Below are 115,343 nucleotides of genomic sequence, written 5' to 3' on the forward strand. Positions count from 1 at the left end.
GAGTTCTCGCCGGGTGACAAGTGCTAATTTCAACTTTTTTGCTCGGGCGCTTACTTTCCAGGCAATGCGTCGTAAAAACCAGCTCATCTGTATATTAAAGAAACAAAAAACGGGCCCGCAGGCCCGTTTTTATGCACAACACTTACTGGTGAGCGACAATTTCGCCTTCGCTTACATCCATCTCGATGGTTTTTCCTGGCACAAACGCCCCGGAGAGTATCTTCTGCGCCAGCGGGTTCTCAATATGCTGCTGGATAGCCCGTTTGAGCGGACGCGCACCGTAAACCGGATCGTAGCCATTCTCACCAAGCAGTTTCAGTGCTGCTTCGGAGATGTGCAGCTGATAGCCGCGATCTTCCAGACGCTGATAAAGCCGCTGCAGCTGTATCTGCGCAATAGAGGCAATGTGCTGCTCTCCCAGCGGATGAAATACCACCACTTCATCGATACGGTTGATAAACTCAGGACGGAAGTGGTGTCCGACTACCGTCATTACCGTTTCTTTCATCGCTGGGTAATCAAGCGCACCGAAGCGCTCCTGAATTAAATCCGATCCCAGGTTCGACGTCATGATCACCACTGAGTTGCGGAAATCTACGGTACGCCCCTGACCATCCGTCAGTCGTCCATCATCCAGAACCTGCAGCAGGATGTTAAATACATCCGGATGCGCTTTCTCAACTTCATCCAGTAGGATTACGGAGTAAGGCCGGCGGCGTACCGCTTCAGTAAGATAACCGCCCTCCTCATATCCGACATACCCCGGAGGTGCACCCACCAGCCGCGAAACCGAATGTTTTTCCATAAACTCAGACATGTCGATTCGCACCATCGCATCGTCGCTGTCAAACAGGAAATTTGCCAGCGCTTTACACAGTTCGGTTTTACCTACCCCGGTTGGGCCGAGGAACAGGAATGAACCAATCGGGCGATTGGGATCGGATAAGCCCGCCCGGCTGCGACGGATGGCATTTGAAACCGCCTCTACCGCTTCGTTCTGGCCGATAACCCGCGCATGTAATTCCTGCTCCATACGCAGCAGTTTGTCGCGCTCACCTTCCATCATGCGTGCTACCGGAATACCGGTCCAGCGCGCCAGTACGTCGGCAATCTCAATATCCGTTACGCGGTTGCGTAGCAGCTTCATGATTTTGCCTTCAGCCTGAGTGGCACTCGCCAGCTGCTTTTCCAGCGCCGGAATTTTGCCATACTGCAGCTCTGACATTTGCGCCAGATCGCCTGTGCGCCGCGCCTGTTCCAGCGTCAGTCTTGCCTGCTCCAGCTCCGCTTTAATATTTTGCGTACCGGTGAGTGACGCCTTTTCAGCTTTCCACTCCTCTTCCAGTTCTGCATATTCGCGCTCTTTCTGATTCAGCTCCGTCTCCAGCATCTCAAGACGCTTGACACTGGCATCGTCAGACTCTTTCTTCAGCGCCTGCTGCTCCAGTTTCAGCTGGATGATACGGCGCTCCAGACGATCGAGCGGCTCAGGTTTCGAATCGATCTGCAGACGAATACTGGATGCAGCTTCATCAATCAGGTCGATCGCTTTATCTGGCAGCTGCCGGTCGGCGATATAGCGATGTGACAACGTTGCTGCTGCCACAATAGCCGGGTCGGTGATCTGCACATGGTGATGCAGCTCATAGCGCTCTTTCAGACCGCGCAGAATAGCGATGGTATCTTCGACGCTGGGCTCTGCCACAAATACTTTCTGGAAGCGACGCTCCAGGGCAGCATCCTTTTCTATATACTGCCGATACTCATCCAGCGTGGTTGCGCCAACGCAGTGCAGTTCACCACGCGCCAGAGCTGGCTTCAGCATGTTTCCTGCGTCCATCGCGCCATCAGCTTTGCCTGCGCCTACCATCGTGTGCAGCTCATCGATAAACAGAATGACATTGCCTTCCTGCTTCGCGAGATCGTTCAGCACCCCTTTCAGGCGCTCCTCAAATTCACCACGGTATTTGGCTCCCGCCACCAGCGCCCCCATATCCAGCGCCAGTACGCGACGACCTTTCAGGCCTTCAGGCACTTCACCATTGATAATGCGCTGAGCCAGCCCTTCAACAATGGCGGTTTTACCCACGCCGGGTTCACCAATCAATACCGGGTTATTCTTGGTACGGCGCTGCAACACCTGGATGGTACGGCGGATCTCTTCATCGCGTCCGATTACCGGGTCCAGCTTGCCACGTTCGGCGCGCTCGGTGAGATCGATGGTATATTTTTTCAGTGCCTGGCGCTGATCTTCAGCTCCCTGGTCATTCACGTTTTCGCCTCCGCGCAATTGTTCGATAGCGTTCGCGAGTTTGTCAGACGTCACGCCGGCAGCTTTAAGCAGATCCGCCAGTGAACCGCGTGAATCCAGAGCCGCCAGAACAAATAATTCAGATGAGATAAAGTTATCGCCGCGCTTTTGCGCCAGTTTGTCACACAGGTTCAGCACCCGCACCAGATCGGCTGAGGGCTGTACATCCCCCTCGGTGCCTTCGACCTGGGGCAGACGATTGATTGCCTGTTCAATACTGCTACGCAGAGTGGCGACATCAGCTCCTGCTGCGCTAAGCAGCGGACGCACCGATCCCCCTTCCTGGTTGAGCAGAGCGCTCATCACATGAAGCGGTTCAATAAACTGGTTATCCTGTCCCAGAGCCAGGGACTGGGCATCAGCAAGGGCTAGCTGGAATTTGTTGGTAAGACGATCCAGACGCATAATTCCTCCCGTTACAGGTCAAAATGCTACTGGAGATTAAGATGAGGTCAGGCCTCCAATTTTCAAGGTTTCTGACCTGATATTGTGAGCAAAAAACAGGCTGACCGGATCGTCTCAGAGCGTAAGGTTATTGCAGCCAGATTAATGTAGCCATACGCCCGGTAACACCGTCGCGGCGAAAAGAGAAAAAATCCTGCTTTTCTGTGAACGTGCAGCGTCGTGAACCGCTGACAGAGGTTACGCCTGCGCTAAGCAGACGCTGTTCGGCCAGCAGCCAGATATCCGCAAAATATTTTGCGCCTGCCGGACGAAAGGCCACTTCTGCGCGCGCATCGTGGGCCATAAATGCCTGACGTACTTCCGCTCCTACTTCAAACGCACCGGGTCCGATAGCCGGGCCCAGCCAGGCATATACCTCGCTGGCCGGACAGTGAAACTGCGCCAGCGTCTGTTCCAGCACGCCGTTACAGAGACCGCGCCAGCCCGCATGGGCTGCTGCGACTTCACTGCCATCTTTACTGCAAAACAGCACCGGCAGGCAGTCAGCCGTCATAATGGCGCACACCACGCCCGGCTCCCGGGTAATGGCCGCGTCAGCCTGGGGCAGCGCACAGGCTGCAGGCAGACGCACTACCGCATTGCCATGTACCTGATCCAGCCACTGCGGCATCGCAGAAAGCGCTAATGTTTCTGCGATGTGCTGGCGATTACGCATCACGTGAGCGGGCGCATCCCCGACGTGAGCCGCCGGGTTGAGCGAATCCCAGGGCGCCCGGCTATAACCGCCCCGCCGGGTCGTGGAGCAGGCCCGAACGCGCTGCGGAGCAGGCCAGTCCGGGATGATCCATTCACTCATAGCCAGTCCATGCGATCGCGGAACTCTTCCGTATCGGCTTTTAAGGCGTCAATCAGATCAACCATGTCCTGCGGCAGCGGAGCATGCCACTCCATTTCAATACCGGTTATTGGATGATAGAGACGCAGCATCGTCGCGTGCAGCGCCTGACGATCAAATCCGCGCAGCATATTAATGAACGCCTCTGACGCCCCTTTTGGCGGACGCGGCCGGCCACCGTAAAGCGGATCGCCCACCAGCGGATGGTTGATATGCGCCATATGAACACGGATCTGATGCGTACGGCCCGTCTCCAGGCGCAGGCGCAGGCGCGTATGGGCCCGGAAATGCTCCATGATGCGGTAGTGCGTGGTTGCCGGTTTTCCCATCGGATGGACGGCCATGTGAGTACGCTTGGTGGAGTGTCGCGCCATGGGTTCATCAACGGTGCCGCCAGCCGTCATCGTACCGATGGCAACCGCTTCATATTCACGCGTGATTTCACGCAGCTGTAGCGTTTCCACCAGATGCGTCTGTGCCGGAACCGTTTTTGCCACGACCATCAGGCCAGTGGTGTCTTTATCCAGGCGATGTACGATACCGGCGCGCGGTACATCAGCGATCGGCGGAAAGTGGTAGAGCAGTGCATTCAGAATAGTGCCGTCAGGATTACCTGCACCGGGGTGTACCACCAGGTCGCGGGGTTTATTGATAACCAGAATGTGGTCATCTTCATAAACGATATTAAGAGGAATGTTCTGCGCTTCCCAGCGCTGTTCCTCTTCAATCTCAGCATCAATAGCCACCTGCTCACCGCCCAGAACTTTCTCTTTCGGTTTATCGATGATAGTGCCGTTGACGCTGACGCGGCGATCGAGGATCCACTCTTTTATGCGGGAGCGTGAATAATCAGGGAACAATTCTGCCAAAGTCTGATCTAAACGTTGTCCAAGCTGTGCTTCGGACACCGTTGCGGTGAGTTGAACTTGTTGTGCCATATACAGCTTCTTCGTTAACGTTGGGTTTTACGGCGATGCCGTTTAATATAATGTGCTATCGTACTGGTCATTACCGGGAGCTATACGGACAGCTTCCGCCATAACATTTTGAGGATAATCATTTCGTCATGACGCGTATGAAACATCTGGTGGCTGCCGCCACATTGAGCCTGGCCCTGGTAGGCTGCTCCGGCTCATCTGATCCGGTTCCGGACAGCCCGCCGTCTGAAATTTATGCCACAGCTCAGCAAAAGCTGCAGGACGGTAACTTCAAAGCGGCAATTAAGCAACTGGAAGCGCTGGATAATCGTTATCCATTTGGTCCTTACTCGCAGCAGGTGCAGCTGGATTTAATCTACGCGTATTACAAAAATGCCGATCTTCCGCTGGCGCAGGCTGCTATCTCGCGCTTTATGCGTCTGAACCCGACTCATCCGAATATCGATTACGTCATCTATATGAAAGGCCTGACGGATATGGCCCTGGATGACTCCGCTCTGCAGGGCTTCTTTGGTATCGATCGCTCCGATCGCGATCCTACCCACGCGCGCGATGCCTTCCGTGACTTCTCCCAGCTGCTGCGGAGCTATCCAAATAGCCAGTACGCTGCGGATGCCCAGAAACGCCTGACCTATCTGAAAGATCGTCTGGCGAAATATGAACTCTCGGTGGCGCAATTCTATACCAAGCGCGGGGCCTATGTCGCTGTTGTTAATCGTGTGGAAGGCATGATGCGTGATTATCAGGATACGCAGGCAACACGCGATGCGCTGCCGCTGATGGAGAATGCTTATCGCCAGCTGCAGTTAACGGCAGAAGCTGACAAAGTTGCGAAAATTATCGCAGCCAACAACAGCCAGAAATGAGTAAATCGTTCTTCTAAAAGCAGCCCCCGGGCTGCTTTTTTTTATGTCCGCAAAGGGTCTCTGCGTTGCGGTTAACCTGTCAATCCTGCCCTTCTGTAGTGCTGGCTTCAAGCATTTTTTGGATAATCTCCGGTCTTTCTCGCAAATCTCCTGCGTTGACAAAATGTGACGTTCGTATGTGATCCAGATCACATAAATTCCTGTGTAGCGCGGTATGCTGACTCTACCCAGACGGAAATGACAGAGAGGTTTAACTATGATTCTGAACATTACCAGTAAACAAATGGAAATCACTGCAGCAATTCGCAGCCATGTCGAAGACCGTCTCGCTAAACTGGAAAAGTGGCAAGCCCACCTCATCAATCCTCACATCGTGTTATCTAAAGAGCCCAAAGAGTTCGTAGCGGATGCCACCATTAACACGCCCAACGGTACTCTGGTTGCCAGTGCTAAACATGATGATATGTATACCGCCATCAACGATTTGATCGCGAAGCTGGAGCGCCAGCTAAATAAAGCTCAGCACAAGCCTGAAGCACGCCGCGCTGCCAGCAGTGTTAAAGATTTCATTCCGGCAGGATAAACTCTGCAGTTACAAAAAACGCGCCAGCTGGCGCGTTTTTTATTGACAGCTTTTAAGCAGTACGATTACTCTCAGAACACTTACCTGCCGGAATAAACCATGAAACATCAGCCATTTTTCTTCGCATTCTTTTTTACCTTCCCCTGAACGGGAGGCGCGTCGTCATGCGAAAATGAATGCGAAGACGAATGACAAAGCCTCCCCCACCGGGAGGCTTTTTTTTTAACTGTATTTACAGGTGAGCTTAATGAGTATCGATAATCCACTGCTGGCGCTGCGCGATAAAATCAGCGCGGTAGACAGCAAACTACTTACGCTGCTGGCCGAGCGACGGGCGCTGGCAATCGAAGTTGCCCAGGCGAAACTGACCACGCTGCGGCCCATACGTGATATTGAGCGGGAGCGTGCCCTGCTGGAAAATCTGATTTCCCTCGGTAAGCAGCAGCAGCTCGATGCCCACTACATTACCCGTCTGTTTCAGCTGATTATTGAAGATTCGGTGCTGACGCAGCAGGCGCTGCTGCAGAAGAACCTGAACCATCCGCATGCGCTGGCGCCCCGCATCGCCTTTCTGGGTCCTAAGGGTTCCTATTCGCATCTGGCTGCCCGTAAATATGCGTCACGCCATTTTGCTTCATATGTCGAAAACGGCTGTCTGAAATTTCAGGATATTATCCAGCAGGTTGAGGCTGGCCAGGCTGACTATGCGGTGATGCCAATTGAAAACACCAGCTCCGGCTCTATCAATGATGTTTACGATCTGCTGCAGCAGACGTCGCTCTCAATCATTGGCGAACTGACCATCCCTATCGAGCACTGTGTACTGGTAAAAGAGACCACCACGCTTAAACAGATCAAAACCGTCTACAGTCATCCCCAGCCTTTTCAGCAGTGCAGTCAGTTTATTAACCGTTTCCCGCAGTGGAAAATTGAGTACACCGAAAGCACTGCCGCAGCCATGGAGAAAGTCGCCGCGCTTAATTCCCCAGAGGTTGCCGCCCTGGGCAGCGAAGCAGGCGGTGAACTCTATGGGCTGCAGGTGCTGGAGCGTAACCTGGCAAATCAGCAGCAGAACCACACGCGTTTTATCGTACTGGCGCGCAAGCCGGTTGACGTTTCGGTGCAGGTCCCGGCCAAAACCACGCTGATCATGGCTACCGGTCAGCAGGCGGGTGCGCTGGTAGAGGCTCTGCTGGTACTGCGCAACCATAATCTGATTATGAGCCGGCTGGAGAATCGCCCGATTAACGGTAACCCGTGGGAAGAGATGTTCTACATTGATGTGCAGGGCAATCTGCAGTCGGAAAATATGCAGCTGGCGCTGGCAGAATTACGCCAGCTGACGCGCTCACTGAAAGTGCTGGGCTGCTATCCCGGTGAAAATGTGGTTCCGGTTGAACCCCGCATATAAGCAGAAAAGGCACCGCTGAGGGTGCCTTTTTTTATTGCCGGCTATCGTTAGCCGAGCGTAACAGACTGCGGCTTTCAACCAGAAAACGCTGGGCGTGATCGCCAAACCACTGTTCCACGCGCTCAAAACTGCTGATAAACGCCTGCTTATTGCTCTGTTCCAGTAGCGATATAGCTTCACCAAAGCGCTGATGGTAACGTTTTATCAGCGCCAGGTTGCTTTCTGAAGCCATAATGATATCGGCATAGAGCTGTGGATCCTGCGCAAATAGCCGCCCTACCATGGCCAGCTCCAGCCGGTAAATAGGTGAAGAGAGCGCCAGCAGCTGATCCAGGTTCACATTCTCTTCAGCCAGGTGAAGGCCGTAAGCAAAAGTCGTAAAGTGACGCAGCGCCTGAATAAAGGCCATGTTCTGATCGTGCTCTGCGGCGCTGATGCAGTGCAGCCGTGCTCCCCAAACCTGAATCTGCTCCAGGAACCACTGATACGCTTCCGGCTGACGACCGTCGCACCAGACCACAACCTGTTTTGCCAGACTGCCGCTGTCGGGCCCAAACATCGGGTGCAGCCCCAGTACCGGTCCGGCGTGCGCGGCAAGCATGGCCTGCAGCGGCCTGTTTTTTACCGATGCAAGATCGACCAGGATGCAGTCATCCGGCAGCGCAGGCAGATCGGCGATGATCTTCTCGGTAAGATGGATTGGGACACTGATGATCACCATGCCCGCATCCTGCAGCAGCCGATCGGCGCGATCCCAGTCCTCTTTGTCCAGAATGCGCACCTGATAACCGGACAGTGTCAGCATTTTTTCAAACAGACGCCCCATCTTGCCGCTGCCGCCGACGATCACTACCGGACGCAGTGAAGGACAAAGGGTTTTGAAACCTTTGTCATTCTCATGGGTATAGGATTCCCGCATCAGACGACGCAATACATCTTCAATCAGATCGGGAGATACGCCGAGCGCTTCTGCTTCCTGCCGGCGTGACGCCAGCATGCTTGCTTCACGCTCGGGTACATAAATCGGCAGGCCGTAACGGCTTTTTACTTCGCCAACCTGTGCCACCAGCTCCAGTCGTTTTGCCAGCAGCCCAAGCAGCGCCTGATCGACTTCATCAATTTGATCGCGCAATGCGGTCAGTTCAGCCACCATTACTCTTTATACCTCGTGTGACAGACGCGCCGACAGCACTCCCTGCAGATCCTGATGGATCGTGCGCAGCAGCGTTTCGGTAGTATTCCAGTCAATGCAGGCATCGGTCACCGAGACACCATACTTCATTTCGCTGCGCGGCTGCTCTGAAGGCTGATTGCCTTCGTGAATATTGCTCTCAAGCATCAGGCCAATAATAGAGCGGTTTCCATCTTTGATCTGCGCAATAGCCGATTCGGCTACGCCAGGCTGACGACGATAGTCTTTGTTAGAATTGCCATGGCTGCAATCTATCATTAAGGCCGGGCGCAGTCCTACTTTCAGCATCTCTTTTTCACACTGTGCAACATCGTCCGGGCCGTAGTTAGGCGCTTTGCCACCGCGCAGAATCACGTGTCCGTCCGGGTTGCCCTGCGTCTGCAGCAGGCAGACCTGCCCTGCCTGGTTAATGCCGACAAAACGGTGAGGCATCGCTGCCGCACGCATAGCGTTGATCGCCGTGCCGAGACTGCCATCGGTGCCGTTTTTAAAACCTACCGGCATTGAAAGACCAGACGCCATTTCACGGTGCGTTTGTGATTCCGTGGTGCGCGCACCAATGGCTGACCAGCTAAACAGATCGCCGAGATATTGCGGGCTATTAGGATCCAGCGCTTCTGTCGCCAGTGGCAAACCCATTTCAACCAGGTTTACCAGCAGCTGACGCGCAATGTGCAGCCCGGCTTCCATATCAAATGAGTTGTTCATGTAAGGATCGTTGATCAGCCCTTTCCAGCCTACGGTGGTGCGGGGTTTTTCAAAATAGACGCGCATGACGATATAGAGCTGATCCTTCAGCTGCACAGAGAGATCTTTTAACTGACGGGCGTACGCTAACGCCGCTTCCGGATCGTGAATTGAGCAGGGACCGCAGACCACCAGCAGACGCGGATCGCGCCCGGCAATAATGTCCGCAATAGTTTTACGCGAAGCAGTAATCTGAGCTTCCTGCTCTGCCGTCAGCGGAAAGCGTGCTTTCAGCTCCTGCGGCGTAATTAAAATCTGTTCGTCAGCGATATGTACGTTATTCAGCGCGTCTTTCTGCATGGTGGCGATCCTTTTTACTCATCTGTGCGGTTTGGATCCTCAGTGAGGATGACGCTTACTCTATCACAGGCTGTATTGTATGCAATCCATGCGTGTACACTATTTTTACCACCTGCATTGCATCACGGTATAAATTTGCATTTAAATTTATATTTATCAGATATATATAAATAAATGACACTGCATACCTTGCCGGATAGATGTAAATATAAAGTTACACCATCGTAGAGCTGCGACTCGTTTTTCACTGCGCGCTAAGTTAATACTCTGTAATTCCTCACAATTTATGAAGGCTGACTGATTATGACTGAGGTAATCCTGCGTCCCTTTGCGCTGTCAGATGCAACTGCTTTTGCTGAGGCCGTCAATCAGTCTCTTGATACCCTGCTGCCCTGGATGACGTGGGCGCATGAAAATTACCGGCCGGAAGAGGCAGTAAGCTGGTTTAATTTCGCTCACGCAGAGCGTGTCAGAGGTGAGGCCGAAAGGTTTGCGATCGCAGACAGCCATCATCGTCTGCTGGGAGGGGCCGGGGTCCGTTTTGCCCGTCAGCCCGGAGAGGTTGCAGCGCTGGGCTACTGGGTACGCAGCGATGCGCAGCGTCAGGGCGTGGCTACACGCGCGGTAGCGCAACTGATAACCCTGGGTTTTAGCCGGCCAGATATCACGGAGCTGGAAATCCTGGCCGCCACAGATAATGTCGCCAGCCGCGCCGTGGCATTACGCAGCGGGTTTACGCTTACAGGCTGCCAGCACGGGCTGATTGTGCTGCCGGACGGGCCGGTTGAGGCCGCGGTTTATCGCTTAAAGCATCCATAAAAAAAGGGGCTGGCATTATGCCAACCCCTTGTTTGCTATTAACTTTGAGATGTCGCTTACGCGCCAAGACGCTCTTTGATACGAGCTGACTTACCGGTGCGCTCACGCAGGTAGTACAGTTTGGCTTTACGCACAGCACCACGACGTTTGACAGTAATGCTGTCAATTACCGGAGAGTGAGTCTGGAAGACACGCTCAACGCCTTCGCCGTTGGAAATCTTACGAACAGTGAATGCAGAGTGCAGACCGCGGTTACGAATAGCGATAACCACGCCCTCGAATGCCTGCAGACGTTTTTTAGAACCTTCAACGACCCATACTTTCACTTCCACGGAATCACCCGGACGGAATGAAGGTACATCCTGTTTCAGCTGTTCTTGTTCAATTTGCTTGATAATGTTGCTCATAATTAAATCTCATATCCTGGGTAAACTGATAGTCAGGGAAGATTACTCTTCCGCTTCATCGTTTTGTTGCTGCTGCTGTTCCCGCTGGAACTCATTCAGCAACCTTGCTTGCTCTTCAGTCAGAGCCAGGTTTTCCAGAAGTTCAGGTCTTCTTAGCCAGGTACGGCCTAGCGACTGTTTCAGGCGCCAGCGGCGAATATCGGCATGGTTGCCCGACAGCAGAACTGACGGTACTTCCATCCCTTCTAACACTTCAGGCCGGGTATAGTGCGGGCAATCCAGCAAACCATCCGAGAATGAGTCTTCATCGGCGGACGCCTGCTTGCCCAGTACGCCGGGAATAAACCGGGCGACGGAGTCAATCAGCGTCATGGCTGGCAGCTCACCACCACTGAGAACGTAATCACCGATTGACCACTCTTCGTCAATCTCTGTATGGATCACGCGCTCATCAATACCTTCGTAGCGACCACAGACCAGAATCAGTTTCTGGTTAGTCGCCAGTTCGCAAACGCCCTGCTGGTCAAGTTTGCGCCCCTGAGGTGACAGATAAATCACCTTAGCACCTTCTCCCGCCGCTGCTTTCGCTGCGTGGATCGCATCCCGTAAGGGTTGCACCATCATCAACATTCCCGGTCCGCCGCCGTAAGGACGATCGTCCACGGTACGGTGCCGGTCGTGCGTGAAGTCACGAGGACTCCAGCTCTCAATGTTGAGCAGGCCATTTTTAACTGCCCGGCCAGTTACCCCGTACTCGGTAATAGCGCGAAACATCTCTGGAAACAGGCTGATAACACCAATCCACATCGCGTTCGCCGTTACGTTACCGGATTGTCCGGAGATCAAAAACCAGGATCCCAGTCTACTTCAATAGTGCCAGTAGCGAGATCGACTTTCTTGATAACCTGTTCATCGAGAAACGGTATTAACCGCTCCTGTACACCGAATGCATCTTTCAGGTTCGCCTTAACGACGAGTACGTCGTTTGAGCCGGTTTCCATCAAATCAATGACTTTGCCCATCTCATAGCCGTCGAGGTTAACTACTTTACAACCCATAAGGTCTTTCCAGTAGTAATCACCCTCTCCCAGCGCAGGCAGCTGCGTGGAGTCAACCGTGATTTCACAATTGGTTAACTGCGCCGCCGCGTCCCGATCGTCAATGCCGTTGACTTTGATAATCAGGTCCTGATTGTGGTGCTTCCAACCTTCCAGTTCTACCTGCTGCCATTTACCGGCGCGCTGGATAAACCAGGGTTGGTAGTCGAAGATGCTTTCAGCGTCTTCAGTGGAGGAAAACACTTTGAGCCAGCCCCGAATTCCGTAAGCGGCACCCATTTTGCCCAAAACGATGGGGTTAACAGGAGGCTGTGCGGCAGGTTTACTGGTCATGCTCACCACCGTGACAGATTAAGCTGCTTTTTTTGCTTCTTTGATCAGCGCGTTAACGCGATCGGAAAGCGTTGCGCCCTGGCCAACCCAGTGCTCAATACGGTCCAGGTCCAGACGCAGACCTTCAGCCTGACCAGATGCGATCGGGTTGAAGAAACCAACGCGCTCAATGAAGCGGCCGTTGCGTGCATTGCGGCTGTCAGTGACGACGACCTGGTAGAACGGACGCTTTTTTGCGCCGTGACGTGCCAAACGAATTGTTACCATAACATCCTCTTTAGTTAATAAAACAACCGGGCCCCATCGAGGAACGGGGCCCGGGTGCAATATAAAAAGCCCGAAAATTTTACTCATTTTGGCGCAAAAAGCAACCGCAGTAGCACACTTTTCTGGCTGTGTAGCGATATCTTAACGGCCCGGGAAACCTGGCGGCATCATACCCTTCATGCCGCGCATCATTTTTGCCATGCCGCCTTTCTTCATCTTTTTCATCATGCGCTGCATATCATCGAACTGCTTCAGCAGCCGATTGACATCCTGCACCTGCATGCCGGCGCCGGTCGCGATGCGACGCTTGCGTGAACCCTTGATGATTTCAGGCTTCTCACGCTCTTTACGCGTCATGGAGTTAATGATGGCCTCCATGCGCACCAGCACCTTGTCATCCATCTGCGATTTAACGTTGTCCGGCAGCTGCCCCATACCCGGCAGTTTGCCCATCAGGCTGGCCATACCGCCCATATTGCGCATCTGCTTAAGCTGCTCAAGGAAGTCATTGAGATCGAAACCGTCACCGGTTTTCAGCTTTTTCGCCAGCTTTTCCGCCTGATCGCGGTCAACCTTGCTTTCAATATCTTCAATCAGCGACAGGACATCGCCCATGCCCAGAATGCGCGAGGCGATACGGTCGGGATAAAACGCTTCCAGCGCCTCGGTTTTCTCACCCATCCCCATAAACTTGATCGGTTTACCGGTGATGTGACGAATCGAAAGCGCGGCACCGCCGCGTGCGTCACCATCAACCTTGGTCAGGATCACCCCGGTCAGCGGCAGCGCTTCATTAAATGCTTTAGCCGTGTTCGCGGCATCCTGACCGGTCATGGCATCGACAACAAACAGCGTTTCCACCGGATTAATGGCGGCGTGGACCTGTTTGATTTCGTCCATCATCGCTTCGTCTACGTGCAAACGACCGGCGGTATCCACCAGCAGCACGTCGTAGAACTTCAGCTTCGCCTCTTTCAGCGCATGCTTAACGATGTCAACCGGCTTCTGGCTGAGATCGGAGGGACAGAAATCCACCCCCACCTGCTGCGCCAGCGTCTCCAGCTGTTTAATCGCCGCCGGGCGATAAACGTCAGCTGAGACCACCAGCACTTTTTTCTTGTGCTTTTCACGCAGAAACCTACCGAGCTTACCCACACTGGTGGTTTTACCGGCACCCTGCAGGCCCGCCATCAGCACTACGGCCGGCGGCTGCGCATTCAGGTTCAGGGTATTATTTTCAGCCCCCATTGCCGCAATCAGCTCGTTGCGGACAATCTTGATAAACTCCTGACCCGGCGTCAGGCTTTTATTGACGTCGTGTCCGACCGCGGCTTCTTTTACGCGGTTAATAAATTCACGTACTACCGGCAGCGCAACGTCCGCCTCCAGCAGCGCCATGCGCACTTCGCGCAGGGTATCTTTGATGTTCTCTTCGGTCAGCCGTCCGCGGCCGCTGATGTTGCGCAGGGTTTGCGACAAACGATCGGTTAAATTATCAAACATGCTCTCTCACTTAATACCGTAGCGAGGCCGCCTGAGCGACACAATGCGCCGGATTATAACACGAAGCCTGAGCGATCTCTGCAATTGACCGTGAGATCGTTTGGAGCATACTGCCGCTGACGCTATACTGCTTTTTTCCTTATCTCATCACTCTCAGAAAGGATCTATGTTCGTTTTCGCGATCGTGGCGCTCTTCGCCTACTCCCTCAGTCTTGCACTTATCATCCCCAGCTTACTGAAACATAACAGCGGCTGGCGGCGATTTGCTGTCCTGTCCGCCTGCGTTGCGCTGATTGCGCATGCTGTCGCGCTGCAGCAGCGGATATTTGCTATCGACAGCGGGCAAAATCTCAGCTTACTTAATATCGGATCGCTGGTGAGCCTGCTGATTTGCGCCATTATGACTATTGTGGCTTCACGTAACCGTGGCTGGCTGCTGCTGCCGGTGGTTTATAGCTTTGCGTTAATTAATCTGGCGTTTGCCACCTTTGTCCCGAATGCCTTTATTACGCACCTCGAGACCACGCCGGGCATGATGGTGCATATCGGTCTGTCGCTGTTTGCTTATGCCACGCTGATTATTGCCGCGCTCTATGCGCTGCAGCTGGCGTGGATCGACTATCAGCTGAAAAACAAAAAGCTCGCCTTTACGCAGGATATGCCGCCGCTGCTAAGCATTGAGCGCAAAATGTTTCATATCACGCAGATTGGCGTGGTGCTGCTGACGCTGGTGCTTTGCACCGGGCTTTTCTTCATGGACAACCTGTTCAGCGCAGAGAATATCGATAAAGCGGTGCTCTCTATTCTTGCGTGGTTCGTCTATATCGTGCTGCTCTGGGGGCACTACCGTGAAGGGTGGCGCGGACGGCGCGTGGTCTGGTTTAACTGCGGCGGTGCGCTGCTGCTGACCATGGCTTACTTCGGCAGTCGCGTACTGCAGCATCTTCTCACTTCCCACTAAGGAATTTTTCGTTGGAACATGTTTCAACCACCACGATGATTATCATTCTTGTCATCATGGTGCTGGTCTCAGCGTACTTCTCCGGCTCTGAGACCGGCATGATGACGCTCAACCGCTATAAGCTGCGGCACAAAGCGAAAAGCGGTAATCGTGCAGCGCGGCGCGTTGAGAAACTGCTGCGCCGGCCCGATCGCCTGATTAGTCTGGTCTTAATCGGCAACAACCTGGTCAATATCCTCGCCTCCGCGCTGGGGACTATCGTAGGGATGCGTCTGTATGGTGATGCCGGGGTCGCTATCGCCACCGGCGTGCTGACCTTTGTTGTTCTGGTTTTTGCTGAAGTCCTGCCCAAAACCATCGCAGCGCTCTATCCTGAAAAAGTTGCCTACCCCAGCAGCGTTTTACTGGCGCCGCTGCAGTATGTGATGCTGCCACTGGTCTGGCTGCTTAATACCATTACGCGCATGCTGATGCGTATGGTGGGGATCAAAGCAGAGGGCTCCGTAAACTCCGCGCTGAGCAAAGAGGAGCTGCGCACCATTGTCTACGAGTCGCGCTCGCTGATGTCTCGCCGTAATCAGGATATGCTGCTCTCCGTGCTCGATCTGGAAAAAGTCAGCGTGGATGACATCATGGTGCCGCGCAATGAAATTGTTGGTATCAATATCAATGACGACTGGAAATCGATTGAGCGTCAGCTGAGTAACTCTCCGCACGGGCGTATTGTGCTGTTTCGCGATTCGCTGGACGATACCGTGGGCATGCTGCGCGTGCGCGAAGCCTGGCGCATGATGACGGAAAAAAAGGAGTTCAATAAGGAGCGTCTGCTGCGCGCGGCTGATGAGATCTACTATGTGCCGGAAGGCACGCCGCTGAATGTGCAGCTGGTTAAGTTCCAGCGCAATAAGAAAAAAGCGGGTCTGGTAGTGGATGAGTATGGCGATATTAAGGGGCTCATCACCATCGAAGATATTCTGGAAGAGATCGTTGGCGACTTTACTACCTCCATGTCCCCTTCTCTCGCAGAAGAGGTGATGCCGCAGAATGATGGCTCGGTGCTGATTGAAGGCAGCGCTAACGTGCGCGAAATCAATAAGGCGTTCAACTGGACGCTGCCGGAAGAGGAAGCGCGCACCATTAACGGCATGCTGCTTGAGGCGCTGGAAGAGATCCCGCAGACCGAAACGCGGGTACAGGTTGGCAGCTATGACATCGATATTCTCGACGTGCAGGACAACATGGTGAAGCAGGTGCGGGTTACACCGCAGCAGCCGCTGAAAAGCTCAGTGGGATCGTGATACAAAAAAACGCCGCAGAATATGCGGCGTTTTTACAGAAAGGGCTAATCAGATATGCAACTCTTTCAGCTTCTCTGCTGGCAGCTTCAGATCTTCGTTGCGATTAATACCGATCTCGTGTGACAGAACATTACGCGCAATCTGCTGCGCTTCGTCCAGGGAGTGCAGCTTGTAGCTGCCACACTGATACTCATTAAGCTCCGGGATCTGATTCTGATCTTTGACTTTCAGAACATCTTCCATCGCCCCTTTCCACGCCTGCGCCACGCGCTGCTCGTCTGGCGTGCCGATCAGGCTCATGTAGAAACCGGTACGGCACCCCATTGGAGAGATGTCTACGATCTCCACGCCGTCACCGTTGAGGTGATCGCGCATAAAGCCGGCAAACAGATGCTCCAGCGTATGGATCCCGCGCTCGGTCAGAATGTCGATGTTTGGCCGGCAGAAACGCAGATCGAAAACGGTGATGGTATCGCCATGCGGAGTTGTCATGGTCTTTGCCACGCGTACTGCCGGCGCGGCCATGATGGTGTGATCAACGGTAAAACTGTCCAGTAGTGGCATACGTCACCTCCTGTTTGAAAAATTTTTTCTGAACGATGAAACTTTTCTCGTCGTTCTGCGTCTGAATATATGAAAGACGCGCATTTGTTATCATCATCCCTGACAACAGAGATGTTAATTTTGGCCACAGTGATGTGGCCATTTTCTTTTTCAGCCTTCCCGACCTGCCAGATAATCCTCAAAGCTTATGCTATCACTCGCTTCCAGCGCCTGCTGTGCAGCAACAGACTCCTGCGCCTGCTGAGTGAAATCCGCTTCGGTAAGAATTTCCAGTGGCTCCGCGCAGAGCATCTGCCGGTACTGCTCCGCCAGTGCAACACCTGCTCCGGTCAGGCCTTTTTCTTTAATAGCGTGAAGAATGCGCGCCGAGTAGGTTAGCTCAGGATCGTCAAAAGAAGCTACCAGTTGATCGCATACCTGCTGATATTGCGTGCTGCCCTCATTGCTATCCAGCACTTCCGCGACGCGACGCAGATCGGCAAAGAGCGCTTTGCCTACTTCAACCAGCGAATGTTCAGTGTCGCTGCAGCCAACGCCAATAACCAGCCCTGGCTTACGTCCTTCCATCACCACGCGGTTCCAGTTTTTGCGACTGCAGAGCAGCTCGCTGGCGCTCAGTTCAGGGGCATCGGCCAGCGTACACCAAATCAGGAACAGATCGAGGAAGCGCGCCTGATCGGCATCCACACCTACCGGTGAGAACGGATTGATATCAAGCGAGCGCACTTCAATATACTCAATGCCGCCACGCAGCAGCGCATCAGAAGGGGCTTCTCCCGAACGGGTAACGCGCTTCGGACGGATAGGCGCATACAGCTCGTTCTCAATCTGCAGTACATTAGTATTAAGCTGCAGCCAGTTGCCTTCAGCATCTTTGACGCCCATGGCTGCGTACTCTTCAGAAGGGGTTTTGATTGCGGCCTTCAGCGCGCTCACATACCCTTCCAGCGAGTTGAAGGTAATACCGAGATTACTTTGTGACTTATTGGTATAACCCAGGTCACTCAGGCGCAGAGAGGTCGCATACGGCAGCCACAGCGTATCTTTACCATCCGTTTCAAACGGCAGCTGGCTCTCACGCCCCTGAAGAAATGAGGAGCTGATCGCCGGCGAGGCACCAAACAGATAAGGGATCACCCAGCCGAAACGATAATAGTTGCGGATCAGGCGCAGATAGCCCGCAGAGATGGTCTCTTTACCGCTCTCAGCATCTTTTACATCCGCCCACTCCTGCCAGAAAGAGAGCGGCAGCGAGAAGTTGTAATGCACGCCAGAGATAATCTGCATCAGCGCGCTGTAGCGGTTTTTCAGCCCCTGCCGGTAGAGGGTCTTCATCTGGCCCACGTTTGAACTGCCATACTGCGCCAGCTCAATTTTATCGGTATCGTCAACGTGACCGGGCATACTGAAGGGCCACATGCGCTCTTCACCCAGCTGTTTTGCCACATGGCGATGGATGTCGCGCAGGAAGGTCAGCGAGCGATCGATATTTTTATCGACCGGCGTAATGAACTCCAGCAGCGTTTCCGCAAAATCCGTGGTGATCCAGTCATGCTTCAGCGCCGAGCCAAGCGATGCCGGATGGCCGGTAGTAGCCAGATGACCATCGGGCCCGACGCGTAACGTTTCGCGTTCGATGCCACGGCCGATACCCTTTAACGCGTCGGGATGCGCTTCCAGCCAGGAGAGCGCTTTTGATACGTCCGGGATCACATTAACCTCCCGCTGTGAGAATAATTTATTTTTGTTCAGCATAATGTTAACCGTAGCCTCGAATCTGTGCGAATCAATGCCACCACTCCATACCCTGTATTGTGGCGATCGCGATAAAGATATAACGCAGCGTTTTGCCGAGAGCGAGAAACAGCATGCAAGGCAGCCAGCTGAAGCGCAACCAGCCTGCGAGAACGCAAAGCAGATCGCCAGCAACCGGCAGCCAGCTAAAGATCAATGCCGCAGGGCCCCATCGGTGTAACCACGTCAATGCTGTGTCATGCCATCGCCCCTGCCCGTTCTGCGGCATAAGGCGACCAAGAAAAATGTTGGTCAGGCCACCCAGCGTGTTTCCCACTGATGCAGCCAGCAACAGGCCATATACCGATCCTTTCTGAGCAACCAGCAGCGCTATCAGTACAGCTTCTGAACTGCCCGGAAGCAGCGTGGCGCTCAGAAAGCTGCTGCCCAGCAGCGAGCCATAAATCAGGAAATCATTCACGGTAATGGCATATCGCACGTACGACAAAATGAGCCATTACTTTAGCTTAATGCGCTCAGGTTGTCGCCAGGCAGGCTTAACCGCAAATGCTTTGAAAGCATTAGGAATTTTCGTTTTCAGAAAAAGGTCAGGGAACAAAACCGGGCATAAATGGCGGTAAATGCAGCATTTTTCAAAACAGAGTGCAAAAGAGAGTCAGCATTCCTATTAACGCCAGTGAACTCTGGCGGCGCTAAAATCGCTGAACAGAGACGGGTTAATTGCGAAAGCGGCTGGTACTGCCGGGGAGATTTGGAGAGCACAGCCCGGGTGCTGAAGCTGTCGGTAACGGGTTTAACTGAAGCATATAGGGAAAAAGCAGAGAATGGTGCATCCAGGAGGATTCGAACCTCCGACCGCTCGGTTCGTAGCCGAGTACTCTATCCAGCTGAGCTATGGATGCACTGAAGCGTAGCCTGCAAAGAAGCGACGTTGATAACACTGAAAGGGGGTGAAGAATGGTGCATCCAGGAGGATTCGAACCTCCGACCGCTCGGTTCGTAGCCGAGTACTCTATCCAGCTGAGCTATGGATGCATTGAGGTATTTCTTACGATGGACTAACTGCAACAAGCCTGAAATGATACAAAGAATGGTGCATCCAGGAGGATTCGAACCTCCGACCGCTCGGTTCGTAGCCGAGTACTCTATCCAGCTGAGCTATGGATGCATTGAGGTAATTCTTGTATTACGCAGGGTGCTAACAACTCACCATGAAAGGAACTGCTCGTTCACTCTTTAACTTTATCCGCTACCATCTAAAAGATGGTGCATCCAGGAGGATTCGAACCTCCGACCGCTCGGTTCGTAGCCGAGTACTCTATCCAGCTGAGCTATGGATGCATCGGAAATGGCGGTGAGGCGGGGATTCGAACCCCGGATGCAGCTTTTGACCGCATACTCCCTTAGCAGGGGAGCGCCTTCAGCCTCTCGGCCACCTCACCTTACGCGTTCTTCCGAACCGTGCTTCTGAACTTGTTTCTGCTCATCGGCACTGCGTGGCGCACATATTACTTTCCCGGACTTATAAGTCAAACAATTTCTCCCGACTTTTTTCACTCACGCGTTCGATTGCACAAATGACGCACAATTCGGCTGATTTAACGGCGAAAAGGGTGATTTATCAACAGCAAAAGCCAGAGCAGTAATGAAAAAAGCGAGGAAGCTAAAACAGAAATAAACGGATGGAGGGAGCAGAAAGGTAGCGTCTCGCCCATGAGCGAGACGCTGAAAACGTTAGTAACCCGTGGTTTGTGTTTTTTCAGCCTGAATACGCTGATAAATCTCTTCACGATGTACCGATACTTCTTTTGGCGCATTAACGCCAATGCGGACCTGGTTACCTTTAACGCCCAGCACCGTTACAGTCACCTCATCGCCAATCATGAGGGTTTCACCAACTCGACGAGTTAGAATAAGCATTCTTTGCTCCTTGAAAGATTAAAAGAGTCGGGCCTGTTCGGGCTCCCGGCCATATCCATCATATACCGCTGAACAATACCTATGACAAATACACCATTGTGATTTGTCACACCAATACATTCTGCTGATAATCAGTTTAGCCGAAATACACTACATCGACCGGACTTTGTCATTACCTGGTGTCCATTGCACTAAAAAGCGCCGGAACAGACGTTCCTGGCGCTATACAACGCTTAATTTTAATTGTTACAGCCGGCTGCTTACCCACTCCTGTACGCCTGCCAGCGCGCCTGCCAGCGCCTGCGGATTGGTACCGCCCGCCTGCGCCATGTCAGGACGTCCACCGCCTTTTCCGCCCACCTGAGCGGCCAGCGCGCTAATCAGCTCACCTGCTTTCACGCGGTCGGTCAGATCTTTAGTTACGCCTGCAATCAGCGAAACCTTACCTTCTGCTACCGTGGCCAGTACGATCACGGCAGACCCAAGCTGGTTTTTAAGGTCATCCATAATCGTACGCAGCATTTTCGGTTCAGTGTTACTCAGCTCACTTACCAGCAGTTTAGCGCCCCTGATTTCAATGGCGCTGCTGCTCAGCGATGCGCTCTCCTGGGCTGCCTGCTGATCGCGTAGCTGCTGCAGCTCTTTCTCCAGCGCGCGTACGTTATCCACCAGACCGCGCACCTTCTCACTGAGGTTGCTGCTGTTGGCCTTCACCACCTGAGCAATGTCAGCCAGCTGATCGCTCTGTGCATGCAGCTGAGCAATTGCCGCTTCACCGGTCAGCGCTTCGATACGACGAATACCGGCAGCCGTGCCCGACTCAGACTGAATGCGGAACAAGCCGATATCACCCGTGCGCGCAGCGTGCGTACCGCCACACAGCTCCACTGAATATTCGCCCATGCTGACCACGCGCACCCGCTGATCGTACTTCTCGCCAAACAGCGCCATCGCCCCACGCGCTTTAGCCTCTTCCAGATCCATGATATCGGTCTGAATCAGCAGGTTGCGGCGGATCTGTGCATTGACGATATCTTCAACTTCACGGATCTGCTGCGGCTTCATCGCTTCAGAATGCGAGAAGTCAAAGCGCAGATATTTATCGTTATTCAGCGAGCCTTTCTGCCCGACGTGATCGCCCAGCACTTCGCGCAGTGCTTCATGCATCAGGTGCGTTGCTGAGTGATTCAGGCGAATACGTGCCCGACGCGCTTCGTTTACCTGCGCCTGCAGCGCATCACCGATACGCAGCTGACCATGAGTGAGCTTACCGATATGTCCCAGTGCTTTGCCATACTTTTGCGTATCCTGCACGCTAAATTCAGCATTCTGCCCTGTGAGTACGCCAGTATCCCCCACCTGCCCGCCTGATTCACCGTAGAACGGCGTAGCGTTCAGGATCACGACGGCATCCTGTCCAGCGGTGATCTGTTCCACGGACTGACCATCAACAAACAGTGCTTCAATCGTGGCGTTCAGCGCCAGCTCTTCATAACCTTTAAATTCGGTTACGGCATCAACGCGAATAACGCTATTGTAGTCCGCGCCAAAGCCGCTGGCTTCGCGCGCACGCTGGCGCTGCTGCTCCATAGCGGCTTCAAATCCCGCCTCATCAATCTTCAGATTGCGCTCGCGACAAACGTCAGCGGTTAAATCCGCCGGGAAGCCAAAGGTGTCATAAAGACGGAAGACGGTTTCACCATCCAGCGTGTCGCCGCTCACTTTTGCCAGCTCATCATCCAGCAGCGCCAGACCACGCTCCAGCGTTTTAGCAAACTGCTCCTCTTCCGCTTTCAGCGCATTTTCTACCAGTTTCTGCTGACGCTTCAGATCTTCACCCGCAGCGCCCATGACCTCAATCAGCGGTGCCACCAGCTTATAGAAGAATGCTTCTTTCGCGCCCAGCATGTTGCCGTGGCGGACCGCACGACGAATGATGCGACGCAGCACATAGCCACGGTTCTCATTCGATGGCATGACGCCATCGGCAATCAGGAAGGCGCAGGAGCGGATATGATCTGCGATAACGCGCAGCGATTTGTTATTGAGGTCGCTTGCGCCAGTGACCTGAGCAACAGATTTGATCAGCTGCGCAAAAAGATCGATCTCATAGTTGGAGTTCACATGCTGCAGGACTGCCGCGATACGCTCCAGCCCCATGCCGGTATCCACCGACGGCTTAGGCAGCGGTTGCATGGTGCCGTCAGCCTGACGGTTGAACTGCATAAACACGATATTCCAGATCTCAATATAGCGATCGCCATCCTCTTCCGGGCTGCCCGGCGGGCCTCCCCAGATATGGTCGCCATGATCGTAGAAAATTTCAGTACAGGGACCGCACGGACCGGTGTCGCCCATCTGCCAGAAGTTATCAGATGCGTATGCGCTGCCCTTGTTGTCGCCAATACGAATAATGCGTTCGCGCGGCACACCGATCTGGTCAGCCCAGATATCAAAGGCTTCATCATCGGTTTCGTAAACGGTTACCCATAAACGCTCTTTTGGCAGGCTGAACCACTGCTCACCCGTCAGCAGTTCCCAGGCATAAGCAATCGCCTCCTGCTTGAAATAGTCGCCGAAACTGAAGTTGCCCAGCATTTCAAAGAAGGTGTGATGGCGTGCGGTATAACCCACATTTTCCAGATCGTTATGCTTGCCGCCTGCGCGCACGCAGCGCTGCGAGGTAGTCGCACGCGTGTAATCACGCTTGTCCTGGCCAAGGAAAACGTCTTTGAACTGCACCATGCCGGCGTTGGTAAACAGCAGCGTTGGATCGTTATTCGGTACGAGGGAGCTGCTGGCTACAACCTGATGTCCCTTGCTATGAAAAAAGTCGAGAAACGCTTGACGGATCTCAGCAGTGCTCTTGCTCATAAAATTCCTGGAATCACGCTAACGAACGTTCCCTTTCGCTGACAAACCCTGTCTATCCGGCCCGTCGCTGACTGAGGAACAAAAAGTGGGAATAAGATAAAATTTCTGCAATAGGAAGTAAAATCACATTGCCTTTCAGTCGTCACTATTTCTGAAAACCGCCTGAATATCTTCCATCATAAAGCCTTTTGTCATCAGAAAACGCTGTACTTTGCTTTTTTCTGCCCAGGTTTGCGGCAGCGGCTCGCCAAACTTGCGTCTGGCAAGCTCTGCAGCACACGCTGTCCAGTCTACGTCACTTTCTGCCAGCGCCTGATTGATCTCGTCGCGTCCGATGCCTTTTTGCTGCAGCTCCATCCTGACGCGCTGCGGACCATATCCTTTGCGCGCCCGGCTCTGGATAAAACGCTCAGTAAATCGATTATCGTTCAGCCAGCCATTTTCCTGACACCAGTCGAGCACTTTTTCCAGCAGCTCATCCGGAATCGGGATATTTTCCTGCTGCTGCAGATAGGCCGCACGCTGGCCGGAGAGCTGCAGTTTGCGCTTCAGCTCGCTGCGGCTGTGATCGCGCTGTGAAAGCAGGCGCATAGCGCGGTCAAGTAAACGGGAGAAATCAGGCACCGGTGCCTGTGATGATGTTGATGACATACACATTAGCCTTACTGTTGGTAACGGACAGGGTAAAGCATGGGGGGCAGAGAGCGGAAGGCGTGCAGAGGAGTAAAAAAGAAAACGGGAGCATTGCTGCTCCCGCTGATATTAAAAGTCTTCGTTAGTTTCGCCTGCTTTTTCAAGCTCAGCGTCAGAAGGCTCTTTAGTATTTGCCTCTGCTGTCGCACCTGTCAGCAGCGCCTCACGCAGTTTGCTGTCAATCTCGTTCGCAATTGCCGGGTTCTCTTTCAGGAAGTTGGTCGCGTTTGCTTTACCCTGACCAATCTTATCGCCGTTGTAGCTGTACCACGCACCGGCTTTTTCCACCAGCTTGTGTTTCACGCCCAGGTCTACCAGCTCACCAAAGGTGTTGATCCCTTCGCCATACATGATCTGGAATTCTGCCTGCTTAAACGGTGCAGCGATTTTGTTCTTCACCACTTTCACGCGCGTTTCGCTACCTACCACTTCGTCGCCCTCTTTGATCGCACCGATACGGCGGATATCAAGACGAACGGAGGCGTAGAACTTCAGCGCGTTACCGCCGGTGGTGGTTTCCGGGTTACCGAACATCACGCCAATTTTCATACGGATCTGGTTGATGAAGATCAGCAGCGTATTGGACTGTTTCAGGTTACCTGCCAGCTTACGCATCGCCTGGCTCATCATTCGTGCCGCCAGACCCATATGCGAGTCACCGATCTCACCTTCGATTTCCGCTTTAGGCGTCAGCGCCGCAACGGAGTCAACGATGATGACATCAACGGCACCTGAACGTGCCAGCGCGTCGCAGATTTCCAGCGCCTGCTCACCGGTATCCGGCTGTGAACAGAGCAGATTATCGATATCCACGCCCAGCTTTTTCGCATAGACCGGATCCAGCGCATGCTCAGCATCGATAAAGGCGCAGGTTTTACCTTTACGCTGTGCAGCCGCAATAACCTGCAGCGTCAGCGTGGTTTTACCAGAAGCTTCCGGTCCGTAGATCTCTACGATACGGCCCATCGGCAGACCACCCGCACCCAGTGCGATGTCCAGCGACAGGGAGCCGGTAGAAATAGTTTCTACATCCATCGAGCGGTCTTCACCCAGACGCATGATGGAGCCTTTACCAAATTGTTTTTCAATCTGGCCCAGTGCGGCAGCTAAAGCCTTCTGTTTGTTCTCGTCGATCGCCATTTACACTCCTAATCATGCCGGGTGAGCAAACACTGGCTGTGTCCGCTCGTTCTGTTGCCAATAATTATACTGTATAATCATACAGTATCAAGCCTAATTTATCAGAAATTGATCAAGCAGCGTCTGCAGCGCCCACGCCACCGACTGACGCCGCACCGCCTCGCGATCGCCTGCAAAAACACAGCGTTGCGCAAAGATACCTTCCGGTCCGGCAAGGGCAAACCAGACGGTGCCTACGGGTTTATCTGCGCTGCCGCCGCCCGGTCCTGCTATGCCGCTTACAGCGATCCCATAAGGTGCCTGCGCCGCCTGACACGCGCCTGCCACCATCTCACGTACCGTCTCTTCACTCACTGCGCCATAGCGCGCAAGCGTGCTCGCCTGCACGCCTGCCATCTGCTGCTTGGCACTATTACTATAGGTGACAAATCCGCGCTCAAACCAGGCAGAGCTGCCGCTGATATCTGTGAAAACTTTGGCAATCCAGCCGCCGGTACAGGATTCAGCCGTCGTCACGCTGGCGTGGCGCGCTATGAGCTTTTCGCCAATCTGACGGCTTAACTGCTGCAGCTGTTCATCATTCATCGCTTTCTCCTTTTGCGGCGCAACGTTAGCAGTAAATGGAGCGGCAGACGGCGCTTTTCAACCAGCAGCAGTGAAATTTGCGCCCCTGCTTCCGCTGCCTCCGGTCCGGTTTCATGCCATCCTGACCGGATGCGGGGAAGCGCACAGCAGCGTGCCGTTGCCGCGTGCCGGATCGGCCGGAGTCAGTACCGCTTAATCAAGCATAGTCGCGATCTGTGCCAGGCAGGCGCTGACGTTCAGCAGTGAGTGAGACCGGAGGTGTTCAGTACAGAGGGTGGCGCAGCAGGAACCGAAAGCGGGAGGCGTAAATACCTTCAGGGTAAAAAACAGGACGGCCTGCGCCGTCCGGCCATCAGCTCTTTTTCACAAACTCAGATTTGAGTTTCATCGGGCCAAAGCCCTCGATTTTGCAGTCAATATTGTGATCGCCTTCAACCAGACGAATACTTTTGACCCTGGTACCGATTTTCAGCACCGAAGAGCTGCCCTTTACCTTTAAATCTTTGACCACGGTGACGCTGTCGCCATCTGCCAGCATATTGCCATTGGCATCGCGTACCAGCAGCGTATCGTTCGCTTCTGCCGCGCTGGCAGACCAGATATGGCCGCACGACGGGCAGTTAAGGTTGTCGCCATCCTGCCAGGTATAATCAGCCTGACACAGCGGACAGGCGGGTAAATGCTCCATAAGTGCTCCTGATAATCTGCATGCGGTGAAATGGCACCGCAAAGAGGGTGCCATATTATATCCTCACACTTTATAAGGACAGCATTAAAGCAGATTGCCCTGCCGCGCTTTGGCGACCTCCTCTCCCAGCTGCCATACGGCCATCGCGTAATGGGTGCTGTGGTTATAACGCGTAATCACATAGAAGTTAGGCAGGCCGTACCAGTACTGATAGCTGGTGCCCAGATCGAGCCGCAGCAGGCTGGCTTCGCTGTTGCCATTCAGTGAGCCCTGCGGGGTCAGACCGCTCGCCGCCAGCGTGGCAACCGGATAACGCGTTTTGAAGCCATTCTCCAGCGCGGGTGCCTGTCCGCTCGCCGGTACGGCGACTGTCTCACCGCTGCGCCAGCCGTGCGCTTTGAAATAGTTTGCGACGCTGCCAATCGCATCAACCGGATCCCAGAGATTGGTATGACCATCTCCGTTAAAATCTACCGCGTACTCTTTATAGGATGAGGGCATAAACTGGCCATAGCCCATTGCCCCGGCAAAGGATCCGCGCAGATCCAGCGGATCGTCCTGTTCGGTGCGCGCCATCAGCAGAAACGTTTCCAGCTCGCTGCTGAAATAGGCGGCGCGGCGCGGATAGTTAAACGAGAGCGTCGCCAGCGCATCCAGCAGACGGGTTTTGCCCATCACCCGGCCCCAGCGCGTCTCAACGCCGATAATGCCGACGATAATTTCCGGCGGTACGCCATAAACCTGCTGCGCCCGCTGCAGAGCATCTTCATACTGATTCCAGAACGCTACGCCATTCTGTACGTTATCGGGCGTGATAAATTTTTTCCGGTAGCGCAGCCAGGCGCCGTTTGGCCCCGCTGGCGGCGTATAGCTCGGTGCCTGCTGATCCATCAGGCGCAGTACGTAATCAAGCCTCTTTGCCTGGCCGATAACCGCATGCAGCTGATCGCGATCAAAACCATGTTTCGCTACCATCCGATCGATAAATTGTTCTGCTGCCGGGTTGCCGGCAAAGTCACCAAACATCGGCTGAACCGCATGCGACGAATCCAGCAGGAAGCCGCCTTTAGGTGCCGGCACAACATCGCCTTGCTGATGAGGCGCAGGCTTGCTGCTGCAGGCAGCAAGCAGGAAAAAAAACGGAATGAGGGCAACCTTAATACGCATTAGATATCCATAAGCGAGCAAAAAACCTGAACGCATATGGTAGTCGTTCAGCGCATTAACGGACAGAGTAATGTCGTAACTTTACGCGGTGTGTGCGCCCCTCAGGACGAGGTGGCGCACGTAACGGTTCAGGGTACCAGCAGCACTTTGATCGATTCGCGACCTGATGCCATCGCAAACCCCTGCTCCCACTCCGCCAGCGGAAAACTGTGCGTAACAATGCCTTCTGCGGTGAACCATTTTTTCTCAAAAAAGCTGATGACCGTTTCATAGCAGTGCGGGCCAAGATGTGAGCCGCGCACATCCAGCTCTTTGCGGTCGCCAATGATCGACCAGTCTACCGTTGCAGGCTTACCAAACACGCTGAACTCGACATAGCGGCCCATGCGCCGGATCATCTGCAGTCCCTGATTGACCGCCAGCGGGTTGCCGGTCGCCTCTATATAGATGTCGCAGCCGTAGCCGTCAGTGAGTTTGCGCACCTCCGCATCCACATCCTGCTCCAGCGGGTTGAAAACCAGATCGGCCCCCAGCTTTTTCGCCAGCGTCAGACGTTCCGGAATGGTATCCAGTACAATAAACAGCTTGGGGTTTTTGAGGCGGATAGCCTGAATCATGCCGGTGCCGAGCGGGCCAGCCCCCGCCAGCACCACCACATCATTGAATTCAATCGCCGCGCGGTTCACCGCGTGGACCGCACAGGCGAAGGGCTCAATCAGCGCGCACTCTTCGTGCGTCAGCGTATCAGGAATTTTATGCACCCGGCTGTTGGCTTTGAACAGCATATATTCGGTCATACCGCCATCAGAGTCCTGCGTCTGAAAGCCGTAGATGTCGTGCTTTTCGCACATCCAGTATTTGCCATCTTTGCAGAAGCGGCACTGATTACAGGGAATAATCTGTTCAGCGATGACGCGGTCGCCAGGCGACACGCCAAAATGCTCCAGCGCGCCCTCGCCATATCCGACGACCGTGCCATAAAACTCATGCCCCACCACTACTGGCGTTTTAACCCAGGCTTTTTCCGGATTGCCATCTCCCCAGTACATTGGCGCCCCGTGCCAGCAGTGGACGTCAGACGCGCAGATACCACATGCCCCCACTTTTACCAGCAGCTCGCGTGCTTTTGGCTCAGGCAGCGGTAAGGTCTCCAGGCGATAATCGCGCGGGCCATAGTTCACCAGGCTTTTGATCTGTTGCGGCAGAATATTCATAGCGTATCCTTTTCGATAAATGTTAACGTCAACATTGAATGACAGAGAGATAGCCCGCAGGCTATCTTAACGGTGTGCTTTACGCTTAACGGAACTCAGCCAGATCGCGCCCAGAATGATCCCGCCTTTAATCACAATCTGCACATAGGGTGAAACCCCCATCAGATTCAGGCCATTATTGAGAATGCCGAGCATCATCGCGCCTACCAGCGTCCCAAGAATGGCACCTTTACCGCCAGCTATTGCCGCCCCGCCCAGCACGACAGCAGCGATCGCATCCAGCTCAAATCCGTTACCGGCGTTGGGCTGTCCGCTCATCAGACGCGAACTGAGCACAATACCGGCCACCGCCGCCGTGAGTCCGCTGATGATATATACCCAGAGCTTGGTGCGTGAGACACGGATACCGCTCAGGCGCGCGGCCTCTTCATTGCCGCCCAGAGCGTAGACGTGACGACCAAAGGGCTTCTGGTGCAGCAGGATCCACGCCAGCAAATAGACCACCAGCATGATTAAAATGGGCACCTGAATACCCAGCAGGCTGGCACGGCCAAACATCATGAAGCTTTCCGGCAGGCCGGAGATGGGATATCCCCCGGTATACATCAGCGCCAGTCCCCGTGCGATCCCCATGCTGGCGAGCGTAACGATGATGGGCGGCATCCGCAGCCAGGCGATACAGCCGCCATTCAGGGCACCAAAGCCCATACCGATCAGCAATCCGGCCAGCACCGCCAGCGGCATCGGAATACCCGCCACCATCAGACCGGCGGCCACGGTGCCGGAGAGCGCCATCACCGATCCCACTGACAGGTCGATCCCGCCAGTTAAGATGGCACAGGTCATTCCCACGGCAATAATGGCGTTGATAGAGACCTGACGCGCCACGTTGCTGAGGTTGTTCGCGGTCAGAAAGCTATCGTTGAGAAAAATCATCACAATAAACAGCAGCACAAAACCGACAAACGGCAGGAAGGCGGGATGGTGCAGACAGCGGTCAAGCCGGCCACGCCTGCGCGACGTTTGTGACAGCATGGAATTAGAGAGAATACTCATGATGCGTTCCCCGTAGCGTGTAGCATGATGGTTTCAGCGTTGATTGCCGTATCGTGAAGCTCCTGCGCAATATGTCCGTTGCGAAACACCAGCACCCGGTGGCAGAGGCCAATAATCTCCGGCAGCTCAGAAGAGATGACGATGATGGCGATGCCCTTACGGGTCAGCTGCTGCATCAGCTGATAAATTTCCATTTTTGCGCCTACATCGATACCGCGCGTGGGTTCGTCAAAGATCAGCACCTTGCAGTCATTATTCAGCCAGCGCGCAATGACCACCTTTTGCTGATTGCCGCCGCTAAGCGTATTCACCTCCTGCTCCGCTGACGGCGTTTTCACGCCAACCCTGCGGATAAGATCGCTGACCACTTCACGCTCGCGCACATGGTGCAGAAATCCGCCGTGGGTGATCTGCCGGTTCAGCGTGATGTTATGCGCCACGCTAAACGGCAGTACCAGCCCTTCGGTTTTGCGGTTTTCCGGCAGCAGTCCGATCCCCTGCTCTAAGGCATCGGCGGGCGTACGCAGCCGCAGCGGCTCGCCATTCAGGCGTACCTCTTTTTGCCAGCACGCCTGTGCACTCAGCATCGCGCAGGCGGTTTCGGTGCGGCCCGATCCCACCAGCCCGGCAAAGCCGAGAATTTCTCCGGGCCAGAGCTGAAAAGCGTCTGCGGGCCCCTGGCGCTGGCGCTGCAGATTGACGTCCAGCAGCGGTAGCGTTGCCGCCGGCAGCGGCAGCTTATCGGGGAAATGCTGTGCCACCTGACGGCCCACCATCATTTTTACCAGCTGCTCGCTGCTGCAGTCGCTCACCGGGAGAGTGCCAACATAGCCTCCGTCGCGCAGTACCGTAATGGTGTCGCATACCGCAAAGATCTCCTCCAGATGATGCGAGATGAACAGCATGCCCACCCCCTGCTGTCGCAGGTCGCGCATCACCCGGAACAGATGCTCAGCTTCACCCGGCGTCAGCGTTGCCGTAGGTTCATCAAGGATCAGGATCCGCGCATCCAGCGCCAGCGCTTTGGCAATCTCAACAAACTGCTGCTGCGCCACGCTGAGGTGCGTTACCGCAATGTCCGGATCGAGTTCAACCCCCAGCCGCGCCAGCAGCGCCAGCGTACGACTGCGCATCGTCTGGCGATCCAGCCATCCCCAGCGGGTACGCTGTTCGCGATTCAGAAAAATATTCTCGACGGCATTAAGACCCGGTATCAGCGAGAACTCCTGAAAGACAATTCCCACGCCAGCTGTTATCGCCTGACGATAGCCAGCAAACTGCTGCGGCCGATCATCGATAGCGATTTCGCCGCTGTCAGGCTGATAAATACCGCTCAGGATCTTCATCAGCGTGGATTTACCCGCCCCGTTTTCACCGAGCAGCGCATGGATTTCACCGGCGTGCAGCGTCAGGTTGATGTTGTTTAACGCGCGTACGCCCGGAAATGATTTACTGATTCCGCTGAGTTGCAGTAACGGCATGGCAGCGCCTCCCCGGAGTGATTACCAGCTAAAGCCGCTGGCGTTCTCTTTCGTGATCAGTTTTACGTCAAGCGGTACTGCAGCCGGCACCTGACTTCCCCAGTGCTTCGCCATCGCCACGCCCAGCCCCAGCCGTACCATGTCACGCGGGAACTGCGCAGAAGTTGCAATAAACGGCGATCCCGCTTTCTCAATCTCTTTCACCGCTTCCGGCTGACCATCGACGCTGACCAGTTTCACATCTGCGCCGTTCGCCTGAATCGCCGCCAGAGCCCCGAGCGCACCGGTATCGTTGACGCTAAAAATGCCGGCCAGATCCGGCGCTGCCTGCAGCATATTTTCGGTAACGCTTAGCGCAGTATCACGCTCCTGTTTGCCGTTCTGACGGTTAACGATTTTGATGCCGGGATATTTCTTCATTGCATCTTCAAACCCTTTAACGCGTTCGATGATCGGCACCACCGGAATACCATCAAGAATGGCGACCTTACCTTTACCGCCCAGCGCTTTCGCCAGAAACTCTCCGGCCTGCAGGCCGGCATCATAATTTTTGGAGCCAACAAAAGAGTCGATTGGGCCTTTAGCCTGAGCGTCAATCGCCACTACCACTACGCCCGCTTTTTTTGCCTCGTTTACCGCGTTTTCCACCCCGTTGGTGTCCGCCGGATTAATCAGCAGGATGTCGACTTTTTTCTGCAGCATATCTTCAATGTCGTTGATCTGCTTTGAGACATCGTGACGGGCATCTGCCTCAATCACCGTAGCCCCCATGCTGCCGGCTGCAGCCTTGAGCGCTTCCTGCATGGTGACAAAATAGGGGTTATTCATCTCCTGGAAGGACATGCCGATAGTGAGCGGCTTTGCTATCGCCAGTGCAGATGCCAGCATTAAAGGGGTCGTTACACAGAGCGCCAGCAGGGTGTTCAGTTTGCCTTTCATAATTTTCTCCGGGTCTTTTCAGTTAACTGCTTATCGTCGTTACGAAATAAAGCCGGTACAGGAACACTGCGCAACCACACCTGAAATGTTGACGTTAACATAAAGATAAAAACGTCCTGTATGCCAGGAATACGCTATCTGAGGATTGTTAAATTCATCGCCACAGACATGAGATCAAAATTTAAACACCCTAAATGACAACGTCAACATTCTCAGATGGACAAGTTTAAGATCCTTGCGGCAAGTCACATCTTATTAACATCGCTTTCAGTGTTGTTACAGAAAAAACCCGGCAGGCGTCTGAAACTAAAGGTTTTTCAGGAAGCCATTAAGCATCACGCGGGTTTCGTAGGGACGGCCCTCAATAGCGGAGATGATATTTTCTGACACCACCCGCGCCCACTGGCCGGTATCATGAGCGACATAAGGAATAACCTGATTAAAATCTTCGGCGCAGGGTACTTCATCAACAGAGATAAAGCCGGTGTCGTGCATTCCCCACTTGTTGGCCAGATTAATAGCCGCCAGTGTAATCATGCCGTTTAATCCGACAATTGCATCGTAGCGTTCATGGGTGGTAGAGAACCATGACTGAATCATCGCCTTAGCATGTTCGTAGCGGTAGTCGGTATAAAGCGTGTGCAGAGTAACGCGCTCGTCAATCCCGCTTCGGATCCCGTCAATACGCTGCCGGGTAATGTGAGAGTGTTCGCTGCCGCCAATGACCAGCACATTGCGAAACGCTTTTTTCATTATCGCTTCTGCAACCAGCTCACCGGCACGGCTGTTGTTGATATAGACCGCCGGCAGCAACGTATCAAACTGACGATCCAGCTGGATAAGCTGGCTTGAGGAGTGGCGCACCACGTCGATATGGCTTTTATCGTAGCGGTCAGAATCCTCCACTACCGACAAAATAATCCCGGCCGCTTTATAGCTGACCAGCGTCTGCAGCGCGCGCGCCTCAATCTGCCGGTTGCCGTTCGTGGTAAAGAACATGACCGAATAGCCTTTGGCATCTGACAGGCGGCACACCTCTTTGATGATATGGGAATAAACAATATTAAAGGTATCGTCGGTAACCACGCCGATAATAGGGCTCTGGCTGGCTTTGATATTGCGGGCAAACGCGTTAGGCACATAGTTAAGCGTGCGTGCTGCGGCCAGGATCCGCTCGCGCGTTTCGGGTTTAACCTTATCAGGGGCAGTAAACACGCGTGAAACGGTAATATTGGTTACGCCGGCAATCTGCGCAATATCTTTAATGGTGGCCGCTTTGGTACTTTTTCGGGTCATAACATTCGCTATCGGCAGTGTCAGCAGGAGTAACGCGATGGTATCAGCTTTCGTGAAATGTTGACGATGACATTTTGCGCCCTCAGCGCAGAAACAGTACCGGCTCATTCTGCAATTCTGAAGCCTGCCCGAAGAAACAGCCCTGCGCGCCGGTTTTCCTGCTATACAGACTCCGTTATCATAATCAGCACGTACTCGTGAACACATTCAGGTTACTGCCCGCCCTTCAGCCAGCCTCTGGCAACCACGCTGAGCCTTAAGAGGGGCAGATAAAAGAGAATCAGAATCATGTATCGCGCTGCTTATGTTTAAACATGGACACCCTAATACTATGAGTACATTAGAGAATATCAGCGCTCACACGCCAATGATGCAGCAGTATCTGCGCCTGAAAGCCGATCACCCTGACATCCTGCTGTTCTACCGCATGGGCGATTTCTACGAGCTGTTCTTTGATGATGCAAAGCGCGCCTCGCAGCTGCTGGAGATCTCCCTGACCAAACGGGGTGCTTCAGCCGGTGAGCCCATTCCGATGGCCGGTGTGCCCTATCACGCCGTAGAGGGCTATCTGGCAAAGCTGGTTCAGCTGGGTGAGTCAGTGGCGATTTGCGAACAGATCGGCGATCCGGCGCTGAGCAAAGGCCCGGTTGAGCGCAAGGTGGTACGGATTGTCACCCCTGGCACTATCAGCGATGAAGCGCTGCTGCAGGAGCGCCAGGATAACCTGCTGGCCGCTATCTTCCAGAGCCAGCGCGGCTTTGGCTACGCCACGCTGGATATCAGCTCCGGGCGTTTCCGCCTGAGCGAACCGGGCGACGCTGAAGCGATGGCAGCAGAACTCCAGCGCACGAATCCTGCGGAGCTGCTCTACCCTGAAGATCTGCAGGCGATGTCGCTCATTGACCAGCGCCGCGGGCTGCGGCGGCGTCCGCTGTGGGAATTTGAGATCGACACCGCGCGCCAGCAGCTGAATCTGCAGTTCGGCACGCGCGACCTGCGCGGATTTGGCGTGGAGCAGGCACATCTGGGGCTGCGCGCTGCGGGCTGTCTGCTGCAGTATGCCAAAGATACCCAGCGTACCACGCTGCCGCACATTCGCTCCCTGAGCATGGAGCGCCAGCAGGATAGCGTGATCATGGACGCGGCCACGCGCCGTAATCTTGAAATCACCCAGAATCTGGCCGGCGGGATCGATAACACGCTGGCAGCGGTTCTGGATAAAACCGTCACGCCGATGGGCAGCCGTATGCTGAAGCGCTGGCTGCATATGCCGCTGCGCGATCTTACGACAATCGTCCGGCGTCAGGATGCGATTGCAGAATTGCAGTCGCTGAGCGACGCGCTGCAGCCGGTCCTGCGTCAGGTAGGCGATCTGGAGCGCATACTGGCACGCCTGGCGCTGCGCACCGCTCGCCCGCGCGATCTGGCGCGCATGCGGCATGCGTTTCAGCAGCTGCCGGAAATCAATCAGCTGCTGGCCGGAGCAGAGGCGGAACGGCTGGTGAGCCTGCGCACGCAGACGGGCGAGTTTGCTGAGCTGCGTACGCTGCTGGAGCAGGCAATTATTGAATCACCGCCGGTGCTGGTGCGTGACGGCGGCGTCATCGCGCCTGGTTACAACGCTGAACTCGATGAGTGGCGGGCGCTGGCTGACGGTGCCAGTGACTATCTTGACCGGCTGGAGATCCGCGAGCGGGAAAAACTGGGGCTGGATACGCTGAAAGTCGGCTTTAACGCGGTACATGGTTACTACATTCAGGTTAGCCGCGGTCAGAGTCACCTGGTGCCCATCCACTATGTGCGCCGCCAGACGCTGAAAAACGCCGAGCGCTATATCATTCCTGAGCTGAAAGAGTATGAAGATAAAGTTCTGACCTCCAAAGGCAAGGCGCTGGCGCTGGAAAAAGGCCTCTATGAGGAGCTGTTCGATCGCCTGCTGCCGCATCTTGAAGCGCTGCAGCTGAGCGCGGCCGCGCTGGCCGAGCTGGATGTACTCGCCAGCCTGGCAGAGCGCGCCTGGACGCTGAACTACTGCCGGCCGGTGCTGCAGGAGAAAGCGGGGATCCGCATTACCGCAGGCCGGCATCCGGTGGTGGAACAGGTGCTGAAAGAGCCCTTTATTGCCAACCCGCTCTCGCTGTCGATGCAGCGGCGCATGCTGATCATCACCGGACCAAACATGGGCGGTAAAAGCACCTATATGCGTCAGACCGCGCTGATTGCGCTGATGGCGTGGATAGGCAGTTTCGTACCGGCTGAAGAGGTCGTGATTGGTCCTGTCGATCGCATCTTTACCCGCGTCGGTGCGGCAGACGACCTTGCCTCCGGCCGCTCAACGTTTATGGTTGAGATGACAGAAACCGCCAATATTCTGCACAATGCGACGGAAAATAGCCTGGTACTGATGGATGAGATAGGTCGCGGCACTTCAACCTATGATGGCCTGTCACTCGCCTGGGCTTGTGCCGAAAGCCTTGCCAGTCGCATCAAAGCGATGACGCTGTTTGCCACCCACTATTTCGAGCTGACCACGCTGCCGGAAAAACTGGAGGGTGTTGTGAATGTGCATCTGGATGCGGTTGAACATGGCGATACCATCGCTTTCATGCACAGCGTGCAGGAGGGTGCCGCCAGCAAGAGTTATGGCCTGGCGGTTGCGGCGCTGGCGGGCGTGCCAAAAGAGGTAATCAAGCGCGCGCGGCAGAAGCTGAAAGAGCTGGAGGCGCTTTCCGGCAGTCAGAGCGCCTCTGCAGATGGCGGTGCGCAGCTGCCTCTGCTGGTGGCAGAGACCTCGCCGGCGGTGGACGCGCTGGAAGCGCTGGATCCTGACAGCCTGACGCCAAAGCAGGCGCTGGAGTGGATCTACCGGCTGAAAAGCCTGGTCTGATCGCAGCAAAAAAAAACGGTGACCAGACAGGTCACCGTTTTTGCTGCTGATTATGGCTTATTCACGAAACAGTGCTTCGATATTGAGGCCCTGTGTCTGCAGGATTTCCCGCAGGCGACGCAGCCCTTCCACCTGAATCTGACGAACGCGCTCGCGGGTTAACCCGATTTCGCGACCCACATCTTCCAGGGTTGCCGCTTCATAGCCTAACAGGCCGAAACGACGCGCCAGCACTTCACGCTGCTTAGCATTGAGTTCAAACAACCACTTAACGATGCTCTGTTTCATGTCATCGTCCTGCGTGGTGTCTTCCGGGCCGTTGTCTTTCTCATCGGCCAGGATATCCAGCAGCGCTTTTTCGGAATCACCACCCAGCGGGGTGTCAACCGAGGTAATACGTTCATTGAGACGCAGCATACGGCTCACGTCATCAACCGGCTTGTCCAGCTGCTCGGCAATCTCTTCCGCACTCGGCTCGTGATCGAGCTTGTGTGAAAGTTCACGCGCGGTACGCAGGTAAACGTTCAGCTCTTTGACAATATGAATCGGCAGGCGAATTGTACGGGTTTGGTTCATGATAGCCCGTTCAATAGTCTGACGAATCCACCAGGTAGCGTACGTTGAGAAACGGAACCCGCGCTCCGGGTCAAATTTCTCTACGGCACGAATCAGGCCGAGGTTACCCTCTTCAATCAGGTCCAGCAGGGCCAGACCACGATTGCTGTAACGACGGGCAATCTTCACTACCAGGCGTAAGTTACTTTCGATCATGCGGCGGCGAGAAGGAATATCGCCTCGTAAAGCACGACGCGCAAAGAAGACTTCTTCTTCTGCCGTCAGCAACGGGGAATAACCGATCTCTCCGAGGTAGAGCTGCGTCGCATCCAATACTCGTTGCGTCGCACCCTGTGACAACAGCTCTTCTTCTGCTACTTCGCTATCACCAGGTTCGTTCTCAACAAGAGCTTTCTCATCGAAAACTTCAGCTCCGTTCTCCTCGAATTCCGCATCTTCATGTAACTCATTAACTTTCAGCGTATTCTGGTTCATAAGCGGCTCCTACCCGTGATCCAAGGGCAGAACACCAAAGGTTCTGCCGGATTATCGCTGCGGTAAATAACGCAACGGATTTACGGATTTCCCCTTGTAACGAATTTCAAAGTGCAATCTAACTGAACTGGTACCGGTGCTACCCATGGTAGCTATCTTTTGCCCCGCCTTAACTTCCTGTTGTTCCCGGACCAGCATTGTATCGTTGTGGGCGTAGGCACTCAGATAATCATCATTATGCTTAATGATGATCAAATTACCGTACCCGCGTAACGCGTTACCTGCGTACACCACCCTTCCCGATGCGGTAGCGACAACAGATTGTCCGCGAGACCCGGCGATATCGATACCTTTGTTTCCGCCTTCCGCAGCAGAGAAGTTATCGATGATCTTGCCATCAGTCGGCCAGCGCCAGCTCCCCACCGGGGTTGAGCTATTTGAGGTGCTGCTGACTGTAGGCGGTGCGGTAACCGGAGCTGTGGTCGTTGCCACATTAGTTGCTCCTTTCGACGGTAGCATTTTCCCACCTGTCGAACCTGAATCATCAGAATACGTAATAACAGGTTGCTGTGCAACAGCAGGGGATTTTATTTGCGTTTGCGCCGTTGTTCCGGTGGCTCCGCTCTGGCTGGCATCGGCTGCTGTAATCGCATTTCCACCGGTAATTGTCTGACCGTTACCGTTGCCTACCTGCAGGGTTTGCCCTGCGCTCAGGCCGTATGGCGCGGGAATATTGTTGCGCTGAGCCAGATCGCGGAAGTCATTGCCGGTGATCCAGGCAATATAAAACAGGGTATCGCCATGTTTGACGGTATAGGTTTCACCGCCGTAGCTGCCTTTCGGAATATTCCCGTAATTGCGGTTGTAAACAATGCGTCCGTTTTCAGTCGCTACATTATTACTGGCACTAATCATTCCACCCGCAGGAGCAGCAGAAGATGTATTACTGCTTAACATTCCGCCCTGTGGCATAGCGGGCACCGGCGAACTCTGCCCGGAAACCATACCACCCCCTTGTGGAGCGACCATACCGCCGCCATTATTACTGCCAACCTGACTGATAGGCGCCTGCGTATTATCGCCAGAGCTACAGCCAGCCAGCCAGAAACCTACCAGTGAGACTGCCGCCAGACGGCGTAATTGAAATGCGGTGCTTCCTGTGCTCATTGCTCCCCCGTGATGGCAATACTGGTCAGAACTCTCTCGCGGCCTGAACCGCATAAATCTCTACGCGAATAGGCTCAAACGCGCATCGGTATCGAAAAAGAGGATAGTAACAATATCACCTGCGCCATGCCACGCTGTGATTGTGAAGAAATACGTAAGATCGCCCTTACGCCAGGTCACCCTGCACCAGCGGAACAAAGCGTACCGGCTCGATAATCTCTTCCGTCAGCTCGCCCTTGTGGCGGCGCAGACGCTTAAGCACCTGATGGTCCTCCCCCACCGGCAGCACCATTCTGCCACCCTCACCCAGCTGTGCTATCAGCGCAGTCGGAATTTCGGGGGGCGCTGCGGTAACAATGATGGCATCAAACGGCCCGCGCGCGGGCCAGCCGAGCCAGCCATCACCGTGCCGGGTAGAGATATTATGCAGGTCGAGCTGCTTCAGACGGCGTTTAGCCTGCCACTGCAACCCTTTGATGCGCTCAACGGAACAGACGTGATTGACCAGATGCGCCAGAATAGCGGTCTGATAGCCGGAGCCGGTGCCGATTTCCAGTACGCGGGAGTGCGGGTTCAGCTCCAGCAGCGCGGTCATACGCGCCACCATATAGGGCTGGGAAATGGTCTGTCCGCTGCCGATAGGGAGTGCCATGTTGTCCCACGCCTTGTGCTCAAACGCTTCATCTACAAAGCGCTCACGTGGTACATCCGCAATCGCCTGCAGCAGACGCTCATCTGTAATGCCCTGCGCCCGCAGCTGGGCTAACAGCGTGTCGATGCGCCGGTTTATCATGCCAGTGAGACCTCTGCCTGCAGCAGCCAGTCATGCAGCACGCTCTGCGCGGCGTGTGCGGTGAGATCGACATGCAGCGCCGTCAGCGAAACATAGCCGGCGTCTACGGCGGCAAAATCGGTGTCGGGGCCGGCATCAAGCTGTTTGCCTGGCGGGCCTATCCAGTAGAGCGGCTGGCCGCGCGGATCTTCAGTGCAAATCACCTGATCTGCCGGATGGCGGCTGCCGCAGCGCGTGACGCGAAAACCTTTAATCTGCGCCAGTGGCAAATCGGGCACATTAATATTGAGGATACGTCCGGTACGCAGCGGTGCCCGGGAGAGCGCACGCAGCAGCACGCAGGTTACGGCTGCCGCACTGTCATAGTGCGTATGACCATTCAGCGACACCGCCAGCGCCGGCAGGCCGAGATGGCGCCCCTCCATCGCAGCTGCAACGGTACCGGAATAGATCACATCATCGCCCAGATTGGGACCGGCATTGATGCCTGAGACCACAATGTCAGGACGCGGTTGCATCAGCTTATTCACGCCGAGAAAAACGCAGTCGGTGGGTGTCCCCATCTGTACAGCGATATCGCCGCTGGCATGCGTGAAGGTACGCAGCGGCGTTTCCAGCGTCAGTGAATTTGAGGCACCGCTGCGGTTGCGGTCGGGTGCCACCACCTGTACCTCAGCAAATTCCCGCAGCGCGTGCGCCAGCGTCTGAATGCCGGGCGCATGGATTCCATCGTCGTTACTCAGCAATATCCGCATCTGTTTCTGACCTTTGTTCATTCACCGGTCCCCGCCAGCCGATGCCGGCTGTGCGAAAAATCGGGCGTAGTTACGCCAGCGGCCGGTGAGACAGGGATAGATGCATTCTAGCGATGAGGCGTGGGAAGTGGTAGACGTAAATCGTGACAGAGGCAGGGTTTGTCTCTGCAGTGGTCAGAACCCGGCCAGCGGCCGGGTGAATTAACGCGCCGGGCGTCAGCGCTACTCGTCGCCGAGCGGTGCCGCAGCGCCGTTGCTCAGCAGCTCGCGCACCAGGCTAGTGGCGAAGCTGCCGGCGGGCAGCCAGAACTGCAGGGCCAGCGTGGCGTCATCCTGCCACTGCCACTGCAGATTATCCGGCACCACCAGCATCGCGCGGCGGGCGGTATCAACCCGTTCACGCGTCAGCAGCGTCAGCAGTGCCGGCGACTGCGCCAGCTGCTGCTGCTCGAATGCGGCAACCTCTCCCTGCGTGCCCGCCTCACCGCGTCCCGCCAGCGGTGCCGTGATGCGCAGCTCATGCGCGGCCACGCGCTGCTGCAGCGCTGGCAGCTCATCGGCAGCGGCGACAAACCAGCTGCCGCGTCCGGCGAGCTGCAGCGCATCGCCTGCCTGCGCCAGCTGCAGTGAGCCGTCGCGCTGCAGACGCGCGCTGGTCACCTGATTAAACAGGTAGCTACGCGCGGCTGACAGCAGCAGGCCTTTCATATTCCGATCGCGCGGATGAAACTGCTCTTCTGCCCAGCGCTGCGCCTGCTGCAGGTTATTCCCGCCGCGGCCAAAGCGCTGCTCGCCAAAATAGTTGGGAACGCCCTGAGCCTGAATCTGCTGCAGGCGCGCGTCAACGTCGGCGCGATCAGACACGTCGCGGATCACCAGCCGAAAGGCATTTCCCGCCAGCGCGCCGGTACGCAGCTTACGCCTGTGCCGGATCACCTGCAGGATCTCAACCCCTTCAAGCTGAAAGCCGCTCATTACCGGCATTGCGTTACCCGGCAGGCGGAAACAGAGCGTCTGTTCAGTCACGGCGTGGCGATCTTTCATGCCGGCATAGCTCAGGTCGCGCGCCGGCACGCCCAGATATTTTGCCAGGGCTTCAGCAACAAAACGCGTGTTGCAGCCCGTTTTGCGGATGCGTACCAGCAGCTGCTCGCCGTCGCCGTCATAGGGATAACCGAGATCTTCGATCACCACAAAATCATCCGGACGCGCTTTAATTATGCCAGTGGCAGCAGGCACGCCGTGCAGATAGTGCAGCTCACTCATGCGTCAGCCTTTACCAGCAGAGCCACTGCCTCGCAGGCAATACCTTCACCGCGTCCGGTAAAGCCGAGCTTTTCGGTGGTGGTGGCCTTCACGTTAACCGCATCCATGTGGCAGCCCAGATCTTCGGCGATATTGACGCGCATCTGCGGCACGTGCGGCAGCATTTTAGGCGCCTGCGCGATAATCGTGACGTCAACGTTGCCAATGGCGTAGCCTTTCGCCTGAATACGACGCCACGCTTCGCGCAGCAAGCCGCGGCTGTCAGCTCCTTTAAACGCCGGATCCGTATCCGGAAAAAGCTTGCCAATATCGCCCATCGCCACCGCGCCCAGCAGGGCATCGGTCAGCGCATGCAGCGCAACGTCGCCGTCGGAGTGGGCAATAAAACCGTGCTCAAACGGGATACGCACCCCGCCAATCACCAGTGGACCTTCACCGCCAAAAGCGTGAACGTCGAAGCCGTGACCGATACGCATTATGCGTTCTCCTGTCGTTGAATCTGAGTAAGGTAAAAGGCCGCCAGCGCCAGATCTTCCGGCCGCGTGACCTTGATGTTGTCGCTGCGCCCGCTAATCAGCTGCGGATGATAGCCGCAATACTCCAGCGCTGACGCCTCATCCGTGATCGTAGCGCCTTCGCTGAGCGCCCGGCTCAGGCAGGCAGTCAGCAGCCTATGCGGGAAAAACTGTGGCGTCAGCGCGTGCCAGAGATCGTCACGCTCCACCGTATGTGCCACCGCCGTTTTGCCCGGCTCAGCGCGCTTCATGGTATCGCGTACCGGTGCTGCCAGAATGGCGCCGGTTCTGCTGTACTCCCGCACGGCCAGCAGCCGTGCCAGGTCGTCAGCATGAAGGCACGGGCGCGCGGCGTCATGCACCAGCACCCATGCGCTCTCTCTGATGTGCTGTAACCCTGCCAGCACTGACTCGGCCCGGGTTGCGCCGCCGGTGACCCGCACCACGCGCGGATCGTGCGCCAGCGGCAGCGAATCGAACCAGCCGTCGTCAGCGCTGACGGCGACAATCACCTGCTGCACTGCGGCGTTAGCCAGCAGGCGCGCCACGCTGTGTTCCAGCAGCGTCATGGTACCAATAGTGAGATATTGCTTGGGAAACGCCGCCTGCATGCGACTGCCGACACCGGCAGCCGGCACGACGGCAATCACATCCGCAGCGTGAGAGTGGTGAGTCATGTTGTTATCGTTGCTGATTTTGCGCAGACTGCTGCGCATTTCGTTTGTTCTGGTCTGCCACCAGGCGATAGAAAGTCTCGCCGGGTTTAATCATGCCCAGCTCGCTGCGTGCGCGCTCCTCAATCGCCTCTGAACCGCCATTGAGATCGTCAATTTCGGCAAACAGCTGATCGTTTCGCGCTTTGAGTTTGGCGTTATTCGCCTGTTGTGACACCACGTCTTCGCTGACGCGTGTGTAATCATGGATACCGTTCTTGCCCAGCCACAGGGAATATTGCAACCATCCCAGTAGCGCGAGCAGCAGTAACGTCAGTTTTCCCATCCCCGCCCCCTGAAAAACGGCCCAATCATCCCATAACTTGAGCCCGGACTCCACTGCGGCAGCGAAAATGGCGCGTAAGCAGATTTATCCGGATTATTTATAGCAGGCGGGCACGAAAAACAGCAGGCAAACTTTTGTAACCAGCGGATGCGTTTGCACATCTCTGCGCTTACCAGCCGGACAGATAGGAGAACACCAGCCAGAAGAGGCAGATGACCAGCAGACCGGTCGCCAGGGCGCACCAGAAGAGGTGCCCACGCATCATCAGGCTCAGCACGATGCCGGCCAGCACCGATACCGGCAGCAGCGCAAGGAAAAAAGGCCAGGTATAGAGAAAAAAGAATAGCGTATTGGAGCCGTAGAGCAGAAAGGGAATGGCCAGCGCGCACCAGTAGGCAAAAAAGCCAATAACGCCGCCGGGTAATGAGGAGCGCGGCTCTTCGGGCAAGCTGTCGTCTTTGCGTGCGGGCATGGGAGTGACGTTCTGCATAGAGATCCTGTTGACGCTAAAATGCGGCAAACCCGGAGAAGGCGTTTGCCGCGTCGGTTCAGGATCTGATGATATCGCGGCGGCGCAGCAGGTCTAACAATTGGGCCGCGAGTTTTGTAACCAATTGTTCGCCATCCAGCGTGATATCAGCGGCTTCGGGCGCCTCATACGCGCTGTCAATACCGGTGAAATTACGCAGTTCACCGGCGCGCGCTTTTTTATATAACCCTTTCGGATCGCGCGCTTCACACACCGCCAGCGGTGTATCGACAAAGACCTCAATAAACTCACCTTCGCCCAGCAGATCGCGCACCATCTGCCGCTCAGCCCGGTGCGGCGAGATGAAGGCGGTGAGCACCACCAGTCCGGCATCGATCATCAGCCGGGCCACCTCACCCACGCGCCGGATATTCTCCCGGCGATCGTCATCGCTGAAGCCGAGATCGCGGCACAGACCGTGGCGCACGTTGTCACCGTCCAGCAGGTAAGTGCTGACGCCAAGCTGATGCAGCGCCTGCTCCAGCGCACCTGCCACGGTGGATTTACCCGAGCCGGAGAGCCCGGTAAACCACAGCACTACACCCTGATGACCATGCTGCTGCTCACGCGCCGCCCGGGTGACCGGATGGTCGTGCCACACCACGTTTTCATCATGCTGCGCCATTACGCACCGCCCAGCAGATCGCGCGCGTTCCAGTGCGGGAAGTGACGACGCACCAGCGCATTCAGCTCCAGCTCAAAGGCGCTAAAGTTACCCGCTGTAGCAGGTGCTGCGCTCTGCGGCTGGTTAATCATACCGGCGCCCACGGTGACGTTGCTCAGCCGGTCAATGAAGATCATGCCGCCAGTTACCGGGTTTTGCTGGTAAGGATCCAGCACCATCGGCTCATCAAAGGTGATTTCTACCAGTCCGATACCGTTCAGCGGCAGGCTGTCAACGGTGTGCGTTGCCAGGGTATTGATCTCCACCTGATGCAGGATTTTTTCCACCCGGCCGCGCGCTTTTTTGCCCGCAATTTTGATTTCATAGCTTTGACCCGGCTTCAGCGGCTGCTCCGCCATCCAGACCACGTCAACCGTAGCGCACTGTACCGCCTGCAGTTCAGCATCGGCAGCAACCAGCAGGTCGCCGCGGCTGATATCGATCTCATCGTTCAGCACCAGCGTAATCGCCTCACCCGCCGCAGCTTCCGGCAGATCACCATCAAAGGTCACGATACGTGCGATAGTCGACTCCACGCCAGAAGGCAGGACTTTTACCCGATCTCCCGGCCGTACGGTGCCTGACGCCAGCGTTCCGGCATAGCCGCGGAAATCGAGATTAGGACGGTTAACATACTGCACCGGGAAACGCATGGGCTGGTGATCGACAACGCGCTTCAGCTCAACCGTTTCCAGTACGTCCAGCAACGTCGGACCGCTGTACCACGGCATAGTCGTGCTCGGGGTAGCGACATTGTCCCCTTCCAGCGCGGACATCGGTACAAAACGAATATCCAGATCGCCCGGCAGCTGGGCCGCGAAGTCGAGGTAATCCTGTTTGATCTGCTCAAATGTCTCCTGGCGATACTCCACCAGATCCATTTTGTTGATCGCCACTACCAGATGTTTGATGCCCAGCAGCGTTGAGATAAAGCTGTGGCGCCGGGTCTGATCCAGCACGCCTTTGCGCGCGTCGATCAGCAGAATAGCCAGATCGCAGGTTGAGGCGCCGGTGGCCATATTGCGGGTGTACTGCTCGTGCCCCGGGGTATCCGCGATAATAAACTTGCGTTTTTCCGTCGAGAAGTAGCGATAGGCGACATCGATAGTGATGCCCTGCTCGCGCTCCGCCTGCAGGCCATCCACCAGCAGCGCCAGATCGAGTTTTTCACCCTGGGTACCATGACGTTTGCTGTCGTTATGCAGAGAGGAGAGCTGATCTTCATAAATCTGTCGCGTATCGTGCAGCAGGCGGCCAATCAGGGTGCTCTTGCCGTCATCTACGCTGCCGCAGGTCAGGAAACGCAGCAGGCTCTTATGTTGTTGCGCCGTCAGCCAGGCTTCTACGCCACCCTGCTCGGCAATCTGTTGTGCAATAACGGTATTCATCTGCGTCTCCTTAGAAATAACCCTGGCGTTTTTTCAGTTCCATCGATCCCGCCTGGTCGCGGTCAATCATGCGTCCCTGGCGTTCGCTGGTGGTGGAGACCAGCATCTCTTCGATAATCTCCGGCAGCGTCTGCGCTTCAGACTCTACGGCGCCAGTCAGCGGCCAGCAGCCCAGCGTACGGAAACGCACCATGCGCTCGGTGATCTCTTCACCTGGCTGCAGGTTGATACGATCGTCATCGATCATCATCAGCATGCCGTCGCGCTCCAGTACCGGGCGCGGCGCGGCCAGGTAGAGCGGTACGATTTCGATGTTTTCCAGGAAGATGTATTGCCAGATATCGAGTTCGGTCCAGTTAGAGAGCGGAAATACGCGAATGCTTTCGCCCTTGTTGATCTGGCCGTTGTAGTTATGCCACAGCTCAGGACGCTGATTTTTGGGATCCCAGCGATGAAAGCGATCGCGGAAAGAGTAGATGCGCTCTTTCGCGCGCGATTTCTCTTCATCACGGCGCGCGCCACCAAAGGCGGCATCAAAACCGTATTTGTTGAGCGCCTGCTTCAGCCCTTCCGTCTTCATAATATCGGTATGTTTGGCGCTGCCGTGAACAAACGGGTTGATCCCCATTGCCACGCCTTCCGGATTACGGTGCACCAGCAGCTCGGCACCCATGTTTTTCACCGTACGGTCGCGAAACTCATACATTTCGCGGAATTTCCAGCCGGTATCCACGTGCAGCAGAGGAAACGGCAGGGTTCCCGGGAAGAATGCTTTACGCGCCAGATGAAGCATTACCGAGGAGTCTTTGCCGATGGAGTACATCATCACCGGATTGCTGAACTCGGCCGCCACCTCGCGGATGATATGGATACTCTCTGCTTCCAGCTGACGCAGATGAGTAAGACGATTTTGGTCCATAGTTTTTCCTCAAGCCAAATTGACAACGGCGGACTCGCGAGCCCCCTGCTGTGCAGAATGTTGAAACCAGGCTAATTGCCCGTGCAAGTTCACCACTTCGCCAATCACTAACAGCGCAGGCGTCGGCGCGGCGGCTGCCAGCACCTCAAGTTGATTCAGGGTTCCGGTCAGCACCTGCTGATCCTGACGCGTGCCGCGGCCAATCACCGCCACGGGCGTCAGCGGATCGCGGCCGTGGTCAATCAGACCGGCGGCAATTTCCGCTGCTTTTACGGTGCCCATATAGATAGCCAGCGTCTGGCGCGCACGCGCGAGGGATGGCCAGTCGATGCCATCGCCGTCAGCGCGGCAGTGGCCGGTAATAAACATCACGCTCTGCGCATAATCGCGGTGCGTCAGCGGAATACCGGCATAGGCGGTCGCGCCTGCGGCGGCAGTAATACCCGGCACCACCTGGAACGGAATGCCTGCCGCTTTCGCCGCCTGCAGCTCTTCGCCGCCGCGGCCAAAGATAAAGGGATCGCCGCCTTTCAGACGCACGACGCGCTTGCCCTGCAGCGCCAGTGATACCAGCAGCTGGTTCGTCTCTTCCTGCGGCACCGAATGGGCGCCGGCGCGTTTTCCGACGCAGATGCGGTCGGCATCGCGCCGCACCAGATCCAGCACCTCATCGCTAACCAGATGGTCATACAGCACCACATCAGCCAGCTGCATCACCTGCAGACCGCGCAGCGTCAGCAGACCGCTGTCGCCAGGCCCCGCGCCGACCAGCGCAATTTCACCCTGGTTATCGCTGATATGTTCCAGTTCGAGATCGAGCGTCTGGCGCGCGGCGCTGACGTTACCGGCCGCCATCTGACTGGCAAACAGGCCATTAAAGGCGCGCTCCCAGAAGCGGCGGCGATCGGACATTTTGCGATAGCGCTGTTTGACTTTGTCGCGCCACTCTCCTGCCAGTGCGGCCATCTGACCCAGGTTTGCCGGCAGCAGCGCTTCGATTTTCTCCCGCAGCAGCCGCGCCAGTACCGGCGCGGTGCCGCTGGATGAGATCGCGACCACCAGCGGTGAGCGGTCAACAATAGAAGGGAAGATAAAGCTGCATTTAGGCTGGTCATCCACCACGTTAACCAGCTTGTGCCGCGCGTTGGCGGCGTCAAACACCTGTGAATTAAGTGCGTTATCGTCGGTGGCGGCAATGACCAGAAATACGCCGTCGAGCTGAGCCGGCTCAAAACTGCGGGCTATCCACTCTACGGCCTGTTCTGCCTCCAGCGCCTGCAGTTCATGCCCCAGCTCGCGGGCGGCCACCAGGATGCGCGCGCCAGCCCGGCGCAGCAGTTCAATTTTACGGGCAGCGATTTCACCACCGCCGACAACCAGCACCGGACGCTGTCTGAGATCGGCAAAGAGGGGCAGATAATCCACGATAACCTTGCTAGTTTTACAATAAGTTATCGCGACTATACGTCGCGCTATTCCGCCAGATGAAATTACGATTTCGCATGAGTAGTTACCAAATGGAATATAGCGCTGGCAAAGCTGATGCGTTTTTCTGCTTAAGAATTGATTTTATAACGCTTTTTCCAGGCAGCACGATTTCGGCTGCGGCCAGCCGGGCATGACTTTAGGAATTAACAGAGGTGCGTGAGAGGGAAACAAAAAACAGGGCGAAAATTCGCCCTGTGGATGGTGGTTAGCCTTCGTGCAAACCGCACTCGCGCTTGAGGCCGAAGAAGCGCGTCTCTTCTTCTGCCATGCCCGGTTCCCATTTTCGCGTGGTATGGGTATCACCCACCGAAAGGTAGCCCTCATCCCACAGCGGGTGGTAGCTCAGGCCGTGCTGTTTCAGGTACTGATGCACCTGCCGGTTATCCCAGTCGATAATGGGCAGGATCTTAAAGACATCGCGCTGTACCGCCAGCACCGGCAGGCTGGCACGGCTGCCTGACTGATCGCGCCGCAATCCGGCAAACCAGGTCTGTGCGCCCAGCGTGCTCAGCGCCCGGTTCATCGGTTCCACTTTATTGAGCTGGTTATACTGCTCAATGCCGTCCACGCCCTGCTCCCATAGTTTGCCGTAGCGCGCTTCCTGCCATGCGGGCGAGGTTTCCGCACGGAAAATCTGCAGGTTAAGGTTAAGCTTTGCCGTTAACTCATCGATAAAGCGATAGGTTTCCGGGAACAGGTAACCGGTGTCGGTGAGGATCACCGGAATATCCGGCCGCTGCTGCGTCACCATATGCAGCAGCACCGCCGCCTGGATCCCAAAACTGGATGAGAGCACAAAGGCCCCCGGCAGCTGTTCCAGCGCCCAGCTGACGCGCGCTTCAGCAGAGAGTTTCTCCAGCTGCACGTTGCTTTCAGCCAGCGCCATAATACGGTCAACTTTGCTGCCGCTGTTGAGTACGGCGAGATCGGGCAGGGTCATACAGCCTCCGCGTCCCAGAAGTCACGAGCCGGATCCGTCACCGCTTTAACGATACCGGTGCGGATCGTGAAGTCACCAAAACCTTCACCGGCCTCGCGCTCGTTTGCCCAGCGCGCCACCAGTTCATCAATCGTGGTCAGAATTTCGCTCTCGGTGATATTTTCGCGATACATACGCGGAATGCGCGTACCCACGCGGTTCCCGCCGAGATGCAGGTTGTAGCGACCCGGCGCTTTGCCAACCAGCCCCAGCTCCGCCAGCAGCGCACGACCGCAGCCGTTCGGGCAGCCGGTTACGCGCAGAACGATATGCTCTTCGCCCACGCCGTGACGATGCATGATCTCTTCGACTTTGGTAACAAATGATGGCAGGAAACGCTCCGCTTCTGCCATCGCCAGCGGACAGGTCGGAAACGCTACGCAAGCCATCGAGTTTTCACGCTGCGGCGTTACGCTTTCCATCAGGCCGTGCTCGCGGGCGATCGCTTCAATCTGCGCTTTCTGCGCCTCCGGCACGCCAGCCACAATCAGGTTCTGGTTGGCGGTGAGGCGGAAATCACCCTGGTGTACTCTGGCGATTTCAGCGATGCCGCTTTTCAGCGGACGGCCCGGGTAATCAAGCAGGCGACCATTTTCGATAAACAGCGTCAGGTGCCACTTGTTGTCGATGCCTTTAACCCAGCCGATACGATCGCCGCGGGTGGTGAATTCATACGGACGCGCCGGCGCGAAAGTCAGACCGGCACGCTTTTCCACTTCCGCTTTAAACGTCTCAACGCCCACGCGCTCAAGGGTATATTTAGTTTTAGCGTTTTTGCGATCGGTGCGATTACCCCAGTCGCGCTGCGTGGTCACTACCGCGGCGGCCACATCGAGGATCTTCTCCACCGGCAGGAAACCGAACTCACTGGCGGTACGGGCGTAGGTCGCTTTATTGCCATGCTCAATAGAGAGGCCTCCCCCTACCAGCACATTGAAACCTATCAGCTTGCCGTGCTCTGCAATCGCAATGAAGTTGAGATCGTTAGCATGCAGATCGACATCATTGTGCGGCGGCACCACCACGGTGGTTTTAAACTTACGCGGCAGATAGGTTTCGCCAAGAATCGGCTCTTTATCTGTGGTTGCAACTTTTTCCTTATCCCACCAGATCTCCGCATAAGCGCGGGTCTGCGGCAGCAGGTGCTCAGAGAGTTTTTTCGCCCACTCATAAGCTTCCTGATGCAGCTCAGACTCAACCGGATTTGAGGTGCAGAGTACGTTGCGGTTGACGTCATTGGCGGTCGCCAGCGCATCGAGTCCCACTTCATGCAGCATCTGATGCGTTGGCTTCACGTTCTTTTTCAGAATGCCGTGAAACTGAAACGTCTGCCGGTTAGTCAGGCGGATACTGCCATAAAGCGTTTTTTCAGCGGCAAACTTGTCAATCGCCAGCCACTGCGTCGGCGTAATAATGCCGCCCGGCAGACGGCAGCGCAGCATCATGGCGTGACGCGGCTCCAGCTTCTGCTCAGCGCGCTCGGCGCGAATATCGCGATCGTCCTGCTGATACATGCCGTGAAAGCGGATCAGCAGAAAGTTATCGCCGGTGAACCCACCGGTCAGGCCATCGTCGAGATCGTCTAAGATGGTGCCACGCAGATAGTTGCTCTCTTTTTTCAGACGCTCGGCGTCAGAAAGTTTACCTTCAACCACCAGCGGTCCAGGGTGTTTTTCGCTCATTAGTAAACGTCTCGCTGATAACGGCGCTCAATGCGCAGCTCACTTAAAAATTCATCAGCCGTTTCACGATCCATGCCGCCGTGTTCGACCACCACATCCAGTAATGCCTGCTCTACATCTTTCGCCATGCGATTCGCATCGCCGCAAACGTAGAGGTGAGCGCCCTCTTCGATCCAGCGCCACACTTCTGCGCCTTTCGCCCGGATCTTATCCTGTACATAGACTTTCTCAGCCTGATCGCGCGACCAGGCGAGATCGATATTCGTCAGCAGCCCCTGCTTAACATACTTCTGCCACTCTACCTGATAGAGAAAATCTTCGGTGAAGTGCGGGTTGCCGAAAAACAGCCAGTTTTTACCTTCGGCGCCGTCATTGTCACGCTGCTGCATAAAGGCGCGGAACGGCGCAATGCCGGTGCCCGGACCAATCATAATTACCGGTGCATCCGGATTGGCCGGCAGGCGGAAGTTATCATTGTGCTCGATAAAGACGCGAATGGCGCCCTCTTCTTCCAGACGGTCGGCAAGCCAGGTGGAGGCACCACCGCCGCGCTGACGGCCGTCAATTTCATAGCGCACCGCACCCACCGTAATATGCACTTCGCTTTCGCTCTCCGCCTGGGAGGAGGCGATAGAGTAAAGACGCGGCGTCAGCGGGCGCAGTAAGCCCGTCAGCTGCTCGGCATTCAGTTCAGTGGGCGCCTGGCGCACCATATCCACAATCGGGAAGCTCTGGGCATAGCTCTGCAGCTTCTGCTTATCTTCAGTCAGCGCCAGCAGCGCCTCATTGCGCGACAGGGCAGCGTAGCGCTCCACTATCTGCGGCGTGTTGACCGTAAGTTCAAACTGCGTCTGCAGCGCTTCAGCCAGCGGCAGCGTTTTGCCCTGCACCGTCACCTGCTCATCGCCTTTCAGCCACACCAGCTGCAGCAGCTCCTCTACCAGCTCTGCATCATTCTCATACCAGACGCCCAGCGCGTCACCCGGCTGGTAACGCAGGCCGGAATCACCGAGATCGATCTCAATATGGCGCACATCTTTATCAGAGAGGCGGCCGGTGATTTTCTGATTCAGCGCAAAGCTGGCGGTAAGCGGCAGCTCTTTCGTATAAGGACTGCTGTCAACCAGGTTGACGCTGCCGGCGCTGCTGGCCGCAATCTGCGCCGCAGGTGCGACCGGCACGCGCGCCTTCAGCAGATCGGTCAGCTGCAGGCGCCAGGCGCTGGCCAGCTCGCTGTATTCAACGTCGGCATCAACGCGATCCAGCAGGCGCTCTGCGCCCAGCTCGGCCAGACGGCTGTCAAAATCTTTGCCCGCCTGGCTGAAAAATTCGTAAGAGGTGTCGCCAAGACCAAACACGGCAAACGCCGCGCCATCCATTTTCGGTGCCTTCTTCGACAGCAGGAATTTATGCAGCGCCACCGCCTCTTCCGGTGGTTCGCCTTCGCCCTGGGTCGAGGTGACGATAACCAGCAGCTTTTCCTGGCCGATCTGCTTGAACTTATAGTCGCCGGCGTTAACCAGATTCACGTTCAGTTTCGCTGCCAGCAGATCATCACGCAGCTGTTCTGCCAGGCGACGCGCGTTGCCGGTTTGCGAGGCTGAAATCAGCGTGACGCCCGGGGTTTCCGCTGGCGGAGCAGCAGGTGTCGCCACCGCGCCAGGGGTCTGGTTGACCATGCCCCAGAAGTAGCCCGAAAGCCAGGCAAGCTGAGTCGTATTAAATTCCGTGGTCGCCGCCTGTAAGCGCGCAAGTTGCTCCGGAGAGAGCGGCAGCATGGAGCCTGGGGGTGCCTGAGTCGTCATCGCGTTAAAAATTCCAGTGTCAGAAGTCCGGACCGAGAAGCGGTGGAAGAGGAGGTAGGTTACCGAGCTGTATATTAACGATTAAATAAGGGTTCGACATAATAAATAACCAAAACGACTAAGCGGTTTTTCGGGTATCGCTAACCGCCAAAAGTGGTAAATTATCCCTTTGTAAAATATGGTTTTTATCTTCAACCGCGTTACCGGATCGCGTTAAATGCGCTTTTACACCCCCACGGGTGCGAAAAATCTGCTTTTCAGGTAGACTTCAGCGGTTTTTCCGTCTGAGAGTCATTATGTCTACCACGCTGTTTAAAGAGTTCCAGTTTGAAGCGGCTCACCGCTTACCTCACGTGCCTGAAGGGCACAAATGCGGTCGTCTGCACGGCCACTCCTTTCTGGTGCGACTGGAAATAACCGGTGAAGTGGATGCGTATACCGGCTGGGTTATGGATTTTGCTGAACTGAAAGCGATTTTCAGTCCGCTTTATGAGCGACTGGATCATCACTACCTGAACGATATTCCGGGTCTGGAGAATCCCACCAGTGAAGTGCTGGCGAAGTGGATCTGGGATGAGCTTAAGCCGGTGCTGCCGGTGCTGAGCGCGGTCATGATCAAAGAGACCTGTACGGCAGGCTGCGTTTACCGCGGCTGACCAGAGCGGCCTCTTCCACGCTGCAGGTGCGCTGGCTGCCCTTCTCCACCCCCGGTTGCTTACTCATGTAAGCGCCTGAGGATGAACGCGGTTGCCGCCCTCCTGCAACGTGGAACCACAGGTGCCGGTCTCTGAACCGCTGTGATACCTGTATTAATCTTCGAACAGCCGATTACTGCTGATTCATCTCTTTGTAACGATCCCCCTCTACGTTGTTGTCTCCTCTGTTAAAGATCAAGAGAATCAACAATGAACCTTGTGAAGCACCTTTCTCTGCTTGCTGTTTTTATCTCTGCCTCTGCTGCCGTTCAGGCGCAAAACGTACTTGATTTTCCCCAGCCGGAGAGTATGCCGGCGGAGTTTTATGCGGTGACAGAAATTCCGGCAGGCGGGACGATCAAATATGAAACCGATGCTAAAACCGGGTTTATCGTGGCTGACCGTTTTCAGTCTATGCCGGTCGCCTATCCCGCCAACTACGGTTCGCTGACTCAGTCACTGGGTGGCGATAACGATCCGCTGGATGTGATTTTTTACGCCCGGGCGCCGTTACAGCCCGGCACCCTGATTAAGCTGCGCGCGATTGGCGTGCTAAAGATGATTGATGGCGGTGAGGTGGATGACAAGATTGTCGCCGTGCCCGCCAGCAAAATTGATCCAACCTATGATGATATTAAAGAGATAAGCGATCTGCCGCGAATCGAGCAGCAGCGGCTGGAAGCCTTTTTCCGGGTGTATAAGCAGTTACCGGATGGCCGTAAGAAGGTCGAGCTTAACGGTTTTGAAGATGCCGCCAAGGCCAGAGCAGAGATTAAGCAGGCATTCGACGCATATAAAGCGAAGCAGTAGCTGACCCGGGCGCGCCCCTACCGGTATGTGCATAGGGGACGCATTAATGCGCCCCTGCTGTGAATCAGGCGATATTCAGGTACTTGTGCGTCTGCATAGAGAGCCGCCAGTTACGGGCGATGCAGGTTTCAATACAGAGCCGGGTTGCGGCATCGCCGCGGCTGATCGGCTGCAGCGCCACAATACGCGGTTTATCGTCATGCAGCTCCGCCAGCAGCTCATCGAGCGCCTCAACGTCACGCTCGCGCGCCACCGGATGCTTGATCTCATCCGCGCGTGTCAGCGCCTGCAGCAGCACATCGTAGCCTCCGCGCATATTCACCTTAGGTGAGACTGTAACCCAGGTTGCCGCAGAGCAGTGCACCTCATGAGTGCCGCTGGTCTCGATCTGACACTGGAACCCGTGCGCTTCCAGACCCTCAGTTAGCGGACGCAGGTCAAAAATTGCCGGTTCGCCGCCGGTGATCACTACGTGGCGCGCGCTCCAGCCCTGCCGGGCGATGGTCTCAATCAGCGTGGCGGCGTCTGCACTTCCCCAGGCATCGCTCTCCACGGTTTTTACCAGAATATCACCCAGTGAGGTCTCCCGATCCGCGCGCTTCTCCCAGGTATGTTTGGTATCACACCAGCTGCATCCCACCGGACATCCCTGTAAGCGGATAAAGATGGCCGGCACGCCGGTATAAAACCCTTCGCCCTGCAGCGTCTGGAACATTTCGTTAATCGGGTAGAACATTTTTCACTCACGTCTCTCATTCGGGGCGCAGATTATGGCAGATTTTTACTGCGGCTTCACAGCCGCTTTGTGCCCTGAAAAACAAAAAGCCCCGCACTGGGCGGGGCTTCAGGCAAACCGTGCTGCACAGAACAGCACCGGCGGGCGATTACGCCTGGCCTTTCACTTCTTTCAGACCGTTGAACGGCGCTTTCTCACCCAGCGCTTCTTCGATACGGATCAGCTGGTTGTATTTAGCTACGCGGTCAGAACGGCTCATAGAACCGGTTTTGATCTGGCCAGCTGCAGTACCTACCGCCAGGTCAGCGATAGTTGCATCTTCTGTCTCGCCTGAACGGTGAGAAATAACGGCCGTGTAGCCCGCATCTTTCGCCATCTTGATTGCAGCCAGCGTTTCGGTCAGAGAGCCGATCTGGTTGAATTTGATCAGGATAGAGTTCGCGATGCCTTTATCAATACCTTCCTTCAGGATTTTGGTATTGGTGACAAACAGATCGTCACCCACCAGCTGGATTTTGTCGCCCAGCACTTTGGTCTGGTAAGCAAAGCCGTTCCAGTCAGACTCATCCAGACCATCTTCAATAGAGACGATTGGGTACTGTTTGGTCAGATCTTCCAGGAAGTGAGTGAACTCTTCGGAAGAGAACGCTTTGTTGCCTTCGCCAGCCAGAACATATTTGCCATCTTTATAGAATTCAGATGCGGCACAGTCCATCGCCAGGGTGATATCTTTACCCAGCTCATAGCCCGCTGCTTTTACCGCTTCAGCGATAACTGCCAGCGCTTCAGCGTTAGAGCCGAGGTTTGGCGCATAGCCACCTTCATCACCGACTGCAGTGCTCATGCCTTTGGCTTTCAGAACTTTAGCCAGGTTGTGGAATACTTCAGAACCCATACGGATGGCTTCTTTGATATTTTTCGCGCCCACAGGCTGGATCATGAACTCCTGGATATCTACGTTGTTATCCGCGTGCTCACCGCCGTTGATGATGTTCATCATTGGCAGCGGCATAGAGTATTTGCCTGGGGTGCCGTTCAGCTCAGCAATGTGTGCGTAGAGCGGCAGGCCTTTTGATGCTGCAGCAGCTTTCGCTGCGGCCAGAGAAACAGCCAGAATGGCGTTTGCACCGAAGTTGGATTTGTTATCAGTACCGTCCAGTTCGATCATGATCTTATCGATGTTCGCCTGGTCTTTGGCATCTTTGCCTTTTACCGCGTCAGCGATTGGGCCGTTAACCGCAGCAACCGCTTTGGTTACGCCTTTGCCCAGGAAGCGAGACTTATCACCGTCGCGCAGCTCCAGTGCTTCACGTGAACCGGTAGAAGCGCCTGATGGAGCCGCCGCCAGACCAACGAAACCGCCTTCCAGATGCACTTCTGCTTCTACAGTCGGGTTGCCACGGGAGTCGATGATTTCGCGACCAATGACTTTAACGATTTTGGACATTCGATTTTCCTCAGTACAAGTTAGTCAATCCTAAGACAAACAACGCGCGAAAAGTTCGCGCGTTGTTCGTAAACTCTTACTTCGCTAAACGCTTCTGGTGCTCCTGCGCGGCTTTCACAAAGCCGGCAAACAGCGGATGACCATCACGCGGTGTCGATGTGAACTCCGGATGGAACTGGCAGGCCACAAACCACGGATGGTTCGGGATTTCAATAATCTCAACCAGTTGATCGTCGCCGGAACGGCCCGCAATATGCAGACCCGCCGCTTCAATCGGCTTCAGCAGCAGATTGTTGACTTCATAACGGTGACGGTGGCGCTCGGTAATCACATCAGAACCGTAGAGCTGGCGCACTTTACTTTCCGGCGTCAGCTGACACTGCTGGCTACCCAGACGCATGGTGCCGCCCAGATCGCTCTGCTCAGTACGCTGCTCAACGTTGCCATGCTCATCACGCCATTCAGTGATCAGCGCGACAACCGGGTATTTACAGTCTGGCACAAATTCGGTGGAGTTGGCGCCTTCCATCCCGGCCACATTGCGCGCGAACTCCATCAGCGCAATCTGCATGCCGAGGCAGATGCCAAGGTACGGGATGTTATTTTCACGCGCGTACTGCGCCGTCATCAGCTTGCCTTCCACGCCGCGGTAGCCGAAACCGCCGGGGATAAGAATCGCATCGAGATCTTTGAGGATCTCCACGCCGCGCGTCTCGACATCCTGCGAATCGATCAGCTTGATGTTGACGGTTACGCGGTTTTTCAGACCACCGTGCTTAAGGGCTTCAATCACTGACTTGTAGGCGTCCGGCAGCTCAACATACTTGCCGACCATACCGATAGTCACTTCCCCGCCCGGATTCGCTTCTTCATAGATAACCTGCTCCCACTCGGCAAGGTTAGCTTCCGGCGCGTTCAGACTGAAACGCTTACAGATATAGTCATCCAGACCCTGCGACTTCAGCAGGCCCGGGATTTTATAGATGGAATCGACATCTTTCAGCGAGATAACCGCTTTTTCCGGCACGTTGCAGAACAGCGCGATTTTCGCCCGCTCGTTAGCAGGTACCGCGCGATCGGAGCGGCAGATCAGCACATCTGGCTGAATACCAATCGACAGCAGCTCTTTAACCGAGTGCTGAGTAGGCTTGGTTTTCACTTCACCCGCTGCCGCCATATATGGCACCAGCGTCAGATGCATATACATGGTGTGTTCACGGCCCACGTCTACCGCCATCTGGCGAATCGCTTCCAGGAACGGCAGGGATTCAATATCGCCTACGGTGCCACCGATCTCAACCAGCACGACATCATGACCTTCGCCACCTTCGATGATGCGCTCTTTGATGGCATTGGTAATGTGGGGGATCACCTGGATCGTGGCGCCCAGATAGTCGCCGCGACGCTCTTTGCGCAGCACTTCTGAGTAGATACGACCGGTCGTAAAGTTGTTACGACGCGACATCTTGGTACGAATGAAGCGCTCGTAGTGACCTAAATCCAGATCGGTTTCGGCCCCGTCATCGGTGACAAACACTTCACCATGCTGCGTCGGGCTCATGGTACCCGGATCAACGTTGATATACGGATCGAGTTTCATGATGGTCACATTCAGACCACGTGCTTCGAGGATAGCTGCGAGGGAGGCTGCGGCAATGCCTTTGCCCAGAGAGGAAACGACCCCGCCGGTCACAAAAATATAATTCGTTGTCATGCTGAACCTGAGAGTTTAGGTTTAAAGACGATGGAATAACCAGGACGGGAAAGCAGTATACCCGAAGTCGTCCCCAGCCACAATTGATGAATCACACCATCCTCCCGCGCCGTGCAGCGGCTAACATAGCGGATAGCCAGCCAGAAAATGTTGACGCATGTCACAAAGTTGCTGGATGGCTGAATCGAGTAAGCGCAAGCGGCTGAATTATGCACACTGCTGGAATAAACAGCAGTATGACGCTTAACAGGTTAGTGATTGTTCTCACTCAGTTTTACCTGCTGCCACGCCGCTTCCATCTGCTCCAGCGTCGCCGCAGGCATACTCAATCCCTGCGCGGTAATAATCTGCTCTACGTGGCGAAAGCGGCGTTCAAATTTGTCGTTGGCTTTCTGCAGCGCAATTTCCGCTTTGCTGCCGAGGTGGCGTGACAGATTTACCGTCGCAAACAGCAGATCGCCAATCTCCTCCTCCAGCTTGTCGCTGTCGACAGTGGCCTGCTGCGCTTCATGCATGACTTCGTCAATCTCCTCATGCACCTTATCCAGCACCGGTCCGAGGCTGTCCCAGTCAAAGCCCACGCTGCTGCAGCGCTTCTGGATTTTATGCGCCCGCATCAGCGCCGGCAGCGCGCGCGGAATATCATCCAGCGCCGAGTGCTGCGCTTTCGCCGCGCGTTCATCCTGTTTGATCGCTTCCCAGTTCTGCGACACCTCTGCGGCGCTCTCAGCCTCGGCGCTGCCAAAGATATGCGGATGACGGCGTTCAAGCTTGTCGCTGATTGCGTCGCAGATATCGTCGAAGTTAAAACGCCCCTCTTCCTCTGCCATGCGGGCATAAAACACAATCTGAAACAGCAGATCGCCCAGCTCATCGCGCAGATCGGTAAAGTCTTCCCGCTGAATAGCGTCAAGCACTTCGTAGGTCTCTTCCAGCGTATAAGGAGCAATAGTGGCAAAGGTCTGCTGGCGATCCCACGGGCAGCCGCGCGCCGGATCGCGCAGGGTTTGCATCAGGCTAAGCAGACGGTTCAGGGCAGTCATGAAAAATCCTCAAACAACGGTATAAAAAGGGCCGCCGTAAAAGGCGACCCTGAAGAGCAGCGGGCCAGTGCCGGCTGCGCGTTAATTCAAACAACGCGCGTCGATAATATCCGGCACCTGATTAAGCCGCGCCAGCACGCGTCCCAGCACCTGCTGGTTATAGATCTCAATATCCATATCGATGGTCGCCAGCTGTTTTCTGGTATCGCTGCGGCTGGAGACGCCCAGTACATTGACCTTTTCATTCGCCAGTATGGTCGTGATATCACGCAGCAGGCCGCTGCGGTCGTTGGCGGTAACCCGCACCACCAGCGAATAGCCGCTGGAGTAGCTCTCCCCCCAGACGGCATCAACGATACGCTCTGGCGCATGAGAGATCAGTTCACTGAGCTGATCGCAGTCGGCGCGGTGAATCGAGATGCCGCGTCCCTGAGTAATAAAGCCGGTGATATCGTCGCCGGGAATAGGCTGGCAGCAGCGGGCAATGTGATGCATCAGGTTTCCCACCCCCTCCACCACCACGCGACCGCTCTCTTTACGGGCATTTGAGGCGTGATGCGACTTCTGCGTCAGCTGACGCAGCGCTTCACGATCTTCCTCTTCAGCGCTCGGCTTATTGAGCTTTGCCTGCAGGAAGTTGATCATCTGATTGAGACGAATATCGCCGCCGCCAATCATTGCGAGCAGCTCATCCTGCGAGCCAACGTTGTAGCGCGGCAGCAAAATCTTCTCCGCCTCGCGCATGCTGATATCGAGCTGGCTCAGCTCGTTATCGAGGATCTGGCGGCCCGCCACGATATTTTTATCGCGATCCTGCTTACGGAACCAGGCGTGTACCTTGGAGCGCCCGCGGCTGGTCGTGATGTAGCCCAGATTCGGGTTGAGCCAGTCGCGGCTTGGATTGGGCTGCTTCTGGGTGATGATCTCGATCTGATCGCCCATCTGCAGCTGATAGGTAAAAGGCACAATGCGGCCGCTGATCTTCGCCCCGATACAGCGATGGCCAATATCGCTGTGAATGTGATAGGCAAAGTCGAGCGGCGTGGAGCCGGCGGGCAGATCCACCACATCGCCTTTTGGCGTAAAGACGTAAACGCGATCGTCGAAGACCTGACTGCGAACCTCCTCCAGCATTTCACCGGAATCCGCCATCTCTTCCTGCCAGGTAATCAGCTTGCGCAGCCAGGCGATACGCTCTTCGTGTCCGGCAGCCCCGCGCGAGTTGCTGACGCCCGGGCCCTCTTTATATTTCCAGTGCGCCGCCACGCCAAGTTCGGCATCTTCATGCATCTGACGGGTGCGGATCTGAATCTCAACGGTTTTGCCCTGCGGCCCCAGCACCACGGTATGAATGGACTGATAGCCATTGGGCTTAGGGTTGGCGACATAATCGTCAAATTCGCTCGGCAGATGCCGGTAGAGGGTGTGCACCGTACCGAGTGCGCCATAACAGTCCTGCAAACGCTCTGCCACGATGCGTACCGCGCGCACGTCGAACAGTTCATCAAACGCCAGCGACTTTTTCTGCATCTTGCGCCAGATGCTGTAGATATGTTTCGGCCGCCCGTAGACTTCTGCCCGCACGCCCTCTTTCTGCATCTCCTGACGCAGATTGGTCACAAAGTTATCGATATATTGTTCACGATCGATGCGCCGCTCATGCAGCAGCTTCGCGATGCGTTTATATTCATCCGGATGCAGATAGCGGAAGCAGTAATCTTCGAGCTCCCACTTCAGCTGGCCGATACCGAGCCGGTTAGCCAGCGGCGCATAGATGTTCGTGCTCTCTTTTGCCGCCAGCACGCGTTCATCTTCTGGCGCATCTTTCATCTCACGCAGATGCGCAATCCGCTCGGCCAGCTTGATGACCACGCAGCGGAAATCTTCCACCATCGCGAGCAGCATACGGCGGACATTGTCCACCTGGGCTGAAGCCATAGAGTCATTATGAATCGCTTTCAGCTGGCGAATGGCATCCATGTCGCGTACGCCGTGCACCAGGGAGACAATCCCTTTGCCAAACGCCTGCTCCAGCTTCTCCTCACTGACCACCTCTGCGTTGGCCAGCGGAAACAGCAGCGCCGCGCACAGGCTATCGCAATCCATACTGAGCATAGTGAGGATTTCCACCATCTCAATACCGCGCCACAGCAGCAGAGTCTGATCGGGGTGCTCGCGCGTTTCGGCTTCACAGTAGCGCCAGGTCTCTGCCAGTCGCTCACAGGATTGAGGATTGCTAATCGTCAGGCTGGCAATCCACTGATCGAGGGCAAACTCCCCTGCCGTATTTAAATGCGCACTTCTGACCGCAACCATATCCTCTCCTGCCACAGCGACATAACTGTCGCTTATGTTTTGCTGAACAACACCATGGATTCGAGATGACTGGTATGTGGGAACATATCCAGCATCGCGACCCTTTCCAGATGGTAGCCCGCGGACAGCAGTACCTGACTGTCGCGCGCAAGTGTCACCGGGTTACAGGAAACATAGACCACGCGTTCTGGCGCAAGTTTAACAATATGCGACATCACGCCCGCCGCCCCGGCTCGCGCCGGATCCAGTAACACCTTATTAAATCCCTGCGCCGCCCACGGCTGACGCGAAACATCCTCTTCCAGATTATGCTGGAAAAAGCGTACATTGCTTAGATTGTTAAGCGCAGCATTATACTCTGCCTGCTTAACTAATGCTGCAACCCCCTCCACACCTACAACATTTTGTACAGATTTCCCTGCCGGCAGGGTGAAATTCCCCATGCCGCAGAAAAGATCCAGCAGGCTGTCATCGGGTTGCAGATCGAGCCACGCCAGCGCTGTTGCCACCATCTGCTGATTAACGCGATCGTTAACCTGAATAAAGTCCTGTGGACTAAAGGTTAGCGTTAAATCCTGCGAGCGGTAGTAAGGCATGCTGCTGTTAATCGCCTGCAGCTCATCGCTGCCGTCAGCCAGATACAGCATCAGCGAGTGCTGATGCGAAAAGCGTTCCAGGTCTGCGCGATCGCGCGCAGAAAGCGCGTCGAGATGACGCAGCACCATCAGCGGGCCGTTGTCTGCCAGCACCAGCTCTGCATGCCCCAGCCGCCTTACCCCCTGCAGCGCGCTCAGGCAGTGGTGCAGCGGCTGCAGCAACGCTTCAAGTTCGGGCACCAAAACAGGGCACTGCTGCAGGGGCACCAGCGCATGACTGGCCGCCTGGCGAAATCCCATCACCAGCCGCTGCTGCTTCGGCTGCCACTGCAGTCCGAGCCGGGCGCGCCGGCGATAGCCCCAGCTATTCCCGCGGATAATCTCCTCAACGGCCACCGGAGAAGCGGCGTCACGGCTCAGCAGACGGCTCAGCGCGTGCGCCTTGCTGCTCTCCTGCAGTGCAACGGCAGCGTGCTGCTGCTGGCAGCCACCGCAGACGCCAAAATGGCGGCAGCGCGGTATTTCCCGCTGCGGACTGGGCTGTGCGATCTTTATCGCTTTACCGCGGGCAAACTGCCGTTTATCTTCCAGCAGCGTAACCTCTGCCTGTTCGCCCGGCAGCGCACCACTGATAAACAGGGTTTTCCCCTGATAGCGTGCCACGCCCTGGCCGAACGGATCGAGCTCATCGACCGTGACGGCGATCCGCTGCTTTGTCGTCGGCCGCTGTTTTGCGGCGTAAAATTGCGCCATAGTAATCGTATTCTCTTTTAATCAGGTTGTGCCGCCCGCCACGACGCGTGCACAGGAACACGGCAATCGCCAGGGCATCGTGATGACCAAATACAGCCTGCGGGCGCGGATGATGATTTTAATACTGGCGCCAACGCTGCTGATTGGTCTGCTGCTCAGCACCTTTTTTGTCGTCCACCGCTATAACGAACTGCAGCGCCAGGTTTTTGACGCCGGCGCAAATATTATCGAACCTCTGGCGGTATCCAGTGAGTATGGGATGAGCTGGCACGATCGCGCTGCGATCCACGAGCTGGTCAGCCTGCTGCACCGGCGCCATTCCGATATTGTCCGTGCCATTACGGTTTTCGACAACCAGAATCGCGTTTACGCCACATCCAACAGTAAGCAGAACCTGGCGCTGCTGCAAAAAGAGGATATGACGCAGCTGCGCGAGGGCGTAACGCATGAACGCCAGGGTAACCTGCTGGTGCTGCGCACGCCGATTATATCTGAACGCTACTCCGCTGATGAGCAGCCGGATGAACAGACCAAACCCGACGGTAATCCCCTGGGCTATGTCGCCATTGAGCTGGATCTGCAGTCGGTACGGCTGGCGCAGTATAAAGAGGTATTTGTCGCAACGCTGCTGCTGCTGTTCTGCCTCTGCCTCGCCATGCTGTTCGCCTATCGTCTGATGCGCGATGTGACCGGCCCGATACGCAATATGGTAGCCACCGTGGATCGCATCCGGCGCGGCCAGCTCGACAGCCGGGTGGAAGGCTATATGCTGGGCGAGCTCAGCATGCTTAAAAACGGTATCAACGCGATGGCGATGTCGCTGACCGCCTACCATGAAGAGATGCAGCAAAATATTGACCAGGCCACCTGGGATCTGCGCGAAACGCTGGAGCAGCTGGAGATTCAGAACGTCGAGCTGGATCTGGCGAAGAAACGCGCTCAGGAGGCGGCCCGCATTAAATCTGAGTTTCTGGCAAACATGTCTCACGAGCTGCGTACGCCGCTCAACGGCGTGATCGGCTTCAGCCGCCAGATGCTGAAAACCAGCCTGAGCACCAGCCAGCGCGACTATATGAGTACGATTGAGCGCTCCGCCAATAATCTGCTGAGTATTATCAACGATGTGCTGGATTTCTCGCGTCTGGAATCGGGCAAGCTGGTGCTGGAATCTATTCCTTTTCCGCTGCGCGCCACGCTGGATGAGACGCTGGTGCTGCTGGCGCCCTCCGCGCATGAGAAAGGGCTGGAGATCACCGTCTGCCTGCAAAACAGCGTGCCTGACAACGTTATCGGCGATCCGCTGCGGCTGCAGCAGATCCTGATCAACCTGATAGGTAACGCCATCAAGTTTACCGAGCAGGGGCATATCGACCTGCGCGTTGAGCTGCAGCATCTCAGCGCCACGCAGGCGGAACTGGAGATCCAGGTGCATGACACCGGTATCGGCATTCCGGAAATGCAGCAGCCGCAGCTGTTTCAGGCGTTTCGCCAGGCGGATGCCAGCATTACCCGCCGACACGGCGGCACGGGGCTTGGGCTGGTGATCACCCAGAAGCTGGTGCAGGAGATGGGCGGCGAAATCGCTTTTCACAGCCAGCCCGATCGGGGGTCGGTTTTTCGGGTGCGCGTCCGGCTCAATCTTAACCCGAATGCCCCTACCATTCCGCGCGTGCTGGATGACCTGCACGCCACAACGCTGGCCTATGTCGAGCCCCATCCGGCGGTAGCGCGCGTGGTGCAGGAGATGCTCAGTATCACCCCGCTCAGGGTAGAGTATTATCCCAGCCTGGCTGCGCTGCCGGAACGCCACTATCCTCTGCTGCTGGTGGGAATGCCGGTCGCTAAGCCGCACCCGGCAACGCTGACCGATACGGAGATCCAGCAGCTGTGCGATCGCGCGGATGCCGTACTGCTGGCGCTGCCGAGCGAGATGATGCTGTTTGCCGACGATCTGCGTGCGCGGGGCATTGCCGGCTGTATCGCAAAACCGGTTTCGCTGACGCGCTTTATCCCGCTGCTGCTGGATATCGGCAGCCGTCAGCACCGTCTGATCTCCCCGCTGCCGCGTCAGCCGCTGACGGTGATGGCGGTGGATGACAATCCGGCTAACCTCCGGCTTATCGGCGCGCTGCTGGAAGAGCAGGTTGAAAATATCATTCTGTGTGACAACGCAGAGCAGGCCATCCATGCCGCGCAGCAGCAGCGGCTGGATGTGATCCTGATGGATATACAGATGCCCGATATCGACGGTATTCAGGCCAGCGAGATTATCCGGCGCCTGCCGCTGCACGCCAGCACGCCAATCGTTGCGGTAACGGCGCACGCGCTGGATGGCGAGCGCGAGCAGCTGATTGCCGCCGGCATGAATGACTATCTGGCAAAACCGATTGATGAAACCCGCCTGGCTCAGCTGCTGCAGCGCTATCTGCCGGTTGCGCCCGCCTCTCAGCCGCCCGCGATGGGGGTTGCCGTCTCGCTTGACTGGTCACTGGCGCTGCGTCAGGCGGCCGGCAAACCGGCGCTGGCGCGCGATCTGCTACAGATGCTGCTCGATTTCCTGCCTGAGGTGGAGGCGCGCGTGGCGCATTGTATGGCTGAAGGTGACGTAAACGGGCTGCGTGAAATTATTCACAAGCTGCACGGCAGCGCCAGTTACAGCGGTGTCCCGCGCCTGAAACAGCTCTGCCAGCAGCTGGAAGGCAGCCTGCACCAGGCGAGTGATATTGCCGCGCTGGAGCCGGAACTGCTGGAGCTGAATGATGAGATGGCCAACGTTGCGCGCGAGGCGCGTAAGCGGCTGGCGCTGGCGTAAAATGGCGTGTCAGAACGATCTTTATGGCGACGCCCATACCGGCCTTAGCCGCCGGGCCGCCGCGCATCGCGGTCCGGCCTACAACCCTTTGCCTATCCTGATGGCTGCCGCAACGTTACGCGCCGTCATGCGCACATTCTGTTCCGCACTGGCCAGCGCCTCTTCCAGAGAACAGATACTGAACAGTACGCTGTAGACCGCATCAAGGCCGTGAGCGTGTACAACCCCCACGTCAGAGGTCAGGCTACCGGCAATACCAATCACCGGCTTATTAAACTGTTTGGCAACCCGCGCCACGCCGATTGGCACCTTGCCATTCACAGACTGACTGTCGATGCGCCCTTCCCCCGTGATCACCAGATCGGCATCTTTGACCTGCTCCGCCAGCCCGAGCGCCTCCGTCACAATCTCAATGCCGCTGCGCAGCTCAGCCTGACAGAATGCGTGCAGCGCCGCACCCATACCGCCCGCCGCGCCGCCGCCCGCAATATGCAGCACGTCGATATCCAGATCGCGCTGAATAAGCGAAGCGTAGTGGGCCAGCGCCCGATCCAGCTGCGCGATTTGTGCCGGAGTGGCGCCCTTCTGTGGGCCAAACACCGCCGAAGCGCCTTTTTCCCCGGTCAGCGGATTGGTGACATCGCAGGCGACCTCAAAGCGGCACGCTTTAATACGCGCATCCACTCCGCTGATATCGATCTGCGCCAGCTGCGCCAGCGCCGCGCCGCCAGGCGCCAGATCGCAGCCGGCGCTGTCCAGCAGCCGGGCGCCCAGCGCCTGTATCATTCCGGCACCGCCATCATTGGTGGCGCTGCCGCCTATGCCAATGATGATGTGCTCTACGCCGCGATCGAGCGCGTTTTTGATCAGCTCACCGGTGCCCCACGACGTGGTGATCAGCGCATTGCGCTGCGCCACCGGCACAAGTTCCAGGCCGCTGGCGGCAGCCATCTCAATAAACGCGGTGCGCTCATCCCCCGACAGGCCATAAAACGCCGCCACGGGCTCGCCCAGCGGGCCGGTTGCGGTTAGCCGGACAAGCGTACCGCTGGTGGCGGCCACCATGGCCTCAACGGTGCCCTCACCACCGTCGGCAACCGGGATTTTGACATACTCGGCGGCCGGGAAAACCTCGCGGAAACCCGCTTCAATTGCGGCAGCCACATCCAGGGCAGACAGACTCTCTTTATATGAATCGGGTGCGATGACAATTTTCATAGGCAATCCAGGCGCGATGGGTAACGTAACGGTATGCTGCTTTGCTCACGCAGCCTGTTCTCCGGCCTCCGCAGACGCCGGAGAGCGGCTTTACCGGGCGATCTCAACCTGCGCTAACTTCTCATAATAGCAAGCCAGCGCGCTGTGGTCGGCGGAGCCCTGACCGCTGGTTTTCAGCGCCTGCATCATCTCCATCACCGCGGCCGTCAGCGGCAGATGCGCGCCAATGCCGTGTGACGTATCCAGCGCATTAGCTAAATCCTTGATATGCAGGTCGATACGGAAACCGGGTTTGAAGTTGCGATCCAGCACCATGGGTGCTTTGGCATCAAGCACGGTGCTGCCCGCCAGGCCGCCGCGGATCGCCTGATAAACCAGCTCCGGATTCACGCCCGCCTTGGTTGCCAGCGAGAGCGCTTCAGACATCGCTGCGATGTTCAGCGCCACAATCACCTGATTTGCCAGCTTGGTCACGTTACCGGCGCCGATATCACCGGTATGCACCACCGAGCCTGCCATCGCTTTCATAATCTCAAAGCATTGGTCGAAGATCGCTTTATCGCCACCCACCATCACCGACAGTGTGCCCTCGATCGCTTTTGGCTCACCGCCGCTGACCGGCGCATCAAGCATACGGATCCCTTTTTCTGCCAGCGCGTCGTGGATCTCACGACTGGCCAGCGGGGCAATAGAACTCATATCAATCACAATCAGGCCAGGTTTTGCACCTTCAATGATGCCGCCCGCGCCCAGGCAGACTTCCTGCACCTGCGGCGAGTTAGGTACCATGGTGATCACCACATCCACCTGTTCTGCCACCTCTTTGGGCGTTTTTGCTATCGTCGCGCCCAGTTCGGCCAGTTCTGCCTCATTGCCTGCGTTGTGATCGCGCACCACCAGCGTGTAACCCGCTTTGACCAGGTTTTTACTCATCGGTTTGCCCATAATACCGAGGCCGATAAATCCAATTTTCATTGCCTTCCCCTTTCTGCGTTACAGTTTAAATTTGTTGCACAGCGCCTGCGTGGCGTTGCGGAAAACCCCGAGATCGCTGCCGACGGCAACAAAGGTGGCACCCCATTCCAGATAGCGCCGCGCGTCCGCTTCTACCGGTGCCAGAATGCCGCACGGCTTGCCTGCGGCTTTGGCGCGTTCAAACAGGTACTGAATAACTTTCAGCACCTCAGGATGCGCAGGCTGGCCCAGGTAGCCCAGCGCGGCTGAGAGATCGCCCGGACCGACAAAAATCCCGTCCACGCCGTCAACGGCGGCGATCGCATCGATGTTATCTACCGCCTGCTGCGTTTCGATCTGCACCATCAGCGTGATGTTGTCGTTAATCGTGGCGTTATAGTCCGGCAGCGTGCCGTACATATTGCTGCGGTGCGAAACTGACACGCCGCGGATGCCCGCTGGCGGGTAGCGGGTTGAGGCAACGGCGCGGCGCGCCTCCTCTTCCGTCTCCACAAAGGGGATCAGGAAGTTATAGAAGCCGATATCGAGCAGGCGTTTAATGATCACCGGCTCATTGCACGGCGGACGCACGACCGCAGCGCTGCTGCTGCCTTTCAGCGCCATCAGCTGCGGTACAAACGTGGTGATGTCGTTGGGCGCATGTTCACCGTCCAGCACCAGCCAGTCGAAGCCTGCCAGCCCCAGCACTTCAGTAGTCAGCGGACTGGCAAGGGCGCACCAGCTGCCTATCAGGGTCTCTCCTGCCAGCAGGCGGCGGCGAAATGTATTTGGCCAGGCATTACTCATTCTGTTTACTCCTGTATATGACGGCAGGCTCCCTTTCAGGGAGCCTGAAGCGTTAGCGCACCAGGCAGGGACGCTTATTATCAAAAGTCCAGTCCGGTACCAGGAACTGCATCGCCTGAGCGTCGTCACGCGCGCCCAGCCCATGTTTCTGATACAGCGCGTTTGCCTGCATCACCTGGTCCATATCCAGCTCCACGCCAAGCCCCGGCTTCTGCGGTACCTGCACCATGCCGCCTTTAATGACAAACGGCTCTTTGGTCAGGCGCTGATTACCCTCCTGCCAGATCCAGTGGGTGTCGATAGCGGTAATCGCGCCCGGCGCGGCGGCGGCAACGTGGGTAAACATCGCCAGCGAAATATCAAAATGGTTATTGGAGTGCGAACCCCAGGTGAGGCCAAAGTCGTGGCACATCTGCGCCACGCGCACGGAACCCTGCATGGTCCAGAAGTGCGGATCGGCCAGCGGAATATCCACCGACTGCAGCGATAGCGTGTGGCCCATCTGCCGCCAGTCGGTGGCGATCATATTGGTTGCGGTTGGCAGCCCGGTGGCGCGGCGGAACTCCGCCATCACCTCGCGGCCGGAGTAGCCCTGCTCCGCGCCACAGGGATCTTCTGCATAGGCGAGCACGCCCTTCAGCTGTTTGCCCAGCAGGATGGCCTCATTCAGCGACCAGGCGCCGTTGGGATCGAGCGTGATGCGCGCTTCCGGAAAGCGTCTGGCGAGTGCGGTAACCGCCTCAGCCTCTTCGCCGCCGCGCAGCACGCCGCCTTTGAGTTTGAAATCGTTGAAGCCATATTTCTCATACGCGGCCTCTGCCAGTCGCACGACCGCATCTGGCGTCAGCGCCTCTTCATGGCGCAGGCGATACCAGTCGCACGGATCGCGCTCCTGGCTCTGGTAGGCGAGCGAGGTCTTGCGGCGATCGCCAATATAGAAGAGATAGCCAAGCATCTCCACGCGGTCGCGCTGCTGGCCATCGCCCAGCAGCGACGCGACGTTTACGCCCAGATGCTGCCCGAGTAAATCGAGCAGCGCCGCTTCGATACCGGTTACCACATGGATAGTCGTGCGCAGGTCAAACGTCTGGCTGCCGCGCCCGCCAGCATCGCGGTCAGCAAAGGTGCTCCGCACCAGGTTGAGAATATTTTTATATTCGCCGACGGTTTTTTCGATCACCAGCGCGGCGGCATCCTCCAGCGTCTGACGGATCTTTTCTCCGCCCGGTATCTCGCCCACGCCGGTATGCCCGGCGTTATCTTTAATGATCACAATATTGCGGGTAAAAAATGGCGCGTGCGCCCCGCTCAGGTTGAGCAGCATGCTGTCGTGTCCGGCAACCGGAATAACCTGCATAGCGACGATTTTAGGGGTCTGACTCATTTCCTGCTCCTTATGTAGGACGGCGCCCAAATGCCGGACGCTTGCGATCAAATGACCAGCCGGGTACCAGATACTGCATCGCGGTGGCGTCGTTGCGCGCGCCGGCTGGCAGTGACTTATAGAGTTCGTGCGCCTGCTGCAGGCGATCCCGATCCAGCTCAATACCCAGCCCCGGTTTATCCGGCACGGCAATTTTGCCGTTGCGGATCTGCAGCGGCTCGCGCGTCAGGCGCTGATCGCCCTCCTGCCAGATCCAGTGCGTGTCAATCGCGGTTGGCTTGCCCGGGGCGGCAGCACCCACGTGGGTGAACATCGCCAGCGAGATATCGAAATGGTTATTGGAGTGGCAGCCCCAGGTGAGTCCCCATTCGTCGCAGAGCTGCGCCACGCGCACTGCGCCGCTCAGGGTCCAGAAGTGAGGATCGGCCAGCGGAATATCGACCGCGTTGAGCATCACGGCGTGGTTCATTTCACGCCAGTTGGTTGCGATCATATTGGTGGCAACCGGCAGCCCGGTGGCGCGGCGAAACTCCGCCATCACTTCACGGCCGGAGTAACCCTGTTCCGCGCCGCAGGGATCTTCTGCATAGCTCAGCACATCCTGCAGGCCTTTACAGAGTCCGATCGCCTCATCCAGATGCCAGGCGCCATTAGGGTCGACGGTAATGCGCGCCTCCGGGAAGCGCTGCTTCAGCGCCACCGCCGAGGCGATCTCCTCTTCACCCGGCAGCACGCCGCCTTTGAGTTTGAAATCTTTGAAACCATATTTATCCTGCGCCGCCTCTGCCAGACGCACCACCGCCTCCGGCGTCAGCGCCTCCTCATGCCGCAGCCGGTACCAGTCGTGGCTGGCGGCATCACCGCTGCGATACGGCAGATCGGTTTTATGACGATCGCCGATATAAAACAGATAGCCGAGCACGGTGACCTCATCGCGCTGCTGGCCCGGTCCGAGCAGCTCTGCCACCGGTACGCCCAGATGCTGCCCCAGCAGATCCAGCAGCGCCGCCTCCAGCGCGGCTACTGCGTTTACGCGCAGTTCGAAGGTCCAGGCGCCATTGCCAAAAGTGTCAAAATCCGCTGACTGATTGCCCTTATGCACCTGCTGCACCAGCCGGTTCATACGCGCAATCTGCTGCCCTTTGACCTGGGGTACTGCCGCCAGCAGCGTCTGATAAATTGTATCGCCGCCCGGCGCCTCGCCCAGTCCGGTATGACCGGCGCTGTCGGTCAGCACCACAATATTGCGCGTGAAGCAGGCGTTATGCGCGCCGCCAATGTTAAGCAGCATACTGTCGTAACCGGCAACCGGGATCACCTGCATGTCAGTGATGACAGGCGTACTTTGCGTACTCATTTCGGCTCCTTATACGGTTTCAGCTCAACGCGTTTAATGTCACCGGTAATAAACAGAAAACTAAAGGCGGCAACAAAAGCGTGGATCCCGACATATACCAGCGCGCCCTCAAACGATCCGCTGGTGGCGATGATGTAACCAATCGCGATAGGCGTAACGATACCGGAGAAGTTGCCGAACATATTGAACAGACCACCGCTCAGGCCACTGATCTCTTTCGGTGCCGTGTCGGCCATCACCGCCCAGCCCAGCGCACCAATGCCTTTTCCGAAGAACGCCAGCGCCATGAACAGCACCACAACCCATTCGGTTTCGGTGTAGTTACACATCACCATGCTGATGGAGAGCAGCATGCCGATAACGATTGGCGTTTTACGGGCAATATTGAGTGAGCCGGTTTTGCGCATCAAATAGTCGGAGATCACGCCGCCCAGCACGCCGCCGAGGAAGCCGCAAATCGCCGGAACGGAGGCGATAAAGCCCGCTTTCAGAATCGACATGCCGCGTGCCTGTACCAGATAGACCGGAAACCAGGTAATAAAGAAGTAGGTCAGCGCGTTGACGCAATACTGGCCAAGATAGATGCCCCACATCATGCGGGTAGAGAGCAGCTGTTTGATCTGATCCCACTTTTCACCGCGGCTGACTTTGCGATCGGCTTTTTTCGCATCCATATTGATCAGCGCGCCGCCCTGCTCCATGTACTCCAGCTCCGCCTTATTCACGCCGGGGTGGTTGTTGGGATCGTGCATCACTTTGAGCCAGATAAAGCTCAGGATGATGCCCAGCCCGCCCATAAACCAGAACACGTGCGCCCAGCCAACTTCAGAGACCAGCCAGCCCATGATGGGCGCGAAGATCACCGTGGCGAAGTATTGTGCAGAGTTAAAGATGGCGACCGCCGTTCCGCGCTCCTGTGCCGGGAACCAGGCCGCGACAATACGGCTGTTACCAGGGAAGGAAGGCGCTTCAGCCAGACCGACCAAAAAGCGCAGCAGGAACAGTGAAATCACAATGCCAAAGCCGCTGAAGAGATCAACAAAGCCCTGCAGCAGAGTAAACAGCGACCAGAGGAAAATACTCCAGAAGTAGACACGCTTGGATCCAAAGCGATCCAGCAGCCATCCACCCGGGATCTGTCCGATCACATAGGCCCATGAGAAGGCGGAAAAGATATAGCCCAGCCCGACAGAGTCGAGACCGATATCTTTGGACATCGCCGATCCGGCAATGGAAATGGTGGCGCGGTCGCCGTAGTTGAATGAGGTGACGATAAATAACATCACCACGATCCAGTAGCGGGCGTTGGTACGTTTCTGCACCGCCTCTGCCGTCTGGCTGTAACTATTCATGATGCACTCCTGAAATATAGCGAACGCTACATTCACTCTGACTGCATACACATCGCGTTGGGTATCAGAATGATGTCGGGTTAAACACGGCGATTGTTGTTATGGCGAACGTTGATGCGTCGTGACAGGTAACCAAACCTCTAAGAACGGAAATCAGTATAAAAACAGCCCGCGGCTGAAACACTGGAAGAAAGCCCGACAATTCAGTCAAAACAAAAAAGAATTTGTGGCATATGCACATCCTGCTGCGTGATGGCTCACGAAACGCCGATCGCAGCGCCATAATTGTACAAAAAACAGACAGCCAAAGAGCGCTTTGTGAGCACCTTCACTTGCTTTTGGTTAAAACCACCAAAGTGCGGAGAGAAAGGGGCTAAAAGCCGGACAGTTGCACAATGCGCTGGCGGGCGCGTGCTGCTTATACTGGAGCTGGCTGACTTTGATGACGTGACCAGAACCACTATTTATCGCACTGCTATGCACAGTGCGGCTACCCGGAAGGTGAGCAATGAACCGACCCGTTACAGAAAAACCACTCTATATAAAAGTTCATGAAGCGGATAACGTTGCGATTGTCGTCAACGATCAGGGCCTGCCCGCGGGTACACGCTTTGCCGACGGGCTGCAGCTGACGGAGCATGTGCCCCAGGGGCACAAAGTTGCGCTGGAGGATATCGCTCAGGATGCACCGATTCTGCGCTATGGCGAAGTGATCGGCACGGCGCTGCGCTCTATTGCGCGCGGCAGCTGGATAGATGAGTCGCTGGTAGCCCTGCCCGAGGCGCCGCCGCTCAGCAGCCTGCCGCTGGCAACCAACGTACCGCCTGAACTGCCGCCGCTGGAAGGCTATACCTTTGATGGTTATCGCAATGCAGACGGCAGCGTGGGAACCCGCAACCTGCTTGGCATTACCACCAGCGTCCACTGTGTGGCGGGCGTCGTGGACTATGTTGTGCAGCTTATTGAACGCGATCTGCTGCCGCGCTATCCCAACGTGGATGGCGTGGTCGCGCTGAATCATCTGTATGGCTGCGGCGTGGCGATCAACGCCCCGGCTGCCGTCGTGCCGATCCGCACCATTCATAATCTTGCGCTGAATCCCAATTTTGGTGGCGAGGTAATGATTGTCAGCCTCGGCTGTGAAAAGCTCCAGCCGGAGCGGCTGCTGACCGGTACGCCTGATGTACAGGCGATCTCGCTGGATGATAACGATATTGTGCGTCTGCAGGATGAGCGTCACGTCGGCTTTGGCGCCATGGTGGATGAGATCCTGCAGGTCGCTGAACGTCATCTGAAAAAGCTTAATCTGCGCCGCCGGGAACCCTGCCCGGCGTCTGAACTGGTAGTAGGCACCCAGTGCGGCGGCAGTGACGCCTTTTCCGGCGTAACGGCTAACCCGGCGGTGGGCTTCGCCTCCGATCTGCTGGTGCGCTGCGGCGCCACAGTCATGTTTTCTGAAGTGACGGAGGTGCGCGACGCTATTCATCTGCTGACGCCGCGCGTGGTTAATGAAGCGGTGGGTAAACGGCTGCTGGAAGAGATGGCGTGGTATGACGACTATCTGCATCAGGGACAGACCGATCGCAGCGCTAACCCCTCACCCGGCAATAAAAAAGGCGGACTGGCAAACGTGGTGGAGAAAGCGCTGGGATCGATTGCAAAATCGGGGCGCAGCCCGATTGCTGAAGTGCTGTCGCCGGGACAGCGCCCTACGCAGCGCGGACTGATTTACGCCGCTACCCCTGCCAGTGACTTTGTCTGCGGTACGCAGCAGATGGCTTCCGGCATTACGCTGCAGGTGTTTACCACCGGGCGCGGCACGCCCTATGGCCTCGCGGCTATTCCGGTGATTAAGATGGCGACGCGCAGCGCGCTGGCCCGGCGCTGGCATGATCTGATGGATATCAACGCCGGCACTATCGCCACCGGTGAAGAGAGTATTGAGCAGGTAGGCTGGCGTCTGTTTGAGTTGATTCTGGAGATCGCCAGCGGTCGTCAGCAGACCTGGTCCGATCGCTGGGGGATCCGCAACCAGCTGGCGGTATTTAATCCGGCACCGGTAACCTGATACCGGGCTGCACCGTTAATACCGGGCCGCCATACAGGGCGGCCCGGGTCACTACAGCTGCTTACCCCAGCTCTCCACCCACGGCGTCGTCACGCTTTCAGGCTCCGGATGCTCAACGGCATCCACCATCAGCACATCACCAATACGCTGCGCCTGCTGCGCCTGGAGCGTGGCATCAAAGGTTTTTCCTGCGCCGCAGAAGTGCTGATAGCTGCTGTCACCCAGCGCAATCACACCATAGCGCAGCGCTGGCTGATAGCCGAGCTCATCATGGATTTGCGCATGGAGACGGGCAATATTATCCGGCAGATCGCCCTGCCCGGTGGTTGAGGTTACAATCAGCACGACGTCGCTGCTGTACGCCTGCCACTCCGCCAGCGTCGGATCCTCAAAGACCTCTACTTCATGTCCCTGCGCCTGCAGCACCGGCTGCGCCTCTTCGGCCACCAGCAGTGCATTGCCGTAAACCGTGCCTGTAAAAATGCCAATTTTTGCCATCTTGCTGCTCCTTTACGCTGTTGGCTTATCCTGAACTGCCTCAGCGTCAAACTCAACCCTGGGAACGTCCGGTAACCGATCCTGCCAGCCGAACTGCTGCAGCATCTGCTGCCATATCGGATCCAGTCCGGCGCGGATCACCAGCGGCTCTCCGGTAAAGGGATGCGTCAGCGAGAGTGCGCTGGCGTGCAGCATTAAACGATCGAGCCCGAAATGCGCCGCTGCGCCACGATTCTGGCGCAGATCGCCGTGGGCGCTGTCGCCAATAATCGGGTGGCGCAGGTGCGCCATATGGCGGCGCAGCTGATGCTTACGCCCGGTGCGCGGCGACATCTCCACCAGGGTGTAGCGGGCGCTGCTGTATTTACCGATTGCCACCGGCATTTCTGTCTGCGCCAGCGCCTGATAATCCGTGACCGCAGGCTGCGGTGCACGCGGTTCAGCAGAAAATTTATCCGCAATTTTATCCAGCTCTTCCAGCAGCGGATAGTCGAGCGTAGCCGCGCCATCCAGCCAGCCGCGCAGTACGGCGTGATAGGTTTTTTGTATCTGATGCTGCTCAAACTGCTGCGCCAGTAAACGGCCCGCCTCGCTCGATAAGCCCATCAGCAGTACGCCAGAGGTCGGGCGATCGAGCCGGTGCGCGGTAAAGACGTGCTGACCAATCTGATCGCGCACCGTCTGCATCACCACCACTTTCTCTTTGCGATCGAGCCAGCTGCGGTGCACCAGCCAGCCGGCAGGCTTGTTTACTGCTACCAGCCACTCATCCTGATAGATAATCTCCAGCATCAGCGTGCTGGCTCCGCAAACAGCGCGTCAAGCTCACGCAGCGCGATCAGCAGAGCGGTATAGCCGGGAGTGACCGGAGTCAGAGCAACTTCGTAATAGGGCGCGACGGCGAAACCGGCAGGCATTGGCGCGCCGGAGGCGATCAGGTCTGACATACGCGGGATCAATACCCACTGCAGCCACTCCAGCGGAGCCATAGTATCAAGGCAGAAAGGCTGGTCGCTGTTAAACGCGGCCGCGTCAGGAGCGCTCTGCTGCCAGTAATCGTGTTCGCGCATGACTGCTTCGACCTGCTGCAGTCGCTGCGTAATAGTGTGCGTCGACATAGGTTGCCTCCGTGAAATAATGGGCGGCAAGCATATCACTCGTCACCGGTGGCGTAAAAAGCGCATAAAAAAGGGAGCACTGTTAATAACAGTGCTCCCGGTTCGTTGTGCAGCATTCCCGCCACCGCAGTGCTCCCTGCTCATCCGTGACAACTCTTCCTGCGCTTTCCATTGCCTGTCTTCATGACAGCATCCTTAGCATCCTGGCTCGCCCTGCTCCGCACGGCTCACATTCTCCATCCTGGAGGTGTCCCTTACTCATTCCTGAGTGTCCTGCTCCGTCCTGAAGCCTTCCCTGTGACGTAAACTCCGTTACGTTCCCGCCTCCTGGCTGACATTCTCCTGAACGTCGCTCTGTCCATAGCGTCCTGCTAACGGTGGGTATTCTCTCAAAAATCGCCACAATAACAAGTAAGCATGAGCCATTAATCGATCAAGTATTGTCTCAATTTTCAGACTGATACCATAACTCTATGATTCACAATATCTTTACATTTAGCTTTTCTGAAAGGTTCACTCACAAAATGTCGATCTCGCACAGATTTTGTAAGAGATCTCTTACATAGCGCTTCGGTTATCACTCCATCGAACCGATAACAGGTTGTATAACATCGAGAAATGTCCGGACAGAAGGTGAAAGAATTTCACGTTTGTTACGTCCAGGCTCCTCCAGAATGACCTCACCGGTAAGATTACACACCGCCACCATCTCCTGCTCTGAATCAGTAGTAGCAATAAACAGCGTCGGACTCTGTTTCAGACGCCGTTTCATAATCAGATGACCAATCAGATTCTCCTGCAGCCGGATAAAGTCCTCTTCGCTCCATACCTGCAGCAGCGTTAACCTGCGCTGCTGCAGGCGGGCATGCATATCGCCGGCAAACTGGGTAGTGTAAAACGCAGTGATATCAGGCTGGAGCTGAATATCCAGCGCCCGCTCCACCGCATCCAGCCCTGACGATGGCGAAAAAGGCTGCGGCTGCCAGAGAACGCGGTCATCAACGGTATTGATGATACAGGGCGAAGGGATCCCTGCCAGATCGCTACTGGCAGGATAGTGTCCCTGCTGCTGCTGCCAGAGATCGATATAACGGGTGGTAAACGCACACAGTGCGCTGGCGGTGGGCTGCATCATTCATCTTCTCGCTGGTGATCGGTTACACTTAGCCACTTTGATTCACCTTGTGGTAACCATTATGTCTTCTGAACACCCAAACCCGGCCTTAAGCGGCCTGACCCTGGGCAAATCTGTCGCCTATGTAGATGAGTACGATAACACGCTGCTGCAATCTGTGCCGCGCAGTCTGAACCGGGAACCGCTCAATCTTTTTCCGCATAATCTGCCGTTTCACGGCGCAGATATCTGGACCCTGTATGAGCTTTCATGGCTAAACAGTAAAGGTGTCCCGCAGGTCGCGATTGGCGAAGTGGTGCTGGATGCTGACAGCGTAAATCTGATTGAGTCGAAAAGCTTTAAGCTCTACCTGAACAGCTTTAATCAGACCCGCTTTGCGGACTGGGGCGACGTGCGTCAGACGCTGGAACGCGATCTGCGCGCATGCGCCAGCGGCAACGTCAGCGTGGCGCTGTTTCGCCTGAGCGAGCTGGAAAGCCAGCCTATCGGACAGTTCAGCGGCAGCGTTATCGATGAGCAGGATATCAGCATCAGCGATTATGGTTTTGATGCCGGACACCTTGCGCACGCCGCGGGCAATGAAATCGTAGATGAGACGCTGGTAAGCCACCTGCTGAAATCTAACTGTCTGATCACCAACCAGCCCGACTGGGGATCGGTGATGATTCGTTATAAAGGCCCGCGTATCGACCGCGAGGCGCTGCTGCGCTATCTGATCTCTTTCCGCCAGCACAATGAGTTTCATGAGCAGTGCGTGGAGCGCATTTTTAATGACGTGCAGCGTTTCTGCCAGCCAGAGGCGTTAACCGTTTATGCGCGCTACACCCGCCGCGGCGGTCTGGATATCAACCCGTGGCGCAGCAATGTTCCCTTCACGCCCGGCTTTTCGCGTCTGGCACGCCAGTAACAGAGTGCGAGGCACCTCGCAGGCCGTAGCAGGGATGCGCGGTTCCTCTTGAGCAATCATAACCGGGAGCGTTAATCTGTCTGCGGCGTTAAGCGTAAAGCGTATGCGACCAGGGATTTTCGTCACTGCGCTCAGCAGGTTAAGCGCAGTGTCATCAGTCACGCTATGGCGTGTAAAGGAGTTCTTTTGATTACACATATCAGCCCGCTTGGCTCGATGGATCTGCTCTCACAGCTGGAAGTCGACATGCTGAAGCAGACCGCCAGCAGCGATCTCTACCAGCTTTTTCGTAACTGCTCCCTTGCAGTGCTTAACTCCGGCAGCCAGACAGACAGCAGTCATGAGCTGCTCTCGCGTTTTGAAAATTTCGCTATTAACGTCCTGCGCCGCGAGCGCGGCGTTAAGCTGGAGCTGATCAATCCGCCGGAAGAGGCCTTTGTGGATGGGCGTATCATCCGCTCACTGCAGGCCAACCTGTTTGCCGTGCTGCGCGATATTCTGTTTGTTAACGGCCAGCTTGCTCTGCCAGAGCGCCTCGCGGGTCAGGCTGACGACTCTGCGCATATCACCAATCAGGTTTTCTCGATACTGCGTAACGCGCGCGCGCTGCACGTCGGGGAGTATCCTAATACCGTGGTTTGCTGGGGCGGACACTCTATCAACGCGGTGGAGTACCAGTATTGCCGTAATGTTGGCACCCAGATGGGGCTGCGCGAGCTGAATATCTGCACCGGCTGTGGCCCTGGCGTAATGGAAGCGCCAATGAAAGGCGCGGCGGTAGGTCATGCGCAGCAGCGCTATCATGACAGCCGCTTTATCGGCCTGACTGAGCCTTCCATTATCGCCGCTGAACCGCCTAACCCGCTGGTTAACGAACTCATCATTATGCCCGATATCGAAAAACGCCTTGAGGCCTTTGTCCGCATCGCGCATGGCATCGTGATCTTCCCGGGTGGCGTCGGCACCGCCGAAGAGTTCCTTTATCTGCTTGGTATTCTGATGAATCCGCAAAACAGCGAGCAGGTGCTGCCGCTGATCCTCACCGGCCCTAAAGAGAGCGCTGACTATTTCCGCGTGCTCGATGATTTCATCGTCAATACGCTGGGCGAGCAGGCGCGCAAACACTATACGATCATTATTGATGATGCCGCTGAAGTGGCGCGCCAGATGAAAAAAGCGATGCCGCAGGTAAAAGAGCATCGTCGCGAAACCGGTGACGCTTACAGCTTTAACTGGTCTATCCGTATTGCGCCGGATCTGCAGGTGCCTTTCCTGCCGACCCACGAAAACATGGCAAATCTCAACCTGTTTCCGAATCAGCCGGCGGAAAAACTGGCGGCTGATTTGCGCCGCGCCTTCTCCGGGATCGTGGCCGGAAACGTAAAAGAAATCGGTATCCGGGAGATCCGTGAACGCGGCCCCTATCAGCTGCGCGGCGACGCCGATCTGATGCATCGGATGGATGAGCTGCTGCAGGGCTTTGTGGCGCAGCAGCGTATGAAACTACCGGGCAGTGCCTATATCCCCTGCTACGAAATCATCAAATAACCCTTCAGGAAGGCAGCCTGCGGGCTGCCGCTTATCGCTTTTATGGCACTACATTTATTAATTATTGATGCGCTGAATCTCATCCGGCGCCTGCATGCCGTTCAGGGCTCTCCCTGCCGTGACGCCTGTGTTGCGGCGCTGCATCAGCTGCTTGGTCATACACGCCCGACCCACGCGGTGGCGGTATTTGACAGTCCGGATCGCCAGCCCGGCTGGCGTCATGCGCTGCTGCCGGATTACAAAGCGGGGCGACCGCCAATGCCAGAGGATCTGCAACAGGAGCTGCCGCTGCTGCAGGAGGCTTTTCGCACCGCAGGCGTCAGCTGCTGGAGCGCCGGGGACGATGAAGCAGACGATCTGGCCGCTACCCTGGCAGTAAAAATGGCGGATGCCGGGCATCAGGCCACCATCGTTTCCACCGATAAGGGATATTGTCAGCTGCTGGCGCCCGCTATCCGCATTCGCGACTATTTTCAGAAGCGCTGGCTTGATGTGCCGTTTATCGCACAGGAATTTGGCGTTGCCCCGGAACAGCTGCCGGATTACTGGGGTTTATGCGGCATCAGCAGCAGTAAAATTCCGGGCGTCTCCGGTATCGGCCCGAAAAGCGCACGCGAGCTGCTGGCGCAGTTTGGTTCACTGGAGGCGATTTATCAGCAGTGGGATCAGGTGCCGGCAAAGTGGCAGAGTAAATTACACGCCCAGCATGAAACAGCCACGATCTGCCGCCAGGTTGCCACGCTGAAACGCGATTTAGTGCTGCAGGGCAACCTTAATACGCTGCGCTATCAGGCAGGATAAATCGCGGTACGCCAGGGACGCATAAATACGTCAGGGACGCATAAATGCGTCCCCTACAATTATCGTAGGGGCGCCATTAATGGCGCCCGTTGCTGACAGATCAGCGTTCGTCGCGACGACCGCCTGCAGCAGCCCAGATGCGCCGGACGTGTACCGTTACCTCTTCACGATCGTGATACAGCTGACGCGCCTGAATCTGGGCGTTGATACCCTGCGCTTTTAACGCTTCATCCATCATCGCCAGATTCTGCGTGACCTCTTCATAGCGCTTTTTCATCGGCAGCTTGAGGTTGAAAATCGCTTCACGACACCAGCCGTTTACCAGCCACTCAGTCATTAACGTGGCCACGCGCACCGGTTTTTCTACCATATCGCATACCAGCCAGCTGATATTGCTGCGCGGCGGGCGAAACTTAAAACCATCCTCACGACAGTGGGTAACCTGTCCGGTATCCATCAGGCTCGGTGCCATCGGGCCGTTATCAACCGCGTAGACCCACATGCTGCGCTTCACCAGCTGATAGGTCCAGCCGCCCGGGCAGGCGCCCAGATCGACCGCATACATGCCGCTTCCCAGGCGTTCGTCCCACTCATCGGCCGGCACAAACACATGAAACGCCTCTTCCAGTTTGAGCGTTGAGCGGCTGGGAGCGTCAGAAGGAAACTTCAGTCGCGGGATCCCCATATAGAATGGCGAATTATTTTCCGGCAGCGAATAACCTACATAGCAGGTGCCCGGAGCGATAAAAAACACGTGCACCACCGGCCGCTTAGGACTCTCATAATTGAGCAGGATATTGCTGGCACGCAGGCTGGCGCGCAGCGGCACCGTCAGCTTGCGGCAAAATTTAGTCAGCTCTTTGGCTTCGTTGGTATCCGGAACCTCGACCCGCAGCTCTCCCCCTTTCTCCACCACTCCGGTCAGCATGCCGGTAATGGGAGTAATGCGATCTTCGGGAGGTAAATCGCGCAGCAGCTCGCCAACCACCAGCATCTGCCGGGCAAAAATCAGTTCAGCAAACGGTAGCGAGCGCAGCAGCTTCTCTGCATCTTCTGGCTGATAGCACTCAAACAGCACGTAGCCCGCTTCTTCTTTTACCCGCGGAAAGCCGTAAATTTCCCGCTCTGCTGCTTTAGCGCTGATTTCTGCCGCGCACTCTTTTTCAAACCCGGGACGACAATAGAGTAATACTTTATTCATGGCGTTCTGCCTTTGTTTTCAGACGCAGCGCGCCAATCAACATCAAAAACCAGCCGATCAGGAAGCAAAATCCTCCCGCCGGCGTAACAAACACCCAGAACTGCAGGTGCGACAGCGCCAGGCAATAGAGACTGCCGCTGAAAAGAACGGTACCCAGCGCCATCGCTGCGCTGCTCCAGTAAAACCAGATATTAGCGCGTCGCAGCATCGCGGCACCCAGTCCCATTACCGCCAGCGTGTGGTAAGCCTGATACTCCAGGCCGGTATGGATCCACGCCATTTCAGATGGCCCCAGCGATTTACTTAATACGTGCGCGCCAAACGCACCAAACGCCACCAGCACGAAGCCGCTGATGGCTGCAAATATAAACATGGCACGACTGGACATCGATCTATCCTCATGGTCCCGCCGCACATCACTGTGCAGCGAACGGTAGCTTAGTGATCGTAGCGAAAACGGAATTTTTCCTGTTCGGTAGCGGCTTTTTCCAGAATCCACTGACGAAAGGCGGCTATTTTACCCAGTTCTGCCTGACTGTCATGACAAACCAGATAAAAAGCGTTTTTACTTACCAGCACATCATTGAACGGGCAGACCAGGCGCCCTGCTTCGATCTCACTCTCTGCCATCACGTTGTTCGCCAGCGCCACACCCTGCCCGTGGATCGCTGCCTGCAGTACCATGGCACTGTGGCTGAAAATAGGCCCCTGTTGCACATTGATATGCTGCAGTCCCAGCTGGCGGGTGTAGGCCTGCCAGTCACGACGCGACGCATCATGCAGCAGCGTAAAGTGCGCCAGATCGGCGGGCGATTTCAGCGGATTATCGCCGGAGAGCAGCAGCGGTGAGCAGACCGGCAGCAGATATTCAGCGTAGAGCTTATCCACCCGCAGGCCTGGCCAGTTGCCCCGGCCATAGAAGATAGCGACGTCAACATCGTCTGCCAGCTTCTCCTCTTCACGGTCTACCGCCTGAATACGCACGTCGATTCCCGGATAAGCCATATTAAAGCTGGAGAGACGCGGAACCAGCCACTGAATCGCAAAGCTCGGCAGCAGGCTGACCGTGAGCGCCCCTTTAGCGCTGCGCGCCTGCAGCTTGCGGGTCGCATCGTTAAGCGCTGAAAAAATCTCTTTGATATCGAGATAGTAACTCTGCCCCTCTTCCGTCAGCAGCAGCGAGCGGTTGCGGCGGCGGAACAGCTTGAGCCCGAGAAAATCCTCAAGCGACTTGATCTGATGGCTCACCGCCGCCTGGGTCACAAACAGCTCTTCAGCGGCTTTGGTAAAGCTCAGATAGCGGGCAGCCGCGTCAAAAACACGTAAAGCATTGAGCGGCGGAAGGCGTTTAGACATGGTTTTCCACAGATGGATTCATAGTGTAAAACTGCAACTTATACAACGTCGTCAGCTATTAGATTTTTTAATCCGAGACATTATAATTTGTCCGTTGAGGAAGCTCCAGCAAATACCTATAGTTGCCGCACTTCCAGAGCCGGAACGAAAAGTTTTCTGAAAACGTGCGAGAGATCGCAGACTTTTGGAGAGCTTTTGGCTTGTGGTCGTGATGTTGTGTTTGCATTTTTTGATCTGAATCTTGCAGATCAAACTTTTAATTCCTGAGATTTACCCTGTCTGTCCAAAGTGATTTTATGTAGCACCGCAAATTGCGGTGCTTTTTTTTCGTAATTTTACTGCCCCATCTCAACCATCTCTTTCACATCAGAGCGGTTAATCTGCTGCTCATTGCCATTGGCATCTTTATAGCTGATCATACCGGTATCATCATCAACTTTTGGCTTGCCGTCAGCGACAATCGTGCGGCCATCGTTCGTGTGCATAACATAGTTGCTGGAACAGGCCGCCAGGGTAAATGCCATGGTGCAGACAGCCAGCACTGCGGTAAGTTTGTTCATCTTCTATCTCCTTGCAGATTGATTGCATTAAACCGCCCGCAGCCACGACATTGCGCCATCAGCCTGAAAGCACGGCTGAAAATGGCGAACGGGTTATGCGGGTTTCGGTTCAAACCTTGCCATAATGAGCATAACGCGCTTTTACAGCTTTGCCAGCCTGCAGCCTGCTGTTACGGCTGGCCCTAAATCACCGGAGTGGGCCCGATATGACCATCTTCTCTCCTGGCGCTTTTCGTCAGCAGTTTCCTGCGCTAAATGATGCCGGCGTCTATCTTGACAGCGCCGCCACGGCGCTCAAGCCGCAGGCGGTCATTGATGCCACCGCACAGTTCTATTCGCTCAGTGCCGGCACCGTGCACCGCAGCCAGTTTGCTGCGGCGCGTGCGCTGACGGCACAGTATGAACAGGCGCGCGGCGTGGTCGCACAGTGGCTGAATGCCGCTGACGATCGGCAGATTGTCTGGACGCGCGGCACCACTGAGGCGATCAATCTGGTGGCGTACAGCTGGCTGGCACCGCGCCTGCAGCCGGGTGATGAAATCATCGTCAGCGAGGCGGAGCATCACGCTAACCTGGTGCCGTGGCTGATGGTGGCTCAGGCAAGCGGCGCCACGGTAGTGAAATGGCCGCTGGGAGCCGATCGCCGACCCGACATTGCCCTGCTGCCGGAGCTGATCAACACGCGCACCCGCCTGCTGGCCGTGAGCCAGATGTCAAACGTCACCGGCGGCTGTCCGGATCTGGCGCAGGCTATCGCGCTGGCGCATGAGGCGGGTGCAAAGGTCATGGTGGATGGCGCGCAGGGCGTGGTGCACTGCCCGCCTGACGTGCAGGCGCTGGATATCGACTTCTATGCGTTTTCCGGCCACAAACTTTATGGTCCGATGGGCATTGGCGTGCTGTATGGCAAAGCAGAGTTGCTGGAGTCGATGCAGCCGTGGCAGGGCGGCGGCAAAATGCTGACGCAGGTTGACTTCAGCGGATTTACGCCGCAGCCGGTACCGTGGCGCTTTGAGGCCGGAACGCCCAACGTGGCGGGTGTGGTGGGCCTCAGCGCGGCGCTGAACTGGCTGTCGCACCATCATCAGGAAAAAGCGGAGATGTGGAGTCAGCAGCTCGCCTGCCTGGCCGAAGAGCAGCTAAGCACGCTGCCCGGCTTTCGCAGCTTCCGCTGCGGCTCTTCCAGCCTGCTTGCCTTTGATATTGCGGGGATCCATCACAGCGATATCGTCACGCTGCTGGCTGAACAGGGCATTGCGCTGCGTGCCGGGCAGCACTGCGCGCAGCCGCTGATGGCAGCTCTGGGCGTCAGCGGTACGCTGCGCGTCTCGTTCGCGCCTTATAATAACCTGCAGGATGTGGATGCGCTGGTGCGCGCCATGCACTGCGCCGTGAACCTTTTAGGTGAATAATCTCATGACAACCCTGCTCGCTCCCCACCCCTTTGGCCATACGATCACCGCTCAGGGGCTGACCGACACGTTTGCCCGCTTTCAGCAGTGGGAAGATCGCTACCGGCAGCTGATTCAGCTCAGCCGTCAGCTGCCGGCGCTGCCGGAAGAACTGAAGTGTGCGGAGATCGAGCTGAGCGGCTGTGAAAACCGCGTCTGGCTCAGCAGCCAGCAGCTGCCTGACGGCACGCTGCATTTTTATGGCGACAGTGAGGGGCGGATTGTGCGTGGCCTGCTGGCCGTGCTGCTGACCGCCACCGAAGGAAAAACCCCGGCACAGCTGCTGGCCCAGGATCCGCTGGCGCTGTTTGATACGCTGGGACTGCGCGCGCAGCTGAGCGCGTCACGCAGCAGCGGTCTGCAGGCGCTGGCAGAGGCGGTAATGCGCGCGGCGCGTCAGGCAGCCTGACGCGCCCTGCGCGCCTGAAACTTCTTCAGCGCGTGCGATACGGCGATAAATCCAAACGTGGCGGTCACCATGGTTGCCGCCCCGAAGCCTGCAGCGCAATCCATCCGCTTCGGGCCTTCTGCCGTGCTGCGCGAGGCGCATACGCTGCCGTCGGGCTGCGGATAGACCAGCGCTTCAGTGGAAAACACGCAGTCGATGCCCAGTTTGCCCTTACTGTTTTTTACCACGCCAAAATCACTTTTCAGGCGCTCGCGCAGTTTAGCCGCCAGCGGATCCTGGATGGTTTTCGCCAAATCGCTGACCTGAATCTGCGTGGGATCGATCTGTCCGCCTGCCCCGCCGGTGGTAATAAGCGGGACTTTATTACGCCGGCACCAGGCAATCAGCGCCGCTTTCGGCCGCACGCTGTCGATGGCATCAATCACATAGTCAAACCCGGCAGAGAGCAATTCGGCGGTGTTTTGCGGCGTGATAAAGTCGTCAATGCAGGTGACAACGCACTCCGGATTGATGGCGCGGATGCGGGCGGCCATGACCTCCGTTTTTGCCTGACCGACATTGCCCTGCTGCGCATGGATCTGCCGGTTGGTATTGGTAATACAGACATCATCCATATCGATCAGCGTAATGTGTCCGATGCCGGTACGCGCCAGCGCTTCAGCGGCCCAGGAGCCTACGCCGCCAATACCAATTACGCAGAAATGCGCCTCTGCAAACTGCTGCAGCGCCTCCTGTCCATAAAGACGCGCCGTTCCGCCAAAGCGCTGTCGCCAGGCGTCGCTTACCACTTTCATATCTGACCTTTACTCCGGAATGCGGTGCGCCGCGTGGCGCACCCGATAATGTACTCTCCTGCAGAGAGCTGGCTGTCAGTGTATCAATTTGCACCGGTCAGCAGTGAACCGTTATTGCCGTTTTGCGCAGTGCTGAACAGCGGCTGTCCGGCACCGGGAGCCGTCTTCAGTACCCAGACGCGGCCGTAGTGGTTATAGAAGCCAGCCAGATGTGCGGCGTCCGGGCCTACGCCCTGATAGATATCAAAGTGCTGGCCTTTGATTGCGCCACCGACGTCCAGCGCCACCATCAGACGCATTTCATACTTACCGTTGAACTTACCTTTTGCATTCAGCTGCGGCACTTCCGCCAGCAGTGCCGTGCCCGCCGGGATCAGAGAGCGGTCAGAGGCAACCGATGCTTTGGCAATCAGCGGAACTGCGCTGGCACCCCGCACCGGCACGTACTCTTCAGGTTTAAAGAAGACAAAGGACTGGTTGGTCTCCAGCACATCACGCACTTCCTGCGGTGAATGCTCCTCAGCCCACTGCCGGATGGCCTGCATCGACATATCTTCGCGTTTGACTTCACCGCGATCGATCAGCTCTTTACCAATGCTGTGATAAGCCCAGCCATTTTTACCGCCGTAGCCAAAGAAGCGCAGCGGACGTCCGTCCCCAAAATCGACGTAGCCGCTGCCCTGCACATCCATCATAAAGTTGTCGATCAGCGAGTTGCTCCAGGCGATAACGTAGCGCTCATCGAGCGCGCCGCTATAAATGCCGGCGCGGCTCGGCAGCTTCGCCCCGCGCGGGCGCGGCGGCATGCGGTAAATAGGATACTGAAACTCGCCCTGCCGGGTGTAACGCGCTTCCACTACCGGCGTGTAGTAACCGGTAAACTGCACGTTGCCATAATTGTCGGTGCCTTCCATCTGAAACGCATTCAGGCCGAACTGACGCAGCTGACGCGTATCTGCACCCGAAAGCAGCCAGTTCTGGATAGCGCTGTAGGTGTCATTATTACGGCTGAACAGACGCGAGGAAGCGGACTGAATCTGCTGCACCTGCAGGCCAAAATCCTGCCCGTTAACCGGACGCCCTTTGGCATTAGGCTCATTAACCAGCCCGAGCGGTTGCTCCAGCTTGCCATCAATATATTGCTGACCGCGATCGGTCGGCTTTGAGCTACAACCCGCTAATAGCGCCAGAAATGCGCCAGTGAGTGCATACTTTACCCGGTGTCCGTTCATGACTCTCTCTTGTTGTCGGTTGTTCGCCCGGCGACGATAGCAAAGCCCTGGTCATAATGAAATCTGCCACCCGCCATCGCCTTCACATCTGTACGTTTTTTCATCCGGATGCGACATTATTCAGCAACTGCTTATGGATTTCACCCGTTAAGCGCAAAAAGGGGTTGCATCGTCACGCGCCAGGTGTATAGTGCGCATCCACGGACGCGGGGTGGAGCAGCCTGGTAGCTCGTCGGGCTCATAACCCGAAGGTCGTCGGTTCAAATCCGGCCCCCGCAACCAATTCTTCTTAATGAAGAGACAATATGAAGTGTCGCTCAGGCGACAGACGGACGCGGGGTGGAGCAGCCTGGTAGCTCGTCGGGCTCATAACCCGAAGGTCGTCGGTTCAAATCCGGCCTCCGCAACCAATTGTCTTAAGAAGAATACAATGTGAAACGTCGCTCAGTGCGACAGACGGACGCGGGGTGGAGCAGCCTGGTAGCTCGTCGGGCTCATAACCCGAAGGTCGTCGGTTCGAATCCGGCCCCCGCAACCAATTCTTTTGATGAAGAAACATAAAACACCTTAACGGGTGTTTTTTTGTTTCTGCCGCCGGAAAAAAGCGGCATTGCTGCCGCCCTGCCCTTACCGCCGTGCCAGCACGCCGCCTTTATCAAAATAGGCTTTGATACCGTGAAAAATCGCTTCGGCCACCTGATGCTGATAGCGTGCGGTTCGCAGCTTGCGCTCCTCCTCCACGTTACTGATAAACGCCGTCTCAACCAGAATTGACGGGATATCGGGCGCTTTCAGCACGGCAAAACCCGCCTGATCAACCGTACGCTTATGCAGATGATTGATGTGCCCCATGCGCGCCAGTACCTCTTTGCCAAATTTCAGGCTGTCACTGATGGTCTGACGCTGCACCATATCGAACATCGTGTGGTCGAGATAGCGATCGCCGCTCATGCTGACGCCGCCAATCAGATCGGCTTCGTTCTGCGTCTGTGCCAGGAAACGGGCTGCGGCAGAGGTCGCGCCGCGCGTGGAGAGCGCGAATACCGAAGAGCCACGCGCTGCCCGGCTGGTAAACGCATCGGCATGAATCGAAACAAACAGATCGGCACGCTGCTTGCGCGCTTTTGCCACCCGCACGCGCAGTGGAATAAACACATCTTCGTTACGCGTCATGTAGGCTTTCATATTGTGCTCTTTATCGATCAATGCCCGCAGGTAGCGACCAATCTTCAGTACAATATCCTTTTCACGCGTTTTGTATTTGCCGTGCGCACCGGGATCTTCGCCGCCGTGTCCGGGATCGATCATGATAATGATCGGACGATCGCGCCCCGCCTTACCCGGCAACGGTGCCTGCGCAGGCTGATCGCGCTCCAGATCGCCTTTGTTGTAATCGTTGAGCAGCGCCAGCAGCGGATCGTCGGCGTGCGATGCCTGACTGGGGTACAGATCCACCACCAGCCGGTTTTTGATACCGGCCACGGGCGCCAGGGTAAAGGTTTTTGGTGCGACGTTACGCTTCAGCTCCAGCACAATCCGCACCGTGTGCGGATCAAACTGCCCGACCCGGGCCGTTTTGATAAAGGGATCGTCTGTGCGCACCAGCTTATTGATGCCTTTCAGCGCCGGATTGATATGCAGATTTTTGATATCAATGACCAGGCGTTCAGGGTTGCTCAACGCAAACTGCTTGTAGTGCAGCGGGATATTCGACTCCAGCGTGACGCGGGAGTACGTTGATGAAGGCCAGATGCGTACCGCAACAATGTGCTGACTCGCTGCCAGCCCGGTACGCGTTACGCTAAGTAGCCATAGCGCACCGGCACCTTGTAATAACCGTCTTCGGGAAAAAGCCTGGGACATGCCACTCCAACTACTGTGTTATGGATAAATCTGCGTCAGCCGACGCTCAGAAAGCGAAAACTTTATCCAATCTGGCAACGCTTGTCTCGTCGGAAAAGCCAGATAATGCAGTCTGTTATCAACGGATGCATCTGAAAAATCGTAAAGTAACGTCAGGCGCAACGCTTGCAATACGGCGAAAAACAGAATAAAAATACACTAATTACGAATAACCATTCACAGAGGGTGCACCGTGAAGGAACGCAGTACCGAGCTGGTTCAGGGTTTTCGCCATACCGTTCCCTATATTAATGCCCATCGCAACAAGACGTTTGTCATCATGCTGGGCGGCGAAGCCATTGAGCATGAAAACTTCTCCAGTATCGTTAACGATATTGGCCTGCTGCATAGCCTGGGCATCCGTCTGGTGGTGGTCTATGGCGCACGTCCGCAGATTGATGCCAGCATGGCGCAGCAGCAGCTGGAGCCTCTCTATCACAAACATACCCGCGTGACCGATGCGCAATCGCTGGAGCTGGTAAAGCAGGCGGCGGGCCGTCTGCAGCTTGATATTACGGCGCGTTTGTCGATGAGCCTTAACAACACGCCGCTGCAGGGCGCGCATATTAATGTCGTCAGCGGTAACTTTATCATTGCCCAGCCGCTGGGCGTGGATGATGGCGTTGACTACTGTCACAGCGGACGCATTCGCCGTATTGATGAAGAGGCGATTCACCGCCAGCTGGATAATAACGCGATTGTACTGCTCGGCCCGGTCGCCGTCTCTGTAACCGGCGAAAGCTTTAATCTCACCTCAGAAGAGGTTGCCACGCAGCTCGCCATCAAGCTCAAGGCAGAGAAGATGATTGGCTTCTGCTCCGAGCAGGGCGTGACCGATCGCGCTGGCACAATTATTTCAGAGCTGTTTCCCGGTGATGCGCAGACGCGCATTGATGAGATGGAGAGCGACGGCGATTTTCTGTCCGGTACGGTGCGCTTTCTGCGCGGCGCGGTGAAAGCGTGTCGCAGCGGCGTGCGCCGCAGCCATCTGATCAGCTATCAGGAGGATGGCGCACTGCTGCAGGAGCTCTTCTCACGCGACGGTATCGGTACACAGATTGTTATGGAATCTGCTGAGCAGATCCGGCGCGCCAACATCAACGATATTGGCGGCATCCTGGAACTGATCCGTCCGCTGGAGCAGCAGGGTATTCTGGTACGGCGCTCGCGTGAACAGCTGGAGATGGAGATCGATAAGTTTACCATCATCCAGCGCGATAATATGACCATCGCCTGTGCCGCGCTCTACCCGTTCCCGGATGAGCAGATTGGCGAAATGGCGTGTGTGGCAGTACATCCCGACTATCGCAGCTCATCACGCGGCGAGCTGCTGCTGGATCGCGTGGCGCTACAGGCGCGGCAGATGGGGCTAAAAAAGCTGTTTGTGCTCACCACCCGCAGCATTCACTGGTTTCAGGAGCGGGGCTTTACGCCAGTAGATATTGAGTCGCTGCCAGAGAGCAAGCAGCAGATGTATAACTATCAGCGTCGCTCAAAGGTGCTGATGGCAGATTTAAAATAAGCCACGTATTCCAGGGCCGCATAAATGCGGCCCCTGCGTGATCCTGTAGGGGCGCCATTTATGGCGCCCTGGCCGCACGGGAAATTCCGGGCCGCGTTATTTTTCCCCAGGGCCGCATTAATGCGGCCCCTACAGGAGCACGTAGGGGCGCGATTATCCTGTACGAAGCTTTACGCGTCAGACGTCGCGCCAAGCCGTGACAGCAGGCCGCTGCGGCGCTGCGTGCGCAGCTGGACTGCGCGACGGAAAATGTTTTCATCACTGTAGAGCGTCAGCTGCCTGCGGGCACGCGTAATCGCGGTATAAATTAACTCCCGCGTCAGCACCGGTAAAAACTGGGCCGGCATCACCAGCGCGGTGTGCTCAAACTCCGAACCCTGCGACTTGTGCACCGTCATGGCCCAGGCGGTATCGTGTGCCGGCAGTCGGCTCGGCTGGACCGCTTTGATGGTCCCGTCCGGCAGCGGGAAGAAGACCTTCAGCACGCCCTCCTCGTCTGTCAGCGTGATACCGATATCGCCGTTAAACAGGCCCAGCGCGCTGTCATTGCGCGTGACCATTACCGGCCGTCCCGGATACCAGCGGCTGCCGCCTGCGGGGCGACGGATCAGCTGCAGCTGTATCAGCTTCTGCTCAATACGCTGATTGAGTCCTTCCACGCCAAACGGCCCTTCGCGCAGCGCGCACAGCAGCTGATAGCGGCCGAAAGAGGCGAGGATATCAGCCGGCGCGACATCCTCAGCTACCTGCTGCAGAAAGTCCCGATAACCAGCAGCAATCTCATTCAGCATTCGCTGATACGCTTCACCGCTGTTTAGCGGCGCACGCGCAATATCACTGAAATTGCTCTGAAAGGCGCGCTCCACCGCCTGCGCATCACCGGCGTTAACGGCTGCTGCCAGCTGGCCGATGCCGGAGCTGGCATCAAAACGGTAGCTTTTACGCAGCAGGCAGATCGCATCGCGCACCGCGGGTGCTGCGGTTTCATTACTGCCGCCGATCTCACAGCCGGTCATCAGCGTCAGCTGCGTGGCGCGCACCGGACTGTAGCCCGCCTCCGCACAGCGACAGATATCGCCCAGTACCGCTCCCGCCTCTACGGAGGCAAGCTGGTCGCGGTCGCCGAGAAAAATTACCCGCGCCTGCGATGGCAGCGCGGCAATCAGGCTGGCCATCATGCCGAGATCCACCATGGAAGCTTCATCCACCACCAGCACATCGAGATGCAGCGGATTACCGGCATGGTAACGCAAACGCTGCGTTTCAGGCTGTGCGCCCAGCAGGCGATGCAGCGTGGTGGCCTCCTCCGGAAAGCGCTGGCGCTCCTGCTCGCTGACCGCCAGCTGCTGCAGCGCTTTTCCCAGTGACTCCGTCAGGCGCGCCGCCGCTTTGCCGGTTGGGGCCGCCAGCTGAATGCGCAGCGCGCCGTCGCTCAGGCGGATCAGCGCCGCCAGCAGTTTTGCCACGGTGGTGGTTTTGCCGGTGCCCGGCCCGCCGGAAATCACCGCGGTCTTCTGCGTTAATGCGACAGCAGCGGCAATCTTCTGCCAGTCATCCGGCGCGGTGCCAAACAGCGCATCCAGCACGCTGCGTACCTGCTCCGGGGCAAACGGCTGCGGCGCAGCCTGAGGATGGAAAAAGCGCGCCACGTCACCTTCATGATGCCATAAGCGATGCAGATAGAGCCGGTCGTCGCTCAGTACAACAGGGGCCGCACGATCGCGGGAGCTGAGCGCATCCCAGCCCGCCAGCAGGCTGTGCCAGTCGTGCGGATCGCCTGCTGCCTGCCAGATCGCCTGCGCCAGTTCGGGATGACGGCCGCGAAACAGCTGCTCGCGGTTAAGCTGGGCCAGCGGCAGGCAGACATGCCCTTCTCCGGCTTCAGCGCTGAGACAGGCAGCAGCCAGTAAGCGGGCGGGTTCATCGCTGGTGGCTATCAGCTGAGCAAACTGCACGTCCAGCGGGCGCAGCAGCCGCAGCTCTGTTGCCTGCTTTAATAGCGTAGTGATATCGCTCATGCATCCTCTCCCTGCCCGCGAAACAGGCTATCAAGTTGTGTGACAAATTCAGCGGCAGGACGGGTGAAAAAGACGCCATTATCAGGCGAACTGCCATCCATACCGCGCAAAAACAGATAAAACACGCCGCCCATATGCTGCTCATAGTCGTAATCGGGCAGCCGGTGCTGCAGAAACCGGTGCAGCGCCAGCGTATAGAGCTGATACTGCAAATCGTAGCGATGGTCAATCATCGCCTGTGCCATGGCATCCGGGGTATAGGCTTCATGACTCTCCCCCAGCCAGTTGGATTTATAATCCAGCAGGTAATATTTTCCGTCCCGGCGAAACACCAGGTCGATAAAGCCTTTGAGCATGCCCTGCACCTGACTGAAGTTAAGTGCGGGCGCCTGCGCAGAGAGCGGGTCATGCTGGCGCATCAGCCGGTCCAGCGCGGGAGCGGTAAGCAGAGCGCTGATAGGCAGATAAAACTCCATCTCAGTCAGGCGGTCGCGTGCGGCCACGTCAGCCAGCCGGATCTGCTGCGCATTAAGCGGCGTAGTCACAACCCGCTCAATCCAGCTGCTCAGCACCGGCTGCCAGTGCAGCGGGTAGCCATTCTGCTGCAGATGCTGCTCCAGCAGCTCCGTCCCTGGCGGCTGGGTAAAGTCGATCGACTCAAACAGCTCATGCAGAAACGTACCCGGTGCGGCACCGCGCGGAAAATGATGTGGCGTCAGCACAACCTCTTCGGTCGCCGCCTGCTGCTCTTCACCCGCCGCTTCCAGGTCGAAGTGGGGCACCACCTCCAGCAGGCGATGCGCGCTGTGCTGCTGCAGACCTGAATAGCTGGTCACGCGCCACGATTCAGCCAGCTGGCGCGTTATCGCGCGTGCATGCAGATCGTCGCGTACGCCAGCCTGCACCTGCCAGCGTGCGGCTTCAGCACGATCGGCCATCACCACCTCGCACCCTTCGCCGTTCAGCGCTTCCAGCAGCGCGCCGAGCTGCTCTGCCGTCGCCGCTTCGCCGCGCTGCAGCAGATAGCCCAGCGCACTTTTATGCAGGTCGCTCTCGCCCTCTTTTTTGCGCGCGCCGCGAAACAGCGGCGCCACGCCGATGCTGCAGTGATACACAGAGCGAGTCAGCGCAACATAAAGCAGGCGAAGATCTTCTGCCAGTCGCTCCTGTTCCGCCAGCGCCAGGCTCTGCTCATCGCCCTGCAAATCCAGCACCGCGCTGAAGTTATCGCGGTCGTGGTAAAGCGCAATATCTGCTTCACGGAATCCGGCTGCAAACGGCAGCCAGACCAGCGGATACTGCAGCCCTTTCGATTTATGGATGGTGACGATCTGCACCAGATGGCGGTCGCTCTCCAGTCGCAGCTGCTGGCTGGCCGACTGACTGTCGGGCCGCGCTATCTGCTGTGCCAGATAACGTACCAGCGCATGCGGGCTGTCAAGCTGCGATGCCGCTTCCTGCAGCAGCTCCCCCAGATGCAGCAGATCGGTCAGGCGGCGCTCGCCATTTTCCGACGCCAGCATATTTTCGGCCAGCTGGCGCTCCAGCATAATTTCCCGCAGCATTGGCAACACCCCACGCTGATGCCAGAGGCGCTGCCAGCGCGCAAAGGTATCTACCAGCGTGTCCCAGCCGCGCGCATCGCGATCGAGCGCATCCAGCTGAGCCGCATCCAGCGCAAATAGCGAAGTCGCCAGCGCCGTACGCAGCATCCGCTCCTGTTCCGGAGCCAGAATAGCGCGCAGCAGCCAGAGCAGCTCGCGCGCTTCCGGTGTCGTGTAAACGCTGTCGCGGTTAGAGAGATAGACTGAGGGGATCGCGAGCTGCGCCAGCGCTTCGCGGATCTGATTCGCTTCGTTGCGGCTGCGCACCAGCACCGTGATATCCGATGCCTGTACGGGCCGCAGCGCCGGCCCTTTTCCCAGCATCGCCTCGCCCTGCTGCCCCGCCTGCAGCCAGCGGCTGATATCCATTGCGCACTGCTTTGCCATTTGCTGCTGATATTCGCTGACGCTGGCACCGCTGCCGGGCTGCAGCCAGAAGCGCAGCGCGGGCTGCTCTCTGCCCTCTGCCTTTAGCGACAGCGCCTGGTTAGGCGGCGCAAACTGCACCGGCAAAAACGGAATTTCAGCAAACAGAAAGGGAGCCGGCAAGCGCGAGAAAAGCTGGTTTACGCTCTCTACCATCGCGGGTGACGAGCGCCAGTTAGTGTCCAGCGTATAGTGCGCCGCAATTTCATTACGCGCCCGGATATAGGTAAAAATATCCGCCCCGCGGAAAGCGTAGATCGCCTGTTTGGGATCGCCTATCAGCAGTAGCGCATGTTCAGGCTGATGCATATAGAGCGTACGGAAAATCCGGTACTGCTGCGGATCGGTATCCTGAAATTCATCGATCAGCGCCACCGGGTAGCGCTGCCGGATCAGCTGCGCCAGCTGCGCGCCGCCCGCCTGCTGCAGCGCATCATCAAGCCGGCTCAGCAGATCGTCAAAGCCCAGCAGCGCCTGCAGCCGCTTCTGTTTATGCACCGCCTCACGCACTTCGGTCAGCGCCCGAGCAATGACCACATCACGCAGCGACAGCGGTTCAGCCAGAAACGCGTCAATTGCGCTGAACAGCGCGTGCCGCGGGGCGTCGCCTTTTTTGGTTTTCTCATCCAGTATCCGCTGCCCGAAGCGTGCCAGCTCGGGCGGAACCTGGTAATCACTGCTGTCGCTATGGGCCCACTGGCTCACTTTACTGACCCAGGCGGGCAGATGTTTGCTGCTGTAGCTGCGCTTATCCACGCCCGACTGCTCAACCAGCGTCTGCACGTCATCACCCAGCGTTCGCCACTGCGCTTTGATCTCCGCGATGCGCGCCATATTACGTGCATGCCGCGACGCAAGCGTCTCCTGGTCATCCGGCGGCAGCCGCAGCGAGGGCGACTCTCCCTGCAGCCACGGGCGCAGGGTAGCCAGCAGCTGTTCCGGCCCCAGCCATTCGGTGACAATCACGCGCGCGATATCCAGCGTCAGCGGATAGCAGTGACGCCGCCAGAAATCAGCCGTTGCCTGACGCAGGAGCGGATGCTCATCTTCAATCAGCTGCTGTTCAAACAGCATGCCGGACTCAAACGCGTTAAGATTGAGCATACGCTGGCAGAAGCCGTGGATGGTGAAAATAGCGGCTTCATCCATCTGTCTTTCCGCCGCCAGCAGCAGCGAGGCGGCCTCTTCCCGCTGCGGGATCGCCTGCAGCAGTGCGGTCAGCATCGCATCGCTGCTGACGCCGCGAATACAGGCGAGCCGCAGCGCGTGGATATTCGCGCGGATACGACCGCGCAGCTCTGCCGTCGCCGCTTCGGTGAACGTCACCACCAGAATCTCTTCTACCGAGAGCGGACGGCTGTAAGCGTTCTCTTCGCCCAGACCCAGCAGCAGGCGCAGATAAAGCAGGCCGATGGTAAAGGTTTTACCCGTACCGGCAGAGGCCTCAATCAGGCGCTCGCCGCGCAGCGGCAGCGTCAGCGGATTGAGGGATTCAGCACGCTGACTCATGGCGTATCACTCTTAACCGGCAGCGACTGCTGCAGCTGCGCCAGCGCCGCCCAGGTGGTAAAGCCAGGCAGCGCTGCGTAATCTGCCTGCGGTGCGCTCTCCTGCGTACCGCTGATCTGGGAAATCATTGCCATTCCCTGCTGCCGGATCGCCTGCCGGAAGAAAGTGGCCAGCTGCGCCGGCGTCAGCTGCTGCACCTGCGCAATCACTTTCTCTCGCGTATCGAACGCATAGTTCTGACGGCTGAAGTCACGACTGTAGCGATTGGCTTCCTCCTCCAGCGTCTGAGGACGCTGTTTCAGCTCATTGATCATCGCCTGCTGGTACTGCGCAAAGGTCTCGGGCTTCATGCTGCGCAGCCGCTGTTCTGCCTGCGGATAGAATGCCTGGAAGCGCTGCAGCAGGAACGCGGGCTGCCGGCTGTTGCTCTGCAGCAGAAAACCGATGCCCCACTGGCGGCCTATCGGCATCTGATAGGTAAAGACGGCATAGCCCAGCTGCTCTTCCGTGCGCAGCTGGTTATAAAACCACGGCTGGATAATCTGACTCAGCAGCGTACTGGCAGCCATGCTTTGATATTCATCATACCCGACAGGCACATAGAGCGCCGCCAGCGCGGAATCGCTGCTGCTTCCCGCCTGCTGCAGGTTCGCCTTGATCGGTTTATCCACCACAACATAGTCACTGCGCCACGGTGCCTCTCCGCTGCTCTGCAGCTGCGCTTTCAGGGCCACGCCAAGCGCTTCCGTCTCTTTTGCTGAGAGATTACCCACCGCCAGCATCTCTGGTGTCGACTGATGCAGCAGCGCGTCACGCCAGGCGATCACCTCCTGCAGCGTGATCTCCGGCAGCAACCGGCGGCGTTCGTCGCGCTGGGTATAGGGCAGCTGCGACAGCATCTGCATCGGCTGGATCGCCTGTTCAAACGCTTTGCCTTTTTCAGCCGCATCCAGACGGTCGCGATACCAGGATTTAGCCTGAGCGAGCTGCGCTTCATCCGGACGGAAGCTGCTGTAACCGGCGACCAGCTCCTGCAGCAGCTGCGGCAAACGCTGGGTAAATCCGCTGGCGTTAAACACCAGGCCATCATCTTCTCCCACGGAGAAACTGATGCCACCCACCGACGCCTGGGAGTTGAGCTCATCCAGCGCCTGGCTGGAGAGATAATCATTCAGACCAAACAGCACCTGCTGACGCGCGTCGCCGATCGCTGCCTTATTGCGTAGCGCCAGGGTAATCGCCGCTTTTGGCTCGTCAGGATAGAACCGGCCCGGCATCCATAAAATACGCATTGCCGCGTCATTACTGAGCACAATCGGATGCGTGTAGTTTTTCCCGTCGCGTGCAATCAGTGAAAAGTCAGTGGGAATATAGGGATTGAGCGCGGGCAAAGAGAGCGTGATATGCGCTGCACGCTGCTGCCAGTCGCTGTACTGCGCGGCGCTGATTTTATCAACCTGATACGGCGCATTAACAAAGTAGGCCTGCTGATTGTGCGGCTCCTGCGGGCTGATATACCAGATGCGGGCATTTTGCGGCGTCATCTCACCAAGGCGTGCCGCTACCGCTGCAGGATCGAAGCGATCGGCAAGGTAAGGCGCATCCAGCGTGTGCGCGACCGGCACACGCAGCATGGTGTCGGCCAGCCACTGAATGTAGTCCATATCACGGGTAATTGACGGATAGCGGTAATCAAGCGCCAGCACATGCGATACCTCGTCAAAATAGCGCTTATCAATGCCGTTGCGGCGCAGCATATCGAGGTAGCTGAAAATGGCGGCCACGACTTCATCGCGTTGCGTCAGCCCTTTATCCGTCAGCGACACAGAAATAGTAAAGACGCCGCTGCTGCGCTCGGTGACCGGATCGGCCCCTGCGGTCACGCCATCGGCCAGTCCCTGCTTCTGCAGCCAGTCATTCAGCGTATTGGCGCTGCGGTTACCCAGCAGATAGCCAATCAGCGTATCGGTTTTGCTGCGGAAATCGGCGCTGTTGTTCGCGATCCGAAACTCAATCTTCAGCTGTTTACGCGGCTGAGCCGGCACGTAGTGAATAATGATGCCTTTCTGCGCTCCGGTGACCACCGGTACATCTATCTCCGGCACGCTAGCCGGATGTGCCGCGACGCGCCCAAAGGTGGCGGCGGCCATCTGCGCCATCTCAGAGAGCGGTTTATTGCTGTAAATCACTGCTTTCATCAGGCTGGCAGAATAGTGGGTACGGTAGAAGTCGCGCAGCGCCTGCTGCAGTTTGCTGCCCGGTTTATCACTCAGCGTCTCCAGGTTGCCTCCGGAGAAACGCGAACCCGGATGCTGCGGATTCAGCGTCTCAGCACTGACCTGCGCCATGCGCAGCCCGTCCCGCGAGCGCGCCATCGTCAGCTCTGCGTTGACGGCGTGACGTTCGCGATCGGCGTTAACCGGATCGAGCAGCGGCTCCGCAATCGCATCCGCCAGGCGATCTGCCGCAGGCTGCAGCGCATCGTTCTCCACTTCCAGATAGAATGCGGTGCGGTAAGAGGCGGTGCTGGCGTTGTGACTGCCGCCGTGCATTTTAAGAAATTCCGCAAGATTGTCGGGCTGGGGATAACGTTTTGAGCCCATCAGCACCATATGCTCCAGATAGTGCGCCAGCCCGGGCTGCTGGTCGGGATCGTCCAGCGAGCCAATCGGCAGCGTCAGCGCCGCCAGCGACTTCGGGGCCTCAGCGTCTGAAACCAGCAGCACCGTCATACCGTTGTTCAGGGTAATCGCCTGATAGCTGCGCGGATCGCGATCGCTTTTGCGGATAATGTCATTAACCGGCTGCCAGCCCTGTCCGGTATCGGCAAAAACATTCAGCGCCAGCGCGCCTGACAGCAGCGCGCCGATACAGCGTGCGTAAATCCGCATGTAAACCCCTTAATCTTACTCTGCCCTGCGGCTGGTTTTCCGCGCAGGTTTATCAACATATTATTCTGGCGTAAGCGCGACGCTTAGCAGCTATTTATCATCCTGATGGGCGAGACGTACCGGCAGATACCACTGCCGTGCTGCAGCGATAATCGCCTGCAGCATCTCCTCATTCAGCGTGCGATTCAGGCGCTGGAGATAAGGATCGCTGCCCTCCCCCTGCACCTGATAGCCGCCCTGCCACGCCTGCAGCAGCTTATTCAGCGCCTTTTTCTGCGTGGCGTCATCTTCCAGCAGCTGGCCGCTTTTGCGATCGAAGCTCGCCTCCAGCCAGGCGCCGCCGCTTTTGTTTAACAGCAGCAGCGGCTGCGCCAGACCCTGCTCGCAGGCGGCGGCATACTCTGCCAGCAGCGACTGCGCCCGGTCGGCGGCTACGGCATGAAAGCGCCAGCAACTCTGTTTACGGCCATACATCCGGCTTACGCCGCTGCCGCCCAGCGCACAGTAGACCAGATGCTCCAGCCACAGCTGCAGTCCGTCATTCATGTTCAGCACGCCAGGCCGCCAGCGCAGCAGGCCATCAGCCTGCACCTGCGTCAGCCAGCCGGTCAGCCGCACGGTATCGAGCTGCAGATTTACCTCCTGACTCTCTGCCGGCAGGCGCTCTCCGGCGACTTCCGCCGCAACCTCCTGCATCTCTTCGGTCTGGCTCTGCCAGAAAAGTTCACCAAAGGCGCCATAAGGCAGGTTACCTGCTGCGCGATGATGCGCATAGAGCTGCTGCGGATCCTCGCCGTTCACCAGCGCATTGAGCAGCTGCGCGTTTAACTGATAGCGCTCAAGGCTATCAGGTGCAAAGGGCTCGCTATCGGGCAACTCACTCTCTTCTGTCCAGAATGAGACGCCAAGACGCTGCTGAAACCAGGCGCGAACCGGATGACGCCAGAAGCGCAGCAGCTGTTCCAGCGTCACAATCTCCTGCGTTTTCACCGCCAGCGGCTGCACGAAGTCGGGCTGTGCCACGCCGCGGCCGGTAGCCGCCGGCAGCCATTCGGCAGCAAAGCTCTGCCGGTGAGTGTCAGGCGCAAAATTCTCTGCGGCAAATGGCATGCGGCTGTGCAACGTTTGTAAGTGCTCACGTATATGCTGTTCACTGATGTCCGGCTCGCACTGCTCATCGCCCGGCAGGCAGAAACTCTGCCCCAGATAATCAAGCAGTTCCGTGACCAGCACTGAGGGATAGCGCTCGGTGTTATCCTGAATCGCCCGGCCGATATAGCTGATATAGAGCTGCTGCTGGGCTGAAATCAGGGCCTCAAGGAACAGATAGCGATCGTCATCGCGCCGGCTGCGGTCGCCTTTGCGCGTCTGCTGCTGCATCAGGTCAAACCCTACCGGTGCCAGCGTGCGCGGGTAGACGCCATCATTCATACCCAGCAGGCAGACGATTTTGAAGGGAATTGAGCGCATCGGCATCAGCGTACAGAAGTTTACCGGACCTGCCAGAAAACGCTGGCTGATGCGCTGCTGATCGAGGCGTGAGCGCAGCTCATCGCGCAGCAGCGTCACCGGCACCGGCTGCTGATAAGCAGATCCCATACCCTGTTCAATGATCTCTTTCCACTGCGTCTCTACCAGCAGCAGCGCCGCCTCGCTTTCGGCATCCCCGCTGAAAAAGCTGTCAATCAGCTCACGGCACAGCGGCAGCCACTCCGCCAGCGTGCGCTCACCGGCCAGCCGGCTGCGCCAGGTATCAAGCTGCATCAGCAGCTCGGCCAGATGTCCCGCCAGCTCTGCGATCAGCCCGCTTGACTCATCGTAAGGCAGGATCCCCTGCCAGTCACCGTTGCGGCTCTCAAGCGCATAGCCCAGCAGCATACGCTGCAGGCCAAAACGCCAGGTGTGCTGGCCGGTAACCGGCAGCGACAGCGCTTCAATGCTGGCATCGTCCAGCCCCCAGCGAATACCGGACTCCATGACCCAGCGGCGCAGCAGACGCAACCCGCTCTCATCCACGGAAAAACGCTGCGCCAGCGCCGGCACTTCCAGCAGCGCAAGGATCTCCTCTGAGGCGAAGCGACTCTCCGGCAGCGTCAGCAGACTCAGCAGCGCCAGAATGGCCGGATGAGCCTGACTGGCACGACGGTCAGAAATGGCAAATGGCAGATAGCGATCCGGCGGTGCGCTGGCAAATGCCGCCTGAATAAAGGGCGCATAGCTATCGATGTCTGCCACCATAACGATGATATCGCGCGGCTTAAGCTCAGGATCGGCCTCCATCATCGCCAGCAGGTGATCCTGCAGCACCTCCACTTCACGCTGTGCGCTGTGACAGATCTGCAGCGTGATGGAGCGATCGGCCGGATCGAGAGGGCGCTTCTCTGCGCTGTTCATCAGCTCTCCGGCACTCAGACCAATCACCGCGCGATCGTCAAGATTCAGCAGGTCAGCCTGCAGGTTGTGCAGCAGCGTGTCATCAGGCAGATCGACAAATGCATCGATATCGTTGGCGGCTGACTCCATCTGGCTGAGCAGAAACAGGTTGTCGCGTCCCAGCTTTCCCCAGGAGGCGAGCAGCGGGTTTGTCAGCTGCTGTTCACCGCTGCTGTTAAACAGCGTGGAGGCGGCTTCAGGTTCGCGAAACAGCGGCAGCGTCTCCTCTGAATGCAGACGGCGGCGCTGACGGCTCTGCAGCTTTGCCAGAAACGCGTAATCCTGAATATCCCCCCAGTAGTGGCGGCAGGGATTAGTAAACAGCAGATGAATATCGATATGGCGGCCCAGCGCTTCAAGCGCCTGCAGGTAGACTGGCGGCAGCGCGGAGATACCGCAGATAAATACGCGCGGCGGCAGGCCAGGCGGCGTGCTTTCAGCCCGTTCCAGCGTTTCAATAAAGCGGGCGTACAGATTGGCACGGTGCCACATCGGCTGACCGAGGCTTTCCGTAAAGCTGACCAGATCGCGCCAGAGCGCTGCCTGCCACTGCTGAGCGTCACCCAGTCCCTCAATCAGTGCACCACGCTCCCAGCTGTTGAGCCAGTCAGCACGATAGACCAGATACTGGTCAAAGAGGTCGGCGACGCGGGTGCTGAGCTGGTAGAGCTTACGCTTGTCGTCGTCATCCTGCAGATAGAGCCGCAGCGACTGAAACGTTTCCTGCTCCAGCAGCACCGGCAGGCGCTGCATCAGCTTCCAGCTCATGTTGGCTTTAGTAAAGGCGCTCTCTTCCGGGATCCCCGGCAGCACCTTCACAAACATGCTCCAGATAAAGGTGGCAGGCAGTGGGAAATCGATATTTGCGGCAATGCCAAAGCTGTTTGCCAGCTCCATCTGCAGCCACTGCGCCATTCCCGGGCTCTGTACCAGCACCTGTTCAGCCGCAAAAGGATCGGCGAGAGGCTGGTTTTCAATCAGGATGCCTGCCAGATTTTTCAACAGATCGAGCTGATTGGAGTGGTAAACCCGGAACATAATTCTCCTTTAACAAAGCAGTACCCTACAGCCTGGTCACTCTACCCTTAAACGGCGGAGATGCCTATTAATCTGGTCATCTTCGTGACATTTCAGCCGTGCCAGCATCGCTGTGCGCTGATGCGGGCCGGTCACGGTCACCCGCTCCAGCGTGCAGCTACCTGGCAGAATCTGCTGCTGGCGCTGCGTGTGCCAGCCCGCTGTGTCATGACCCAGCAACGCCTGCTGCGCAACCTGCCACGCCTGTCGCTGCTGCCACTGCTGGCTGAACCCCAGCGTCAGCGCACGCTGATAGTGCAGCAGCGTCGAGATGCTCAGCGCCAGCAGCAGCATGCCCACCAGCGCCTCGGCGAGGCTAAATCCCCGCTGTAACTGCCTCTCCCGGACACGCCTCCGGCGCGGCCAGCGGGCAGAAGTCAATCCAGCCGTGCGGCAAGGCCAGCACGCGCGTTCCACGAAGTTCAACCCAGCGGTAGAGCCAGAGTGCGCTGCCTGCCTGGCGCGCGGATAACAAGCCATGCCCTTCCTCCCTGCGCAGCAGACAGCTCTGCCACTGCGCGGTTGTCCACTGCTGACACTGCCAGCCTTCAGCCGGCGACCACTGCTGCTGCACTCCCCAGCGTAGCGCCGCCTGCGCCTGGCTGTGATGCTGAAAGTAGTGCTGCGTATCGGCAACCAGCACCATGCTGCGGCTCAGCTGCTGGCGGGTCGCATGCAGCGTTACGCCTCCCAGCAGCAGCAGCATCATGACCATGCCGAGCGTACTGTTGCCCCGCTGGTTCACAGATTGATGCCTTCGATAACGCGTACCAGCGTGACCTGCTGCTGACCTGCACGTGCCGCCAGCTCCAGCCGCAGGTAGCGCTGCTGACGGCTGACCTGAAACCGTTCCAGCAGCATAAATGCGGGATCGGTGATGCGCTCCCAGCCGCTACCATGACACGCCTCAACGCCGCGCTGCATCTCCAGCTGCCCGCTACGCAGACGATAGCCGTAGTAATCACTGTCGCTATGCCCCGCTCCCTCCCAGCGACCGTTGCTGTTCTCATCCCAGCGCAGCAGCACACAGCTGCCGCTGTTTGCCAGCGTCAGTGGCGCACCGCTGCAGGTTCCCCGGCAGTAGCCCGCCCGGCGCAGCGCTTTTTCCAGCATGCCGGCTATCTGCTCCAGCTCCTGCTGCAGCTGTACCCGCTGCTGCAGCCGCAGATTCTGTTCCAGCAGCAGCGGCAGAAAACGCCCCAGGCTAAGCATCAGCATGGCGCTTATCGCCAGCGCAATCAGCGTTTCCAGCAGGCTGAACCCGGCCTGAGCTACCCGCACGTCGCTGCTTCCGGCTGGCAGAGACGAACACGCGCGCGGGCAGAGATGATTGCGCGCCAGCGCCCGGCAGCGCTCGTTATTTCCACGCTACCGGCGCGCGCTACGTCTCTGCGCCCGTAAAAACCGGGTTCGCCCGTCAGTGCGCTGAGGTGTATGCCTGCATACGGTGGCGTGAACCACCAGCGCGAGGGCGTCGTGCAGCCTGCAGGCGGTACGGGGCCGGTACCGAGACAGCCCCCCTGACCCGGCTGCAGCCAGAGCTTTAGCTCGCGATTATGCCAGCCCGCATGCGCACGCAGCTGCAGCAAAAACGCCTGCAGCTGCAGCACACTTTCGCGCAGCTGCTGCTGCTGCTGCCAGCGCTGCCACCCCTGTATCACCCCGCCGCTCAGTACGCCTGTGATGAGCATGACGATCAGCAGTTCCGGCAGGGTAAATCCGTGATGATTATCTCTGTTCATGACGTCACTCTGCCGTCAGCGCAGCAGCGCTACAAGCGTGACAGTTGTGCGGTCAGGAGGGGCTCACAGACGTGCTTCATCCGCTACAGAGAGAACCATTTTTTTGTGCGGCAGCGTCAGAAAAGCGTGGCCGGACAGGCAAAAAAAAGCCCTGCACAGCGGCAGGGCTCAGGGGCGTTCGGGAGCAGATCAGACTGCCACAGGGGCCTTGATGGCAGGATGGGGATCGTAGCCTTCTACCTCAAAATCCTCGAACTGATAGTCGAAAATTGAGGCTGGCTTACGCTTAATCACCAGCTTCGGCAGCGGACGTGGTTCGCGCGTCAGCTGCAGGCAAGCCTGCTCCAGATGGTTGCTGTAAAGGTGGGTATCGCCACCGGTCCAGACAAAATCACCCACTTCCAGATCGCACTGCTGCGCGACCATATGCACCAGCAGCGCATAGCTGGCGATATTAAACGGCAGGCCGAGGAAGATATCGCACGAACGCTGATAGAGCTGGCAGGAGAGTTTGCCGTTCGCGACGTAGAACTGGAAAAAGGCGTGGCACGGAGCCAGCGCCATCTGATCCAGCTCGCCCACGTTCCAGGCTGAGACAATAATGCGGCGTGAGTCCGGATCGCGTTTCAGCTGCTCAATGACTCTGCTTATCTGATCGATCTCTGCGCCAGAGGCGCTGCCCCAGCTGCGCCACTGCTTGCCGTAGACCGGACCTAAATCTCCGTTTTCATCCGCCCACTCATCCCAGATGGTGACCTTGTTCTCTTTCAGATACTGAATGTTGGTTTCCCCTTTCAGGAACCACAGCAGCTCGTGAATGATAGAGCGCAGGTGCACTTTTTTGGTGGTGACCAGCGGGAAGCCTTCCTGCAGATTGAAACGCATCTGGTGGCCAAAAATGGAAAGCGTGCCGGTACCGGTACGGTCGGCCTTTTCTGCGCCTTCATTCAGCACATGCTGCATCAGTTCCAGATACTGTTTCATTTTACCTCTCGGGTTTGTTGCTGCGGACGACGACGATACGCCCAGACCATCATGATAATGCCCGCCAGAATCATCGGCACAGAGAGGATCTGCCCCATGCTGATACCGCCTTCAAACAGCCCCAGCTGCGCATCCGGCTGACGGAAAAACTCGACAATAATGCGAAACGCGCCGTAACCAATCAGGAACAGTCCGGAGACACTGCCCATTGGACGCGGTTTGCGAATAAACAGGTTGAGAATAAGAAACAGCACTACGCCTTCCAGACACAGCTCATAGAGCTGGGAGGCGTGACGGGGCAGTACGCCATAGGTATTCAGCAGCTGCTGATACTGCGGGTTATTCACCGCTAGCGCGAGATCTTCACTGCGCGATCCCGGAAAGAGCATCGCGAATTTAAAATCGGGCGCCACGCGGCCCCACAGTTCGCCATTGATAAAGTTACCGAGGCGACCCGCGCCAAGACCAAACGGGATCAGCGGCGCAATGAAGTCAGACACCTGGAAGAAGGTACGTTTCGTGCGACGGGCAAAAATCAGCATGACCACAATCACGCCGATAAGGCCACCGTGGAAGGACATGCCGCCATCCCAGACCTTGAACAGGTAGAGCGGGTTTTCCAGAAACAGCGGCAGATTGTAAAACAGCACATAGCCGATACGACCACCGAGAAAGACGCCGAGGAATCCGGCATAAAGCAGGTTTTCCACTTCGTCTTTCGTCCAGCCGCTACCGGGCTTGTTGGCGCGGCGCACCGCAAGCCACATGGCAAAAACAAAGCCCACCAGATACATCAGGCCGTACCAGTGAAGCGAAATCGGTCCGATTGAGAAGATCACCGGATCGAATTGGGGAAATGAAATGTAGCCGTTATTCATTATTCACCATCGATTTTTCTGCCCAACGCGGGCGTGGCTAAAGGGCCAGACAATAAAAGGCTGCGCATCATAGCACAGCCGCTTTTCACAGTTTCCGCAGAAATGTAAACCGTTAACGACCGCCGCGAATCAGTCCACCCAGACCGCGACGCTCCATAAATGCCGCAACCAGATGACGCACTTCCGAAGCGGTATGCGCTGCAATGCCCTGCTGGCTTAGCTTCTGTACTTCCTCCCGATCCAGATGTCGCAACAGGTACTTCACCCGCGGAATATTTTTGCCGTTCATGCTGAGATGATGATAGCCAAGCCCGACCAGCAGCGCGACACACATGGGATCGCCCGCCATTTCACCACACAGGCAGAGCTCAAGTTTGGCTTCCCGGGCTTCACGCGCAATGGTATGCAGCGCGCGCAGCATGGCGGGATGCAGCGGATCGTAGAGGTTTGCGACCCGGGTGTTGTTGCGATCCACCGCCAGCAGATACTGCGTCAGATCGTTGGTGCCGACCGAGATAAAATCAACGCGGCTGGCCAGATGCGGGATCATAAACAGCATTGAGGGCACTTCGATCATAACGCCGATACGCGGCCGGGGAATGGGATAGCCCAGTACCTCCTCCACTTCACGTCCGGCGCGATCGATCAGCCGGCGCGCGTCATCGATCTCATCAATATGGCTGATCATCGGCAGCAGAATATTGAGGTTTCCGGAGGCGACGTTAGCGCGCAGCATGGCCCGCACCTGGACCAGGAAGATCTCCGGCTGATCGAGCGTCAGGCGAATACCGCGCCAGCCAAGACACGGATTCTCTTCGCTGATTGGCATATAGGGCAGCTGTTTGTCCGCGCCGACGTCCAGCGTGCGCAGCGTGACCGGCTTATCGTAAAACAGCTGCAGCATGCCCTGGTACTGCGCCACCTGCTCCTCTTCTGACGGGAAGCCGCTTTGCAGCATAAACGGGATCTCAGTACGATAAAGGCCGATGCCATCGACCCAGCTGTCCAGCGCCTGCTCATGCTCCGGGCTAAGACCGGCATTGAGCATGACCTGCACCCGCTCCCCGCTTTTCAACTCACCGGGCTGATCCACCACGCCTTCCGCCATTTTGCTCAGCGCGTTCTCTTCGCTGATCAAACGCTGATACTCCTGTACCAGCACCGGCTCAGGATCGATCAGGACTTCCCCGCGATAGCCATCAACGATCAGCTGCCGCTTGTTGAGCTGCACCGGCAGGATATCGGCACCCATCACGGTCGGGATCCCCATCGCCCGCGTCAGGATCGCCGCATGTGAGTTAGCGGCGCCGTCGCGCACGACCACGCCTGCCAGCCGCTCATGCGGCAGCTCGGCCAGCGTCGTGGCCGTCAGCTCATCGGCCACCAGCACAAAGCGCTCCGGCCAGGCGTTGGTTCCCACCAGCGTATCATCAAGATGAAACAGCAGCCGCTGCCCCAGCACCCGCAGATCGCCAGCCCGTTCGCGCAGATAGTGATCCTGCAGGCTGGCAAACTGCGCCGCAAACTTTTCGATCACGGTTTTTACCGCCCACTCAGCCACCGATCCGCGCTCGATCTCCGCAAACAGATCTTTTTTCAGCCGCGCATCGGTCAGCAGATGCGAGTAGAGATCGAAGATTGCCGCGCTCTCTTTCTGCACGCCGGCCGCAAAGCGTTTACTGAAACGGCGGAATTCATTGCCCGCTTCCCCCATCGCCACCACCAGCCGCTCGCGCTCGCGCTGGGGATCAAGGGTTGATGCGGCAGAAACCTGATCCAGCAGCGGCTGTGTTTCATCCACCCAGCCGATCGCCACCGCCACGCCCGGAGAGGCGGCAATCGCTTTAACACGGGTTTGCCGGAACTGGCCAAATAGCTGGCCGAGCTGTGACTGTGAGAGCAGCCCCGCCATTTGCGTGGCGAGCGTCACCAGAAATGACTCTTCACTCTCATCAAACTGACGGTGTTCGCGCTGCTGCACCACCAGCACGCCCAGTAGCTGGCGACGACTGATAATAGGTACACCAAGGAAAGAGCGATAACGCTCTTCTTTTACGGCAGGAATATATTTAAAGCTGGGGTGACTCTGCGCATCGGCCAGGTTAATGGGTTCAGCAAGCCGGCCAACCAGGCCGACAATGCCTTCATCAAACGCCAGTGCGATCGTACGGCCGCGCGGTTTTTTCAGACCGCGGGTCGCCATCAGGTAGTAGCAGTGTCGATCGTGATCGGCGAGGTAAACCGAGCAGACCTCGGTCTCCATCGCCAGGCAGATTTCGTTAACCAGAATGTCGAGTGCTTCATTCAGACGCGGTGCACCCGCCACTTTTTCTACTATTTCGCGCAACTGAGTGAGCATAAGGGGCGTGGCCTATCCTCTTTTACGACGGTGGGCAACAGGGTTATTGCGCTGCCCCACACTCTCCTGCATCGACATTACCACGCCAGCAAACTCTTTCATGACGCGCCGGTAAACATCGCGCTTGAAGGAGACCACCTGACGTACCGGATACCAGAAGCTCACCCAGCGCCAGCCATCAAACTCGGGTGTGCTGCTGTGTTGCACATTGATATCCGCGTCATTACACATCAACTGCAGAAGAAACCACTTCTGTTTCTGGCCGATACAGACCGGCTTTGTATCCCAACGCACCAAACGTTTAGGCAACTTGTAACGTAACCAGTTACGGGTTGAAGCAAGTATTCGAACATCTTTGCGGTGTAAACCCACTTCTTCGAACAGTTCGCGATACATCGCCTGCTCTGCGGTTTCACCCGGATTGATGCCTCCCTGAGGAAACTGCCAGGAGTGCTGTCCAAAGCGCCTGGCCCATAACACTTGCCCCTGCCTGTTGCAGATTACGATACCAACATTCGGGCGGTAGCCATCATCATCGATCACTGGACTACCTCAAAGCTTAATTTGAATGGTCTGATTGTTTCACACTCCTTACAGGCGGTAAACCACTGGATAAGCCGGACCTCCGCAGAATAAAAAAGAGTTAACCCACAGAGATGACTTAACTTATAAACAGTTACCCTGCCTGTTGTGCGATCTTATGCACTTTTTCTGTGGATAGCTTTGTGCAGAACGCGGTAATTAACTGCAGACAGTTTAACGCCAGCGCAAAACAGAGGATTCTTATCCTGATAAATATATGATTATAATTAATAACTTAATTAAAAAAATGGTGTCAGTCCGAAAGGTTTTTTTTAGCGCGGGTCAGACAAAGAGAGACGTGTGATTAAAAAACAACCGCCGTTGTTTTTATCCACAAGGAATGCCCTAAACCTGGTCAGATGATGCAAAAAAATCGCGCATTGCGGTTCAGCAGGCCCTGTAAATAGAAACAGGGATCGGCTCAGGACGGGCTTATCCCATTTATCTGTGGATAACTTACACTGATATCCTGTTTATTGTGGCGGACAAATCGGGATAAACTGTCTCTCTGAACCGTACCTGCTGCTGCAGTCATTCAAAAAAGCAGTGTGAATCATGCTATTATGACGCCCGTTCAGAAAGAGGCGATGTGGACAACCTGCCCGCCCGCAAACTGATTATTTTTTAACCAACTCAGATATTGATCATGACATTTCACGATCCTTTGCCCGGTTCCCCGATAAGTGAAGAAGAGTTGCTGCAGCGTGCGCATCAGCTGGCCGGAGAGCGGCTGGAAACCCTGGCAGCCCGGCTTAACCTGCCGGTACCTGATAATCTTAAACGCGATAAAGGCTGGGTCGGCATGCTGCTGGAGCTGCACCTGGGTGCCAGCGCCGGCAGTAAAGCGGAGCAGGATTTTGCGCATTTGGGTATCGAGCTTAAAACCATTCCGGTTGATGCTCAGGGCAGGCCACTGGAGACCACCTTTGTCTGTGTGGCGCCGCTGACGGGTAACAGCGGCGTGACCTGGGCGTCAAGCCATGTGCGCCATAAGCTGGCGCGGGTATTGTGGATCCCGGTTGAGGGCGAGCGCACGATCCCACTGGCTGAGCGTCGGGTGGGTACGCCCCTGCTCTGGCAGCCAGACGCAGAAGAGGAGCAGCAGCTGCGCGCCGACTGGGAGGAGCTGATGGATATGATTGTGCTGGGGCAGGTCGAGCGTATTACCGCCCGCCACGGCGCCTGGCTGCAAATCCGTCCCAAAGCAGCCAACAACCGGGCGCTGACGGAAGCCGTAGGTGAGCATGGTGAACGCATTATGACGCTGCCGCGCGGCTTCTATCTTAAAAAGCACTTTACGGCTGCGCTGCTGGCGCGCCATTTTTTACTGTAATTCACTACACGCTCTCTTATACCGCACATTTTCCGACGTCTGGTTTTGCCAGCGTCCGCCAGCTAACGTTACACTCTTCAGGTGCTGAGCAACCAGCAGGAAACGTGCCTGCTTGTCAAGCTAATGCACGCTATCTCTCGCTTTTTTAAGAATCATGCGATTACTTCGTCAGGTAAAAGCATTTATTACTACACTTTTGCAGTTGGAGCAGCTCAGGGAGCGGATAATGAAAGGGTTAGCGGGTGTAGCAGGTTTACTGCTGGCAGCGTCAGTGCTGAGCGGTTGCAGTAGTGACTATGTGATGGCAACAAAAGATGGCCAGATGATTATGACCGAGGGCAAGCCCTCGATCGATAAAGAGACCGGCCTGGTTGAGTACACCGATCGGCAGGGTCACGTTATGCAGATCAACGGTGATGAAGTTTCCACCATCATTGAACGTTAAGTGCCAGATTACCCGGCCTGCACGGCGTTTTCCTCCGTGCAGGCGATTTCCCGGAGTTTCCCCTCTTCCTTCCTCTGTGTCAGACAGGCTATAGTCCGAAAGGACAGAACATTCCGTTTCATAATGAAAAAAGGAAGCCGGCAATGCATTATCACCGTATCCCCCATAGTACGCTGGAAGTCAGTCAACTGGGGCTAGGCACGATGACGTTTGGTGAGCAAAACAGCGAAGCCGACGCCCACGAACAACTCGATTACGCTGTGAGCCAGGGCATCAATCTGATCGATACCGCAGAGATGTACCCGGTTCCGCCGCGTCCTGAAACCCAGGGATTAACTGAACAATACATTGGCAGCTGGCTGAAAAAGCGCGGCAGCCGCGATAAAGTGATCCTCGCCAGCAAAGTCGCCGGGCCGGTTCGCGGCAGCGACGCGCTGATCCGCCCGCATCAGGCGCTCGATCGCAAAAACATTCGCGAAGCGCTGGATGCCAGCCTGAAGCGTCTGAATACCGACTACCTCGATCTTTATCAGCTGCACTGGCCGCAGCGCCAGACTAACTACTTTGGCAAGCTCGGCTACGAGTACAGCGAAAGTACCGCGACCGTGACCCTGCTGGAGACGCTGGAAGCGCTGACCGAACAGGTGCGCGCCGGTAAGATCCGCTACATTGGCGTTTCGAATGAGACTGCCTGGGGCGTAATGCGCTATCTGCAGCTGGCTGAAAAACATGAGCTGCCGCGGATTGTGACGATTCAGAACCCTTACAGTCTGCTGAACCGCAGCTTTGAGGTTGGGCTGGCCGAGATTAGTCAGCATGAAGGCGTGGAGCTGCTGGCTTACTCAAGCCTCGCATTTGGTACTCTGAGCGGCAAGTACCTGAATGGCGCGAAGCCCGCTGGCGCCCGCAACACGCTGTTCAGCCGCTTTACCCGTTACAGCAGTGAGCAGTCGCAACAGGCGATCGCCGCCTATGTCGACCTGGCAAAGCAGCATAATCTGGATCCATCGCAAATGGCCCTCGCCTATGTGCGCCAGCAGCCGTTCGTTGCCAGTACCCTGCTGGGCGCGACCACGCTGGAGCAGCTGAAAACGAATGTGGAGAGTTTTAATCTGACGCTGAACGCCGATGTGCTGGAAGCGCTGGAAACCATCCACCGGCAGTATACCTATCCCGCACCGTAATTTTTCAGGGTTATATGAATACGGCGGAGATTAACGCAAGGGCGTCATTAATGACGCCCTTTTTGATTGCGGTGAAATCGTATAAACGCAGGTGCATCGATACATACGCCAGGGTCGCATAAATGCGACCCCTACGGGAATGTTGAATCATGCGATGGGAATTCCCAGGGGCATCATTAATGACGCCCTTTGAATGCACCAGGGCCGCATGAATACGACCCCCTACGGGAATTTTGAATCATGCGATGGGAATTCGCAGGGGCGTCATTAATGACGCCCTTTGAATGCACCAGGGCCGCATAAATGCGACCCCTACGGGAATGTTGAATCATGCGATGGGAATTCGCAGGGGCGTCATTAATGACGCCCTTTGAATGCACCAGGGCCGCATGAATACGACCCCTACGGGAATGTTGAATCATGCGATGGGAATTCGCAGGGGCGTCATTAATGACGCCCTTTGAATGCACCAGGGCCGCATAAATGCGGCCCCTACGGGGATACGGGACGCGATTTCCACCACAGCAGCGCGATTGCGGCGGCAAATGCTATGCCAAAGCCTGTGCCGGTGGCAATCGCCGGGGCACCGAGCTTAATCGCCAGGGTATAGAGACCCAGCATCAGCAGCATGGCGCTATTCTCGCCGAGGTTCTGCACGGCAATTGCATTACCTGAACCCACGCTCGCCTTACCGCGCTCCTGCAGCAGTGCGTTGAGCGGCACCACAAAAAAACCGCCCAGGGCGCCGATCGCCATCAGCAGGAGATAAGCGTTCAGCAGCGTGGTTTGCAGCGAAAACAGCACCACCATCACTCCTATCAGCACCCCTGCCGGCATACAGCGCCGCACCGTCTGCAGCGTCACCAGCTTAGCCGCCGCCGCCGCGCCCAGTACAATTCCTATCGCTACCATGGCGTTGAGCATGGTGGGCGTTTTGTTATCGGTAATGCCTAAGGCCACCGGCACCCAGAGCACCAGCAGGAAACGCAGCGTGACCCCTGCTCCCCAGAACAGACTGGTACCCAGCAGGGAAAAACGCGTCTCGCCGTTATGCCACAGCTGGCGTGCTGCACCGCTGAAGCTGCGCAGCATCCTGAGCGCATGCCAGCTCTGACCGAGACGCGCCGCACTGAGGCGGGGAATGAAGAGATTGGCGACGACCGCCAGCGCGTAGGTCAGCGCACAGGCGGCCAGCGCCATCAGCAGATGCCAGTCCGCCAGTATCCCGCCCGCTACCGAACCGAGCAGAATGGCCGCGATGGTCGATGCCTCCATCAGCCCGTTGGCTTTCACCAGACGTTCACCGCTGGTGATTTCCGTCAGAATGCCATACTTCGCTGGCGAGTAAGCGGCCGCGCCGATGCCCACCAGCGTATAGCCGAGAAACGGATTGAAGCCGAAGCAGATGGTCAGCGCCCCCAGCAGCTTCAGGCTATTCGCCAGCATCATCACCCGTCCTTTGGCGAAGCTGTCGGCCATCTGCCCGACAAACGGCGCCAGCAGAATATAGGTGGCGACAAACAGCATCTGCAGGACCGGCTGGCTCCAGTCGGGGTAGAACTGATTTTTCAGCACTGCCAGCGTGGCAAACAGCAGCGCGTTATCACCAAAAGCGGAAAAAAACTGCGCCACGATCACGGCAATCATACCGCGCGACAGCAGCGGAGCGCGGGCCTCCCCATGCTGGCTCATGCTCTCTCCTCTTCAGCCAGCTGCTTCAGGCTGACGTAGTCTGGCTTACCGCTGCCGAGCATCGGCAGCTGTTTCATGACGCGGATATCGCGCGGCACCGCCAGCTCTGGCGCACCGGTTTCACGCGCCGCCTGCAGCAGCTGCTCGCGCGTCAGCTCGCTGTCGGTGGTAAACAGCACCAGCGCTTCGCCGCGATTACCGTCCGGACGCAGCGAGGCGGCATGCTGTTTTTCACCGGAGGCTTTCAGCGCAATCTGTTCAACGCTCTCCAGCGACACCATCTCACCGGCTATCTTGGCAAAGCGCTTCGCCCGGCCCTGAATCTGACAAAAACCGCCCTCATCGAAACTGACAATATCACCGGTATCATACCAGCCCGCCTCCATTACACCTTCGCCGTTGTCCGCCACGGGCGGTTCCAGCACGCCGGGCGCGTCAACACGCAGATAACCATTCATGATATTCGGGCCGCGCAGCTGCAGCCGGCCACCCTGCTCAATGCCCGGCACTGAAATCAGACGGGAATCCATGCCGGGCAGCAGACGGCCAACGGTATGCGTGCGGGCAGCCATCGGCACGTTGATCGCCACAACCGGCGCGCACTCGGTGACGCCATAGCCCTCAAGAATACGAATACCGTATTTCTCCATATAGAGCTGGCGCGTGCCTTCCTGCAGCTTCTCCGCACCGGCTACCACGTAGCGCAAACGGGCAAAATCATAGGGGCTGGCGAAGCGCGCGTAGTTACCCAGAAACGTTGACGTACCGAACAGAACGGTGCAGTTGCGGTCATAAACCAGCTCCGGCACGATGCGATAGTGGAGCGGACTGGGATAGAGGAAAACCTGCGCCCCGGTGAGCAGCGGCGTGAAGAGCCCCACCGTCAGGCCGAAGGCGTGAAACAGCGGCAGCGCTGACATAAAGCGATCGCGCGGCGTAAAGTCGGCCACGGTGCGGATCTGCTCGACGTTAGCCAGCAGGCTCTTATGAGAATGCACCACCCCTTTAGGATGGCCTTCCGAACCAGAAGTAAACAGCACCATCGCCGCCTCTTCCGGCTGCTGCGCCAGCTGTGCCCGGCGCGGCAGCAGCAGATGGCCGAGGATCCACAGCTTATCCTGCAGCGTTACCGTCTCTT

General features: G+C 56.8%; 99 protein-coding genes, 8 tRNA genes and 1 other annotated feature (1 of these 108 running past the window's edge). Of the genes, 24 read left to right on the forward strand and 83 right to left on the reverse strand.

All coding sequences use genetic code 11. The annotated features are described in order from the left end of the window. Positions 1 to 142: 142 nt before the first annotated feature. From clpB to rluD, 3 genes are all read right to left on the reverse strand, one after another. Positions 143 to 2,716, reverse strand: coding sequence for an ATP-dependent chaperone ClpB (gene clpB, locus B4056_RS00655; protein WP_113655792.1), 2,574 nt, complete (start codon positions 2,714 to 2,716; stop codon positions 143 to 145). Positions 2,717 to 2,843: 127 nt separating this feature from the next. After that, positions 2,844 to 3,572, reverse strand: coding sequence for a purine nucleoside phosphorylase YfiH (gene yfiH, locus B4056_RS00660; RefSeq protein WP_288653466.1), 729 nt, complete (start codon positions 3,570 to 3,572; stop codon positions 2,844 to 2,846). Continuing rightward, complete coding sequence (gene rluD, locus B4056_RS00665; protein ID WP_094112201.1) at positions 3,569 to 4,549, reverse strand: 23S rRNA pseudouridine(1911/1915/1917) synthase RluD; 981 nt, start codon at positions 4,547 to 4,549, stop codon at positions 3,569 to 3,571. The genes yfiH and rluD overlap by 4 nt, the downstream gene beginning before the upstream one ends. Positions 4,550 to 4,677: 128 nt before the next feature. Here rluD and bamD point away from each other — a divergent pair, with 128 nt between their 5' ends. The 4 genes from bamD (at position 4,678) to pheA (ending at position 7,409) form a co-directional block, all read left to right on the forward strand. After that, a complete protein-coding gene (bamD, locus tag B4056_RS00670) occupies positions 4,678 to 5,415 on the forward strand; it encodes an outer membrane protein assembly factor BamD (protein WP_039379794.1) in 738 nt (245 codons plus the stop codon). 256 nt (positions 5,416 to 5,671) lie between these two features. Next, entirely contained in the window at positions 5,672 to 5,998 is a 327-nt protein-coding gene (gene raiA, locus B4056_RS00675) for a ribosome-associated translation inhibitor RaiA (protein WP_039379797.1), read from the forward strand. 98 nt (positions 5,999 to 6,096) lie between these two features. Then, positions 6,097 to 6,222: a sequence feature (Phe leader region), on the forward strand. After that, complete coding sequence (pheL, locus tag B4056_RS00680) at positions 6,098 to 6,145, forward strand: pheA operon leader peptide PheL (RefSeq protein ID WP_104085515.1); 48 nt, start codon at positions 6,098 to 6,100, stop codon at positions 6,143 to 6,145. Its footprint overlaps the feature before it by 48 nt. A 23-nt stretch (positions 6,223 to 6,245) precedes the next feature. Then, positions 6,246 to 7,409 carry a bifunctional chorismate mutase/prephenate dehydratase gene (gene pheA / locus B4056_RS00685; RefSeq protein ID WP_094112200.1) on the forward strand — a complete coding sequence of 388 codons (1,164 nt, stop codon included), beginning with the start codon at positions 6,246 to 6,248 and terminating at the stop codon, positions 7,407 to 7,409. 31 nt (positions 7,410 to 7,440) lie between these two features. On the opposite strand, the gene tyrA is transcribed toward pheA, so the two are convergent. Together tyrA and B4056_RS00695 are read right to left on the reverse strand one after the other, a co-directional pair. Beyond that, complete coding sequence (tyrA, locus tag B4056_RS00690) at positions 7,441 to 8,562, reverse strand: bifunctional chorismate mutase/prephenate dehydrogenase (protein ID WP_071668527.1); 1,122 nt, start codon at positions 8,560 to 8,562, stop codon at positions 7,441 to 7,443. 6 nt (positions 8,563 to 8,568) lie between these two features. After that, positions 8,569 to 9,648 carry a 3-deoxy-7-phosphoheptulonate synthase gene (locus tag B4056_RS00695; RefSeq protein WP_288653467.1) on the reverse strand — a complete coding sequence of 360 codons (1,080 nt, stop codon included), beginning with the start codon at positions 9,646 to 9,648 and terminating at the stop codon, positions 8,569 to 8,571. A 303-nt stretch (positions 9,649 to 9,951) separates the two neighbouring features. Here B4056_RS00695 and B4056_RS00700 point away from each other — a divergent pair, with 303 nt between their 5' ends. Continuing rightward, positions 9,952 to 10,467, forward strand: a complete 516-nt coding sequence (locus tag B4056_RS00700; RefSeq protein ID WP_288653469.1) for a GNAT family N-acetyltransferase — start codon at positions 9,952 to 9,954, stop codon at positions 10,465 to 10,467. Between the two features lie 56 nt (positions 10,468 to 10,523). Here the strand turns inward: B4056_RS00700 and rplS are convergent, their stop codons facing one another. The 5 genes from rplS to ffh all read right to left on the reverse strand — a co-directional run bounded on the left by rplS (position 10,524) and on the right by ffh (position 14,035). After that, positions 10,524 to 10,874 (reverse strand): 50S ribosomal protein L19, encoded by a 351-nt coding sequence (gene rplS, locus B4056_RS00705; RefSeq protein ID WP_039379805.1) that lies wholly within the window; start codon positions 10,872 to 10,874, stop codon positions 10,524 to 10,526. A 42-nt stretch (positions 10,875 to 10,916) separates the two neighbouring features. Beyond that, entirely contained in the window at positions 10,917 to 11,681 is a 765-nt protein-coding gene (trmD, locus tag B4056_RS00710) for a tRNA (guanosine(37)-N1)-methyltransferase TrmD (protein ID WP_052246437.1), read from the reverse strand. Between the two features lie 35 nt (positions 11,682 to 11,716). Continuing rightward, entirely contained in the window at positions 11,717 to 12,265 is a 549-nt protein-coding gene (gene rimM, locus B4056_RS00715) for a ribosome maturation factor RimM (RefSeq protein ID WP_039379809.1), read from the reverse strand. Between the two features lie 18 nt (positions 12,266 to 12,283). Next, complete coding sequence (gene rpsP, locus B4056_RS00720; protein WP_007893313.1) at positions 12,284 to 12,532, reverse strand: 30S ribosomal protein S16; 249 nt, start codon at positions 12,530 to 12,532, stop codon at positions 12,284 to 12,286. 141 nt (positions 12,533 to 12,673) lie between these two features. Next, on the reverse strand, positions 12,674 to 14,035 hold the full coding sequence (ffh, locus tag B4056_RS00725; protein WP_288653472.1) for a signal recognition particle protein: 1,362 nt from the start codon (positions 14,033 to 14,035) through the stop codon (positions 12,674 to 12,676). 166 nt (positions 14,036 to 14,201) lie between these two features. On the opposite strand from ffh, the gene B4056_RS00730 reads away from it, so the two are divergent. After that, positions 14,202 to 14,996 carry a cytochrome C assembly family protein gene (locus B4056_RS00730; protein WP_094112198.1) on the forward strand — a complete coding sequence of 265 codons (795 nt, stop codon included), beginning with the start codon at positions 14,202 to 14,204 and terminating at the stop codon, positions 14,994 to 14,996. Between the two features lie 11 nt (positions 14,997 to 15,007). Continuing rightward, positions 15,008 to 16,294 carry an HlyC/CorC family transporter gene (locus B4056_RS00735; RefSeq protein ID WP_113655790.1) on the forward strand — a complete coding sequence of 429 codons (1,287 nt, stop codon included), beginning with the start codon at positions 15,008 to 15,010 and terminating at the stop codon, positions 16,292 to 16,294. A 48-nt stretch (positions 16,295 to 16,342) separates the two neighbouring features. On the opposite strand, the gene luxS is transcribed toward B4056_RS00735, so the two are convergent. The 20 genes from luxS to B4056_RS00835 all read right to left on the reverse strand — a co-directional run bounded on the left by luxS (position 16,343) and on the right by B4056_RS00835 (position 33,666). Further along, positions 16,343 to 16,858, reverse strand: coding sequence for an S-ribosylhomocysteine lyase (gene luxS, locus B4056_RS00740; RefSeq protein ID WP_094112197.1), 516 nt, complete (start codon positions 16,856 to 16,858; stop codon positions 16,343 to 16,345). Positions 16,859 to 17,008: 150 nt separating this feature from the next. Beyond that, positions 17,009 to 18,613, reverse strand: a complete 1,605-nt coding sequence (gshA, locus tag B4056_RS00745; protein ID WP_113655789.1) for a glutamate--cysteine ligase — start codon at positions 18,611 to 18,613, stop codon at positions 17,009 to 17,011. Between the two features lie 31 nt (positions 18,614 to 18,644). Then, positions 18,645 to 19,073, reverse strand: a complete 429-nt coding sequence (locus B4056_RS00750; RefSeq protein ID WP_039379824.1) for a YqaA family protein — start codon at positions 19,071 to 19,073, stop codon at positions 18,645 to 18,647. 365 nt (positions 19,074 to 19,438) lie between these two features. Further along, a tRNA-Arg gene (locus B4056_RS00755) sits at positions 19,439 to 19,515 on the reverse strand. Positions 19,516 to 19,571: 56 nt separating this feature from the next. Then, positions 19,572 to 19,648: transfer RNA gene (locus B4056_RS00760), tRNA-Arg, on the reverse strand. Between the two features lie 56 nt (positions 19,649 to 19,704). Further along, a tRNA-Arg gene (locus B4056_RS00765) sits at positions 19,705 to 19,781 on the reverse strand. A 96-nt stretch (positions 19,782 to 19,877) separates the two neighbouring features. After that, a tRNA-Arg gene (locus B4056_RS00770) sits at positions 19,878 to 19,954 on the reverse strand. 8 nt (positions 19,955 to 19,962) lie between these two features. Then, positions 19,963 to 20,055: transfer RNA gene (locus tag B4056_RS00775), tRNA-Ser, on the reverse strand. Between the two features lie 292 nt (positions 20,056 to 20,347). Further along, entirely contained in the window at positions 20,348 to 20,533 is a 186-nt protein-coding gene (gene csrA, locus B4056_RS00780; protein WP_039379826.1) for a carbon storage regulator CsrA, read from the reverse strand. A 246-nt stretch (positions 20,534 to 20,779) separates the two neighbouring features. Continuing rightward, positions 20,780 to 23,407 carry an alanine--tRNA ligase gene (gene alaS, locus B4056_RS00785; protein WP_094112165.1) on the reverse strand — a complete coding sequence of 876 codons (2,628 nt, stop codon included), beginning with the start codon at positions 23,405 to 23,407 and terminating at the stop codon, positions 20,780 to 20,782. A 135-nt stretch (positions 23,408 to 23,542) separates the two neighbouring features. Continuing rightward, positions 23,543 to 24,058 carry a regulatory protein RecX gene (locus tag B4056_RS00790; RefSeq protein WP_223811772.1) on the reverse strand — a complete coding sequence of 172 codons (516 nt, stop codon included), beginning with the start codon at positions 24,056 to 24,058 and terminating at the stop codon, positions 23,543 to 23,545. Between the two features lie 111 nt (positions 24,059 to 24,169). Then, positions 24,170 to 25,240, reverse strand: coding sequence for a recombinase RecA (recA, locus tag B4056_RS00795; RefSeq protein WP_039379830.1), 1,071 nt, complete (start codon positions 25,238 to 25,240; stop codon positions 24,170 to 24,172). Between the two features lie 93 nt (positions 25,241 to 25,333). Next, on the reverse strand, positions 25,334 to 25,825 hold the full coding sequence (pncC, locus tag B4056_RS00800) for a nicotinamide-nucleotide amidase (RefSeq protein ID WP_039379832.1): 492 nt from the start codon (positions 25,823 to 25,825) through the stop codon (positions 25,334 to 25,336). A 352-nt stretch (positions 25,826 to 26,177) separates the two neighbouring features. After that, positions 26,178 to 26,513 carry a zinc ribbon domain-containing protein YjdM gene (locus B4056_RS00805; protein ID WP_094112164.1) on the reverse strand — a complete coding sequence of 112 codons (336 nt, stop codon included), beginning with the start codon at positions 26,511 to 26,513 and terminating at the stop codon, positions 26,178 to 26,180. An 84-nt stretch (positions 26,514 to 26,597) separates the two neighbouring features. Beyond that, positions 26,598 to 27,680: a lytic murein transglycosylase B gene (gene mltB / locus B4056_RS00810; protein ID WP_288653486.1), complete on the reverse strand. Its 1,083-nt coding sequence runs from the start codon at positions 27,678 to 27,680 to the stop codon at positions 26,598 to 26,600. Between the two features lie 128 nt (positions 27,681 to 27,808). Next, positions 27,809 to 28,894: an alcohol dehydrogenase catalytic domain-containing protein gene (locus tag B4056_RS00815; protein ID WP_094112162.1), complete on the reverse strand. Its 1,086-nt coding sequence runs from the start codon at positions 28,892 to 28,894 to the stop codon at positions 27,809 to 27,811. Between the two features lie 66 nt (positions 28,895 to 28,960). Then, positions 28,961 to 29,929 (reverse strand): ABC transporter permease, encoded by a 969-nt coding sequence (locus B4056_RS00820; RefSeq protein ID WP_039385622.1) that lies wholly within the window; start codon positions 29,927 to 29,929, stop codon positions 28,961 to 28,963. Between the two features lie 17 nt (positions 29,930 to 29,946). Continuing rightward, positions 29,947 to 31,431, reverse strand: a complete 1,485-nt coding sequence (locus B4056_RS00825) for a sugar ABC transporter ATP-binding protein (RefSeq protein WP_288653489.1) — start codon at positions 31,429 to 31,431, stop codon at positions 29,947 to 29,949. Between the two features lie 21 nt (positions 31,432 to 31,452). Beyond that, entirely contained in the window at positions 31,453 to 32,319 is an 867-nt protein-coding gene (locus B4056_RS00830; RefSeq protein ID WP_369826801.1) for an ABC transporter substrate-binding protein, read from the reverse strand. Between the two features lie 357 nt (positions 32,320 to 32,676). Continuing rightward, positions 32,677 to 33,666 (reverse strand): LacI family DNA-binding transcriptional regulator, encoded by a 990-nt coding sequence (locus B4056_RS00835; protein ID WP_039385624.1) that lies wholly within the window; start codon positions 33,664 to 33,666, stop codon positions 32,677 to 32,679. A gap of 331 nt (positions 33,667 to 33,997) precedes the next feature. On the opposite strand from B4056_RS00835, the gene mutS reads away from it, so the two are divergent. Next, positions 33,998 to 36,553, forward strand: coding sequence for a DNA mismatch repair protein MutS (gene mutS / locus B4056_RS00840; protein WP_094112160.1), 2,556 nt, complete (start codon positions 33,998 to 34,000; stop codon positions 36,551 to 36,553). Positions 36,554 to 36,610: 57 nt separating this feature from the next. Here mutS and rpoS read toward each other — a convergent pair whose 3' ends face one another. The 16 genes from rpoS to cysJ form a co-directional block, all read right to left on the reverse strand. Then, positions 36,611 to 37,603: an RNA polymerase sigma factor RpoS gene (rpoS, locus tag B4056_RS00845; RefSeq protein ID WP_039330767.1), complete on the reverse strand. Its 993-nt coding sequence runs from the start codon at positions 37,601 to 37,603 to the stop codon at positions 36,611 to 36,613. A 51-nt stretch (positions 37,604 to 37,654) separates the two neighbouring features. Next, positions 37,655 to 38,770, reverse strand: coding sequence for a murein hydrolase activator NlpD (gene nlpD / locus B4056_RS00850; protein WP_094112159.1), 1,116 nt, complete (start codon positions 38,768 to 38,770; stop codon positions 37,655 to 37,657). 166 nt (positions 38,771 to 38,936) lie between these two features. Then, a complete protein-coding gene (locus B4056_RS00855) occupies positions 38,937 to 39,563 on the reverse strand; it encodes a protein-L-isoaspartate(D-aspartate) O-methyltransferase (protein WP_039379847.1) in 627 nt (208 codons plus the stop codon). Next, entirely contained in the window at positions 39,560 to 40,318 is a 759-nt protein-coding gene (gene surE, locus B4056_RS00860; RefSeq protein ID WP_039385625.1) for a 5'/3'-nucleotidase SurE, read from the reverse strand. The genes B4056_RS00855 and surE overlap by 4 nt, the downstream gene beginning before the upstream one ends. Before the next feature lie 222 nt (positions 40,319 to 40,540). After that, the gene (gene truD / locus B4056_RS00865) at positions 40,541 to 41,584 is read right to left on the reverse strand and encodes a tRNA pseudouridine(13) synthase TruD (RefSeq protein WP_071668537.1); all 1,044 of its coding nucleotides are present in this window, start codon (positions 41,582 to 41,584) and stop codon (positions 40,541 to 40,543) included. Then, complete coding sequence (gene ispF / locus B4056_RS00870) at positions 41,581 to 42,060, reverse strand: 2-C-methyl-D-erythritol 2,4-cyclodiphosphate synthase (protein WP_039379851.1); 480 nt, start codon at positions 42,058 to 42,060, stop codon at positions 41,581 to 41,583. Before ispF ends, truD begins: the two co-directional genes overlap by 4 nt. Beyond that, positions 42,060 to 42,776, reverse strand: a complete 717-nt coding sequence (gene ispD / locus B4056_RS00875; RefSeq protein WP_039385626.1) for a 2-C-methyl-D-erythritol 4-phosphate cytidylyltransferase — start codon at positions 42,774 to 42,776, stop codon at positions 42,060 to 42,062. Before ispD ends, ispF begins: the two co-directional genes overlap by 1 nt. 4 nt (positions 42,777 to 42,780) lie before the next feature. Next, positions 42,781 to 43,098 (reverse strand): cell division protein FtsB, encoded by a 318-nt coding sequence (gene ftsB, locus B4056_RS00880; protein ID WP_039379853.1) that lies wholly within the window; start codon positions 43,096 to 43,098, stop codon positions 42,781 to 42,783. Positions 43,099 to 43,267: 169 nt separating this feature from the next. Beyond that, on the reverse strand, positions 43,268 to 43,588 hold the full coding sequence (locus tag B4056_RS00885; protein ID WP_071668538.1) for a DUF3561 family protein: 321 nt from the start codon (positions 43,586 to 43,588) through the stop codon (positions 43,268 to 43,270). Positions 43,589 to 43,646: 58 nt separating this feature from the next. After that, entirely contained in the window at positions 43,647 to 44,252 is a 606-nt protein-coding gene (cysC, locus tag B4056_RS00890; protein WP_094112211.1) for an adenylyl-sulfate kinase, read from the reverse strand. Continuing rightward, positions 44,252 to 45,679, reverse strand: coding sequence for a sulfate adenylyltransferase subunit CysN (gene cysN, locus B4056_RS00895; RefSeq protein WP_039379860.1), 1,428 nt, complete (start codon positions 45,677 to 45,679; stop codon positions 44,252 to 44,254). The genes cysC and cysN overlap by 1 nt, the downstream gene beginning before the upstream one ends. Positions 45,680 to 45,689: 10 nt before the next feature. Further along, the gene (gene cysD / locus B4056_RS00900) at positions 45,690 to 46,598 is read right to left on the reverse strand and encodes a sulfate adenylyltransferase subunit CysD (RefSeq protein ID WP_039379862.1); all 909 of its coding nucleotides are present in this window, start codon (positions 46,596 to 46,598) and stop codon (positions 45,690 to 45,692) included. A 9-nt stretch (positions 46,599 to 46,607) separates the two neighbouring features. Beyond that, positions 46,608 to 48,023 carry a siroheme synthase CysG gene (gene cysG, locus B4056_RS00905; protein ID WP_094112210.1) on the reverse strand — a complete coding sequence of 472 codons (1,416 nt, stop codon included), beginning with the start codon at positions 48,021 to 48,023 and terminating at the stop codon, positions 46,608 to 46,610. A gap of 268 nt (positions 48,024 to 48,291) precedes the next feature. Continuing rightward, a complete protein-coding gene (locus tag B4056_RS00910) occupies positions 48,292 to 49,026 on the reverse strand; it encodes a phosphoadenylyl-sulfate reductase (RefSeq protein WP_094112209.1) in 735 nt (244 codons plus the stop codon). Next, the gene (gene cysI / locus B4056_RS00915; RefSeq protein WP_094112208.1) at positions 49,023 to 50,747 is read right to left on the reverse strand and encodes an assimilatory sulfite reductase (NADPH) hemoprotein subunit; all 1,725 of its coding nucleotides are present in this window, start codon (positions 50,745 to 50,747) and stop codon (positions 49,023 to 49,025) included. The genes B4056_RS00910 and cysI overlap by 4 nt, the downstream gene beginning before the upstream one ends. Further along, positions 50,747 to 52,552 (reverse strand): NADPH-dependent assimilatory sulfite reductase flavoprotein subunit, encoded by a 1,806-nt coding sequence (cysJ, locus tag B4056_RS00920; protein WP_094112207.1) that lies wholly within the window; start codon positions 52,550 to 52,552, stop codon positions 50,747 to 50,749. Before cysJ ends, cysI begins: the two co-directional genes overlap by 1 nt. 293 nt (positions 52,553 to 52,845) lie before the next feature. Between cysJ and queD the strand changes: the two genes are divergently transcribed. Both queD and B4056_RS00930 read left to right on the forward strand, forming a co-directional pair. After that, on the forward strand, positions 52,846 to 53,208 hold the full coding sequence (gene queD, locus B4056_RS00925; RefSeq protein ID WP_104085513.1) for a 6-carboxytetrahydropterin synthase QueD: 363 nt from the start codon (positions 52,846 to 52,848) through the stop codon (positions 53,206 to 53,208). A gap of 249 nt (positions 53,209 to 53,457) precedes the next feature. Next, positions 53,458 to 54,057: an inorganic diphosphatase gene (locus B4056_RS00930; protein ID WP_094112206.1), complete on the forward strand. Its 600-nt coding sequence runs from the start codon at positions 53,458 to 53,460 to the stop codon at positions 54,055 to 54,057. A gap of 64 nt (positions 54,058 to 54,121) precedes the next feature. Here B4056_RS00930 and queE read toward each other — a convergent pair whose 3' ends face one another. From queE to rlmD, 6 genes are all read right to left on the reverse strand, one after another. Beyond that, on the reverse strand, positions 54,122 to 54,793 hold the full coding sequence (queE, locus tag B4056_RS00935; protein WP_039379876.1) for a 7-carboxy-7-deazaguanine synthase QueE: 672 nt from the start codon (positions 54,791 to 54,793) through the stop codon (positions 54,122 to 54,124). Positions 54,794 to 54,941: 148 nt separating this feature from the next. Continuing rightward, on the reverse strand, positions 54,942 to 56,240 hold the full coding sequence (eno, locus tag B4056_RS00940) for a phosphopyruvate hydratase (protein WP_065648317.1): 1,299 nt from the start codon (positions 56,238 to 56,240) through the stop codon (positions 54,942 to 54,944). Positions 56,241 to 56,316: 76 nt separating this feature from the next. Further along, entirely contained in the window at positions 56,317 to 57,954 is a 1,638-nt protein-coding gene (pyrG, locus tag B4056_RS00945; protein ID WP_071668542.1) for a glutamine hydrolyzing CTP synthase, read from the reverse strand. Between the two features lie 251 nt (positions 57,955 to 58,205). Then, complete coding sequence (gene mazG / locus B4056_RS00950) at positions 58,206 to 58,997, reverse strand: nucleoside triphosphate pyrophosphohydrolase (RefSeq protein ID WP_113655783.1); 792 nt, start codon at positions 58,995 to 58,997, stop codon at positions 58,206 to 58,208. Between the two features lie 81 nt (positions 58,998 to 59,078). After that, positions 59,079 to 61,313 (reverse strand): GTP diphosphokinase, encoded by a 2,235-nt coding sequence (gene relA / locus B4056_RS00955; RefSeq protein ID WP_288653504.1) that lies wholly within the window; start codon positions 61,311 to 61,313, stop codon positions 59,079 to 59,081. A 32-nt stretch (positions 61,314 to 61,345) separates the two neighbouring features. Next, positions 61,346 to 62,662: a 23S rRNA (uracil(1939)-C(5))-methyltransferase RlmD gene (gene rlmD, locus B4056_RS00960; RefSeq protein WP_039379887.1), complete on the reverse strand. Its 1,317-nt coding sequence runs from the start codon at positions 62,660 to 62,662 to the stop codon at positions 61,346 to 61,348. 82 nt (positions 62,663 to 62,744) lie between these two features. Here rlmD and barA point away from each other — a divergent pair, with 82 nt between their 5' ends. Then, on the forward strand, positions 62,745 to 65,474 hold the full coding sequence (barA, locus tag B4056_RS00965; protein WP_288653505.1) for a two-component sensor histidine kinase BarA: 2,730 nt from the start codon (positions 62,745 to 62,747) through the stop codon (positions 65,472 to 65,474). 78 nt (positions 65,475 to 65,552) lie between these two features. Here barA and B4056_RS00970 read toward each other — a convergent pair whose 3' ends face one another. From B4056_RS00970 to B4056_RS00995, 6 genes are all read right to left on the reverse strand, one after another. Next, the gene (locus B4056_RS00970; protein ID WP_094111687.1) at positions 65,553 to 66,692 is read right to left on the reverse strand and encodes a glycerate kinase; all 1,140 of its coding nucleotides are present in this window, start codon (positions 66,690 to 66,692) and stop codon (positions 65,553 to 65,555) included. A 90-nt stretch (positions 66,693 to 66,782) separates the two neighbouring features. Further along, positions 66,783 to 67,667, reverse strand: coding sequence for a 2-hydroxy-3-oxopropionate reductase (gene garR / locus B4056_RS00975; protein ID WP_071668545.1), 885 nt, complete (start codon positions 67,665 to 67,667; stop codon positions 66,783 to 66,785). Between the two features lie 18 nt (positions 67,668 to 67,685). Further along, positions 67,686 to 68,453 carry a 2-dehydro-3-deoxyglucarate aldolase gene (gene garL / locus B4056_RS00980; RefSeq protein WP_039379896.1) on the reverse strand — a complete coding sequence of 256 codons (768 nt, stop codon included), beginning with the start codon at positions 68,451 to 68,453 and terminating at the stop codon, positions 67,686 to 67,688. Between the two features lie 52 nt (positions 68,454 to 68,505). Continuing rightward, complete coding sequence (gene gudD / locus B4056_RS00985) at positions 68,506 to 69,837, reverse strand: glucarate dehydratase (RefSeq protein ID WP_039379898.1); 1,332 nt, start codon at positions 69,835 to 69,837, stop codon at positions 68,506 to 68,508. A 10-nt stretch (positions 69,838 to 69,847) separates the two neighbouring features. Continuing rightward, a complete protein-coding gene (locus tag B4056_RS00990; RefSeq protein ID WP_039379900.1) occupies positions 69,848 to 71,194 on the reverse strand; it encodes an enolase C-terminal domain-like protein in 1,347 nt (448 codons plus the stop codon). Then, complete coding sequence (locus B4056_RS00995) at positions 71,191 to 72,546, reverse strand: MFS transporter (RefSeq protein ID WP_039379902.1); 1,356 nt, start codon at positions 72,544 to 72,546, stop codon at positions 71,191 to 71,193. Before B4056_RS00995 ends, B4056_RS00990 begins: the two co-directional genes overlap by 4 nt. A gap of 508 nt (positions 72,547 to 73,054) precedes the next feature. Here B4056_RS00995 and garD point away from each other — a divergent pair. Then, entirely contained in the window at positions 73,055 to 74,614 is a 1,560-nt protein-coding gene (garD, locus tag B4056_RS01000; RefSeq protein WP_039379905.1) for a galactarate dehydratase, read from the forward strand. Between the two features lie 51 nt (positions 74,615 to 74,665). Here garD and B4056_RS01005 read toward each other — a convergent pair whose 3' ends face one another. From B4056_RS01005 to syd, 4 genes are all read right to left on the reverse strand, one after another. Continuing rightward, positions 74,666 to 75,112 carry a flavodoxin gene (locus tag B4056_RS01005; RefSeq protein WP_071668546.1) on the reverse strand — a complete coding sequence of 149 codons (447 nt, stop codon included), beginning with the start codon at positions 75,110 to 75,112 and terminating at the stop codon, positions 74,666 to 74,668. A gap of 12 nt (positions 75,113 to 75,124) precedes the next feature. Next, the gene (gene truC / locus B4056_RS01010) at positions 75,125 to 75,904 is read right to left on the reverse strand and encodes a tRNA pseudouridine(65) synthase TruC (protein WP_039379909.1); all 780 of its coding nucleotides are present in this window, start codon (positions 75,902 to 75,904) and stop codon (positions 75,125 to 75,127) included. Further along, complete coding sequence (locus B4056_RS01015) at positions 75,904 to 76,230, reverse strand: YqcC family protein (protein ID WP_150034588.1); 327 nt, start codon at positions 76,228 to 76,230, stop codon at positions 75,904 to 75,906. The genes truC and B4056_RS01015 overlap by 1 nt, the downstream gene beginning before the upstream one ends. A gap of 577 nt (positions 76,231 to 76,807) precedes the next feature. Next, entirely contained in the window at positions 76,808 to 77,365 is a 558-nt protein-coding gene (gene syd, locus B4056_RS01020) for a SecY-interacting protein (protein WP_288653510.1), read from the reverse strand. 61 nt (positions 77,366 to 77,426) lie between these two features. Here syd and queF point away from each other — a divergent pair, with 61 nt between their 5' ends. The 3 genes from queF to xni all read left to right on the forward strand — a co-directional run bounded on the left by queF (position 77,427) and on the right by xni (position 80,621). After that, positions 77,427 to 78,272 carry an NADPH-dependent 7-cyano-7-deazaguanine reductase QueF gene (gene queF, locus B4056_RS01025; protein WP_094111690.1) on the forward strand — a complete coding sequence of 282 codons (846 nt, stop codon included), beginning with the start codon at positions 77,427 to 77,429 and terminating at the stop codon, positions 78,270 to 78,272. Between the two features lie 186 nt (positions 78,273 to 78,458). Continuing rightward, a complete protein-coding gene (gene ppnN, locus B4056_RS01030; protein WP_039379917.1) occupies positions 78,459 to 79,820 on the forward strand; it encodes a nucleotide 5'-monophosphate nucleosidase PpnN in 1,362 nt (453 codons plus the stop codon). Positions 79,821 to 79,862: 42 nt separating this feature from the next. Further along, positions 79,863 to 80,621 carry a flap endonuclease Xni gene (gene xni, locus B4056_RS01035; protein WP_288653513.1) on the forward strand — a complete coding sequence of 253 codons (759 nt, stop codon included), beginning with the start codon at positions 79,863 to 79,865 and terminating at the stop codon, positions 80,619 to 80,621. 100 nt (positions 80,622 to 80,721) lie between these two features. Here xni and rlmM read toward each other — a convergent pair whose 3' ends face one another. From rlmM to B4056_RS01055, 4 genes are all read right to left on the reverse strand, one after another. Next, positions 80,722 to 81,822, reverse strand: a complete 1,101-nt coding sequence (gene rlmM / locus B4056_RS01040; protein ID WP_039379921.1) for a 23S rRNA (cytidine(2498)-2'-O)-methyltransferase RlmM — start codon at positions 81,820 to 81,822, stop codon at positions 80,722 to 80,724. Next, positions 81,815 to 82,210, reverse strand: a complete 396-nt coding sequence (locus B4056_RS01045) for a DUF423 domain-containing protein (RefSeq protein ID WP_039379923.1) — start codon at positions 82,208 to 82,210, stop codon at positions 81,815 to 81,817. The genes rlmM and B4056_RS01045 overlap by 8 nt, the downstream gene beginning before the upstream one ends. Positions 82,211 to 82,260: 50 nt before the next feature. After that, positions 82,261 to 83,178 carry a transcriptional regulator GcvA gene (locus tag B4056_RS01050; protein WP_039379926.1) on the reverse strand — a complete coding sequence of 306 codons (918 nt, stop codon included), beginning with the start codon at positions 83,176 to 83,178 and terminating at the stop codon, positions 82,261 to 82,263. Positions 83,179 to 83,513: 335 nt separating this feature from the next. Continuing rightward, positions 83,514 to 83,738, reverse strand: a complete 225-nt coding sequence (locus B4056_RS01055; protein WP_039379928.1) for a YgdI/YgdR family lipoprotein — start codon at positions 83,736 to 83,738, stop codon at positions 83,514 to 83,516. A 206-nt stretch (positions 83,739 to 83,944) separates the two neighbouring features. Here B4056_RS01055 and csdA point away from each other — a divergent pair, with 206 nt between their 5' ends. Then, positions 83,945 to 85,150: a cysteine desulfurase CsdA gene (gene csdA / locus B4056_RS01060; RefSeq protein WP_113655780.1), complete on the forward strand. Its 1,206-nt coding sequence runs from the start codon at positions 83,945 to 83,947 to the stop codon at positions 85,148 to 85,150. Positions 85,151 to 85,154: 4 nt separating this feature from the next. Further along, positions 85,155 to 85,598, forward strand: a complete 444-nt coding sequence (csdE, locus tag B4056_RS01065) for a cysteine desulfurase sulfur acceptor subunit CsdE (RefSeq protein WP_039379933.1) — start codon at positions 85,155 to 85,157, stop codon at positions 85,596 to 85,598. Here csdE and tcdA read toward each other — a convergent pair. Both tcdA and mltA read right to left on the reverse strand, forming a co-directional pair. Next, complete coding sequence (gene tcdA, locus B4056_RS01070; RefSeq protein WP_150018608.1) at positions 85,586 to 86,392, reverse strand: tRNA cyclic N6-threonylcarbamoyladenosine(37) synthase TcdA; 807 nt, start codon at positions 86,390 to 86,392, stop codon at positions 85,586 to 85,588. The genes csdE and tcdA overlap by 13 nt on opposite strands. 83 nt (positions 86,393 to 86,475) lie before the next feature. After that, entirely contained in the window at positions 86,476 to 87,624 is a 1,149-nt protein-coding gene (gene mltA / locus B4056_RS01075; protein WP_071668551.1) for a murein transglycosylase A, read from the reverse strand. Between the two features lie 205 nt (positions 87,625 to 87,829). Between mltA and B4056_RS01080 the strand changes: the two genes are divergently transcribed. From B4056_RS01080 to B4056_RS01090, 3 genes are all read left to right on the forward strand, one after another. Beyond that, positions 87,830 to 87,906: transfer RNA gene (locus tag B4056_RS01080), tRNA-Met, on the forward strand. 51 nt (positions 87,907 to 87,957) lie between these two features. Beyond that, positions 87,958 to 88,034, forward strand: a tRNA-Met gene (locus B4056_RS01085). A gap of 51 nt (positions 88,035 to 88,085) precedes the next feature. Further along, positions 88,086 to 88,162 (forward strand) — tRNA-Met (locus tag B4056_RS01090). 89 nt (positions 88,163 to 88,251) lie between these two features. On the opposite strand, the gene amiC is transcribed toward B4056_RS01090, so the two are convergent. Continuing rightward, on the reverse strand, positions 88,252 to 89,487 hold the full coding sequence (gene amiC / locus B4056_RS01095) for an N-acetylmuramoyl-L-alanine amidase AmiC (RefSeq protein ID WP_039379939.1): 1,236 nt from the start codon (positions 89,485 to 89,487) through the stop codon (positions 88,252 to 88,254). A 232-nt stretch (positions 89,488 to 89,719) separates the two neighbouring features. On the opposite strand from amiC, the gene argA reads away from it, so the two are divergent. Continuing rightward, positions 89,720 to 91,048 carry an amino-acid N-acetyltransferase gene (argA, locus tag B4056_RS01100; RefSeq protein ID WP_094111694.1) on the forward strand — a complete coding sequence of 443 codons (1,329 nt, stop codon included), beginning with the start codon at positions 89,720 to 89,722 and terminating at the stop codon, positions 91,046 to 91,048. Positions 91,049 to 91,218: 170 nt separating this feature from the next. Here the strand turns inward: argA and recD are convergent, their stop codons facing one another. From recD to rppH, 12 genes are all read right to left on the reverse strand, one after another. Further along, positions 91,219 to 93,066 (reverse strand): exodeoxyribonuclease V subunit alpha, encoded by a 1,848-nt coding sequence (recD, locus tag B4056_RS01105; RefSeq protein WP_288653520.1) that lies wholly within the window; start codon positions 93,064 to 93,066, stop codon positions 91,219 to 91,221. Then, complete coding sequence (recB, locus tag B4056_RS01110) at positions 93,063 to 96,605, reverse strand: exodeoxyribonuclease V subunit beta (protein WP_288653522.1); 3,543 nt, start codon at positions 96,603 to 96,605, stop codon at positions 93,063 to 93,065. Before recB ends, recD begins: the two co-directional genes overlap by 4 nt. After that, positions 96,602 to 99,496 (reverse strand): pitrilysin, encoded by a 2,895-nt coding sequence (gene ptrA / locus B4056_RS01115; protein WP_288653524.1) that lies wholly within the window; start codon positions 99,494 to 99,496, stop codon positions 96,602 to 96,604. Before ptrA ends, recB begins: the two co-directional genes overlap by 4 nt. Before the next feature lie 90 nt (positions 99,497 to 99,586). Continuing rightward, complete coding sequence (recC, locus tag B4056_RS01120) at positions 99,587 to 102,967, reverse strand: exodeoxyribonuclease V subunit gamma (protein WP_288653527.1); 3,381 nt, start codon at positions 102,965 to 102,967, stop codon at positions 99,587 to 99,589. Between the two features lie 36 nt (positions 102,968 to 103,003). After that, positions 103,004 to 103,300 carry a prepilin-type N-terminal cleavage/methylation domain-containing protein gene (locus tag B4056_RS01125; RefSeq protein ID WP_113655886.1) on the reverse strand — a complete coding sequence of 99 codons (297 nt, stop codon included), beginning with the start codon at positions 103,298 to 103,300 and terminating at the stop codon, positions 103,004 to 103,006. Between the two features lie 22 nt (positions 103,301 to 103,322). After that, on the reverse strand, positions 103,323 to 103,751 hold the full coding sequence (locus tag B4056_RS01130; RefSeq protein ID WP_094111699.1) for a DUF2509 family protein: 429 nt from the start codon (positions 103,749 to 103,751) through the stop codon (positions 103,323 to 103,325). Further along, the gene (locus B4056_RS01135; protein WP_039379955.1) at positions 103,748 to 104,287 is read right to left on the reverse strand and encodes a prepilin peptidase-dependent protein; all 540 of its coding nucleotides are present in this window, start codon (positions 104,285 to 104,287) and stop codon (positions 103,748 to 103,750) included. The genes B4056_RS01130 and B4056_RS01135 overlap by 4 nt, the downstream gene beginning before the upstream one ends. Next, positions 104,278 to 104,748 (reverse strand): prepilin-type N-terminal cleavage/methylation domain-containing protein, encoded by a 471-nt coding sequence (locus B4056_RS01140; protein WP_094111700.1) that lies wholly within the window; start codon positions 104,746 to 104,748, stop codon positions 104,278 to 104,280. The genes B4056_RS01135 and B4056_RS01140 overlap by 10 nt, the downstream gene beginning before the upstream one ends. A gap of 189 nt (positions 104,749 to 104,937) precedes the next feature. Further along, the gene (thyA, locus tag B4056_RS01145) at positions 104,938 to 105,732 is read right to left on the reverse strand and encodes a thymidylate synthase (protein ID WP_039379962.1); all 795 of its coding nucleotides are present in this window, start codon (positions 105,730 to 105,732) and stop codon (positions 104,938 to 104,940) included. Then, positions 105,729 to 106,610 (reverse strand): prolipoprotein diacylglyceryl transferase, encoded by an 882-nt coding sequence (gene lgt, locus B4056_RS01150; RefSeq protein ID WP_039379964.1) that lies wholly within the window; start codon positions 106,608 to 106,610, stop codon positions 105,729 to 105,731. Before lgt ends, thyA begins: the two co-directional genes overlap by 4 nt. Before the next feature lie 112 nt (positions 106,611 to 106,722). After that, complete coding sequence (gene ptsP / locus B4056_RS01155) at positions 106,723 to 108,969, reverse strand: phosphoenolpyruvate--protein phosphotransferase (protein WP_039379967.1); 2,247 nt, start codon at positions 108,967 to 108,969, stop codon at positions 106,723 to 106,725. Positions 108,970 to 108,981: 12 nt separating this feature from the next. Continuing rightward, a complete protein-coding gene (gene rppH, locus B4056_RS01160; RefSeq protein ID WP_039379969.1) occupies positions 108,982 to 109,512 on the reverse strand; it encodes an RNA pyrophosphohydrolase in 531 nt (176 codons plus the stop codon). A gap of 685 nt (positions 109,513 to 110,197) precedes the next feature. On the opposite strand from rppH, the gene mutH reads away from it, so the two are divergent. The 3 genes from mutH (at position 110,198) to B4056_RS01175 (ending at position 112,513) form a co-directional block, all read left to right on the forward strand. Then, on the forward strand, positions 110,198 to 110,884 hold the full coding sequence (gene mutH / locus B4056_RS01165; RefSeq protein ID WP_039379971.1) for a DNA mismatch repair endonuclease MutH: 687 nt from the start codon (positions 110,198 to 110,200) through the stop codon (positions 110,882 to 110,884). A 226-nt stretch (positions 110,885 to 111,110) separates the two neighbouring features. Further along, positions 111,111 to 111,329, forward strand: coding sequence for a YgdI/YgdR family lipoprotein (locus B4056_RS01170; protein ID WP_039379973.1), 219 nt, complete (start codon positions 111,111 to 111,113; stop codon positions 111,327 to 111,329). A 143-nt stretch (positions 111,330 to 111,472) separates the two neighbouring features. Continuing rightward, positions 111,473 to 112,513 (forward strand): NADP(H)-dependent aldo-keto reductase, encoded by a 1,041-nt coding sequence (locus B4056_RS01175; RefSeq protein ID WP_039379975.1) that lies wholly within the window; start codon positions 111,473 to 111,475, stop codon positions 112,511 to 112,513. Between the two features lie 492 nt (positions 112,514 to 113,005). Here B4056_RS01175 and lplT read toward each other — a convergent pair whose 3' ends face one another. Next, positions 113,006 to 114,205 carry a lysophospholipid transporter LplT gene (lplT, locus tag B4056_RS01180; RefSeq protein ID WP_288653533.1) on the reverse strand — a complete coding sequence of 400 codons (1,200 nt, stop codon included), beginning with the start codon at positions 114,203 to 114,205 and terminating at the stop codon, positions 113,006 to 113,008. After that, positions 114,202 to 115,343, reverse strand: the 3' portion of a protein-coding gene (gene aas / locus B4056_RS01185; RefSeq protein WP_094111703.1) for a bifunctional acyl-ACP--phospholipid O-acyltransferase/long-chain-fatty-acid--ACP ligase. 1,009 nt of this gene lie beyond the right edge of the window; only the last 1,142 of its 2,151 coding nucleotides appear in the window; its start codon lies off the right edge, out of view — the gene reads right to left on this strand; the stop codon is at positions 114,202 to 114,204. Before aas ends, lplT begins: the two co-directional genes overlap by 4 nt.

The organism is Pantoea sp. UBA7232, from assembly GCF_002473195.1.
Lineage (GTDB): Bacteria > Pseudomonadota > Gammaproteobacteria > Enterobacterales > Enterobacteriaceae > Pantoea > Pantoea eucrina.

Excerpts from the sequence above, each read along its gene's own strand:
- clpB (WP_113655792.1), bottom strand. The coding sequence starts at position 2,716 with ATGCGTCTGGATCGTCTTACCAACAAATTCCAGCTAGCCCTTGCTGAT.
- yfiH (WP_288653466.1), bottom strand. The coding sequence starts at position 3,572 with ATGAGTGAATGGATCATCCCGGACTGGCCTGCTCCGCAGCGCGTTCGG.
- rluD (WP_094112201.1), bottom strand. The coding sequence starts at position 4,549 with ATGGCACAACAAGTTCAACTCACCGCAACGGTGTCCGAAGCACAGCTT.
- bamD (WP_039379794.1), top strand. The coding sequence starts at position 4,678 with ATGACGCGTATGAAACATCTGGTGGCTGCCGCCACATTGAGCCTGGCC.
- raiA (WP_039379797.1), top strand. The coding sequence starts at position 5,672 with ATGATTCTGAACATTACCAGTAAACAAATGGAAATCACTGCAGCAATT.
- pheA (WP_094112200.1), top strand. The coding sequence starts at position 6,246 with ATGAGTATCGATAATCCACTGCTGGCGCTGCGCGATAAAATCAGCGCG.
- tyrA (WP_071668527.1), bottom strand. The coding sequence starts at position 8,562 with ATGGTGGCTGAACTGACCGCATTGCGCGATCAAATTGATGAAGTCGAT.
- B4056_RS00695 (WP_288653467.1), bottom strand. The coding sequence starts at position 9,648 with ATGCAGAAAGACGCGCTGAATAACGTACATATCGCTGACGAACAGATT.
- B4056_RS00700 (WP_288653469.1), top strand. The coding sequence starts at position 9,952 with ATGACTGAGGTAATCCTGCGTCCCTTTGCGCTGTCAGATGCAACTGCT.
- rplS (WP_039379805.1), bottom strand. The coding sequence starts at position 10,874 with ATGAGCAACATTATCAAGCAAATTGAACAAGAACAGCTGAAACAGGAT.
- trmD (WP_052246437.1), bottom strand. The coding sequence starts at position 11,681 with ATGTGGATTGGTGTTATCAGCCTGTTTCCAGAGATGTTTCGCGCTATT.
- rimM (WP_039379809.1), bottom strand. The coding sequence starts at position 12,265 with ATGACCAGTAAACCTGCCGCACAGCCTCCTGTTAACCCCATCGTTTTG.
- rpsP (WP_007893313.1), bottom strand. The coding sequence starts at position 12,532 with ATGGTAACAATTCGTTTGGCACGTCACGGCGCAAAAAAGCGTCCGTTC.
- ffh (WP_288653472.1), bottom strand. The coding sequence starts at position 14,035 with ATGTTTGATAATTTAACCGATCGTTTGTCGCAAACCCTGCGCAACATC.
- B4056_RS00730 (WP_094112198.1), top strand. The coding sequence starts at position 14,202 with ATGTTCGTTTTCGCGATCGTGGCGCTCTTCGCCTACTCCCTCAGTCTT.
- luxS (WP_094112197.1), bottom strand. The coding sequence starts at position 16,858 with ATGCCACTACTGGACAGTTTTACCGTTGATCACACCATCATGGCCGCG.
- gshA (WP_113655789.1), bottom strand. The coding sequence starts at position 18,613 with ATGCTGAACAAAAATAAATTATTCTCACAGCGGGAGGTTAATGTGATC.
- csrA (WP_039379826.1), bottom strand. The coding sequence starts at position 20,533 with ATGCTTATTCTAACTCGTCGAGTTGGTGAAACCCTCATGATTGGCGAT.
- alaS (WP_094112165.1), bottom strand. The coding sequence starts at position 23,407 with ATGAGCAAGAGCACTGCTGAGATCCGTCAAGCGTTTCTCGACTTTTTT.
- B4056_RS00790 (WP_223811772.1), bottom strand. The coding sequence starts at position 24,058 with ATGTCATCAACATCATCACAGGCACCGGTGCCTGATTTCTCCCGTTTA.
- recA (WP_039379830.1), bottom strand. The coding sequence starts at position 25,240 with ATGGCGATCGACGAGAACAAACAGAAGGCTTTAGCTGCCGCACTGGGC.
- pncC (WP_039379832.1), bottom strand. The coding sequence starts at position 25,825 with ATGAATGATGAACAGCTGCAGCAGTTAAGCCGTCAGATTGGCGAAAAG.
- B4056_RS00805 (WP_094112164.1), bottom strand. The coding sequence starts at position 26,513 with ATGGAGCATTTACCCGCCTGTCCGCTGTGTCAGGCTGATTATACCTGG.
- mltB (WP_288653486.1), bottom strand. The coding sequence starts at position 27,680 with ATGCGTATTAAGGTTGCCCTCATTCCGTTTTTTTTCCTGCTTGCTGCC.
- B4056_RS00815 (WP_094112162.1), bottom strand. The coding sequence starts at position 28,894 with ATGAATATTCTGCCGCAACAGATCAAAAGCCTGGTGAACTATGGCCCG.
- B4056_RS00820 (WP_039385622.1), bottom strand. The coding sequence starts at position 29,929 with ATGCTGTCACAAACGTCGCGCAGGCGTGGCCGGCTTGACCGCTGTCTG.
- B4056_RS00825 (WP_288653489.1), bottom strand. The coding sequence starts at position 31,431 with ATGCCGTTACTGCAACTCAGCGGAATCAGTAAATCATTTCCGGGCGTA.
- B4056_RS00830 (WP_369826801.1), bottom strand. The coding sequence starts at position 32,319 with ATGCTGGCATCTGCACTGGCGATAGCAAAGCCGCTCACTATCGGCATG.
- B4056_RS00835 (WP_039385624.1), bottom strand. The coding sequence starts at position 33,666 with ATGACCCGAAAAAGTACCAAAGCGGCCACCATTAAAGATATTGCGCAG.
- mutS (WP_094112160.1), top strand. The coding sequence starts at position 33,998 with ATGAGTACATTAGAGAATATCAGCGCTCACACGCCAATGATGCAGCAG.
- rpoS (WP_039330767.1), bottom strand. The coding sequence starts at position 37,603 with ATGAACCAGAATACGCTGAAAGTTAATGAGTTACATGAAGATGCGGAA.
- nlpD (WP_094112159.1), bottom strand. The coding sequence starts at position 38,770 with ATGAGCACAGGAAGCACCGCATTTCAATTACGCCGTCTGGCGGCAGTC.
- B4056_RS00855 (WP_039379847.1), bottom strand. The coding sequence starts at position 39,563 with ATGATAAACCGGCGCATCGACACGCTGTTAGCCCAGCTGCGGGCGCAG.
- surE (WP_039385625.1), bottom strand. The coding sequence starts at position 40,318 with ATGCGGATATTGCTGAGTAACGACGATGGAATCCATGCGCCCGGCATT.
- truD (WP_071668537.1), bottom strand. The coding sequence starts at position 41,584 with ATGAGTGAGCTGCACTATCTGCACGGCGTGCCTGCTGCCACTGGCATA.
- ispF (WP_039379851.1), bottom strand. The coding sequence starts at position 42,060 with ATGCGTATCGGTCACGGCTTCGACGTTCACGCTTTTGGCGGTGAAGGT.
- ispD (WP_039385626.1), bottom strand. The coding sequence starts at position 42,776 with ATGACTCACCACTCTCACGCTGCGGATGTGATTGCCGTCGTGCCGGCT.
- ftsB (WP_039379853.1), bottom strand. The coding sequence starts at position 43,098 with ATGGGAAAACTGACGTTACTGCTGCTCGCGCTACTGGGATGGTTGCAA.
- B4056_RS00885 (WP_071668538.1), bottom strand. The coding sequence starts at position 43,588 with ATGCAGAACGTCACTCCCATGCCCGCACGCAAAGACGACAGCTTGCCC.
- cysC (WP_094112211.1), bottom strand. The coding sequence starts at position 44,252 with ATGGCGCAGCATGATGAAAACGTGGTGTGGCACGACCATCCGGTCACC.
- cysN (WP_039379860.1), bottom strand. The coding sequence starts at position 45,679 with ATGAATACCGTTATTGCACAACAGATTGCCGAGCAGGGTGGCGTAGAA.
- cysD (WP_039379862.1), bottom strand. The coding sequence starts at position 46,598 with ATGGACCAAAATCGTCTTACTCATCTGCGTCAGCTGGAAGCAGAGAGT.
- B4056_RS00910 (WP_094112209.1), bottom strand. The coding sequence starts at position 49,026 with ATGACCCTGCCCGATCTCGCCGTACTCAACAGCGGCAGCAAAGTTGAC.
- cysI (WP_094112208.1), bottom strand. The coding sequence starts at position 50,747 with ATGAGCGAAAAACACCCTGGACCGCTGGTGGTTGAAGGTAAACTTTCT.
- cysJ (WP_094112207.1), bottom strand. The coding sequence starts at position 52,552 with ATGACGACTCAGGCACCCCCAGGCTCCATGCTGCCGCTCTCTCCGGAG.
- B4056_RS00930 (WP_094112206.1), top strand. The coding sequence starts at position 53,458 with ATGAACCTTGTGAAGCACCTTTCTCTGCTTGCTGTTTTTATCTCTGCC.
- queE (WP_039379876.1), bottom strand. The coding sequence starts at position 54,793 with ATGTTCTACCCGATTAACGAAATGTTCCAGACGCTGCAGGGCGAAGGG.
- eno (WP_065648317.1), bottom strand. The coding sequence starts at position 56,240 with ATGTCCAAAATCGTTAAAGTCATTGGTCGCGAAATCATCGACTCCCGT.
- pyrG (WP_071668542.1), bottom strand. The coding sequence starts at position 57,954 with ATGACAACGAATTATATTTTTGTGACCGGCGGGGTCGTTTCCTCTCTG.
- mazG (WP_113655783.1), bottom strand. The coding sequence starts at position 58,997 with ATGACTGCCCTGAACCGTCTGCTTAGCCTGATGCAAACCCTGCGCGAT.
- relA (WP_288653504.1), bottom strand. The coding sequence starts at position 61,313 with ATGGTTGCGGTCAGAAGTGCGCATTTAAATACGGCAGGGGAGTTTGCC.
- rlmD (WP_039379887.1), bottom strand. The coding sequence starts at position 62,662 with ATGGCGCAATTTTACGCCGCAAAACAGCGGCCGACGACAAAGCAGCGG.
- barA (WP_288653505.1), top strand. The coding sequence starts at position 62,745 with ATGACCAAATACAGCCTGCGGGCGCGGATGATGATTTTAATACTGGCG.
- B4056_RS00970 (WP_094111687.1), bottom strand. The coding sequence starts at position 66,692 with ATGAAAATTGTCATCGCACCCGATTCATATAAAGAGAGTCTGTCTGCC.
- garR (WP_071668545.1), bottom strand. The coding sequence starts at position 67,667 with ATGAAAATTGGATTTATCGGCCTCGGTATTATGGGCAAACCGATGAGT.
- garL (WP_039379896.1), bottom strand. The coding sequence starts at position 68,453 with ATGAGTAATGCCTGGCCAAATACATTTCGCCGCCGCCTGCTGGCAGGA.
- gudD (WP_039379898.1), bottom strand. The coding sequence starts at position 69,837 with ATGAGTCAGACCCCTAAAATCGTCGCTATGCAGGTTATTCCGGTTGCC.
- B4056_RS00990 (WP_039379900.1), bottom strand. The coding sequence starts at position 71,194 with ATGAGTACGCAAAGTACGCCTGTCATCACTGACATGCAGGTGATCCCG.
- B4056_RS00995 (WP_039379902.1), bottom strand. The coding sequence starts at position 72,546 with ATGAATAGTTACAGCCAGACGGCAGAGGCGGTGCAGAAACGTACCAAC.
- garD (WP_039379905.1), top strand. The coding sequence starts at position 73,055 with ATGAACCGACCCGTTACAGAAAAACCACTCTATATAAAAGTTCATGAA.
- B4056_RS01005 (WP_071668546.1), bottom strand. The coding sequence starts at position 75,112 with ATGGCAAAAATTGGCATTTTTACAGGCACGGTTTACGGCAATGCACTG.
- truC (WP_039379909.1), bottom strand. The coding sequence starts at position 75,904 with ATGCTGGAGATTATCTATCAGGATGAGTGGCTGGTAGCAGTAAACAAG.
- B4056_RS01015 (WP_150034588.1), bottom strand. The coding sequence starts at position 76,230 with ATGTCGACGCACACTATTACGCAGCGACTGCAGCAGGTCGAAGCAGTC.
- syd (WP_288653510.1), bottom strand. The coding sequence starts at position 77,365 with ATGATGCAGCCCACCGCCAGCGCACTGTGTGCGTTTACCACCCGTTAT.
- queF (WP_094111690.1), top strand. The coding sequence starts at position 77,427 with ATGTCTTCTGAACACCCAAACCCGGCCTTAAGCGGCCTGACCCTGGGC.
- xni (WP_288653513.1), top strand. The coding sequence starts at position 79,863 with ATGGCACTACATTTATTAATTATTGATGCGCTGAATCTCATCCGGCGC.
- rlmM (WP_039379921.1), bottom strand. The coding sequence starts at position 81,822 with ATGAATAAAGTATTACTCTATTGTCGTCCCGGGTTTGAAAAAGAGTGC.
- B4056_RS01045 (WP_039379923.1), bottom strand. The coding sequence starts at position 82,210 with ATGTCCAGTCGTGCCATGTTTATATTTGCAGCCATCAGCGGCTTCGTG.
- B4056_RS01050 (WP_039379926.1), bottom strand. The coding sequence starts at position 83,178 with ATGTCTAAACGCCTTCCGCCGCTCAATGCTTTACGTGTTTTTGACGCG.
- B4056_RS01055 (WP_039379928.1), bottom strand. The coding sequence starts at position 83,738 with ATGAACAAACTTACCGCAGTGCTGGCTGTCTGCACCATGGCATTTACC.
- csdA (WP_113655780.1), top strand. The coding sequence starts at position 83,945 with ATGACCATCTTCTCTCCTGGCGCTTTTCGTCAGCAGTTTCCTGCGCTA.
- csdE (WP_039379933.1), top strand. The coding sequence starts at position 85,155 with ATGACAACCCTGCTCGCTCCCCACCCCTTTGGCCATACGATCACCGCT.
- tcdA (WP_150018608.1), bottom strand. The coding sequence starts at position 86,392 with ATGAAAGTGGTAAGCGACGCCTGGCGACAGCGCTTTGGCGGAACGGCG.
- mltA (WP_071668551.1), bottom strand. The coding sequence starts at position 87,624 with ATGAACGGACACCGGGTAAAGTATGCACTCACTGGCGCATTTCTGGCG.
- amiC (WP_039379939.1), bottom strand. The coding sequence starts at position 89,487 with ATGTCCCAGGCTTTTTCCCGAAGACGGTTATTACAAGGTGCCGGTGCG.
- recD (WP_288653520.1), bottom strand. The coding sequence starts at position 93,066 with ATGAGCGATATCACTACGCTATTAAAGCAGGCAACAGAGCTGCGGCTG.
- recB (WP_288653522.1), bottom strand. The coding sequence starts at position 96,605 with ATGAGTCAGCGTGCTGAATCCCTCAATCCGCTGACGCTGCCGCTGCGC.
- ptrA (WP_288653524.1), bottom strand. The coding sequence starts at position 99,496 with ATGCGGATTTACGCACGCTGTATCGGCGCGCTGCTGTCAGGCGCGCTG.
- recC (WP_288653527.1), bottom strand. The coding sequence starts at position 102,967 with ATGTTCCGGGTTTACCACTCCAATCAGCTCGATCTGTTGAAAAATCTG.
- B4056_RS01125 (WP_113655886.1), bottom strand. The coding sequence starts at position 103,300 with ATGCTGCTGCTGGCGCTGAGCATCTCGACGCTGCTGCACTATCAGCGT.
- B4056_RS01140 (WP_094111700.1), bottom strand. The coding sequence starts at position 104,748 with ATGAACAGAGATAATCATCACGGATTTACCCTGCCGGAACTGCTGATC.
- thyA (WP_039379962.1), bottom strand. The coding sequence starts at position 105,732 with ATGAAACAGTATCTGGAACTGATGCAGCATGTGCTGAATGAAGGCGCA.
- lgt (WP_039379964.1), bottom strand. The coding sequence starts at position 106,610 with ATGAATAACGGCTACATTTCATTTCCCCAATTCGATCCGGTGATCTTC.
- ptsP (WP_039379967.1), bottom strand. The coding sequence starts at position 108,969 with ATGCTCACTCAGTTGCGCGAAATAGTAGAAAAAGTGGCGGGTGCACCG.
- mutH (WP_039379971.1), top strand. The coding sequence starts at position 110,198 with ATGACATTTCACGATCCTTTGCCCGGTTCCCCGATAAGTGAAGAAGAG.
- B4056_RS01170 (WP_039379973.1), top strand. The coding sequence starts at position 111,111 with ATGAAAGGGTTAGCGGGTGTAGCAGGTTTACTGCTGGCAGCGTCAGTG.
- B4056_RS01175 (WP_039379975.1), top strand. The coding sequence starts at position 111,473 with ATGCATTATCACCGTATCCCCCATAGTACGCTGGAAGTCAGTCAACTG.
- lplT (WP_288653533.1), bottom strand. The coding sequence starts at position 114,205 with ATGAGCCAGCATGGGGAGGCCCGCGCTCCGCTGCTGTCGCGCGGTATG.